We start from the raw sequence: 81855 nt of genomic DNA, 5'->3' as shown, positions 1-81855 counted from the left end.
GTGACCAGCTGCAGGCTGTCGCGGTCGCCCGAGCAGATCAGCGTCTCGAAGCCGCCCTCACCGGCCTGCGTGGACAGGGTGGCGATGATGTCGTCGGCCTCGTAGTTGTCGTGGGTGACCCAGGTGATGCCCATGGCGTCCAGCACCTGCTGGATCAGCGGGACCTGCTCCTTGAACTCCTCGGGCGTGGCGGCCCGCCCGTCCTTGTACGCCGGGTACTGCTCGGTGCGAAACGACTTGCGCGACAGGTCGAACGCCACGGCCACGTGCGTGGGCGCCTCGTCGCGCAGCATGTTGATCAGCATCGAGGTGAACCCGTACACCGCGTTGGTGTGCTGGCCGGTGGAGGTCGAGAAGTTCTCCACCGGCAACGCGAAGAACGCGCGAAACGCCATCGAGTGGCCGTCGATCAGCAGCAGACGTGGGCGAGAGTCAGTCACGCTTCGAGACTCTAGCCGCCGCCACCGACGGTCGGTTAAGCCACGCCTAGGTAGGCATCCTGGATCGAGGAATCGTTGAGCAGCTCGGCGCCGGGCCCGGTGCGGGTGATCTCGCCGGTCTCCATGACGTAGGCCCGGTCGGCGCGCGACAGGGCCTGCTTGGCGTTCTGCTCCACCAACAGCACCGTGGTGCCGCGCTCTCGGATCTCCGACACGATCGTGAAGATCTGCTTGATCAGCATCGGCGCCAGGCCCATGGACGGCTCGTCCAGCAGCAGCAGCTTGGGTCGCGACATCAGGGCGCGCCCCATGGCCAGCATCTGCTGTTCGCCGCCGGACATGGTGCCGGCGTGCTGCTTCAGGCGCTCGGCCAGGCGCGGGAACAGGTCCATCACCCGGGCCAGGTCCTTGTCGATCTCGACCTTGTCCTTGCGGGTGTAGGCGCCCAGCATCAGGTTCTCCCGCACCGTCATGCCGGGGAACACGCCGCGGCCCTCGGGGGCCTGGCAGATGCCCGCGGTGACCCGGTGGTGCGCCTTCATCTTGGTGATGTCGGCGCCGTCGAAGACGATGCGCCCCTGGGCGGCGGCCCGCAGCCCGGAGATCGCCTTCATGGTGGTGGTCTTGCCGGCGCCGTTGGTGCCGATCAGCGAGACGATCTCGCCCTCCTCCACCGTCAGGCTGATGCCGTGCAGCGCCTGGATCCGTCCATAGAAGACGGAAAGGTTCTGGACCTCAAGCAGCGTCGTCATCGGGTTCTCCCAGGTAGGCGGCGATAACTTTGGGGTCCTCGCGCACTTCGGCAGGAAGGCCCTCGGAGATCTTGCGTCCGAACTCCAGCACCACGATGCGCGAGGCCACGCCCATCACCAGGCGCATGTCGTGCTCGATGAGCAGGATGGTGTGGCCCCGGTCGCGGATGCGGCGGATCAGTTCCTTGAGGTCTTCCTTCTCCGCCGGGTTGAAGCCCGCGGCCGGCTCGTCCAGACACAACAGCTTCGGGTCGGTGGCCATGGCCCGCGCGATCTCCAGGCGACGCTGATGCCCGTACGACAGGTTGCGCGCCACCTCGTTGGCCCGATCGGCCATGCCCACGAAGTCCAGCAGGTCCATGGCCTTGGCCCGGCCCTGGCGCTCCTCGCGCTTGTGGCGCGGCAGATGCAGCAGCGCACCCACCACGCTGGTCCTGTGGTGGACGTCGGCGCCCACCATCACGTTCTCCAGCGCCGTCATCTCGGGGAACAGGCGGATGCTCTGGAAGGTGCGGGCGATGCCCAGCTTCGTGATGTGGTGCGTCTTCATGCCGCTGAGGCGCCTGCCGTTGAAGAAGGCCGCGCCCATGGTCGGCTTGTACAGGCCCGTCATCACGTTGAAGCAGGTGGTCTTGCCGGCGCCGTTGGGGCCGATCAGCGCCAGGATCTCGCCGGAGTCGACGCCGAAGCTGACACCGTCCAAAGCGGTCAGTCCGCCGAACTTCAGGGTGACGGCGTCGACCTTCAACAGGTTGTCAGCCACTGACGCTCACCTCCTTCGCCTCGGCCTTCATATCGGCCATCTCGGCGGCTCGCCGCCGCGACGGCAGCAGGCCCTGCGGGCGGAAGATCATGATGATCACCAGCGCGACGCCGAACCACATGAACCGTTCGTCCTTGATCTCGCGCAGCCGCTCCGGCAGGTAGGTGATGACGACGGCGCCGAGGATCACCCCGGCGGTGTTGCCCTGGCCGCCCAGCACCACCATCGCCACGAACAGGATCGACAGCTGCAGCGGGAAGCCGTCGGAGTTGACGTATCCCTCGCCGCGGCTGGCGTACAGCGCACCGGACAGGCCGCCCACGGCCGCGCCGATCGCGAACGCCCAGATCTTGAACTTGAACGCGGCGACGCCCATGATCCCGGCGGCGTCCTCGTCCTCGCGCACCGCCAACCAGGCGCGCCCGACCCGGCTGTTCTCCAGGCGCCTCACACCGAAGATGCAGATGATCACGATGGTGAGGCACAGCCAGTACATCGGGCGGGAGTCGACGACGCCGAACAGGGGTTCGCCGTTGAAGTGGCCCGGTGGATTGGGAACGCCGTCGATGCCCTGCTGTCCATTGGTGAACGTGGAGTTCACCGCGATCAGGCGGATGATCTCGCCGAAGCCGAGGGTGACGATCGCCAGATAGTCGCCCCGCAATCGCAGGGTCGGCACGCCCAGAATCACCCCGGACATCATCGCCAACGCGATGCCGATCAGCACCAGCATCACCCAGCGGTACGGCACCACCGCGTGCGGGAGCTTGATGTAGAGGTCCGACTGCGCCGAACCGAACAGCGCCACCGTGTAGGCGCCCACGGCGAAGAAGCCGATGTAACCGAGGTCCAGCATGCCCGCCAGGCCGATGACGACGTTGAGGCCGACGGCCACCAGCACGAAGATCGCGGTCGCCACCAGGGCGGTGTCGAAGTCGGTGCCGTTGGGGACGATGTCGGTGGAGATGTAGTTGATCGGGAAGACGAAGTACTCGTTGAGGATCGGCAGCGAGTAAAACACCACGACCACGGCCAACAGGGTCAGCCACCGCACCGCGGTGGGCAGCGCGCGCCAACGGCGCCGCATCCCGGAAAGACCCTCCACGCGCCGATTATCGATGTGGCGCAAGCGATCGGTGAATTTCATGCCTTAGCCCTTCCCAGCGACTCTCCCAGCAGACCGGTGGGTTTGAACATCAGCACCACCACCAGGATGATGAAGGCCACCACGTCCAGCCACGCGTTGCCGAACAGGGCCCCGGCCCACTGCTCGACCAGGCCCAACAGGAAACCACCCACCAGGGCGCCGCGCAGGTTGCCGATACCGCCCAGCACCGCCGCGGTGAAAGCCTTGATGCCCAGGATGAACCCGACATCGTTGATCGTGTTACCAATGTAGACGTCGTACAGGGCGGCGGCCAGACCCGCCGCGATCCCGCCCAGCAGGAAGGTGAGCGCGAAGATCCGGTTCTTGTTGATGCCCATCAACGCCGCGGTGTCCGCGTCCTGCGCCACCGCGCGGACGCCCGCGCCGGTGCGGGAACGGTTGATGAACACATCCAGCACCGCCAGCATCAGCAGCGCGAAGATGATGATCCCGACGGACACGTCATCGACGTCCACCGTCCCCAATGGGCCGAAGTTCAAATGCAGGATCGGGTACGGGTCGATCAACGTCGGCGCCTTGTACGTGTCATGGTCGGTCACAACGCCCATGCCCTCCAACAGCGCCAACGAACATCCGATGGCGGTGATCAGGAAGACCAGTCGTGGCGCGCGCTTTCGGCGCAGCGGACGATAGGCGATGTACTCGAGCGCCAGCGCCGTACCGCCCGACGCCACCATGGCGCCGACGGTGCCGGCCAACATCAACACCGCGAACATCAACAGGGACGGTGTCGCGGTGGCGTCGTTGAAACCCAACACCCCCCACACGCCGATCGCACCGAATGTTCCCAACATGAACACTTCGGAGTGCGCGAAGTTGATCAGTTTCAAAACACCGTACACAAGGGTGTAACCCAACGCGACCAACGCGTAGATGCCGCCGTAGGTCAGGCCGGTCATCGTGTTGTCCGCGAAGCTGTGTACGAAGTGTCCAAAATCCATCGGGGTCTACCAATCCGCGAGGTCAGTCTCACCGAAGGCACGAACCCGACACCGTCGTGATGTGGGGTTCGTGCCCTCGAAGAAAAAACAGGTTATGACATCTCGATCGGCGCATTCGCGACGATCTTGCCGTCCTTCACCTTGTAAGTCCAGACAACGTCCTCTTCGATGTTGCCCTTGGAGTCGAACTTGATGTGCTTGCTGGCGCCGTCCTTGTCGTACTTGTTGACGTAGTCCAACATGGCCTTGCGGTCCTTGATGCCGGAGTTGATGCCGTCCAGGAACACGTTCGCCGCGTCGAAGGCCTCGGCACCGTAGGTGCCCGGCGCCTCGCCGATGTCCTTCTTGAAGTCCTTGGCGAAGGTGCCCTTGGCCTTCTCACCGGGAATGCACGGGCAGGTGAGGATGGTGCCCTCGGCGTGCGCCTTACCGGCACCCTTGATGAAGTTCTCGTCCTTGAGACCGTCGGGGCCGACGAACGTGGCCTTCACGCCCGCCTTGCGCAGCTGGTCGGCGAACGGACCACCCTCGGGGTAGTACCCGGAGTAGAAGATCACGTCCGGCTTGGCCTGCTTGACCTTCGAGATGATCGGGCCGAACTCGGTCTGCTTGGTCTTGGAGTGCTCGGTGCCGACGACCTTGTCGCCCAGCGCCTTCTGCAGCGTCTTCGACAGGCCCGCACCGTAGGCGGTCTTGTCGTCGACCACGAAGACCTTCTTGGCCTTCAGGGTCTCCTCGATGAACTTCGCGTCCGCGGGACCCTGGACCGCGTCGTTACCGATCGTGCGGTGGAACACCTTCCAGCCCTTTTCGGCCAGCTCGGGGGCCGTCGCCGAACCCGAGATGATGGTCAGGCCGGCCTCGTCGAAGATCGGGTCGGCCGCCATCGACTCACCCGAGAAGCCCGGGCCCACAACGCCCAGCACCTTCTTGTTCTTCACCAGCTGCTTCGCCACACCCGGGGCGTCCTTCTCGTTGCCCTGCGAGTCTTCCTCCACAAGGCATACCTTGGCGTCGGAGTGCTTCTTGTTGTACAAGTCGATCGCGGTCTTGGCACCATCGCGCATCACCGTGCCCAAACCAGCGTTCGGACCCGACAACGCCCCCATGTTGCCAATCGCGTACTTGGCGTCTTTACAGTCGCCGCCGCCGCTCGCGTTCGGATTGCCACACGCCGTCAGCGCACCCGCGAGCGTCGCCGCCGCGGCCGTCAACGCCAGCAACCGGGATACTTTCCGTTTCACGGTTTCTCGCCCTTCTCGCCTCATCGGACACTGGTTCGCACCGCACAGTCCAGGCACGATGTCGAACAACACAGGTGCGATCAATCACCTGATGAGGCTGGACAATATCCAAGAATCCCGCCATAAAGAAGCGTCACGGCCGAATCGCGACGCATCGTTACCGTTTTGAGGCCATGGCCACACCAGGCCCTACTCGGTCTCCTCGGCCCCCGGTTGCGACTCCTCGACGATCCGCACCGAAACATCCTTCATGGACAGACGATGATCCATCGCCGCCCGCTGGATCCACCGAAACGCGTCGGGCTCACCCATCCCGTACCGCGTCATCAACAAGCCCTTCGCCCGATCCACCAACTTGCGCACCTCGAGCCGCTCCGCCAACCCCGCGACCTCACGCTCCAGCGCCGTCATCTCCGCGAATCGCGCCATCGACAATTCGATCGCCGGCACCAGATCGCTCTTTTGAAAAGGCTTCACCAGGTACGCCATCGCCCCGGCGTTACGCGCCCGCTCAATCAGATCCCGTTGACTGAATGCCGTCAGAATCACCACCGGCGCGATCCGCGCCGCCACGATCTTCTCGGCGGCCTGCAGCCCATCCATAATCGGCATCTGGATATCGCAGATCACCAAATCGGGGCGCTTCTCCTCCGCCAACCGCACCGCCGTCTCCCCGTCGGCGGCCTCCGCGGCGACCTCATACCCCTCCTCGGTCAACATCTCGGCCAGGTCGAGCCGAATCAACCCCTCATCCTCGGCGATCAACACTCGGCGAACGGCGGCGTCGGCGGCATTGCCCGTCATGGCCCGTGGCACCTTTCCAGCGATTACGTCAGCGGAAGCCCAAAGCCTAACGGGTCAGGGCGCACCCGGGCGCGGGAGTATTGACGACTGGGACGCCACAAACGCGTTGCGCCCACGGGAGGGGCTGCCTACAGTGGCGCGCGGGTGCCGCTATGATGAGGCGCCGCGCGGGGGTACGCCCTGGTATTCCAACTGGCAGAGAAGATGGTCTCAAAATCCATACAGTGTGGGTTCGAATCCCACCCAGGGCACCGCATAGCCGTGGGCACCGGACATCCGTCCGGTGCCCACAGTGGTTTGGGGTTATTTCTTGGCGGAGCCGATGAAGGCGATGACCGCTCCGATGAGGGCGAGGAACGCCCCGCCGGTCAGCATGTAGTAGCCGGGGCCGAGGATCTTGAGGATGTCGCCGGCGTGCTTGGCCATGTCGGAGAGGCTGGCGCCGGTGAAGGCCCAGATCGGGGGGTAGGCCATGCCGATGGCGGCCAGGAGGCCGAAGATGCCGGCGGTGATGTTGACGCCCTTGTTGCCGGCCAGGCCGATGAGTCCAAAGAGAACGGCGGCGCCGCCCGCGCCGACGGCGGCCAGGAACCAGAACTGCGGGTTGTCGAGGCCGCCCGGGGCGGGGGCGCTGCTCTTGCCAATCTCGTCGAACATGTACTTGAGGCTGATGGTCTGGTCAAAGCCCTCGATGTTGATATAGGACACGAAGGCCGCGCCGACGCCCAGCAGGCCGGCCAGGAGCAGGATGATGCCGCCGGCGCGCGAGGGCCGGGACGGGGGCGCGGGGGGCAGGAAGGATGGTGCCTGTCCTGGGTAGGTCATGGTTTCTCTCTCCGTTGGTGTGGAACCGTCGTGGTCGGCAGGGGTGTGGTGGTCTCCCCGTGGGTCGGTGCGCGTCGGCGAAGCCTGTTAGGCGTCCCATCCTGGCAGCGGGGTACGTCGGTGGCAAGCTCGCGCCGTTGGGGAGGCACGAATTCGGGAGTTTAGCGGGGTTGGGGGGCCGGGTGCCGGGCGACCGCGCGGCGTAGCGCGGCGGTGACGTCGTCGGGGGTGGGGGTGGTGAGGGTGGCGGCGAGGTGGGCGTCGGGGCGCACGAGCCAGGTCTCGTTCGGTCGCATGCCGATGGTCTCGGCGGTGGCGGGCGTGAGGGTGAGGGTGCGCAGCGGTGGCGGGGCGTGGGAGGCGGCTTGGGTGGTCAGGAGGGTGAAGTGGCCGCGCAGCGCCTGGCGCAGCGGGGTGGCGTCGGGCAGCGGGGTGTCCGGGGTGATGGTGCCGGGCGCGGCGGGCTGGGGTTGGCCCTTGGGGGGTCGCCCGGGGGCGGCGCGGGTGGGGTCGGGTGTGGTGAGGGGCGAGGCGTCGTACCAGTAGGGCTCGGCGAATCGTCCCGAGTCGATGGCGGCGGCGCGGGCGGGATCGTTGGCGGCGGCGGTGAGGGTGGCGCGGCGGCGATGTCGGGATTGGGGGGTGGTGGGGGCGAGGAGGTCCATGGTGGCGTCGACGACGGACTGGTTTTCGCGGGCGGCGGCGTGGCGTTCGGTGTGGTAGGTGGCGAGGATGTCGGGGGCGGCCCAGCCGTGGGCGTGGGCGGCGATCTTCCAGGCGGCGTTTTCGGCGTCGGCGATGCCCGAGTTGAGGCCGCGGGCGCCGAAGGGGGCGCACAGGTGGGCGGCGTCGCCGGCGAGCAGGACGCGTCCGGTGTGGAGGGTGGAGGCGATGCGGGAGTGGAAGCGGTAGGCGGTGTTCCACAGTAGGCGGTAGGGGGTGTCGCCGAGGACGGCGCGGATGCGGGCGTCGAGGTCGTCGCGGTCGGCCCGGTAGTTCTCGGCGACCTGCCAGTCGATGCGGTAGGTGTCCTGGGGGCAGGGGTGGATGAGGATCTGGCGCCCGGGGTTGGCCGAGGGGTCGAAGTGGAAGTGGCGTTCGTGGGCGTGGCCGGGGAGGTCGGCGGCGATGTCGCAGATCAGGAAGCGGTCGGGGTGGGTGGTGCCGTCGAAGGTGATGCCGAGGCTGTCGCGCAGTCCCCCGTCGCGGGCGCCGGTGCAGGCCACGACGTAGTCGGCGGCCAGGGCGCGCCCGTCGGCGAGGCGGACGCGCGGGTGGGTGCCGTGGTCGGTGATGGCGGTGGCGCGGGCGTCGAAGGTGACGCGGATGCGCGGCTGGCGGGCGATGGCGCGGTCGAGGTGGTGTTCGGTGCGGGTTTGGGAGATGTTGACGAACGGCGGCGTGCCCGTCGTGGGCGCGAAGCTCCAGCGGTGGATTTCGCGGTCGCGGTAGAAGGTGCGGGCGGTGGTCCAGGTGAGACCCTCGGCGGCGATGTCGGGCGCGCCGACGGCCGACCAGATGTCCAGGACGTCGCGTTGTTGGCAGATCGACTTGGAGCCGACGGCGTCGCGTCGGGGCGCGGCGTCCAGCAGCTCCACGGCCAGTCCCCAGCGGGCCAGCAGCAGCGCGGTGGTCTGTCCGACGGGTCCCGCGCCGATGACGATCGCCCGGGCCGCGGCGCGCGGCGTTGTCGCGCGAACGCTTGGTGGCCAACCGAACTGGTTCATCGGGTGGCTCCCTTTATTCCTCGAGGGTGGCCCAGATGTCGCGGTCGCGTTCGGCGGTCCACACGCGGGGGCGGGTGATGCCCGACAGTTCGTCCCACAGGCGGCTGACGTTGAACGGCAGGCAGTGTTCGAAGATCGGCCAGGCGCCGTATTCGGGTTCCAGGGCATTGTGGACGGTGGCGAAGGCCTCGCGCAGGTCGCCGTCGGCGGCGTGGATCTTGCCGACCTCGCGCAGCATGGTGTCGAGGAAGTCGCGGGTCTGGGCGATGGAGGCGTCGACGGCGGCGCGGCCGTGGGCGCAGGCGCCGCGCCCGCCGACCAGGATCTCGGCCTCGAAGGACGCGACGTGGTCGAGTGTGGACGTCGCCCAGCGCTGGTGGTAGGCGTCTCCTGTGTACAGTGCGGCCTGGGTTTCGACGAGGTCGCCCGCGAACAGGATCTTCTGCTTCGGCAGCCAGGCGATGATGTCGCCCTCGGTGTGTCCGTATCCGCAGTGGGCCAGGACGAGTTCGCCGCGGTCGCCGCCCAGCTGGATGGTCATGGAGTCGGTGAAGGTGATGGTGGGCCAGGTCAGTCCCGGTATGGACTGGGGGTGGTCGAACAGGCGCGGCATCCGCCCCAGTTCGCTTTCCCAGTCGGCCTTTCCGCGTTCGGCGATGAGGGCGCGGGTGTTGTCGTGGGCGATGATGGCGTCGGTGCCGAAGGCGGAGGCGCCCAGGACGCGCACCGCGTGGTAGTGGCTGAGCACCAGGTAGCGCACGGGTTTGTCGGTGTGGTGGTGGAGTTCCTCGAGCCATTTTCGGGCGGCGTGCGGGGTGGCCATCGCCTCGAAGCACACGAGGAAGTCTTCTCCCTCGATGGCCGCGACGTTGGGGTCGCCCTCGGCGGTCAGGGCGTACACGCCGTCGGCCAGCAGCTCCAGGGTCTGCTTCTTCGCCGTCAGGTCGGCGCTGGAGGCGAATGGTCGGCTCATGATGACGTTCCCTTCGCTGCTGGCGGGTACCCGTGTAGCGATGATACGTCGAGGTGAGCTGCGCCACTGGGCGCGCGAAACAGCCGATGCCCGGGTGCGGCGTCAGGACCAGGCGGCGGGGTCCTCGGTGAGCTTGCGGACGGCGGTGGGGAGTTTGCCGCTGGAGACGTTGGCCAGGGTGACCGATTCGAGGATCTTGCGTTCGCTGGCGCGCAGCGCGATCCACACGTCCTGGAGGGCGTGGGCGGCGCCGGAGTAGTCGACGTGTTCGGGGCGGCGGCCGCGGACGCCGACGAGGGGGCCGTCGACGACGCGGATGATGTCGGCCAGGGTGATGTCGCGGGCGGGGCGGGCCAGGCGGTGGCCGCCGTCGGGGCCGCGGCGGGATTCGATGAGACCGCCGCGGCGCAGCTGCAGCAGGATGGATTCGCAGAACTTGCCGGGGATGTCGGCGGCGGCGGCGACCTTCTCGGCGGGCGTCCATGCCGGGCTCGACACGGTCAGTTCAACGGCGGCGCGCAGGGCGTAGTCGACTCGGGCGGATAGACGCATAGATGACATTGTCGCCTATCCGGTTCGGATACCCGCACCGTATCCTGCGGATTCTTCGCGGGCGTCTACGGCACGCCGGGGGGCGCCACGGGCATCGCCCGCAACAGTCCCTCTTGGACGGCCGAGGCGATGTGGCGTCCGTCGGCGGTGTAGAACTGGCCGGTGGCCAGGCCGCGGCCCGCCGAGGCCGACGGGCTGGTGGAGTCGAACAGGAACCATTCGTCGGCGCGGAAGGGGCGGTGGAACCACATGGCGTGGTCGAGACTGGTGCCGAGGTATCCGCCCGCGCCCCACACCTCGCCGTGGCGGTTGAGCACGGTGTCCAGCAGGGTGAGGTCGCTGGCGTAGGTCAGCACGCACACGTGCAGCAGCGGGTCGTCGGGCAGCTTCCCGTCCACCCGCATCCACACGCGCTGTTGGTTTCCGGCCTCGCGTTCGCCGTGCACGGCGTACCCCGACTCGCCGACGTAGCGCACGTCGATGGGGCGCGGCACGCGTCCCCACACCTCGAGGCGGTCGGGGTGGTCGGCGAGGCTGGCGGCGAGATTCGGCACCGAGGTCGGCTCGGGGACGTCGGCGGGTTCGGCCTCGGAGTGTTCCAGGCCGTCCTCCCCCGTGTGGAACGACGCGGACATGAAGAAGATGGTGTGGCCGTTTTGCACCGCGACGACGCGCCGCACCGAAAACGACCGCCCGTCCCTGATGCGGTCCACCTCGTACACGATGGGCTTGGTGGAGTCGCCGGGGCGCACGAAGTAGCCGTGCAGCGAGTGCACCCGCCGGTCGCCCTCGACGGTGCGGCCCGCGGCGACCAGCGCCTGGCCGGCGACCTGGCCGCCGAACACCCGCTGCGGCGACACCCGCGGGCCGATGCCGCGGAAGATGTTGACCTCGATGGCCTCCAGGTCCAGGACGTTCAGCAGCTCGTCCACTGCCGACTGTCCGGTGAGAATCTCGCTCAATCCATGTCCGCCAATCCGATGCGATGTACCCGAAGGGTATTTGTCGAACCGGGGGTGCCGGGAGGGGAACCGGCGACAATGACGACCAGGTCACCCTCGCGGGCCTTGCCGAGCTCCACCAGGGCGCCGTCGACCTGCTCGAACATCTCGTCGGTGTGGTGGACGAACGGCACCAGATACGCCTCGACGCCCCACGACAGGGCGAGCTGGCTGCGGGTGGTGTCCTCGGGCGTGAAGGCCAGCAGCGGCAGGGGGCAGTGCAGGCGCGACAGCCTGCGCACCGTGTCGCCGGTCTGGCTGAAGGCGACCAGGGCCTTGGCGTCGACGGCGCGGGCGACCCGGGAGGCCGCCGAGGTGAGGGCGCCGCCCTGGGTGCGGGGGTCATGTTCGAGCTTCGGGGCGGTGAATTCCCCCGACTCGATGGATTCGACGATGCGGGCCATGGTGCGCACGGTGCCGACGGGGTACTTGCCGACGCTGGTCTCGCCGGACAGCATGACGGCGTCGGCGCCGTCGAGGACGGCGTTGGCGACGTCGGAGGTCTCGGCGCGGGTGGGGCGGGCGTTGTTGATCATGGAGTCGAGCATCTGGGTGGCCACGATGACGGGTTTGGCGTTCTCGCGGCACATCTGGACGGCGCGCTTTTGGACCAGCGGCACCTGTTCCAGCGGCAGTTCGACGCCGAGGTCGCCGCGGGCGACCATGACGCCGTCGAAGGCCAGCACGATGGATTCCAGGCGCTCCACGGCCTCGGGCTTTTCGACCTTGGCCAGCACCGGGCGCCGAACATCCATTTCGGACATAATGGCGCGGACGGGTTCGACGTCGCTTTCGGCGCGCACGAACGACAGCGCCACGAGGTCGACGCCGAGGCGAAGCGCGAAGCGCAGGTCCTCGGAGTCCTTCTCGGACATGGCGGGGACGCTGATGGCGACGTTCGGCAGCGACAGTCCCTTGTGGTTGGATACGGGGCCGCCCTCGACCACCAGGCACTGGATGTCGGTGTCGTCGACGTCGATGACCTCCAGGACGAGCCGCCCGTCGTCGACCAGCAGCCGGTCGCCGGCGTGCACCTCCTCGGGCAGCTTCTTGTAGGTGACGCCGACGCGTTTGGCGGTGCCCTCCACGTCCTCGGAGGTGATGACGACGTGGTCGCCGGTGTTCCACTCCACCTGGCCCTCGGCGAAGGTCTCCAGCCGGATCTTGGGCCCCTGGAGGTCGGCGAGGATGCCCACGCCGCGTCCGGCGTCGGAGGCGGCCTTGCGCACCATGCGGTACACGGATTCGTGGTCGGCATGGGTGCCGTGACTGAAGTTGAGCCGTGCCACGTCCATTCCGGCCTCGACGAGGCCGCGTACGCGGTCGGGGGTGGCGGTGGCTGGTCCGAGAGTGCAAACGATCTTGGCGCGTCGATTCACGTAACAAGACCCTAGTCCACAAAAATGTCGGCCGATTCACGCGGGCGGTACGTTAACGCAGGTTAAGGCTCATCGCGCAGTCTTCCCATGAAGGAGTCCCGCAGGATGGACAGCTGCCAGACGTTCTTGCGATCGCGCCGGGAATGCCACACCTCGGACGACGCGTCGGCCATGAACGCCCGCAGCTCGCTCTTCAGCAGGAGGTAGCCGTACAGGTAACCGGCCACGCCCAGCGGCAGCCCGACGGGGATGACGACGATCGCGGCGTCGGGGCCGCCGAAGCAGGTCACCAGGGCCGCGCCCACACTGGACAACACGCCGATGTAGTAGAGCCGGAAACCCCACAGCGCCTTGCGGAACGGCATTTCACGGCGCACCCTGTCCAGGGTCTCGCGGGCGGCCAACATGTCGCGCCGCGAGGCGTCGGTGTGATCGTTGTCGTCGCCACCGTTGTCGTCGGGCGGGAGGTCACCGTGGTCGCTTGACACGAGGCCACCGTAACCGTTCGACGGGCGTGATTGCCCACCAGACCTTGGGGTCCGTCCCGCGGGTCATCTCGGCAGTCCGCGCTCTGCTTCATGCTTCGACTCGCAAGCGAGCCGAAGTCCCTGGACGCTTCGCCTGGCGGCGTTGTCGTCGGCCTCGGTCCAGGACTTCTCGCCGCACGAAGACCCACGCCGACAGACCCTAGGCGGCCAGCGGGCGCGCGTCGGCCTCCACTGGGGACGGGAGCGGCCGGGCGCCGCCGAGGTACCGGTGCATGGCCGCCGCGGCGGCGCGGCCCTCGGCGATCGCCCACACGATGAGGGAGGCGCCCCGGTGGGCGTCGCCGGCGACGAACACGCCCTCGGCGTCGGTCTGCCAGTCGTCGCCGCAGTCGATGACGCCGCCGCGGCGCGACAGGCGCGACTGGCGCAGCAGGGGCTGCTCCTCGGTTCCTGCGAAGCCGATGGCCAGGAGCACCAGGTCGCACGGCAGGTCGCGGGTCGTGCCGGGCACCGGGGTGACGGTCCGGCGGCCGCCGCTCTTGTCGACGGTGACCTCGTTGACGCGCATGTGCCGCACGTGGTGTCGGTCGTCGCCGATGAAGGAGAACGCCGCGGTGGCGAACACGCGGCGGCCGCCCTCCTCGTGGGCGGGGTAGTTGCGCAACACGGTGGGCCACACCGGCCACGGGTCGCGGGAGTCGACGCGGCGGGAGGGCGGCTCGGGGTACAGGTCGAGCTGGGTCACCGAGACCGCGCCCTGGCGGTGCGCCACGCCGACGCAGTCGGCCGCGGTGTCGCCGCCGCCGATGATGACGACGTGCTTGCCGCGCGCGTCGACCGGCGCGAACGGCGCCCGGCCCGCCACCACCCGGTTGGCCCCCACCAGATGGTCCATGGCCAGGTGGACCCCGCCCAGACCGCGACCGTCCACATCGGTGTCGCGGGCCTCCAGGGCGCCGGTCGCCAACAGGACGGCGTCGTGGCGCGACCGCAGGTCCCGCATGGACACGTCGACGCCGATCTCGCAGTCGCACACGAAGTCCACGCCCTCGCCGCGCAGCTGCTCCACCCGGAGGTCCACGTGGCGCTTTTCGAGCTTGAAGTCGGGGATCCCGTAGCGCAGCAGGCCTCCGACGGCGTCGTCGCGTTCGTACACGGTCACGGCGTGACCGGCGCGGGCCAGCTGTTGCGCCGCGGCCAGGCCCGCCGGGCCCGAACCCACGATCCCCACCGACCTGCCCGTGGAGTGCCCGGCCGGGCGCGGGACGGCGCCGTCGGCCAGGGCGTGGTCGGCGATGTCGGACTCGACGCGCTTGATGGCCACGGGGTCGTCGGCGATGTCCAGGACGCACGCGGCCTCGCACGGCGCCGGGCACAGCCGCCCGGTGAACTCCGGGAAGTTGTTGGTGGAGTGCAGGGACACCGCCGCGGCGTCGAGGCGGCCGGAGCGCACCAGGTCGTTCCACTCCGGGATCTTGTTGCCCAGCGGGCAACCGTTGTGGCAGAAGGGAATCCCGCAGTCCATACAGCGCGAAGCCTGTTCGCGCAGCTCGGCGGGATCGCCGGTCTCATATACCTCGCGCCAGTCGAGCAGCCGCACCGGCACCGGCCGGCGGGGCGGGTTGGCGCGGGGGTGCTTCATGAATCCCTTCGCGTCAGCCATGTCGGGCCTCCTGTCGCTCGGCTTCGTCCAGTTCGGCCTGTTCCAGCACCCGCTTGTACTCCACGGGGATCACCTTGGTGAAGCCGCCGGCGGCGCGCGGCCACCGCGACAGCAGGTCGGCGGCCACCGTCGATCCCGTCTCGCGGTGGTGGGTGGACAGTAGCTTGTGGACGACGGCGATGTCGCTGGCGCCCATCGGGTCCAGGTCGACCAGCGCGTCGTTGACCTTGAGCGGGTCGAGGCGGTGCACGTAGGCGCAGCCGCCGGACATGCCCGCGGCGAAGTTGCGTCCGGTCTCGCCCAGCACCACCACCACGCCGCCGGTCATGTACTCGCAGCCGTGGTCGCCGACACCCTCCACCACGGCGTGGGCGCCGGAGTTGCGCACCCCGAACCGCTCGCCGGCCCGTCCGGCGCACAGCAGCTCGCCGGAGGTGGCGCCGTACAGCAGGGTGTTGCCGGCGATCACGTTGTCGCCCGCGGCGAACGCGGCGTTCGCGGACGGGCGCACCACGACGCGGCCGCCCGACAGTCCCTTGGCGACATAGTCGTTGGCGTCGCCGACGAGCCGCACCGTGACGCCGCGCGGCAGGAACGCCGCCAGCGACTGACCGGCGGTGCCGCGCAGGGTCACCTCGATCGTGTTGTCGTCCAGGCCATCGGGCCAGCGCCGGGTCACCTCGGCGCCCAGCAGCGTCCCCACCGAACGGTCGGTATTGGACACCGGCAGCTCGATGGCGGCCGGGGCGCCGCGCGACAGCGCCGGTTCGGCCCACTCGACCAGTCGCTGGCCCAGGGTGGCGTCGATGCGGTGATCCTGGTCGCGGGTGCGGCGGCGCGCGGCGCCGTCGGCCAGCGGCGGGCTCCACAGCAGCGCCGACACGTCGAGGCCCGCGGCCTTGCCGCCGGTCTCGACGGCGCGGCGGCGCAGCAGGTCGACGCGGCCCACGGCCTCGTCGAGGCTGCGCAGTCCCAGGGCCGCCAGGTGCTCGCGGACCTCGCTGGCGATGTAGGTGAAGAAGTTCTCCACGAACTCGGGGCTTCCGTTGAAGCGCTCGCGCAGCTTCGGGTTCTGGGTGGCCACCCCGACCGGGCAGGTGTCCAGGTGGCACACCCGCATCATGACGCAGCCGGACACGATGAGCGGCGCGGTGGCGAAACCGTACTCCTCGGCACCCAGCAGCGCCGCGATCACCACGTCCAGTCCGGTCTTCATGGCCCCGTCGACCTGGAGGCTCACCCGGTCGCGCAAACCGTTGCGCAGCAACGTCTGTTGGGTTTCGGCCAGGCCGATCTCCCAGGGGGCGCCGGCGTGCTTCACCGAGTTGGCGGGGGCGGCGCCGGTGCCGCCGTCGTGTCCGGAGATCAGGATGACGTCGGCGTGCGCCTTGGCCACCCCGGTCGCCACGGTGCCGACGCCCACTTCGGACACCAGCTTGACGTGGACGCGGGCGCGCCGGTTGGCGTGCTTGAGGTCGTGGATCAGCTGTGCCAGGTCCTCGATGGAGTAGATGTCGTGGTGGGGCGGCGGCGAGATCAGTCCGACGCCGGGGGTGGCGTGGCGGGTCTCGGCGATCCACGGATACACCTTGTTGCCCGGCAGCTGGCCGCCCTCGCCGGGCTTGGCGCCCTGCGCCATCTTGATCTGGATGTCGTCGGCGCTGACCAGGTAGCGGCTGGTCACGCCGAAGCGGCCCGAGGCGACCTGCTTGATCGCGCTGCGCCGCTCGGGGTCGTCGAGGCGGTCGATCGACTCGCCGCCCTCGCCGCTGTTGGACTTGCCGCCCAGGCGGTTCATCGCGATCGCCAGGGTCTCGTGAGCCTCGGACGACAGGGCGCCGTACGACATCGCGCCGGTGGAGAAGCGCCGCAGGATCGCCTCGACCGGCTCCACCTCGTCCAGCGGGATGGCCTCGCCCCCGTCGGCGGCGAGCTCCAGCAGGCCCCGCAGGCTGCCGCCGTCGCGGGTCTGTGCGTCCACCGTGGAGGTGTACTTCTTGAACACGTCGTAGCGCCCGGAGCGGGTGGAGTGCTGCAGCAGGAACACCGTCTCGGGGTTGAACAGGTGGACCTCTCCGTCGCGGCGCCACTGGTAGTCGCCGCCGGAGTCCAGTTCGCTTCCGGTGTCGTCGAAGGCGCGGCGATGGCGCTGCTCGACCTCGGCGGCGATCACGTCGAGTCCCGCGCCGCCCAGCCGCGACTCGGTGCCGGTGAAATAGCGCCCGGTGAAGCGCTCGTCCAGGCCGAGCGCCTCGAAAACCTGTGCGCCGCAATACGACGACACCGTCGAGATGCCCATCTTGGACATGATCTTCAACACGCCCTTGCACAGGCCGGCGGCGTAGCGGCGCACCGCCTGCGCCGGTTCGGCGTCCAGCGCGCCGGTGGCGACCATGTCCTCGATGGACTCAAACGCCAGGTACGGGTTGATGACGGCCGCTCCGTACCCCAACAGCACCGCCGCGTGGTGGACGGTGCGGCAGTCGCCGGTCTCCACCACGAGCGCCACCTGGGTGCGGGTCTGTTCGCGCACCAGGTGCTGGTGCACCGCGGCGGTCAGCAGCAGCGACGGGATCGGCGCCAGGTCGCGGGTGGAGTCGCGGTCCGACAGCACCAGGATCCGCACGCCGTCCTCGATGGCCTCCGACACGTGGCGGCAGATCTCCACCAGCCGGGCCTTCATGCCGCCGGCGCCGTGCCGGGCCTTGTACAGCCCCGACACCCGCACCGCCTTGAATCCGGGCATGTCGCCGTCGGCGTCGATGGACAGGATCTTGGCCAGTTCGTCGTTGTCGATGACCGGATAGGACAGTTCGATCTGGCGGCACGACGCCGCCGACGGCTCCAACAGGTTGTGCTCGGGGCCGATGGTGACGCCCAGGGACGTCACCAGCTCTTCCCGGATCGAGTCCAGCGACGGGTTGGTGACCTGCGCGAACAGCTGGGTGAAGTAGTCGTACAGCAGCTTCGGGCGCCGCGACAGCCCGGCGGGCGGGGTGTCGGTTCCCATCGACACCACGGGTTCGGCGCCGGCGGAGGCCATCGGCGCCATCAGCATCCGCAGCTCCTCCGAGGTGTAGCCGAAGACGCGCTGGCGGCGGCGCACCGAGTCGTGGGTGTAGACGATGTGCTCGCGCTCCGGCAGCGAGTCGAGATGCACCAGGCCGGCGTGGGTCCAGTCGGCGTAGGGGTTCTCGGCGGCCAGGGCGTCCTTGATCTCGTCGTCGCCGACGATGCGGCCCGCGGCGGTGTCCACCAGGAACATCCGGCCCGGGGTGAGGCGTCCCTTCTCGACGATGGACGCGTCGTCCAGGTCCACCACGCCCGATTCGCTGGCCAGCACGACCAGGCCGTCGACGGTGCGGCACCAGCGCGCCGGGCGCAGCCCGTTGCGGTCCAGGACCGCGCCGATCACCGTTCCGTCCGAGAAGGCCACGCAGGCCGGGCCGTCCCACGGCTCCATCATGGACGCGTGGAAGCGGTAGAACTCCCGGCGCTTGGGGTCCATGGTGGCGTTGGATTCCCAGGCCTCGGGGATCATCATCAGCATCGCGTGCGGCAACGACCGTCCACTCAGGTGCAACAGCTCCACGACCTCGTCGAAGTTCGACGAGTCGGAGGCGCCGGGCGTGCACACCGGATACAGCCGCTTCAGGCGGCCGTGGATCGCCGGGGTGGCCAGCAGCGCCTGGCGGGCCTGCATCCAGTTGCGGTTGCCGCGGATCGTGTTGATCTCGCCGTTGTGCGCCACCATGCGGTACGGGTGCGCCAGCGGCCACGACGGGAAGGTGTTGGTGGAGAAGCGGCTGTGCACCAGCGCCATGGCGCTGTCCAGCCGCTCGTCGCGCAGGTCCGGGTAAAAGGCGCCCAGCTGGCCCGGCGTCAACATTCCCTTGTAGACAACCGTGCGGGACGACAGCGAGATGACCGCCGCGCCCGTGTCGCGCTCCCGCAGCTCCCGCTCGGCCTGCTTGCGCACCGCGAAGGCCACCCGGTCCAGCTCCACGCCCGACACCGCCGGGTCGTCGGCGACCAGGAACACCTGCCACACCTGCGGCATCGCCTCCCGGGAGGTCGCGCCCAGGCAGTCGGGGTCCACCGGGACCCGACGCCAGCCCAGCACCAGGGCCGCCTCGGCGACCGCGTACTTGTCGATGACGCCGCGCACGTCCCCGGCGTCGTCGCCGCGGGTGAACACCAGGCCGGTGGCGTAGTGGCCCGCGGCGGGGAGCCCGAAGTCGACCACCGCGCGGTAGAACGCGTCGGGGATCTGCACCATGATGCCCGCGCCGTCCCCGGAGTCCGGGTCGGCGCCCGAGGCGCCGCGGTGCTCCATGCGGCACAGCGCGGACAGCCCGGCCTCCACGATGCGGTGGGCGCGGCGTCCGGAGGAGTCCACGACGAAGGCCACACCGCAGGAATCGTGTTCGAAGGCGTCGCGATACAGGCCCCCGGCTCGGCGGGGATCAGAGGGTACGGAAAAACGCACGCGGTCGAGCCTCCTTCAACGTCGCTGGCGCGCACACCGTAAAGAGCCGGTATATCCGGTGTGAGCTGGGGATTTGCCGGGACGACGTCGGCCCGTAGTCGTACCAGTGTAGGCGAAGCACCACGCCGGCGAACAGTTGATCCCGAAATTCGGGCATTTCGATGCTCAGGCCACGATCCGATTACTGATCCGGCACTACTAATCTCGGCGTGTCGCGTGCACCCCAACCAACCCCTGTTTCGCACCGACACCAGCAAGAACGACAACGGAGAAGAATATGACCCAGCCACCGCCCTACCAGGGTGGCTACCCCCAACAGCCGGACCCGTACGCCAACAACGGATACGGACAACCGGCACCTCCCCCGCCCGGCCCCGCCGGGGGCACTCCCAGCGGTTTCCCCAGCAACCCCCAGCCCGGCGGCGGCCAGCCCTACGGGCAGCAGCCCAGCGGTTTCCCCAGCAATCCCCAGGCCGGCGGACCCGTTCCTCCCCCACCCAGCGGTGGTAAGAAGGTCGGCAAGACGATCGGCGGCATCATCGCCGTGATCGTCGTGCTCGTGCTGGTGTTCGCCGGCAAGGTCCTGCTGCGTGTGGTGCTCGACGACGGCGTCGCCGAGGCCACCGGTGACACCGAGGTCGCCGACAAGGGCGACTGCACGACCAAGTTCTCCAGCAAGGTGTCCACCGACGCCAGCGACGTGACGGTCGTGAAGTGCTCCGCCAAGGACGCCTACTTCAAGGTGGTGGGGCGCGACGACGACCCCACCGAGACCGACGCGGAAAAGGCCGCCTCCAAGGCGTGCGACGGCACCGCCGCGGCGACCTACATGTATCAGGAGAACAGCCACGGCGGCGGCCTCGACTGGCTGCTGTGTCTGGACCCGCTCGACATCAAGACCGCGAAGTACGGCGAGATGCCCGGTCAGGTCGGCGACTGCTGGGCCTCCGACACCTCGGAGTACTTCCAGATCGTGGACTGCTCCGACCCGTCGGCGAAGTACAAGATCACCGACGCCAAGGAGAAACCGCAGACGAGCACCAACGACCCGACGGACGCCTCGGCCGAGGTCTGTAGCGACAACGCCAAGAGCTACTTCAGCGAGCCGCAGGACTCCGGACCGTTCGACTGGTTCATCTGCACCACCGACGTTTCGTGATCGCAGAGTAGTCACTTACGATTCGGCCCCGGGGGGTTCACGCCCCCGGGGTCGTTGCTTGTCTCCCCAAGTCGTGCCGTCCATGAATCGACATGTGCGCAAGCCTCGGCACCGGTTACAGCACCGCGTTACAGTGAGCCCCCGAACCTCAAAGACGTTATTTCTGGGAGCAGGCAAATGTCGTACCCTCCGCCGGACTACTCGCAACAGCCCGGCCAGCAGCCCCCGTCGTTCCAGCCGGGACAATACCCGCCGCCACCGGGGCCCGACCCGGTGTCCGCCCAGCCCGGGTGGCCGGGGTCGTCCGACCCGTACGCGCCCACCAGCGGGCCCGGGGGTTACCCCGCCGACCCGTACGGCCCCCCGCTGGGGCAGCCCGGGGGCGGCGGCGGTTTCGGGCCTCCTCCCCCGCCCGACATGGGCGGCGGATTCATGCCCCCGCAGCAGCCGCCGTCCAACAACGGCGGAAAGATCGCACTGATCATCGGTGCCGTCGTGGTGGTGGTCATCGCCCTGGGTGTCGGCGGTTTCTTCCTGCTCAGGAGCGTTGGTCACAACTCCGCCGACGACAATTCCTCGTCGGAGTCGTCCAGCTCGTCGTCGGAGTCGTCGTCTTCGGAGGAACTGCCCAGTTCCGACCCGTACTCCTCCGACAGCTCCGGGGATTCGCCGCTGTACGCGCAGGAGGGCGACTGCGTCGACAACCCCTCCGACGTCGCCGACACCAAGAAGGTCGATTGCTCCGACCCCAGTGCGTACGGCCAGATCAACAAGCGGATCGACGACCCGGCCAGCACCGACAACACGCAGGAGGCGGCGGCCAAGGAATGCGAGGCCGTCAGCGCCGACTACGACTACACGTTGTACATTCTGGACCCGAGCCAGACGCCGCGCTTCGTGCTGTGCATCAAGAACCTGTAGGGCGTTTCCTCAACGCAGGAAGGGCAGGGCCCGCACCAGGCCGGTCCCTGCCCACCACTTCCCCAGGCCCAGGGTGTCGCCGGCGCGGCAGGCCGTCAGCGCGAAGGCCGTGACCAGGTAGACCAGGTGCTGGTCCATGAACGGGTTGGTGTCCAGGGGCAGCGACGACAGCCACAGCATGCCCAACAGCGCGATCCCGCCGATCGAGGCGACGCGCATGCCGATGCCCAGGACGAAGGCCACGCCCAGGCCGCCCATGCCGACCATGTAGAGCCAGTCGGCCCACGCCTGCCCGCTCATGGACGAGAACAGGTGCGCGAAGCTGCCCCTGACGCCGCCGAGGTATCCGGCGGTGGGGCTGGCGCCGTGGATCCACGCGCCGGAGGCGGGCGTGCCGTACCCCAGGCCGAACATCTTGTCCACGAAGGCCCACAGGAAGATCCATCCCAGACAGATCCGGGCCACCGCGAGGGTGAGGCGGGCCACCGGTCCCGGGCGCCACGCGGGCGGGGCGGCGGTCGTGGTGTCGGACAGGGGTTGCGAGTGTGCTGCGGTGCTGGTCATTGCCGGGCCTTCCAGTCAGGGAGGGATCGTTCGCGCTCAGTATGGAAAGCCCGGCGACAACTGTAAAGAGTGTGACCAGATATTTATTGCACTCTTTAGATATATAAACGTTACAAATCAGCGATTAATGTCGGTCGGTCCCCCGCGACGATGTCGGGGCGGGCGTCGCCGGCGGGCGGGGCCCAGGTGTCGACGTCGACGGCGACCTGCTCCCCCGAACGGATGTCGCGCATCTCCGTGACGCCGTCGCCGGAATCGAACAGCACGAACGGAATCCCGCGCCGCTCGGCGAAGCGGATCTGCTTGCCGTACTTCTGCGGGGACGGCGCCACCTCGCAGGCGATGTCGCGCTCGCGCAGCCGCCGCGCCAGCTCGCGCGAGCGCGGCCGGGCGTCGTCGTCGGCCAGCGCCACCAACACGCACGTGGGCACCGGGCGGGTCGCCCGCAGCGCGCCGGATCCCAACAGCGGCACCAGGATCCTCGACACCCCCAGCGAGATGCCCACGCCGGGGAAGCGGAACTTGCCCTCGCTGGCCAGGTTGTCGTAGCGGCCGCCCGAGCACACCGCGCCCAGGTTCTCGTAACCGGACATGAAGGTCTCGTAGACGGTGCCGGTGTAGTAGTCCAGGCCGCGGGCGATCCGCAGGTCGGCCTTCACCAGGCCGGGGTGCTGCGCGGCGGCGCCCTCCACCACCGCGGCCAGCTCCTCGAGCCCCTCGTCCAGCAGGGGATCGCTGACGCCCAGGGCCCGCACGTCGTCCACGAAGGACGCGTCGTCGCTGGAGATGTCGGCCAGCGCCAGGCACGCCTTCACCTGGTCGTCGGTGGCGCCGACGTTGTCGGCCAACAGCGTGGCCACGCCGGACGGGCCGATCTTGTCGATCTTGTCGATGGCGCGGATCGCCTCGGCCGGGTCGTCGATGCCCAGGCCCCGGTAGAAGCCCTGCGACAGCTTGCGGTTGTTGGTGTGGATCGTCATGGGCGGCAAGGGAAGCGACCGCAGCGCGTCGCCCACCACCAGCGGGATCTCCACATCGTAGTGCGTCGGCAGGGTGTCGCGGTCGACGATGTCGATGTCGGCCTGCCAGAACTCCCTGAAGCGCCCCTCCTGGGGCCGTTCGCCGCGCCAGCACGGCTGGATCTGGTAGCGGCGGAAGGGAAACTGCAGTTTTCCGGCGTTCTCCAGCACGTAGCGCGCGAACGGCACGGTCAGGTCGAAGTGCAGGCCCAGGCCGGCGTCGGCCGACTCCGCGTCGGCCTGGAGGCGACGCAGCACGTACACCTCCTTGGACGTCTCTCCCTTGCGCAGCAGCTGATCCAGCGGCTCGACGGCGCGGGTGTTGACGGAGGCGAAACCGTGCAGTTCGAAGGTGCGGGCGAGCTTGGCGACCACCTTCTGTTCGACGATGCGTTGCTCGGGAAGCAGTTCGGGAAACCCGGACAGGGGCGCGGGACGGCTCATGGATATGTCTCCTGTGGACGAATCGATGGGTGGGCGGCGCTCGGCACCGGCGGGCTAGTTTCCGCGCGTCGGTGCCCGCATATGGCCCTCATCGACCTGTCGCAGGAAGCGGTTGGTGCGGCGCTCGTCGCCGATGGTGGTGCGCGGCCCGTGCCCGGGAAGCACCACGGTGTCGTCGTCCAGCGGCAGGATCTTGGTGCGCAGCGAGTCGTCCATGGCCGCCGGGTCGCCGCCGGGGTAGTCGGTGCGGCCGATGGAACCGGCGAACAACACGTCCCCCGACAGGCAGTACGGCGCGGCGTCCTCGCCGCCGGGAAGCCGGAACAGCACCGATCCCGGGGTGTGGCCGGGCGCGTGGTCGACGGTGATCTCCAGGCCCGCCAGGGTGATCACGCCGTTGTCGGGCAGCTCGGCGATCGCCTCGGGCTCGGTCCACTCCAGCTGGCCGCCGATCGCGGCCACCAGGTCCGGAGTCAGGCCCGACAGCGGGTCGGCGAGCTGGTGGACGTCGGCGGCGTGAATGTAGGCGGGAATGTCCCGCGCGCCGCACACGGGCGTCACCGAGAAGGTGTGGTCGAGGTGCCCGTGGGTGAGGGCGACGGCCACCGGGCGCAGCCCGTGGTGCTCCAGCACCGCGTCCAGGCGGGGACCGACCCCGATCCCGGGATCGACGACGACGCACTCCCCGCCCGCCCGGGGCGCGACCACATAACAATTTGTGGCGAATGCCTCGGCCGTCAGGCCCTCGATCAGCACCGTTTCGTCCTATTCCGCCCGGTTTATCCGGCCTTTCCGGCCTTGCGGGGCTCAGCGTACCCACCACCGTCGCGTGAGCGCACTTGGGTTTGGCGTATAAACTGCGCCACCAGAACCGACCCGGTTCACGAAGCGACAATGCGTCAAAGGGGTATCGGCAGGTGACCTCCAGCAAGGGCAAGGCGAGGGCGCGCGAGCTCGCGCGGGCCAAATACGAGCGCCAACTGGCCCGCCGTGCGGCGTCGGTGCGCCGCGGCCGCCAGATCAAGGCGGGCGTCGGCGTGCTCATCGTGCTTCTCGTCGGTGTGGGCGTGGCCTGGTTCATGGGCGTGTTCGACGGCCACGACAAGTCCACGCCGAAGTCCGACCACAGCACCTCGGCGAGCCACTCCTCCTCGCCGTCGCCGAGCTCCAGCGCCAGCAAGTCCTCGTCGTCCTCGCCGTCGGGCAAGGAATCCTCGAGCAGCAAGAAGTAGACGACCCACCCCTCACATCACCAACCACGCACGATCGGAGACCTTCGGTGGCACAACCGCGAGACAAGCGAGAGGCCGCGCGCGCCAAACTGGAGGCGCGGATGGCCGAAAAGGCCGCCGCCGCCAAGCGCAAGCGCCGGGTACAGGTCACCTTGGCGACCATCCTCGCCGTCGCGGTGCTGGGCGGCATCGGATTCTTCTTCTTCAAGGTGATCAGCAACGCGGTGTCCAGCGACTCCGCCGACAAGAAGACCGACGGGCGCGTGGTCGCCGACGACGGCCACCCCAAGGACAAGGTGCTGGTGAAGGACATGTCGATGTCCAAGCCCGCCGCGACCTCGGCCGGCAGCGTCAGCTGCACGTACAAGAAGTCGTCCAAGGACGAGGTCAAGGCCAACAAGCATCTGAAGAACGTCGGCACCCCGGGCAACGGCAAGAAGCCCGACACCGGCGTCCAGCACTGGACCATCAAGCTGTCGCAGGGCACCATCAAGATCGACATCGACGACTCCAAGGCCCCCTGCAACGCCGCCAGCTTCAACTACCTGGTCGGCAAGAACTTCTTCGACAAGTCCAAGTGCCACCGGCTGACCACCGCCAACATCTACGTGCTGCAGTGCGGCGACCCCTCCGGAACCGGCCAGGGCGGCCCCACCTACGTCACCAAGGACGAGAACTTCCCCAAGGACACCGCCAAGGACCAGTCCAAGAAGGACAAGAAGGCGGGCAAGTCGCCGAAGGCCAACTACCTGGCGGGCACCATCGCCATGGCCAACCCCAGCCAGCCCGACTCCAACGGCAGCCAGTTCTTCATCGTCTACAAGGACACCTACCTCAAGCCCGACTACACCATCCTGGGCAAGGTGACCTCCGGTCTCGACGTGGTGAAGAAGATCGCCAAGAAGAAGGCCTGGCTCTCCAAGGAAGAACAACTTCAGCAGCAGCAACAGCAGATGGGTGGCATGGGTTAAATCCATCGGCCCCGGGCGGTCGCCACATCCCGTGGCGATCGCCGATCGCTCCACCCGCGCACTACGATGGGCTTTCAACCTTGAGGTGTTGAGGAGCTGCGTAGGTGGCAGGCGAGAAGACCGTGTCGGGAGAAGACCACGACGGCGCCAAGCCGGTCGAGCCCACCGTGCCCGGAAACGGCAACGGTAACGGGCGCGGCGGGCTCGCTTCCACGCCCACGGGACGCCGGATGCGGGCCCGGCTGGCCCGGTTCAACACGCCGTGGCAGGCGCCGCAGATGCCCGAGGTGCTGGAGCCCCTGGTGGCCACGCACCGCGCCTCGCACCCCCGCACCGACGTGCGGCTGCTGCAGCGGGCCTACGCGACCGCCGAGCGCCTCCACAACGGACAGTATCGGAAGTCCGGCGACCCGTACATCACGCACCCCCTGGCCGTGGCGTCGATCCTCGCCGAGCTCGGCATGGACACCACCACGCTGGTGGCGGCGCTGCTGCACGACACCGTCGAGGACACCGACCACACGCTCGAGGAGATCACCGCCGACTTCGGCGGCGAGGTGGCGCTGCTGGTCGACGGCGTCACCAAGCTGGACAAGGTGAAGCTCGGCGACGCCGCCAAGGCCGAGACCATCCGCAAGATGGTGGTGGCCATGGCCAAGGACCCCCGCGTCCTGGTCATCAAGCTCGCCGACCGGCTGCACAACATGCGCACCCTGACCTTCCTGCCCGCCGCCAAGCAGGAGCAGAAGGCCCGCGAGACCCTGGAGATCCTCGCCCCGCTCGCCCACCGCCTGGGCATGAACACCATCAAGTGGGAGCTGGAGGACCTGTCGTTCGCGACCCTGTACCGCAAGCGCTACGCCGAGATCGGACGGCTGGTCGCCGAGCACACGCCGCAGCGCGAGATGCTGCTGGCGCAGGTCACCGACCGGGTCGGCGCCGACCTGCGCGAGGCCCGCATCAAGGCCACCGTGTCGGGGCGACCGAAGCACCTGTACTCGATCTACCAGAAGATGATCGTGCGGGGACGCGACTTCTCCGACATCTACGACCTGGTGGGCATCCGCATCCTGGTGAACTCCGAGCGCGACTGCTACGCCGCCCTCGGCGTCATCCACGCGAACTGGCAGCCGGTGCCGGGACGGTTCAAGGACTTCATCGCGATGCCGAAGTTCAACATGTATCAGTCGCTGCACACCACGGTGATCGGTCCCACCGGCAAGCCCGTGGAGATGCAGATCCGCACCTGGGCGATGCACCGCACGGCCGAGTACGGCATCGCCGCGCACTGGAAGTACAAGGAGACCAAGGGCGCCACCATTTCGGGGCCGCCCGCCCACATCGACGAGATGGCGTGGCTGCGTCAGCTGCTGGACTGGCAGCGCGAGGCCGCCGACCCCTCGGAGTTCCTGGACGCGCTGCGCTTCGACCTGGCCAGCTCCGAGGCGTACGTGTTCACGCCCCGCGGCGACGTCATCGCGCTTCCCGCCGGCGCCACACCGGTGGACTTCGCCTACGCCGTCCACACCGACATCGGGCATCGCTGCATCGGCGCGAAGGTCAACGACCGCCTGGTCGCCCTCAACGAGCCGTTGTCCAACGGGGACGTCGTGGAGATCTTCACGTCCAACAGCCCCAACCCCAACCCCAGCCAGGACTGGCTGAGCTTCGTCAAGTCGCCGCGCGCCCGCACCAAGATCCGCCAGCACTTCAACAAGGAGCGCCGCGAGGAGTCGATCGAAAACGGCAAGACCGCGATCACCTCGGCCATGCGCCGCCAGGGGCTCCCCCTGCAGCGGATGCTCACCACCGACGCGCTCAACGCCATCGCCCGCGAGCAGCACCTGCCCGACCTGTCGGCGCTGTACGCCGCCGTCGGCGAGAACCAGGTGTCGGCGCAGCACGTGGTGCAGCGGCTCATGGTGGGCTACGGCGGCGCTGAGGGCGCCGTGGAGGACATCGCCGAGACGGAGGTGCCCGACGAGTCCAAGTCCCGTCAGACGCCGCCTGACGCGCCCGTGATCGTGGCGGGGCTGTCGGCCGGAGACGCCGCGGTGAAGCTGGCGGGCTGCTGCAACCCGGTGCCCAACCAGGACATCATCGGCTTCGTCACCCGCTACAACGTGATCAGCGTGCACCGCAGCGACTGCCCGAACCTGATCCGCGCCGAGGACGAGCCGGAGCGGCTGGTGGACGTGTCGTGGCGTCCCACCTCGGATTCGGCGTTCCTCATGGTGATGCAGGTGGAGGCACTGGACCGGCACCGGCTCCTGGCCGACGTCACGCAGGCGCTGTCGGAGGAGCGGGTGTCGATCCTGTCGGCCACGGTCACCACCACCCGCGACCGGGTGGCCCTGTCGCGGTTCACCTTCGAGATGGCCGACCCGAAACACCTGGACCACCTGTTGCGGGTGGTGCGCAAGGTGGAGGGCGTGTACGACGCCTACCGGATCACCGGGGACGACGACGCCTCAGAGTGAGCCTTTTTCGCGGGTTTCGCTGTGCCGGCAGGAGTCGCGCCCTAGCGTGGGACGTGACTCCGACACCCGCTTAGGAGGCACAACCATGGGTATCTCGGACAAGTTCGAAGAACTCAAGGACAAGGCCGAGGGCAAGGTCGAGAAGATGAAGGGCAAGACCGAAGGCAAGATGGCCGAGACCAAGGGCCAGGCCAAGGGCGCGGACGCCGGCAACGACAACATGGTCGACAAGGGCGCCGACTTCATCAACGAGAAGACCGGCGGTAAGTACGAGGACAAGATCGACACCGCCGCCGAGAAGATCAAGGACGTCACGGGCATGGGTGACCGATAACCACTCGCATGCCAAGGGGCCGTCGGGAGAGTTCCCGGCGGCCCCTTCGGATTGTTCGGCGTCTAGCGCTTCTTCTTTTTCTTCGCGGTGGTGCGCTTGGTCGCGGGCCTGGCCCCCGGGCGGGGGCCTCCGGCGCCGCTCATCGCCTTGGGACGCACCGGGGGCGTCTCCTCCGCCGGTTCGTCGGCGTCGTCGGTCTCGGCATCGTCCTCGGTCTCGGCGACCGACTTCTCCACCGCGGCGGCGACGTCCACGTCGGACTCGCCGCTGGCGGCCCGCTTCGACTCCACCTTGCGGGTGTGCTCCTTCAGCCGCGGCTCACGCAGCTTGAAGTCGACCGTCAGCGGGGTGGCCAGGAACAGCGAGGAGTACGCGCCGGTCAGCATGCCGACGAACAACACCAGCGCCAGGTCCTTCAGGGTGCCCACGCCCAGCAGCCCGGCGCCCACGAACAACAGGCCCGCCACCGGCAACAGGCCGATCAGCGAGGTGTTGATGGAGCGCATCAGGGTCTGGTTGATGGCCAGGTTGGCGCCGTCGGCGTACGTGAAGCGCTGCTGGGAGAACACGTCGCGGGTGTTCTCGTGCACCTTGTCGAACACCACGACCGTGTCGTACAGGGAGTAGCCCAGGATCGTCAGGATACCAACCACAGTGGACGGCGTGACCTCGAAGCCGACCAGGGCGTAGATGCCCGCCGTCAGCACCAGGTCGTGAGCCAACGCGATCAGCGCCGCCCCCGCCATCTTGCGTTCGTATCGCCACCACAGATACGCGGTGATCAGGACCAGCGACACCACCAGGGCGATGATCGCCTGCTGGGAGACGCTGGAGCCCCACGAGGAGCTGACGTTGGAGACCGAGATCTCCTCGCCCTTCAGCTTCTCGCTCATCGCCTTCTTGATGTTCTCCTGCTGCTTGTTCGACAGGTCGCCGTCGGTGTGGACGATGTACTTCTCGTCGCTACCGCTGCCGGCCGTCTGCGAGGAGGCGACCTGGACTCCGGTCGACTCCACCGTCTTTTGCACCTGGTCGGCGCTGATGCCTTGCACCACGGTGGCCTGGAACTGGGTGCCGCCGACGAACTCGATGCCGAGGTTGAAGTTCCTCAGCCCCATGCCGCCGACGCACACCAGCATCAGCACCAGCGACACCAGGTACCACGCCCGCCGCTTGCCGATGAAGTTGACCTTGGTGTCGCCGCTGTACAGCCGGCCCAGGGTGTCGCGAAAACTCACGGGACTACGACTCCTTCGACAGGGTGACGGCGCCGGCGGGGGCGTCGGGGGAATTTCGCCGCTTGGTGTGCAGGCCCGACAGGCTCTCGTTGTTCAGCAAGCGGAAGCGCGACAGCCACGACACCAGCGGGTGGGTGAACAGGAACACCACCGCGATGTCCACAAGGGTCGATAGACCCAGGGTGAACGCGAAGCCCTTCACCACGCCGATGGCCAGGAAGTACAGCACGATGGCGCCGATGATCTGGACGGTGTCGGCCGACAGAATCGTGCGCCTGGCCCGGGTCCACGCCCGCGGCACGGCGCTGCGCGTCGATCTGCCCTCCTTCATCTCGTCCTTTAGTCGTTCGAAGAAGACCACAAAGGAGTCCGCCGTGATACCAATGGCCACAATGAATCCGGCGATACCCGCCAACGTCAGCGTGAAGCCGATCTGGGCGCCGAGCATCGCGATGGCGGGGTACAGGATCGCGCCGGAGGCGCCGAGGCTGGCGATCACCACCAGACCCATCACCCGGTAGTACACCAGGCAGTACAGGATCACCAGGGCCACGCCGATGCCGCCGGCCAACATGCCCGCCTTCATCTGGGACAGGCCGAGGGTCGCCGACACCTCGTCGATGGTCTCCACGGTGAACGACGCCGGGAGCGAGCCGTACTTCAACTGCTCGGCCAGCAGGTTGGCGTCGTCGGAGCTGAAGTCGCCGGAGATCTGCACCTGGCCGCCGCTGCCGGCGCCCTGCTCGGTCACGGGGGCCGAGATCACCTCGTTGTCCAGCACGATGGCGACCTTCTTGCCGACCGTGTCGTTGGCCAGCGACTGCCACTTCTTGGTGCTCTTGCTCTTGAAGTCCAGGCCCACGGCGAACTTGCCGGCCTGCTGCGGGTCGCTCTGCACGCCCGCCGAGGAGACGTCCTCGCCGACGACGCGGGCCTTGGCCAGCAGGTACTTCACGTACGGCACCGGCTTCTTGGCCTTCTTGGCCTGGGAGATCTCGGCGTCGCTGGGACGGTTGCACGCCACGACCTGCTCGTTGACCTCCGCCACCGCGCCCGGGGTGCGGCCGTTGAGCTGGCCGCAGCCGATGGTGGGCGTGTACAGCTGCATGCTCGGCGGCAGCACGGCCACCTCGTCCGGCTTCAACTTGCCGAAGGGCTTCAACGTCTTCATCAGCCCGGACTGCTTGATCTGGTCCTTGGTGATGGGCTGGCCCTGCTGCGCCATGGACGCGGCCTGCGAGGCGAAGCTCTTGGCGATGTCGACCAGCTTCTGCTTCTGCTTGGGGTCCTGTTTCTTGCCCATCTCGTTGATCTTCTTGTAGACCGCGGCGCGCTGCTTCTTGATGCTGGCGTTTTCCTTCGCCGGGTCCTCACCGTTGTTCTTGTCGGCCGACGACGAGGAGTCGCTTGACGGCTTGGAGCTCGAGCTGGAGCCGCTGCCGGAGTCCGACGGCGAGTCCGAGGAGCCGATCTTGGAGTCGCTCGACTTGGAGTCGGACTTGTCGTCGGAGTTCTTGCCGGAGTTCTGGAAGTCCTTCGGGTTCTGCTCGGTGTAGTCCTCCTGCGGGCCCTGCAGCACCTCGCGGAAGCGCAGCTGTGCCGGGGCACCCACCTGGCGCAGCTGGTCGGGCTTGGTGTCCTTGCCCGCCACGTTGACGACGATGTTCCTGCCGTTGTCGATGAAGACCTCGGGCTCCGCCACACCGGTGCCGTTGACCCGGTTCTCGATGATCTGGCGGGCCTGCTCCATGCGGTCGGGGTCGGGGGCGTCCCCGTTGGGCAACGAGGCCTTCAGGGTCATGGTGACCCCGCCCTGCAGGTCGAGGCCGAGCTTGGGGGTGGGGAACTTGGTGAATCCGGCACTGGCCACTGCCGACAGCCACACCAACCCCAAGACAACGATTAGCGACACGAAGTACGGGGCCACCCGCAGTTGTTTGCGGGTGACACTCTTGCGTCCCCGGGCCGCTTTTGTCCGCTTTGGAGCCACAGCCGTCCACTCTCCTTACTTAGATGCCGGACATGCCGCCGCGGCACCAGGGGAGCACCGCGGTGGCGGGGGTGTCAGTTCTGGGTACCGTCCGTGGCCGACTTCTTGTCCGCCTTGAGATCCACGACCGCGCTGGCGGGAACCTGCTCCTCGTCGTCGGCGGGCTCGGAGTCCTCGGAGGCCTCCGAGGCCGTGGAGTCGACGGTGGTGGGCTCGTCGTCGCTGATGACCCGCGCGACGGCGGCGCGTTCGTACACGCACATCACGCCGGGAGCGACCTCGAGGGTCACGGTGGAATCGTCGGCGTCGATGATCGTCGCGTGCAGGCCGCCGATGGTCACGATGGTGTCGCCGGGACCGGACTGGCGCTGCTTCTCCATCATTTCGCGGCGCTTCTTGTTCTGCGGCCGGATCATGAAGAAGTACATGGCCACCATCAACAGGATGATGATGCCTGGCATGACCAGGCCGCTCAGGCTGGAACCTTTGGCCGCGAGGACCGGGGCCTTGTCTGCGAGGAGAAGCACGTGCAGCGCCTTTCAAATGACGGACGAACGGATTGACGGAACGTCTGCGGAGTTTAGCTTGCCAATATCAGTACGTGAACACGACCACAACCGGCGCGTCATCCCTGGTCGTCGTCGAGGGTCTCGGTGTCGAACAACGCCGCCCGCGCCACGCCCGCGGCCGAGGACGCCGGCGGGGTGCGGCCCAGGTGGCGCCAGCCGTGCACGGTGGCCACGCGTCCCCGCGGGGTGCGGGCCAACAGCCCGGCGCGGACCAGGTACGGCTCGCACACCTCCTCCACGGTATCCGGTTGCTCACCCACCGCCACCGCCAGCGTGGTCAGCCCCACCGGCCCGCCGCCGAACGACTCCACCAGCGCCGACAGCACGGCGCGGTCGAGGCGGTCCAGGCCGATGCGGTCGACGTCGTACAGGGCCAGCGCCCGGTGCGCGATGTCGCGGTCGATGACGCCGTCGGCGCGGACCTGCGCGAAGTCGCGGACCCGGCGCAGCAGCCGGTTGGCGATGCGGGGGGTGCCGCGGGAACGCCCGGCGATCTCGGCGGCGCCGTCGGCGGTGATCTCGACGGCGAGGATGCGGGCGGTGCGGTGGACGATGGCCTCGAGGTCGGGCGTGTCGTAGAAGTCGAGCTGGCCGACGAAGCCGAAGCGGTCGCGCAGCGGGCCGGTGAGCAGGCCCGAGCGGGTGGTGGCGCCGACCAGGGTGAACGGCTCGAGGTCCAGCGGGATCGCGGTGGCGCCGGGGCCCTTGCCGACCATGACGTCGACCCGGAAGTCCTCCATGGCGGTGTAGAGCAGTTCCTCGGCGGGGCGGGCGATGCGGTGGATCTCGTCGATGAACAGCACGTCGCCGGGGCCCAGGGAGGTGAGGACGGCCGCCAGGTCGCCGGAGCGTTCGATGGCGGGCCCGGAGGTCTGGCGCAGCGCCACCCCGAGTTCGGCGGACACGATCATGGCCAGGGTGGTCTTGCCGAGCCCGGGCGGGCCGGACAGCAGGATGTGGTCGGGGGCGGCGTCGCGTCCCTTGGCGCCGGACAGCAGCAGCTCGAGCTGTTCGCGCACCCGCGACTGGCCGATCAGTTCGTCCAGTTTGGCCGGACGCACCCCGGCCTCGGCGCCGGCCTCGGTGGGCTGGGCGCGCGGCGACACGATGTCGGGCTCGTACGGGTCCTCGCCGTATTCGTCCATCAGTTCTTACCCAACAGCCGGATCGCCTGCTTCAGCAGGCCGGGAACGTCGGTGGCCCCGCCGTCGACCTGGGTGTCGAGCCGGGCGACGGCAGTGTTCGCTTCCTTTGTGGACCAACCCAGGGCGATGAGCCCCTGCTGGACCTGGTCGCGCCAGGCGGGGGGCCGGTCGCCGTGGGGTACGGAGTCGGCGGCGGGGGCGCCGACGGGTCCGATCTTGTCGGCCAGCTCCAGCACGAGGCGCTCGGCGCCCTTCTTGCCGACGCCGGGGATGCGGGTCAGGGTGGTGGTGTCGCCGGTGGCGATGGCCTGTTTCACCACGCCCGGGGCGTGCACGGTGAGCGCGGCCTGCGCCAGCCGGGGGCCGACCCCGCTGGAGGTCTGCAGCAGCTCGAAGAGGTCGCGTTCGTCGGCGCGGGCGAAGCCGTACAGGGTGAGGGATTCCTCCCGGACGACGAGGGTGGTGTGCAGGGTGGCCTCGCGCCCCACGCGCAGGTTGGCCAGGGCGGCGGGCGTGACGCGCACCGACAGGCCGACCCCGCCGACCGAGACCACGGCCGCGCCGGTGCCGACGCTTTGCACGGTGCCGGTGACGCTGGCGATCATCGGCGGGTCCCCTTGCGGTCCAGGGCGGCACGGGCCGCCGCGAAACGGGCCTGGGTGCCGCCGCGCCACACGTGACAGATGGCCAACGCCAGGGCGTCGGCCGCGTCGGCGGGCTTGGGCGGTGCGTCCAGTCGCAACAGTTTGGTCACCATCGTGGTCATCTGCTTCTTGTCGGCCACACCGGAACCGGTGATGGCGGCCTTGGCCTCGCTGGGAGTGTAGGTGGCGACACTGACACCGGCGCGCGCCCCGGACAGCACGGCCACGGCCGAGGCCTGGGCGGTGCCGATGACGCTGGCGACGTTGTGCTGGCTGAAGACCCGCTCCACGGCCACCGCGTCGGGTCGATAGTCGCGAAGATACTGGGCCAGCTGAGTGTCCACACGCAACAGGCGCGCGTCGATGGGGTCGTCGGGGTCGGTGCGGATCACGTGGACGCCGACCAGGCGGCACGGCCGCCCCGGCTCCCCCTCGACGATGCCGACGCCGCAGCGAGTCAGGCCGGGATCGATCCCCAGCACTCTCACCTGCCCACCTCCTCGCCGCGAACGTTCGTTCGACCACTGTAGCGTCGCGGCTTCCGTGTGGTCCGATCGACACGCCTGCGCGATTGCCCGCCGGCCACCGTGATGCAAGCATTGGCGGCGTGGATGCCCCTTACACCGTCGTGCGCGGGCGCGACGCGATCATCGCCGCGTCGGGCGGCGATCCCTTCGTGTCCTGCTTCGCCGCCACCAGCGCCACGGGCATCGCCGCCGACGGCGCGGTGGCGTGGCATCGCCGCTCCACCGGCAGGCGTCTGCTGCTCGGGTACGGCCAGCCCGCCGCCGCCGCCCGGCTGTGCGAGGCGGCGGTCGCCGAGTTCCGCCCGCACCGCATCACGGTTCCCGCCGCGGTACTGGGCCACCTTCCTGACTCGATACGTCCGTCCGGGGTGGGCCAGTGGGTGTGGTTCCACACCCGCACGGCCCCGCCCGTCACCGATGCCGAGGGGGCCTGTCGGTGGTTTCGCGACGCCGACCACGAGGAGCTGGAGGCCCTGATCGAGCGGGCGTTCCCGGGCGCCTCGAACCGCCCCGACGCCGCGGTACCGGGCCAGCGCTGGTTCGGGGCGACCGACGACGACGGACGGATCGTGGCCTGCGGCGTGGCCTCCACGGGCGACGGCATCGGGCCGATGCTGGGGTCGATCTGCGTCCACCCAGGGGCCCGCAGGCGGGGCCTGGGTTCGGCGATCACGTCGTGGGTGACCCGCCAGTTGCTCCAGGATGGACACCCGATGGTGGCACTGGGGTCCTATGTGGGCGAGGACGCCACGCACCGGCTGTACCGCAGGCTGGGATATCGCGACACGGTCACGTTGAAGTCGGGAAGCCTGGAGCCGCCGATAGAGTCCTTAAGGGACTTTATGCCGTCGGCGGCGGGATGATGATCTCCACCACCGCCCGGGCGCGCCATCCCAGGTAATAGGCACTGTCGTGATTGGTCATTACTCCCGCGGCGGTGGCGCCGCTCTCAATTCACTGTTCACCGAGGTCAATCGGGCGTAACGTCGCCGTCGAACGTCTCGACACCGTGGCCGGGACGCGCCCCGCACTCACCCTTCGCGTCACGAGGATTCGCCGTGCCCTCCCCCGCAACGTCCCTGTCTTCCCAACGGACCGCGCACCCCCGCCGCTACATCGTCCTATTGGTACTCATTCTCGGAGTGATCACCGCAACCGGTCCACTCGCGACGGACATGTACCTTCCCGCCTTCCCCACCATCGCCTCGGATCTCAACGCCTCGGGCTCACAGATTCAGCTCACCCTGACCGCCGCCATGATCGGGCTGGCCCTCGGGCAGCTCATCATCGGCCCGATGTCGGACGCCTGGGGACGGCGCAGGCCGCTGATCGTCGGGCTGGCCGTGTTCGTCGTGGCGTCGGCGCTGTGCATGTTCGTGCCGTCGGCCGGGGTGTTCATCGCGCTGCGGTTCGTACAGGGCCTGGCCGGTGCCGCCGGTGCCGTGATCGCCCGCGCCGTGGTCCGCGACCACTTCGACGGCGACGGCATCACCAAGTTCTTCTCCCGGCTGGTCCTGGTGTCGATGCTGGCGCCGCTGCTGGGGCCGATCCTCGGCGCCCAGATGCTGAAGTTCGGGCCGTGGCAGCTGGGCTTCGGTTTCCTCACCGGTGTCTCGGCGATCAGCCTCGTGCTGGTGTACTTCCTGCTGCCCGAGAGCCTCCCGCCCGAGAAGCGGCGCGGCATGAACCTCGGCACCATGGCCTCCACCGTGCGCGGCCTGGTGACCGACGCCCGGTTCATCGGCCCTGCCCTGACCCTGGCGCTGATGTTCGGCGGGATGTTCACCTACATCTCGACGTTCTCGGTGGTGTCGCAGCACCAGTTGGGCGCCAGCGCCCAGGAGTACAGCCTGATCTTCGCGATCAACACCATCGGCCTGTTGGCCGGCAACCAGCTCAACGGGCTGCTGATCGGCAAGGTCGAGACCGGGCGCCGCCTCGTCACCGGGATCGGCGGGGCGCTGGTGGCCGTGGCCGTGCTGGGGGTGCTGGGCGTCACCGGCGGCGGCAACCTGGTCTGGCTGACGGTGTTCCTGTTCGCCATGATGTTCAGCCTCGGCCTGGTCTACCCCAACTGCCAGTCGCTGGCGCTGGCCAGCCAGCCCGCGGCGGTGGCCGGTACCGGTTCGGCGTTGCTGGGGACCCTGCAGTTCACCCTCGGTGGGAGCATCCCGACCCTGGCCACCTGGACGGCCAGCGGCGGCGTCACCCTGTCGAGCATGGTGACGGTGATGGTCGCGGCGATCATCGTCGCGGTCCCGGTGTTCGCCCTGTTCGCGCGGCGGGCCTCGACGAACCCGAGCTGAACGCGGTAGCGTGCGGCCATGAGCCCCGACGCCGTCGACGGCCTCGAGATCCGTCTCATGCGCGGCATGGACGACTGCGAGGACCTGGCGGATCTGCTGGCCGACATCTGGCAGGTCCGCGACACCTCTTATATCTTCGCCCCGCATGCCTTGCGCGCCATCGAATTCGCCGGAAACTACGTCGCGGGGGCCCTCGCCGACGGCAAGCTGGTGGCGGGGGCGGTGGCGTATTGCGGGCCCGACGGGCATCTGCACTCCGACGTCGTCGGGGTAGCGGAATCCATGCGCGGCAAGGGTGTGGGGTACGCGATCAAGCTGCATCAGCGCGACTGGGCGATCGAGCGCGGGATCGACTCGATCCGGTGGACGTTCGACCCGGCGCGGCTGCCCAATGCGCGGTTCAATCTGCATCGCTTGGGCGCCAAGGCCATCGATTACCTGCCCGACTTCTACGGCTCGATGGACGACGCCTTCAACACCAACGTCCCCACCGACCGGCTGCTGGTCGACTGGCGGGTGAATTCGCCGCGCGTCGTCACCGCCATCACGCGGGGATTGCCCGAACCCGACGGCGACCCGCGGGTTCCGCCGCTGCCGCGCGCGGCGCTGCGCGAGGCCCTGTTGCCGCTCTTGCGTGCCGGACAGGTCATCACGGGCGTCACCCGCGGCGGACACTACGTTGTGGAGGGGCCATGAGGATCACGGGCGTCGAACTGCGCCGCGTCGCGCTGCCGCTGGTGGCGCCGTTTCGCACCTCCTTCGGCACCGAGACCGTCCGCGACGCGCTGCTGCTGCGGGTGGTCACCGACGACGGCGAGGGCTGGGGCGAGTGCGTCGCCGACAGCGACCCGCGCTACTCCAGCGAGTACGTCGACGGGTGCCGCGACGTGCTGACACGGCACTTCCTGCCCGCGTTGGGCGGCGACCCCGGGCTGCGGGCCTGGGACGTCGAGCGGCGCCTCGCGCCGTTCAAGGGTCACCCGATGGCCAAGGCCGCCATCGAGATGGCGGTGCTGGACCTGCGGCTGCGCGAGACCGCGACGTCCCTCACCGACTTTCTCGGCGGGGTGGCCGAGGCCGTGCCCGCCGGGGTGTCGGTGGGGATCATGGACTCCATCCCCGAGCTGCTGGACGCCGTGGACGGCTACCTGTCCCAGGGCTATGTGCGCATCAAGCTGAAGATCGAACCCGGCTGGGACGTGGAGCCGGTGCGGGCGGTGCGGGAGCGCTTCGGCGACGCGCTGGCGTTGCAGGTCGACGCCAACACCGCGTACCGGCTGGCCGACGCCCGGCATCTGGCGCGGCTCGACCCCTTCGACCTGCTGCTCATCGAGCAGCCGCTGCCCGAGGACGACCTGCGCGGGCACGCCGCGCTGGCCCGGCGGCTGAGCACCCCGATGTGCCTGGACGAGTCCATCGTGTCGGCGCGCGCGGCGGCCGACGCCATCGCCCTGGGGGCCACGTCCATTGTGAACATCAAGCCGGGTCGGGTCGGCGGATACCTCGAGGCGCGCCGCGTCCACGACGTGTGCGCCGCCAACGGCGTGGCCGTGTGGTGCGGCGGAATGCTGGAGACCGGGGTGGGGCGAGCGGCCAACCTGGCGCTGGCGGCACTGCCCAACTTCACCCTGCCCGGCGACACCTCCGCCTCGGCGCGCTACTACGCCCGCGACATCACCGCGCCCTTCGTCCTCGAGGCCGACGGGCGCGTCCGGGTGCCCACGGGGCCGGGTCTGGGCGCGGCGCCGCTGCCCGACGCCCTGGCCGAGTACACCACCGAAACCACCTGGGTACCCTTCGGCTGAGGCGAAAGGAACCCGATGAACTGGACGATCAACGGCAGCCTGACCGTGGCGCCGGCCCTGGAGCGCGCCGGACTGCTGGCACCGCCGGTGGTCAAGGCCCTGGAGGGCGCGGGGCCGGAGGCGGCGGCGGGCGTAGGCGTCGCCGAGATCGACGCGGGCCTCGCCGACACCGCCGAGTTCTGCGAGCACTACGGGGTGCCGCTGGAGGCGTCGGCCAACTGCGTCATCGTGGCGGGCAAGCGCGGCGGCGAGGTCGGCTACGCGGCCTGCCTGGCCCTGGCCACCACCCGCGTCAACGTCAACACGGTGGTGCGCAAGAGATTGGACGCCCGCAAGGCATCGTTCGCGCCCATGGCCGAGGCCGTGGAGGCCACCGGGATGGAGTACGGCGGCATCACTCCCGTGGGGCTGCCGCCCGGCTGGCCGCTGCTCATCGACTCGCGCGTCGCCGCGGCGCCGGAGCTGGTGGTCGGCGGGGGCACCCGGGGAGCGAAGCTGCTGGTGAGCGGGGATTTCCTGCGGTCGCTGGACGCCGCCGAAGTGATCGACGGATTGGCCTCTTGACATTGGCGAATGCGTGACGCCCCCCGCGTCCCTGTCCTAGAGTCGGGGCAAAAGGGGGGTTCTTCGCATGTCCACCAAATCCACGTCAAAACCCGATAAGCAGCTGCAGTCCCAGCCGATGCTGCACCAAAAGGGCGTCGAGATCCAGAAGTTCGGCACGGTGCGGCAGTTCCCGGTGGGACTGTCCTATGACACCCGCATGTACTCGGCCGAGCGCCTCAACCAGATCCTCGCCGACACCCAGATCCTTTACAGCCTCTACAAGAAGCATCACTGGTTGATGCGCGGCCCCACCTTCTATCAGCTGCATCTGTTGCTGGACAAGCACGCCGGTGAGCAACTGGAGCTGGTCGACGCCATCGCCGAGCGGGTGCAGACCCTGGGCGGGGTGGCCGTGGGCGATCCCCGGCATGTCAGCGAGATCACCGTGGTGAAGCGGCCGCCCGACGGCGCCGAGGAGGTCCCGGCCATGGTGTCGCGGCTGCTGGAGGCCCACGAGACCATCCTGATCGCCTGCCACGACGCGGCCAAGCGGGCCGACGAGATGGGCGACGACGGCACCAACGATCTGCTGGTGTCCCAGGTGATCCGGACCGGCGAACTGCAGTCGTGGTTCCTGGCGGAGCACCTTGTGGACACTCCGCTGGTGAAGTCATGAGTACGCCGGGAAACGAGACCACCGCGGCCATGAACGACCTGTTGGCCCGCAGCTGGGGGCTGCTGGTGTTTCGCGGCGTCATCGCGCTGGTCTTCGGCATCATGGCGCTGGTATGGCCCGGCGTCACCCTGGTCGCCCTGGTGATCCTGTGGGGCGCCTACGCCTTTGTGGACGGAATCTCCACGCTGGCGATGGCCTTCACCGGGCGCGGCGGCGAGCGCTGGATCATGGTCGTCATGGGCATCGTCGGCATCGTGGCCGGACTGATCGCGTTCGCGTGGCCGGGCATCACCGCCGTCATGCTGCTCATCATGATCGCGGCGTGGGCCATCGTCACCGGCGCCATGCATCTGTTGACGGCGTGGCGGCTGCGCGGCGAGATGACCGGCAACTGGCTGCTGGTCCTGGACGGACTGGCGGGGATCGCCCTGGGGATCGTGCTGTTCGTCAACCCCGGGACCGGGGCGCTGGCGATGGTCCTGGTGATCGGGGCGCTGGCGGTCGCCTGGGGCGTGTTCACGTTGGTCCTGGGTCTGAGGATGCGCGGGGCGACCCGACATCACCGCCCCGGCACCGCGGGCATGGGTGCCGCCCACCACGCGTGATGAGGAGACCGTCCCATGTCGATGGACACCTTCGCCGGTCCCGGCGCGTTCGACGACATCATCAACCGCTTCTTCGGGCATGACCCGTTCAACCGCGAGCGGGTGCAGCGGGTCGACCTGACCCGGATGCTGTCGGCCCAGTCGCGGCATCTGCTGTCGCTGGCGGTAGAGCACGCGCAGGAGCGCGGACAGGATGTCGACGTCACCCACCTGCTGTGGGCGGCGTGCCAGGAGGACCCGGCGCGGTCGATGCTGGCGGGGGCCAACGCCGATCCCGACGCGTTGGCCGAACGGATGGACGCCGCCGGCGGCGAACCCGGCGAGCCGACACAGCAGGTGCCGCCGTTGACGCCGGCGTCCAAGCGGGCGCTGCGGGAGGCGCTGGCCCAGGCCCGACAGGCCGGTTCCAGTTACATCGGGCCGGAGCACATCATCCTGGGAATCGCGTCCAATGACGACAATGAGGCCGGAAAGGCCTTGCGCGCCATGGCCTCCAGCGACAACGGCGAGGTCTCGAGCGGTGGCGCCGGCGCCACGCCCACGATCGAGCAGTACGGGCGCGACCTCACCGCCGAGGCGCGCGACGGGCGGCTCGACCCGGTGGTGGGCCGCGAGGAGGAGATCGACGACACCATCGAGATCCTGTCGCGGCGCACCAAGAACAATCCGGTGCTGATCGGCGAGCCCGGCGTGGGTAAGACGGCCATTGTGGAGGGTTTGGCGCAGCGGATCGTCAACGGCGACGTCCCCGACACCCTGGCCGACCGCCGGGTGATCGTGCTGGACCTGGCGGGCATGATCGCGGGAAGCAAGTACCGCGGCGAGTTCGAGGAGCGGCTGAAGAAGGTCATCGACGAGACCCGGCGGGCCTCCGATGGCGTGATCCTGTTCCTCGACGAGATGCACACCGTGGTGGGCGCCGGTGGCGGCGGCGAGGGCGCCATGGACGCGTCCAACATGCTCAAGCCCGCGCTGGCCCGCGGCGAGCTGCACGTCGTCGGGGCCACCACCCTGGACGAATACCGCAAGCACGTGGAGAAGGACCCGGCGCTGGAGCGGCGCTTCCAGCCGGTGCTGGTGCCCGAGCCCAGTGTGGACGAGACCGTGGAGATCCTGCGGGGCCTGCGCGACCACTACGAGGCCCACCACCAGGTGAAGTTCACCGACGAGGCGCTGGACGCCGCGGCGGGGCTGTCGGCGCGCTACATCACCGATCGTTTCCTGCCCGACAAGGCCATCGACCTGATCGACCAGGCGGGCGCCCGGGTACGGCTGCGCTCGCGCACGCCCGCGCCCGACACCCGCGACATCGCCGACGAGATCGCCCGCCTCAGGAGCGACAAGGACGCCGCCGTCGACGCCGAGGACTACACCCGCGCCGAGGAGCTCAAGGCCGACGTCGCCGCCGCCGAGGCGCGGCTGGCCGAGGCGTCCGGCGACGACCGCGGCGTCCCGCAGGTGGGCGTGGAGGACATCGCCGAGGTGGTGAGCCGCCGCAGCGGCGTGCCGGTCGCGCAGCTCACCGAGGCCGAGAAGGACCGGCTCCTGCACCTGGAGGACCACCTGCACGAGCGGGTGGTGGGCCAGGACGACGCGGTGGCGGCGGTGTCGGAGGCGGTGCGCCGGGCCCGCGCCGGGCTGGGCGACGCCAAGCGGCCCGACGGGTCGTTCATGTTCCTGGGGCCCACCGGGGTCGGCAAGACCGAGCTGGCCCGGTCCCTGGCCGACGCGCTGTTCGGCGACGAGGCCAGCATGGTGCGCTTCGACATGAGCGAGTTCCAGGAGAAGCACACGGTGTCGCGGCTGGTGGGCGCGCCTCCCGGCTACGTCGGCTACGACGAGGCGGGCCAGCTCACCGAGGCGGTGCGGCGCAGGCCCTACCGGGTGCTGCTGTTCGACGAGGTGGAAAAGGCCCACCCCGACGTCTTCAACACGCTGCTGCAACTGCTGGACGACGGGCGGCTCACCGACGCGCAGGGCCGCACCGTGGACTTCGGCAACACCATCGTCATCATGACGTCCAATGTGGGCGCCGATCGGATTCTGGCGGCACAGAAGGCGAACCGGCCGGTGTCGGGAATGCACGACGAGCTGATGGACCTTCTGGGGCAACGGTTCCGGCCGGAGTTCCTCAACCGCATCGACGAGATCATCGTGTTCTCGGGCCTGGATCGCCAGCAGCTGCGCCAGATCACCGGGCTGTTCGTCGACCGCACCCGCCGCAGCCTCGCGGCCCAGAAGATCGGGCTGGAGGTCGGCGACGAGGCGCTGGATCTGTTGTCCAGCAAGGGTTATCAGCCCGAGTTCGGGGCGCGGCCCCTGCGGCGCACCATCCAGCGGCGGCTGGAGAACCCGGTGTCCCACCTGGTGCTGGCGGGAACCGTCGGACAGGGCGACACCGTCGTGGCGTCCGTCGTGGACGGCGAGATCTCCCTGTCGGTGACGCGCGAGGCCGCGGAGGACGACGCCTAAGCCGCGCGCGGCGCGCCGTTCGGCTCGGCGTCGCGCGGCGTCATGGGCCTCGCGCAGCAGGCGGCGCGCCAGCGCGAGGGTCCGCGGGCCCGGGTTGACGATCGCGATCCAGCCCTGCGCCCGGTACAGCGGGTGCGGCAGCACGGTGTCGACGGCGCTGAGGTCGACGGCGGCGCCGCGATCGTCCCGGTCGCGCGGCCGCTCGCCGCCGAGGTTCCGGGGTATGGCGAGTTCTTGCGAGTCGTCATGGCCGCCACGGTGATCATCGGCATCGGCGCAGCCGCCGAGGAGTTCGGTGAGCGCCTTCTTGCCGACGTGAATGTTGAGCCGCCAGCGATCGGGACGGTCGAGGTCGCACGCGGCGTCGCCGGGGTAGTTCTTCGTCACGACGGTCGCGTAGGGCTGCTGGCGCTCGGGGACGCGACCGTCGGGCGCGTAGTAGAAGAAGTGGTCGCCCCAGGCGATCTCGGGGAACGGCCCGCCCCGAGCGGGAGCGAGCTCCAGCACGCCGTCGAAGCCTCGGACGGTGTCGAGAATCTGATTCATACTCATGGTTCAAGCGTGAACTTGAAGTGCTTATGGAGGGTTTGGTGCTGACGGTGAAGGACGTTGCCGCCACGACGGGGTACTCGGCCCAGCAGATCCGCGACCTCGAGGGGCTCGGCGTCATCTCCCCCGCCGCGCGGGCGGACAACGGGTATCGGCGGTTCGACGCCGGGCACGTCGCCGACCTGCGCGCCTATCGCGATCTCGCGTTCGCCGTGGGGCCCGTCGACGCCCGGGGCGTCATGAGCGCCATCCGTCGCCTGCCGCTGGGCGAGGCCACCGAGCTGGCGGGGTCCCTTCACACACGGCTGCGACGGCAACGGGACCGGGCGCTGGCCGCGCGGCGGGCCCTGGAGGCGATCGGGGCCGAGGCGCGCACCGACGCCGAGCCCGAGGCGGCCGACGCCATGACCATCACGCAGCTGTCGCAGGCGCTGGGGGTGCGGGCGTCGACGCTTCGCTTCTGGGAGCGGGAGGGCCTGGTGGAGCCGGAGCACGCGCGCACCCGCGCGGGAACGGCGCGCCGCTACCAGGTGGCGGCGGTGCGCCACGCGCGGATCGTCGCGGCGCTGCGGGCGGCGGGGTACCGGATTCCCGATGTGCGCCAAGCCATCGCGGCCGTGCGCGACCTCGAAGACGTCGGACGCAGCGCCGAGGCGCTCGGCGCCCACGCCGACGCGATATCCCGGCGCTGGCTGGCGCTGCTGCGGGCCTCGGCGCGGCTGGCCGAGATCATCGCGCCTGGCGTTCCAGGATCGCCGTGACGCCCTGTCCCCCGGCCGCGCAGATCGAGATCAGGGCTCGTCCCGATCCCTTGTCCGCCAGGAGTTTCGCGGCGGTGGCCACGATCCGGGCGCCGGTGGCGGCGAAGGGGTGGCCGGTGGCCAGCGAGGAGCCGTTGACGTTGAGGCGATCGCGGTCGACGCCGCCCAGGGGTGCGTCCAGCCCGAGACGGGTGGCGCAGAACTCGGCGTCCTCCCAGGCCGCCAGCGTCGCCAGCACCTGGGAGGCGAAGGCCTCGTGCATCTCGATGAAGTCGAAATCGGACAGTTTGAGGTTGTTGCGCGCCAACAGCTTCGGGACGATGAACACCGGCGCGGTGAGCAGGCCGTCGTCGCCGCCGACGAAATCGACGGCGCCGGCCTGGACGTCGACGAGGTGGGCGGCCACCGGGAGGCGGCGCTCCTTCGCCCAGGCGTCGCTGGACAGCAGCACGGTGGCGGCGCCGTCGGACAGCGGCGAGGAGTTGCCCGCCGTCATGGTGCCGTCGGGCCCGCCGAAAACCGGGCGCAGCCGGGCGAGCTTCTCGGCGGTGGTGTCGCCGCGCAGCAGGCCGTCGCGGGTGACGCCGAGGTAGCCGGTGACCAGGTCGTCGAAGAAGCCGCGGTCGTAGGCGGCGGCCAGCCGCTGGTGGCTGGTGACGGCGAGTGAGTCCTGGGCCTCGCGGGTGATCCCCCACTTGGTGGCGGTGCGGGCGGCGTGCTCCCCCATGGACAGGCCGGTGCGGGGCTCGGCGTTGCGCGGGATCTCGGGCACCACCTGCTTGGGGCGCAGGCGGGTGACCATGCCCAGGCGCTTGCCGAGGCTCTTGGCGCGGTTGAAGTCCAGTAGCAGGCGGCGGAAGTCCTCGTTGACGCCGATCGGGGCGTCGGAGGTGGTGTCGACGCCGCAGGCGACGCCCGCGTCGATCTGGCCCAACGCGATCTTGTTGGCCACCGCCGTGGTGGCCTCGAGGCTGGTGCCGCAGGCGCGTTGCAGGTCGAAGGCGGGCGTGGTGGGGTCGAGGCGGGAGCCCAGCACGGATTCGCGCGTGAGGTTGAAGTCGCGGCTGTGCTTCAACACCGCGCCCCCGGCGACCTCGTCCAGCCGCGCGCCCGACAAGCCGAAGCGGCTGACGAGTCCGTTCAGGGCGGTGGTCAGCATGTCCTGATTGGAGGCGTGCGCGTAGGGACCGTTCGACTTGGCGAAGGGAATCCGGTTGCCCCCGATGACGGCCACGGGGCGCACGGCGCGGTTGTTCGACATGGGTACCTCTTCGGTCGGTGCCTTGCGCGTTATCTTACTCGCGAGTAAGGTTACCTCAGCGCCGACCTCGAGGAGACGCCCATGACCGACCGCTATCGGGGATTCGCCAACACCGGCACCGGCCGCGCCATCGTGCGCCGGCTCGGGCTACCGGCACCGGCGAAGCTCCGCCGCCACGACACCGGTGACCCCGACGTCCACGGCCCGGTGCTGTTGGGCGGCAAGGACACCGGCCTCCTCAAGGGCCTGGGCGAGGCGTTGGAGACGGAGCTGGGCGCGCAGGTGCATCTCAGCGAGTCCGAGGACGCACACTACGGGGCCGTGGTCTTCGACGCCACCGGCATCGACTCGGTGGCGGGGCTGCGGCAGCTGTACGACTTCTTCCACCCGGCCGTCCGGCGGCTGACCGCGTGCGGGCGGGTGCTGGTGTTGGGCCTGGAGGTACGAGAAGACCAGGCCACCGAGCACGCCGCCGCGCAGGCCGCCCTCGACGGGTTCGTCCGCACCGTCGGCAAGGAGCTGCGCGCGGGGGGCACCGCCCAGCTGCTGCGGGTCGACACCCACGACACGTCCGCGCTCGAATCCAGCCTGCGCTTCTTCCTGTCGGCGCGCTCGGCCTTTGTGTCCGGGCAGGTGGTCCACATCGGAGCTTTTGAGGCGGACAGGTATCACCGGGCACACCCGCTGGACGGCAAGGTCGCGCTGGTGACCGGTGCGGCCCAAGGCATCGGTGCCACCACCGCGCAGTTGCTGTCCCGGCTCGGCGCCCACGTGATGTGCCTGGACGTGCCCGCCGCCGGGGAGAAGCTGTCCGAGGTGGCCGGCGAGATCTCGGGCACGGCGATGCAGCTGGACATCACCGCCGACGACGCGCCCGCCACCCTGGCCGCCCGGCTGTCGGAGCGGCACGGCGGGGTGGACATCGTGGTGCACAACGCGGGCATCACCCGCGACAAGACCCTGGCCGGGATGCGCGCCGAGCAGTGGGACGGCGTGCTGGCCGTCAACCTCGCCGCGCCGCTGCGCATCACCGAGGACCTGTTGCGGCGCGAGCTGATCCGCGACGGCGGCCGGATCGTGGTGACGTCGTCGGTGATGGGCATCGCCGGCAATCGGGGCCAGGCCAACTACGCCGCCTCCAAGGCCGGGCTGATCGGCATGGTGGGCTCGCTGTCGCCGCGGGCGGCGGCGTCCGGCATCACCGTCAACGCGGTGGCCCCGGGCTTCATCGAGACCCGCATGACCGCGAAGATGCCCCTGGCACTGCGCGAGGTCGGGCGCCGACTGTCCAGTCTGGCGCAGGGCGGGCTGCCGATCGACGTCGCCGAAACCGTGGCGTGGCTGGCACATCCCGGTTCCGGCGGCGTCAACGGCAATGTTGTTCGCGTGTGCGGGCAAAGCTTCCTGGGATCGTGAAGGGCGAGGGCTGATGGCCATGCTGACCCACCTGGCGGGACTGGCGCCGCGCGCCGCGATGTCCCTGGCCACCAAACACCGCGGCGACCCCATGGCCGCGGTGCTGCCCGCGGCGGAGTCCCGGATGGACGACATCGTCGCCGACCCCGCCCACCTGACGGCGTATCGGCGGCTCACCGGCTATCGGGTGACGTCGTACCTGCCCATCACCTACCCCCACCTGGCCAGCATGCGGCTGGGGCTGCGGCTGATGATGTCGCGGCCGTTCCCGTTCACCGCCATGGGGATGCTGCACTTCGGCGACGAGATCACCGAGCTGCGCCAGATCCCGGCGGGGCAACGGTTCTCGATTCGGGTGCGCGCCGACAACCTCGCCGCGCACCGCCGTGGCGTCACCTTCGACCTGCTCAACGACGCCACGGTGGACGGCGAGACGGTGTGGACGCAGCGCAGCACCTTCCTGTACCGCGTCAAGCAACCGCCGCCCGACGCCGCCCCTCCGGCCGCGGCGCCCGGGGAGTCGGTGACGCTGTCCGACTTCGAGGCATTGTGGAGGGTTCCCGCCGACGCGGGGCGCCGCTACGCCGAGGTGTCCGGGGACTACAACCCGATCCACCTGTACCCGGCGACCGCCCGGATCTACGGCATGAAGCGCCCCATCGTCCACGGCATGTGGAGCGTGGCGCGCTGCGTCGCGGCCCTGGAATCGCGCGCGGGCGAGGCGCCGCGGCGGCTGAGCGCCCGCTTTCGGGCCCCGGTGTCGTTGCCCGCCAAGGACGTGGCGCTGTGCACCCGCCGCGCCGACGCGGGCTGGGAGTTCGCGCTCATCGCACAGCGCGGTCAGCGTCACTATCTGAGCGGATCGATGGTGTCGCTCGGCGAGGCTTCCTAAGATCTGTCCCCATGACGATCTGTCTGGTCACCGGCGGCAACCGCGGCATCGGGCGCGAGGTGTGCCGCCAGCTGGCGGCTCTGGGTCACACGGTCGTCCTGACCGCGCGGGACGCGGGCGGGGCGCGCGCGGCGGCGGTCGAGCTCGGCGTGGAGCCGCTCGCACTGGACGTGACCGATCCCGCCAGCGTCACCGCGGCGGTCGACGCGGTGTCCCGGCGGCACGGGCGCCTGGATGTCCTGGTCAACAACGCCGCGATCCTTTACGACACCTGGCAACGCGGTGTCAGCGCGGATCTGGGCGTGGTCCGTGACGCGATGGAGACCAATGTGTACGGTCCATGGCGGATGGTGCGGGAGTTCCTGCCGCTGCTGCGAAGCGGCGGATCCGCGCGCGTGGTCAACGTGTCCAGCGAGGGCGGATCGTTGGCGAGCATGGGCGGCGGGACCCCCGCCTATTCGGTGTCGAAGGCGGCGCTCAACGCGCTGACGCGGATTCTCGCCGACGAGCTGCGCGGCGACGCGATACTGGTCAACGCCGTGTGCCCGGGCTGGGTCGCCACGGACATGGGCGGCGCGGGCGGGCGCCCGGTCGCCGACGGGGCGGTCGGGATCGTGTGGGCCGCGACCCTGCCCGGCGACGGGCCGACCGGCGGGTTCTTCCGCGACGGCGAACCCGTTGCCTGGTAAGGGATTCACGCCTCGCCGCGCTGCCTGGCGCGGGTGGCCTCCATGAGCTTGGACAGCCCGGGCCAGGCGAAGTGGGACAGCTGCTTGGCCGTGGTCTTCGGGTCGGTGTCGGGGTTGTCCAGCATCCAGTCGGCCAGCGACTCGCACGCGCCCACCAGCGCGTGGGCGGCCATCACGGCCTCGGGGCCGGGCTCGGAGGAGGCGGCGCGCGCCAGCAGCTCGCCGATCAGGTCGATGGTGCGGCCGCGCATCGCGTCGACCTCGCGAGTGGACTGTCCCCCCTGGATGCGGGCCTGGCGGTACAGCACCGTCCAGGCTCCCCTGTGGTCGGATACGAAGGTGAAGAACCCCTCCAGGGCGCTCCACAGCTGTCGTTCGGCCGGGTCCTCGGCGCGCACCACGCCGGCGATCATGTCCATGAGGCGGCCGGCCTCGCGGCGGATGCACGCGACGAACAGCTCCTCCTTGGACCCGAAGTACAGGTAGATCATGGGTTTGGAGATGCCCGCGATCGCGGCGATCTCCTCCACCCCCGCGCCGTGATACCCGTTGGCGGCGAACGCCTCCACGGAGGCGTCCAGCATTTGCTGTTCCCGCACCGCGCGGGGCACCCGGGCCTTGCCGGGGCCGTGGGAGGCGGCGGATTTTTGAGAAGTCACTCTTGTCATGCTACCTTACCCTCCGGTAATCTTACTCCAAAGTAAGAAAATGTCGGACGCAGAAAGGTTCCGTCATGACCAGCGACGACCCGATCGGCGACGTCGATCTGTCCACTATCACCCCCGCCGACTTCGCCTCCCTGGTGCGCAACGCCCCCGCCGACCAGATCGACGCGATCATGGCCGACGCCGAGATTCGCGGGCGGGTGCTGTCGGAGGTCTTCGGCCGCATGGGCGACCAGTACTCCGGCAACCGCAAGACCAAGGCCGTCATCCACTGGAAGATCCTCGACAGGCCCGGGGGCGGCTACGACCACTACGAGACCGTCCTCTCCGGCGGCACGTGCACCGTCACGAACGAGCCCAAGGAGGAGGCCCGCGTGACGATCCGGCTCAACGGCACCCAATTCCTCAAGCTGGCCTCCGGCAACTCCTCCCCCACCACGATGTTCTTCACCGGCAAGCTGAAGCTGACGGGCGACATCGGATTCGCGGCGGGTCTGTCCAATCTGTTCAACATCCCCAAGGCCTAGGAGACCCGATGAACGACGGATTCAGCCTCGAGCTGTCGCAGGACCAGCGCGACGTCCAGGAATGGGCGCACGGCTTCGCCGCCGACGTGATCCGCCCCGCGGCGTCCGAATGGGACGAACGCGAGGAGACCCCCTGGCCGATCATCGCCGAGGCCGCCAAGATCGGTCTGTACGGATTCGAGTCCCTGGCCCAGTTCTGGGCCGACCCCAGCGGGCTGAGCCTGCCCCTGGTCAACGAGGAGCTCTTCTGGGGCGACGCGGGAATCGGGCTGTCCATCTTCGGCACCTCCCTGGCGGTGGCCGCGATCTACGGTTCGGGAACCCCCGACCAGCTCGTGGAGTGGGTCCCCCAGTGCTACGGCGACGCCGACGACCCCAAGGTCGCCGCCTTCTGCAGCTCCGAACCCGAGGCGGGCTCCGACGTCGCCTCCATGCGCACCCGCGCCCGCTACGACGAGGCCACCGACGAATGGGTCCTCAACGGACAGAAGGCCTGGGGCACCAACGCGGGCATCGCCACCGTCCATGTCGTCACCGCCTCCGTCGACGCCGAGCTCGGGTCCCGCGGCCAGGCCGCCTTCGTCGTCCCCCCGGGCACGCCGGGGCTGTCCAGCCCCACCAAGATCCGCAAGCTGGGCCTGCGCGCCTCCCACACCGCCGACGTCTTCCTCGACGACGTCCGCGTTCCGGGCCGATGCCTGTTGGGCGGCAAGGAAAAGCTCGACGCCCGCCTCGCCCGCGCCCGCGAGGCCGCCACCCAGCCTGGCCAGGGGCAGCAGGCGGCGATGCGCACCTTCGAACTCACCCGACCCACCGTCGGCGCCCAGGCCGTGGGCATCGCCCGCGCCGCGTACGAGTACGCCCTGGACTACGCCAAGCAGCGCGTCCAATTCGGACGACCCATCATCGCCAACCAGGCGATCGGCTTCGCCCTGGCCGACATGAAGACCGAGATCGACTGCGCCCGCCTGCTCGTGTGGCGCGCGGCCTGGATGGGCCGCAACGACAAGAGCTTCGACGCCGGCGAGGGGTCGATGTCCAAGCTGAAGGCGGGCGAGGTGGCGATCCGCACGACGGAGAAGGCCGTGCAGATCCTCGGTGGGGCGGGGTTCTCCCGCGACCATCCCGTGGAGCGCTGGTACCGCGACGCCAAGATCTACACGATCTTCGAGGGCACCAGCGAGATCCAGCGGCTCGTGATCGCCAGGGCCATCTCGGGGATGCGCCTGGGGTAGCACCGTTTCAGGCGGGTTTTTCGGCGACCACGAGGACGCGGCGCATGAGCCCCGCCCAGCCGTCCACCGCCGCGGCCTCGGCGCGTAGCGCCCGGATCGCGGGGTCGTCGCCGGGCTCGGTGGCCAGCACGGCGGCGAACAGCGCCCGCTGGGCGGCCTCCAGGTCGGGCCGTTTCGACACCGTCACGGCCCGAAACCCCGCCGCGGTGAGGATCCGCGCGAAGTCGAGCCGCAGCGGCGGCGGCACCCGCGCGTCGTCGGCGGCGACGGGTTCCCAGTTCGTCAGGACGTATCGCCCGCCGGGCCGCAGGATCCGCCACGCCTCGGCGGCCTCGGCGTCGTGATCGGCCGCGAAGTGAAACGCGTCGACGCACACCGCCGCTCCCGCCCGCCCGCTCGGCAACCCCGTGTCGCACAGGTCGCCGACGCGGAAGGACGAGCGGTCGGCGAGTCCAAACCCTTGGGCGCGTTCGCCCGCCTGCCACACCGCGACCGCCGAGAAGTCGACGCCGTCCAGCGCGGCCCCGAGCCGGCGGGCGAGCCACAGACCGGGCCCGCCCCGTCCGCAGCCGAGGTCGGCCAGCCGGTCGCCGGCGCCGATGCCCAGCGCCGCGGCGATGTCGTCGAGTGCCTCGGCGGTGAGAAAGGAGTTCGCCGCGACCTCCGGCGGCAGGCCCAGCGCCCGGCTGAACAGCTCGCCGTGGCGCGCCGAGGCGGCGATGGCGGCGTACCCCCGGTCGAACGCCGCGGCGGCGCGTGCCGAACTCATGGGGCGTCCTCCGCGATCGACAGCGCCGCGGCGTGAGGGTTGTACGTGGCCAGCAGGTAGTACGGCCGCGCGCCCGCCACCATGGTGTCCACGGTGTCGAGACCGCGGTCCATGACGCGGTAGGGCAACTCTTCGCGCGTGGTGTGCCAGCGGCGGCACAGCCAGTCGACGACGCGCCCCGACGGAATCGCCGCCACCGAGAAGCCGGGTTCGCTGTCGGCGGCGCCCCGGTTGACCTCGCGGGCGTAACCGGCGATCCGCCGCGCCCGCCGCACCAGGTCGGGCCGCGACAGCAGCTCGCCTATCGCGCCGAGATCGTCGATGATCCCCGGCGCCACCCGAAAGCCGCGCACCAGGAAGGCGAGCACCCGCGCGCGCGGGCCCCAGTGGTTCCGCTCCACACCGGACAGCCATCCATCCAGAAAGGACCAGTCGGCCGATGCGTCCAGGGGAGGGTAGATGCCCCGGTGCACCCCGTGCGCGATCGCCACATCCTCGACGTCACCGGTGGTGCCGCCGCAGGTTGCCCGGCACTCGTCGGCCAACCGCCGCAGCACGGTCGCGCGGTGCAGCCCGGGATAGTCGTCCGCCAGGGCCTGACAGATCCGCAACACCGACAGGTCGGCGACCCAACCGGCGCCGTCGCCCGCGTCGCCGCCCGCCGCCGCGACCTGCCACGCGTGCAGGAAGATCGTCCGGCTCACCGGCGACCGCTTGACGGCCACCGGCGCCGTCTCGCGCAGCCGGTGCACCAGCTCCACCGCGTCCGACCGCTTGCGATCCACCGCATGCCCGCGGCAGAACCCGTCCAGCCGCCGCACCATGTCGTCCGGCAATCCCCGCGCGGCGGCCAGCGCCGAAAGCCGGGGGAAGGTGCGCTGCGAGTAGGGCATCGCCGCCAGCCGCTCCACCAGCGCCCGCGCTTCGTCCGGCGGCACGAGCCCCGCGTCGACCGCCGCGTCGAGGGTCGCCCGAATGTTCACCAGGGGCTCCGACATCCGCCGATACCGGGTGTCGGCCGGTCCATGGGTGAGGGTCACCTCGTCGTCGGCGGTCAGGACGCCGTCCCGGTAGTCCCGGTAGACGCGCCCCACCCCCTCCATCCCGAGGGTGTCCAGCTCTGCGGCCCGCAACGCGCCGAGGCTCGCGGCGCCCAGCACCCGCGCGCCGTCGTCCATGACGGCCAGGATCTCCTTGTGCCGCACCGAACGCGTCTGATGGAAGTACCCGTCGACGATCCCGATGACGTCGCCCTGTCCGGCCGACAGGCCCAGCAGGTCGCCGGCCGCGATCGGCGGCAGCAGCTCGATGTCGTCGTCCGCCAGCAGCTCGCCCGCGTCCGGCAGGCTCGGCCCGCAAAACAGCACTCGCCGTGTCATGCCCTCACCCGGCCTCGGGGTTGTAGCGCAGACCCGGGCACACCACGCGCACCACCGCGATCCCGATGTCCGGCCGGGTATGGTCCACCACCAACGGATCCCGCCCCGTATGCCCGCGCACCAGGTGGGCCACCCGCGTCAGGTCCTCGCCCAGCGTCGCGTGGCGCACCGATGGGACGTCGCCGAAGGCGGTCCGAACCGGGTTGCGGTACAGCGGCTCGAGATCCGGCGTCCCGGACCGCCCGGCGGCCACCAACCCGGCCCGCCGGTACCAGTCGCCGCGCATGTCGTCGCGGGCGCCCGAAATCGCGGTCACCCGCGACTGGACGGCCTCCGTGACGGCGCGGCAGAACGCCACGTCCCGGTCGAGGTGGGCGCCCATTCCCTCGAACACGTAGGGAAACGCGTCGCTGACGATCCTGGCCCGAACGCACGCCACACCCGTGGGGCTCGGCAACACGTCCACCCGCACCGCGACCTCCGCCGCCCGCAACCGTTCGATGAGTTCCGCGGCGTCGCCGCCGACGCTGTCGAGGTCCACCACGACCGTGCCGTCGGCGGTGGCGGCGCGGGCGATCGCGTCCCGCTCAATGACCTCGTACAGCGCGTGAAGCGTCGCCTCGCCGACGGTGTTGCCGCTGGCCAGCCCGTTGCTCGTGGTGTGAAACAGCGGCAGCTGCCATCGAGCCGAGGTGCGCCCGTCCAATCGCAGGCACTCCATCGGCACCAACGTGTCGGTGCCGTCGATCAACCGGCGGGCCCGACCCCATTCCACCGTGGCGCCGGGGTTCAGGTGATGCCGGGGCAACAGCGGCAACTCGTCCAGTCCATAGTCGAGCTCGGGCGCGATCGCCGCCACGGTGTCGCGGGTGTCGCCGGGCGGCAGGCGTTCGGCGTGCCACGTCTCGATCGACTCCATCGCCGCCGACACCTTCGCCAGGTCCGGGGTCAGCCCCTTGCCCTGCGACACCGAGATCGTGTACGAGTTGGGCCGCACCGCCTGAAAGACCGGCACCCCGATGTCGTCCAGCCAGGTCACGTCCGACAGCCGAGTGATGCCCATGCGCGGCAACAACGGCACGATCCGCGCCAGCGTCCGCTCCGGGGCGCACGTCCGATGTGTACCGGCCACGACGCTCTTGTACGCCGCGTCGTCCACCGGTACGCCCCGCACGGCCAGATTCGTGTCAGTGCCGATCATGGCATCCTCATTCCCCAATGGAAGCCCGGTCACGTCCCCGCGACTCCGCGTTCGACGTGGACGTGACCGGGTCGCGGTCAGCTTTCGGTGACCGGGCTGACGTCGTCAACCGACAACGCGACCTGCACCTGGTACATGCACGCGGCGCCCGCCTGGTGCTCGGCCGCCACCGCCGCGGGGCCCTCGTCCACAGTCAGCTCACCGCGCAGGTCCTCGCGCGAAGGCACAACAAGAGTCATCCGATTCCTCCTCATAAAGTGCCGGCACGGCGCTCGCCACACCGGGTGTTTCGGCTGGATACCCTCCCGATCGCCGGAACGTTCGGGAGACGTCGGCAAGCCTTCCACCGAAGCCACGGCGCCGTATCCGTGCTGGGCACGGATATTCGGTGCATGCTGGGATCCCACCGTCGATGGAACACAGGGAGACCATGACCATGTCCGAGGCACGCATCCACAACTTCTCGATCTCGCTCGACGGGTTCGCCACCGGGGAGGGGCTGAGCCTCGACGACCCGTTCGGGCACGCCGGACATCGGCTGCACGAGTGGATGGTTCGCACCCGGTTCTTCCACCAGCAGACCGGGGAGGAGGGCGGCGGTCGCGGCGTCGACAACGCGATCGCGGCGTGGTTCGAGCCCGGGATCGGGGCCGAGATCATGGGCGCGGGAAAGTTCGGGCCGCCCGGGTGGCAGGACGACGCCGGCTGGAAGGGGTGGTGGGGCCCGAACCCGCCGTTCCACACCCCGGTGTTCGTGCTGACGCATCGGCCGCGGCCGTCCATCGAGATGGCCGGCGGCACCACGTTCCACTTCCTCGACGCCGCGCCGAGCGAGGCGTTGACCGCCGCGCGCGAGGCCGCCGACGGCGGGGACGTGCGGATCGGGGGCGGGCCGACCGTGTGCCGCGACTTCCTCGCCGCGGGGCTGGTCGACTTCATGCACGTGGTGCAGGTGCCCATGGTGCTGGGCCGCGGGGTTCGGCTGTGGGACGGCCTGGAGTCGCTTGAGGACTCCTACGACATCGAGGCGGTCTCGACCCCCAGCGGGGTCACGCACCTGGTGTTCACCGCGAAGCCTCGGTGATGAGGTCGCGCAGGTGGCGCAGTGAGTTGGCGAGGTGGCCGGGACCGAAGGGGGGAAAGGTGATGCCGCGGTCGCGGACGTACCGGGGCACCGCCGACCAGTCGTAGGTGTGCGTGACCTCCGTCGTGGACTCGTCGACGGGTGCGAGGTCGTAGCGCCAGATCCAGCCGCCGAATTCCCGCTCGCCGTCGTCCAGTTCCTGGCCGGTCGTCCAGGCGATCGCGCGGGGTCGGTCGAAGACGACGACCTTGTTGACCGTGCGGTAGTCGCCGTCGGGGTGGTCGGCGTGGTACATGCGCATCCGGAAGATCTGGCCCACTGTGGACAGCGGAGCCTGGTTGATGGATCCCCGGACCCAACCGGTGCCGTCGATGGCGGCGTGGGTCGTGGGATCGGCCAGTGCCGCGAACACCATCGCGGCGGGCGCGGGGAAGGCCAGGGTGGCGCTGACGGTTTCGGTGTTCATGGCGTCCAGGCTCCTCGCGATGAGTTTCGAAGGGTAGACCGCGCGGAGCGGCGAAACTCATCGGTGGATCACGAGGACGCGGACACGGTGCGCCAGCGGGACTTCTTGGTGTTGTCGCACTCCGCGAGCCCGACTCCGAGCTTGGTGTTGTCGGCCATCAGGCACAGGTGGTCCGTGCCGGCGGGGTGCTGGATCTTCCACACATCCCATCCGTCCGCGGTCCTGATCCAGGTCAGGCGCCAGCGCGAGTCCTTCGTGCACTCTCCATCGGAGAGCTTCGGCCCCTTCGGGTCGACATTGACGCACTTGTCGCCCTCGTCCTCAAAGAAGTAGACGTTGTTGTTGGGGCTGGCATTGGCGACCCGCGTGAAGGTGAACGTCTTGTGGTTGTCCTCGGAGCAGTCGGGGGTGGTGACGCCGAGACTGCCGATGTCGAGGCACTTGCCGGTGGCGACGCTGATGACCTGGGTGGGTTCTTTGGTGACGCCGTCGGGGGCCTTCGCCGGTGGCGACGAGGACTGCGACGTCGAGTCGGTGTTGTTCGGCGATGCCGCGTTGCCGCGCCCCTTGGGCCAGTACACGTACGCCGCGGCGGCGCCGGCGATGAGGAGCAGGATCAACAGCGTGACCAGCACGGCGCGGCCGCGGCGCCGCCGTGGCTTGTTGGGCTTGGGCTTTGCGGGGGTGGGCACGGGGCGGTAGTCGGGTTCGGCGACCGGCATGGGGTTGGTCGGCATCGGCGCCCGGGCCGCCGCGGGTTGCGGGGCGGGCTGCGGCGCCGGTCGAGGGGGCGATGGCGGGGCCGGGATGGCCTCGGTGGCGGGCGGCAGCGGCATCCGTCCCGACGCGGCCTGGCGGCAGTCGTGCGCGAACGCCGACGCCGAGGGGTAGCGCTCGGCGGGGGTCTTGGCCAGGGCCCGCATCACCACCTCGGCGACGGGCACGGGCACGTCGACCGGCAGCGGGGGCGGCGGCTGGGTGAGGTGCCCGGTGATGGTGGCGGCGGTGGTGCCGCCCTGGAACGGCGGGTTGCCGGTGAGGCATTCGTAGGCGACCACGCCCAGGGAGTAGACGTCCGATGCGCCGGTGAGGTCCTCGTCCTGCAACTGCTCGGGAGACGCGTAGGTGACCGTCCCCATGACGGTGCCGGTCATGGTGAGGCCGGTCTGGCCGTGGGTGCGGGCGATGCCGAAGTCCACGATGGTGGCCGTGCCGTCGTCGTCGACCAGGATGTTCTGGGGCTTGACGTCGCGGTGCACCACCCCGGCGTGGTGGGCGGCGTTGAGGCCGGCGGCCACCTTCGCCACCATGGACATCACCCACGCGGCGTCCATCCGCCCCTGCTCGCGCAACAGCTCCGACAGCGGGCGGCCGGTCACGTAGTCCATGACCAGGTAGAAGACGTGGGAACCGTCCTCGGTGGTCTCCTCGCGGGCGTCGAAGATGTTCACAATGCCCGGCGACGACAGCTTGGCGAGCGTCCGCGCCTCGCGGAGGAATCTCTCCCGGAACTGCGCGTCGGCACCCAGGGCGGGATGCAGGATCTTGGCCGCCACCGTGCGGTTCAGGGCCTGGTCCGTGGCCTGCCAGACCTCACCCATGCCGCCGGAACCGACCGGCTTCTCCAGCCGATAACGGTTGCCCAGCAACTGATCGCGGTGCATGCGCCCCTCCCCTGGTAACCATTGGCGACCGAGTATGCCACGAACGTGTGAGCCGAAGACTATCGACTAGTCAGAACCACTGTCGGGGCGCCGGTGTCGTTCGGGGCGCCGAAGACCTGATAGGCGTCGGTGAATTCGTCCATGGCGAAGCGACGGGTGATGCGGCGGCCGACGTCGACGCGCCCACTCAGTCGTCGTCGCGCTGACGCAGCACCACGACCGGCGCCCGGGCGTGCAGCAGCAGCGACATGCTGACCGAGCCCAGCACCATGCCCGCGAGCTGCCCGTGGCCGCGCGACCCGACGGCCAGCAGGTGGGCCCCGGCCGACAGCTCCCGCAGCACCGTGCGCGGCAGCCCGCGCTCGAGGCGGCGCACCACATTGACGTTCGGGTACCTCTCCTGGTACCCGGCCAGCGCCTCGCTGAGCATCTGTTCCTCGCGGGCGGCGGCCTCCTCGACGTCGAGGACCACCACCGCCACGTCGGTGGTCGCCAGGTTCCACGGGTACTCCCACGCGTGCACGGCCACCAGGTCGACCCCGGCCGCAGCGGCCTCGGCGAAGCCGAAGTCCAGCACGGGAGTCGAGCGCGGCGACGTGTCCACCCCCACCACGACCTGGCCCGCGTGCGGCCCGGTCGCGTCGTGTTCGCGCACGACGACCACGGGGCAGTGCCCGCGCGTGGCCAGCCGGGTGCTGGTGCTGCCCAGCAGCAGCCCGGCGAACCCGCCACGGCCGCGGCTGCCCACCACCATGAGTTCGCTGCGCCGTGACCGCGAGATCAGGGTCGCGGCGGGGTTCACCGAGTCCAGCAGCTTGCTGGTGACGTCGATGCCCGGGTTCACCTTGCCGACGCGCTCCAGCACCTCGTCCAGCATCCGCTGGGCGTCGTAGTGGGTGAGGTCGCGCGATTCGGGCCACAGCATCGACGCGTCGCGCCCGCCGCCGATCGGCGCGACCGGGAACGCGTAGAGGATCTCCAGCGGGCGGCGGCGGATCAGCGCCTCCTTCGCCGCCCATCTCACGGCCGGTAGGCAACTGTCGGAGCCGTCGTAGCCGACGCAGATCGGAAGGGACATAGCGGGTCACCTCGAGTTCGGAGTTTAGTGAGCGGCCCGCTGGCTGGCGGGTCTTTGCGGTGATTGCTCCACCGACGCGCGTGGCGCGGCATGAGAGGGTGTATGGCGTCGCACGTTGGAATAGATAGGACAGTCAGGCATGCCGGGGTCCGAGGAGCTTGAGTCGGAGCGGGTCACGCGTCGGATCCGCGACGACATTTTGGACGGCGTGAGGCCGCCGGGCGCCAGGCTGGTGGAGCGGGAGTTGGCGGCGGACCTCGGGGTGAGCCGCCTGCCGGTGCGCGACGCGTTGAAGGTGCTGGTGGCCGAGGGTCTGGTGACGCCGCGGCCGCGCAGTTGGTCGGTGGTGCGGGAGTTCACGTCGTCGGACATCGCCGATCTCAACGAGGTGCGGGCGGCGCTGGAGGTGTTGACGTTTCGGTTGGCGGCGCAGCGGCGCACCCGGGAGGGGTTGGAGGCGCTGCGGGAGGTGTTGGACGTGGAGCTGGCGGCGGCGGTGGCCGCCGACGCGGTGCGGGCGAGGCGGGCGGCGGCGGACTTTCACGAGGCGGTGACGTCCTTGGCGGCCAACGAATTGCTCGGCGAGATCGCCGGGGTGATGCGCAGCCGGATGCGGTGGCTGTTGGCCCAGCACGACGATCTGCTGGGTATCGCCGAGGAGCATCGGCGGTTGTACGAGGCGATCGCCGCGCGGGACGTCGCGGGGGTGGAGCGGCTGGCCGACCAGCACGCGCGTGCCGAGCGTCGCAGGGCCGAGGGTTCCGGGGCGGATCGCTGACGCCGGATTTTGGTATACCATTTTCGGCATGGGAGTCAAGACACTGACGAACGTGCGCCCGTGGGGCGCCGCACCGGTGGACATCGTGATGTCCGGCGGCGCCATCAGCGCGGTCGAGGCGGCCGGTTCGGCGGCGCCGCGGGGCGAGCCGATCGACGGGCGTGGCCTGCTGGCGCTGCCGGGGTTCATCAACGCGCACGCGCACGTGGACAAGAGCTGGTGGGGGCAGCCGTGGGTGTCCTACGGCGGTGACAACACCACCGCCGGACGCATCGCCCACGAGCGGGCCGAGCGCGGCGCGCTGGGCATCCCGAGCCCGAACTCCACCGCGGCGGTGCTGCGGGAGTTCCTGCGGCACGGCACCACCGCGGTGCGCAGCCACGTCGACGTCGACCTGGGCGTCGGGCTGCGCGGCATCGAGGTGGTGCGCGAGGCGGTGGAGGCGCTGGGCGACCGCCTGGAGCTGGAGGTCGTGGCGTTCCCGCAGGACGGGGTGGTGCGGCGCGACGGCGTGCTCAAGCTGCTGGACGAGGCTGCCGCCGCGGGCGCCACCAGCATCGGCGGCATCGACCCGTGCTCGATCGACCGCGATCCGGTGGCGCAGCTCGACGGCCTGTTCGACATCGCGGTGCGCCGCGGCGTCGGCATCGACATCCACATTCACGACCGCGGCGAGCTCGGGGCGTTCCAGTATGAGCTGGTCGCCGAACGGGTGCGCGCCAATGGTTTGCGGGGCAAGGTCACCATCTCGCACGGCTTCGCGCTCGGCGAGTTGCCCGCGGCGCGCCAACGGGAACTGCTGGACCGGTTCGCCGAGGCGGGCATCGGTTGGGCGACGGTGGCTCCCCCGGGGACCGCGCCGCTGCCGTGGCGCGGGATGCGCGAGCGCGGCATCCCGGTCGGGCTGGGCACCGACGGCATCCGCGACCTGTGGTCCCCCTTCGGCGACGGCGACATCCTGCTGGTGGCGCAGAACTTCGCGCGGCTGCACGGCCAGCGCGGCGACGCCGATCTCGCCTACGTCGTGGAGCTGGCGACGTCGCGCGCCGCCGGTTACGTCCATCGCGACATCCACGACCTGGTGGCGGGCGCCCGCGCCGACATCGTCCTGCTGGACGCCGAGAACGTCGCCGACGCGCTGACGCGCTGCCCGAGGCGCGCGATGGTGATCGCGGGCGGCACCGTGGCGGCGGTCGACGGCGAGCTGACCTTCTGACCGTCGGGTCAGGGGGCGACCGGTGCGGGGCTGCCGTATGTCAACAGCTTCGGGACCCACACGGTGATGCCGACGAGGATCGCGATCAGACAGAGTCCACTCAGGAACGTGGTGGGGCCGACGCCGATCGTCTGGGCGGCGGCGCCCAGCGCCAGCGAGGACACCGGCATGACGCCGATGGCGAGCTCCTGGACGCCCAGCGCGCGGCCCTGGATCGCGGGGTCGGTGGTCATGAGCAGCAGGGTGGTTTGCAGGACGGCGAAGGCGGAGCTCATGACGCCGATCGCGGCCATCAGGGCGAAGGACGTCACGACCAGGTGGGACAGGGCGAACAGCGACCACAGCGTTGCCCAGATCGCGGTGCCGACGAGGAAGACGCCGCCCTTGAACCTGAAGTCGCCCATGGCGGCGATCACGACGGAACCGATGAGGCCGCCGATGCCGCTGAAGGTCAGCAGCCACCCGAGCCCGGCGGCGTCCAGGCCGAGATTGGACTTGGCGAACACCGGCATGAAGCCCTGGTAGATCGGCCACAGGAAGACGTTGGCGGCCAGGGTGATGAGCAGGACGGCCGAGGCCAGGCGATTGGTCACAATGGAGCGGATGCCGCCCGAGAGCATGCGCAGCACGGGTTCGGGCACGGGCGGGGCGGTGCGCGCGGTGCGGCGCAGCGGCCACAACAGGGCCAGCGACGCCGCGTACCAGCCCGCGGAGATCCACAGTGCCGCGGGCGCGCCGACGGTGCTGAGCAGGGCGCCGCCGGCGGCGGGCCCGAACACCTGGGTCATGTTCATGGCCATGGAGTTCAGGGCGTTGGCGTTGCTGAGGTTGTCGCGGCCCACCAGGTCCAGGACCAGCGACATGCGGGCGGGCTGCGACGGCGAGTGGGCCATGCCGATGGCCAGTCCGCTCAGGACCAGCGCCCAGTACGGCACGATGCCCAGCGAGGTCATGGCGGCCACGACCATCACCGCGCTCAGCCCCCAGCCGCAGGCGATCATGAGCAGCCTGACCCGGTCGTGGCGGTCCGACATCACGCCCGCCAGGGGCCCCAGCAGCATCGGGGCGAGCCGGGCGGCGGTGAACACCGCCAGCTGGAACTCCGAGTGCGTGGTGTCGTAAACCACCCAGCCCAGCACGAGCGTCTGCATCCAGGCGCCGCCGAAGAAGAACAGGTTCGATGCCCACAACAGGCGAAAACGCGGCGAGTCGCGCAGCGACGCCACCGCCTTCAGCCGCCCGCCGCGTTCGGACACCGCAACGCCAGCTGGTTCCCGCGACGCCACGGCGCTCCTTCCTCTTCTCACTCACTCCGCGGCGGCAAATGGTATACCAAATCTGGCGTTTTGCCCAGGTCGGTTTCGTCGACGGCGGGGGCGCGAGCGGGCAGGAAGGACGCGAAGCCCAGCGCGATCACGGCCGCGGCGGCGCCGATCACCATGACGAGCCGGAAGCCGTTCTCGGCGGGCAGCGTGTGTCCGGCGAACGAGACGGTGAGCTGGGCCAGGACGACCCCGGCCACCGCGCTGGAGGTCGACGTGCCGATCGAGCGCATCAGGGTGTTGAGGCTGTTGGCGGCCGCCGTCTCCGACACCGGGACCGCGGCCATGACCAGGGCGGGCATCGCGCCGTAGGCGATGCCGATTCCGGCGCCGATCAGCGCGGAGACGCCCACCAGCTGCCAGATCTGCGACATCCACGCGGCGCCCAGGCCGTAGCCGACGGCTACCACGACGGCGCCGGTGAGCAGGGTCCACTTGGGGCCCTTGAGTTTGGAGATCCGCGCCGACACCGGGGCCATGGCCATCATCACCAGGCCGGACGGCGCCATCACGAGGCCGACCGACAGCAGACCCTGTCCCAGGCCGTATCCCGTGGCCTTGGGCAGCTGCAGCACCTGCGGCAGCACCAGGGACATCGCGAACATCGAGAAGCCGAAGACCGCCGAGGCGAGGTTGGTCAGCAGCACCTGGCGGCGGGAGCTGACCCGCAGGTCCACCAGGGGTTCGGCGGCGCGCAGCTGCCACCAGCCCCACACCAGCAAGACGACCACGGTCGCGCCGAACAGGCCCAGCGTGGTGCCGCTGGTCCAGCCCCAGTCGGCGCCCTTGGAGATCGCCAGGAGCAGACACAGTAGACCGGCCGACAGCCCGGCGGCGCCCAGCAGGTCGAAGCGTCCGCCGCTGCGCACCGGGGATTCGCGCACCAGGGCCACCACCAGGAGGGTCGCGACGGTTCCCAGCGCGGCGGAGGTCCAAAACAGCGCGTGCCAGTCGGCGTGCTCGGCGAGGAACGCCGCGGCGGGCAGGCCGAGCGCGCCGCCCACGCCGAGCGAGGCGCTCATCAGGGCCGTGGCACCGCCGAGCCGTTCGCGCGGCAGTTCGTCGCGCATGATGCTGATCCCCAGCGGAATGACCCCCGCGGCGAGGCCCTGGAGGGTGCGCCCGGCGACCATGCCCGGCAGGGAGCCGGACAGCGCGGCGATCACCGAGCCGACGACCATGAGGGACAGGCTGAGCAGCAGCATGCGGCGCTTGCCGTACATGTCCCCCAGGCGCCCCATCATCGGCGTGGCGACCGCGCCGGCCAGCAGGGTGGCGGTGATCGCCCAGTTGGCATCGGACGGCGTGGCGTCCAGGAGCCCGGGAAGCCTTGGCACCAACGGGATCACGACGGTCTGCATCAAGGAGACCACGATTCCCGCGAAGGCCAGCACCATGACCAGGGGATTGGCTCGGGACGAGGACATGGGAGGGCCTTTCGTGGGGTGAGGCTGGGGGACCCGCGTCGCGGCAATTTAAATCAACTGCTTGACTTAACGTAGCAGAACCACTTTACTGAACCCGAGCCACGAACCGCCCGGCGAGGAGACACGGTGAGCCACAACGAAACGACCCTGCATTACCCCATTGTCGGCGATGCGGCGCTTGAGCCGCCATCCGAGTGGGAGCGGCTGCGGCGCGGCTGCCCGATCGCCGAGGTGAGGCTGCCCAGCGGGGACGCCGCGTCCCTGCTGACCCGCCACGCCGACGTCAAACAGGTGCTGTCCGACCCGCGGTTCTCCCGCCCGACGCACAATCCCGACGCCGCCCGGATCACCGCGAACGAATCCGGCGGGGTGTTCAACAGCGAGATGGCGGCGTCCATCCCGAACGGCGGGCCCGAGCACCAGCGCTGGCGCCGCGCCATCGGCAAGTGGTTCACCGCCAAGCGGATGGCGGCGCTGCGGCCGGGCATCGAGGACATGGCCGAGCGGCTCATCGACGAGATGGTCGCCGACGGGCAACCGGCGGATCTCAAGGCGCGCCTGGGTTTCCCGCTGCCGGTGTGGGTGATCTGCGAGCTGCTGGGCGTCCCCGACGCCGACCGCGACTCGTTCTCCGGCTGGTCCGACGCCATGCTCAGCCTGGACCGGTTCACGCCGCGGCAGGTCGCCGAGGCGCAGGCGGCATTCATCGCGTACCTGAAGTCCCATGTGGACGCCAAGCGCGCCGCGCCCCGCGACGACCTGTTGTCGACGCTCATCGCCGACGCCGACTACCCGATGTCCGACGCCGAACTGATCGCCACCGGGCAGGGCCTGCTCATCGCCGGGCACGAGACCACCGCGAACATGATCGGCAAGATGGTCGCGATGCTGCTGTCGCCGCGCGAACGCTGGGAGCGGCTGGTGGCCGACCGCTCGCTGGTGCGCACCGCGGTGGAGGAGGCGCTGCGGTTCGACGCCAACGCGGGCTTCGGCATGCCGCGCTTCATCCCCGACGACGCCGAGATCGCCGGCGCCACCGTGGCGGGAGGCTCGACCGTGGTGTGCAGCATGGCGGCGGCCAACCGCGACGAGTCCGCCTTCGACAACGCCGCCGACATGGACCTGGGCCGCAGCCCCAATCCGCACCTGGCCTTCGGCGCGGGTGCGCATTCCTGTCTGGGGCAGGCATTGGCGCGCACCGAGCTGCAGGCCGTGCTGGAGGTGCTGCTGCGCCGGATGCCCGGTCTCGAGCTGGCGGTGCCGGTGGAGCGGCTGCGCCGGGTCGAGGGGCTCGTGGTGGGCGGGCTGCGCGAGGTCCCGGTGCGGTGGTGAACATGTCACAAAGGACGATCCGCTCCGAGAAGGTCGCCGCCACGCGGGATCTCATCCTGACCGCCGCCGAGCGGCTCTTCGCCGAGCACGGCGTGTACGCGGTGTCCAACCGCGGCATCAGCGAGGCCGCCGGGCAGGGCAACAACGCCGCCGTCGGATACCACTTCGGTACCAAGGCCGACCTGGTGCGCGCCATCGTGCGCAAGCACGCCGCCGACACCGAGAGCCGCCGCACCCCGATGGTGGCCGCGTGCGCCGGTTCCGCGGAGCTGCGCGCGTGGGTGACGTGCCTGGTGCGCCCCGCCACCGATCACCAGGCGTCCCTGGGCATCCCGACCTGGTACGCCCGGTTCGGCGCCCAGGTCATGACCGACCCGGCGCTGCGCCCGATCATGGTCCAGGAGGCGCTGGAGGCGCCGTCGCTGCACCAGATCCTGCACGGGATGCGCCGCTGCCTCCCCGACCTGCCGGCCGAGGTGCGCGCCGAACGCGAGGACATGGGACGGCAGCTCATGGTCCACATGCTCGCCGAACGGGAACGCGCGCTGGCCGAGAACACCGCCACCCCGCGATCCAACTGGCACGACGCCGGTTCCGGGCTGATCGACGCGATCACCGGGCTGTGGCTGGCGCCCATCACCCGCTGAACGACAAGGAACCCCATGAAGATCACAGTGGACGAAGAGAAGTGTTGCGGCGCGGGCACCTGCGTCATGCTCGCTCCCCAGGTGTTCGACCAGCGCGACGACGACGGGATCGTGGTGCTGCTGGAGCCCCGCCCGGCCGAGGCCCTGCGCGACACGATGCTCGAGGCCGCCAACGTCTGCCCCGGCGCGGCGATCAGCGTCGACGCCAACGCCTGAACCGGAGAGTACTCAATGGAGGAATCCATGACCGACATCGCTCCACCCACCGAGGTTCCGCGGTTCCCGATGTCGCGGGCCGCGACCTGCCCGTTCGATCCGCCCCCGGATCTCACCTCGCTGCGCGAGGCCGCCCCCCTGAGCAGGGTGCGGCTGTGGGACGGCAGCACCCCGTGGCTGGTCACCCGCTACGCCGAGCAGCGGGCGCTGCTGGGCGACGAGCGGGTCAGCGCCGACGCCACCCGCCCCGGCTATCCCAGCCAGGCCCCGGTGCGCGGCAACCGGATCAGCTTCATCCTGATGGACGACCCCGAACACGCCCGGCTGCGCCGCATGGTGACCGCGCCGTTCATGATCAAGCGGGTCAGGCAGCTGCGGCCGAGGGTCCAGGGCATCGTCGACGACCTGATCGACGCGATGCTGGCCGGTCCGAGGCCGGTCGACCTGGTGGAGGCGTTCGCGCTTCCGGTTCCCTCGCTGGTGATCTGCGCCCTGCTGGGGGTGCCGTACGCGGATCACGACTTCTTCCAGGACAACAGCAGCACCATCATCAGGCGCACCGCCGCCCCCGAGGAGCGCACCGCCGCCCACGGGCGGCTGGCCGAGTACCTGGACGGCCTGGTCGGCGACAAGCTCGCCCAGCCCGGCGACGATCTGCTGTCCACTCTGGCCGAACGCGTCGCCGCCGGGGAGCTCACCCGGTCCGAGGCCGCCCAGATGGGCGTGCTGCTGCTGATCGCCGGGCACGAGACCACCGCGAACATGATCGCGCTGGGCACCCTGGCGCTGCTGGAAAACCCCGAGCAGCTGGGCCGGCTGCGCGACACCACCGACCCCGGGCTGGTGGACTCCGCGGTGGAGGAACTCCTGCGCTATCTCAACATCACCCACAGCGGACGGCGTCGGGTGGCGTTGGAGGACATCGAGATCGCCGGGGAGACGATTCGCGCCGGGGACGGGCTCATCATGGCCAACGACGTCGCCAACCGCGATCCCGAGGTCTTCGACGACCCCGACGCCCTGGACGTCGGCCGCAACTCCCGCCGCCACGTCGCGTTCGGGTTCGGCGTTCACCAGTGCCTCGGCCAACCCTTGGCCCGCATGGAACTCCAGGTGGTGTACGGGACCCTCTACCGGCGAATCCCCGGCCTGCGCCTCGCCACCACCATGGACGCGATTCCGTTCAAGCACGACGGTTCGGTCTACGGGGTGTATGAGCTGCCCGTGACCTGGTGACCCGGCGCGGCGGCTCACCGATCCCGATGTGGACGGCGTCCCATAACCTGGCGGCATGACCGCCCCCGACTCGCCACCCGGCCCGCGCTCGCCCGTATGGTTCGCGGGCCTGCGCGTCGTCTACGCCGTCCTGCTGGTCGTCGGCGGCCTTGCGGTGTTCGTTCCCGAGTACCGGCCCGAAACCCGCGACGGGGTCACCGTCTCCTACGGGCCACTGCTCGAGGTCCAGGGCCCCGTCGGGATGCTGGTATGGGTGGCGTTCTTCGTCCTGTTGGGACTGATGGTCGTCGGGATCTTCGCCCCCGCCAGGGTTCCCGCCGCGTACGCGGGGCTCGCGGCGGCGCTGGCGCTGCTCGGTGCCGCGATGATCGTGACGCGCCTGGGCGTGCACGGCTCCCCCGACCTGTCGGCGGCGGGGGTCGCGGACGTTGTCGTGTTGGTGTTGATCGCGATCATCGCGTTCGGCCACGCCGTTACGCTGTCGTCCATGGACACGGACGAAGCCACGGGCGGCGAATCAACCAGGCTGCTCCACCTCACCGAGCGTCGGCTGTGGAAGGAGGCCGTGGCCGAGGGAAGCTACCGCTGGTCCACCCGTGGCAAGCGGCTCGAGGAGGAGGGCTTCATCCACACGTCCCTGGAACGTCAGCTCGGCCCCGTCGCCGAGTTCCAGTACGGGGACCGACCCGACGTCGACCTGGTGGTGCTGGTGATCGACCACGCCAAACTCGGCGCCGTGGTGCGCTACGAATCGCCTGGCCTGGGCGAGGAGAAATATCCGCACATCTACGGGCCGATACCCGTCGAGGCCGTCGTCGAGGTCCGCGACTGGCACTGGCCCGGCGACGACTGAGGTGCTCAACCCCGGCGGTCGCGCAGCCGCCGACCGAACTCCCGCGCCGCGTCCAGGTCGCAGGCGTCGGGGCGGCCCTTCCTGATGCCGCCGACGATCTTGAACGGGAACCAGGTGTCGAAGCCGCGGCACGAGAAGGTGTCCACCACGTCGAAATTCCTGGACTCGAGTTGGCGCACCAGTGGGCGGCCGAAGCGTTGGTAGCCGCCCTCGGGCAGCCCGCTGGTGGCGAACACGAAGGCCCGGCGCCCGCCGCCGTCGGCCAGCGCGTCGACGAACCGTCGCAGGCGGGGATGGAAGGCGCGCAGGAAGATCCCGGAACCGAAACCCACCAGGTCGCTCGCGGGCAGTTCCGCCGCGTCGACGTCGTCGAGCGCGACCACCTCGGCCTCCAGCGGCCCGCCGATGGCCTCGGCGACGCGCCGGGTGTTGCCGTGCGACTCCGAATGGCACACGATGACGGTCTTCATGGCGGTGCTTCCCTTCCACGGTGTCGTTGCGGCGAGCCTAGCCGCCACGATCGCCCCGATCGCGCGCGATGAGTTTGGCCGAGCTCGGCGGTATGTACCGGTGAATCTCCATCGAAAGGAAGATCATCGTGACCGTTTCCGGCATAGCGTTCGTCGGCGTCGACGGGGTGTATCCCGATCCGAGCCGCGCCGACGCGACCGCGTTCGACGCGCGGGCGTTCTCCCACGGCCCCGAGCCGCGCGATGCCGCCAACCGGCAGGTCGCCGAGGCCCTGGGCGACAACGGCGTCCTGCTGTTGGGGCGCAGGACCTGGGAGGCGTTGGGCAAGCTGTGGAGGCAGCGCGGCGACGCCTTCGCCGCCTACATCGACAAGGTGCCGAAGCTGGTGGCCACCCGCGACGGCGTCGACACGGCGGCGTGGCCGAACTCCGCGCCGCTGAAGGGCGGGCTCGCCGAGGCGGTCAGGCGACAGCCGCGCGACGTGGCGATCACCGGGAGCCTGGACGTGGTGTGGCAGTTGATGTCGGCCGATCTGGTGGACGAGTACCGGCTCGTCACCGTCCCCGATGTGGCGGGCGGAGTTGGACGGCGGCTGTTTCCCGACGGCCGGGGGCTGGAGCTGGAAAGCCTGGGAGCCGAGCGGGCGGGCGCGGCGACCGTGACCCGCTTTCGGCGGGTGCGCTGAGACCCCGGCGTGTCCGTCCATGGGATGTCTCGTCGGCTCGATGGCCTGGCGTCCATACCTTACTCGTTGGTAAGGTAGGTATGACCTCGCCGACGGCGTTAGGACATCCCTCATGGACGCTCACTCCTCCCCCACCATGGCGGCCCGGGCCTGGCGGGCCGCCGGCACCGGGGTCCACATCGGCACCACCCTGGCCCGCCGCGGCTTTCTCAAGCCCGGCCACCCCGTGCGGATGGTGCGGCACCTGGCCACGTTGCGGCACTGGGGATTCGGCCTGCCCGGCGGCTTCGCCGCCGCCGCGCGGCGCGCCCCGTTCGCCGCCGCCGTCATCGACGACGACGGCGAGCTCACCTGGTCCGAACTGGATGAACGGGCCGACGCCCTGGCCCACGCGCTCGCCGAGCACGGCGCGGAGCCGCGGCTGGCCGTGTTGTGCCGCAACCACCGCGGCCTGGTGCTCGCCGTCGCCGCGGCGGGAAAGATCGGCGCCGATCTGGTGCTGCTCAACACGGGGCTGTCGGCCCAGCAGCTGTGCGCCTCGCTTCGGGCGCACCGCGCCTCCGTGGTGATCGCCGACGCCGAGTTCCTGCCGCTGCTGGACGGCGTCGGCGTTCCCGTCGTGTCCGCCGACGCCGACGGCGAGACCACACTGGACGATCTGGTGGCGCGCGGCGCGGGCGAGCCCCACCGCAGGCCGCCCCGCTACGGGCACACCATCATGCTGACCTCCGGCACCACGGGCAATCCGAAGGGCGCCCGCCGGCCCGATCCCGCGCTGCACTCGCTCACGGCGATGCTGTCGCGGATTCCGCTGCGGGTCGGCGATCGCATCCACATTCCCGCGCCGATGTTCCACGCCTGGGGTTTCGCCGCCATGCAGTTGGCGGTCGCGTTGCGCGCCACCATGGTGCTGCGGCGCCGCTTCGAACCCGCCGACCTGCTGGCCACCCTGGACCGGCGGCGGTGCACCGCGATGTTCGCCGTCCCCGTCATGCTGCAGCGGCTGCTGGAGGTGGACGCGGCCGAGCGCCGCCGCCACGACACCGCGGCGCTGCGCGTGGTGGCCACGGCGGGCTCGGCGCTGCCCGGGGACTTCGCGCACCGGTTCATGGACGCCTTCGGCGAGGTGCTGTACAACCTGTACGGCACCACCGAGGTGTCGTGGGCCAGCATCGCGCGGCCCGCCGAGCTGCGGCGGGCGTACGGCACCTCGGGCAGGCCGCCGCACGGGACGCGGATCGTGCTGCTCGACGCAGACGGCGCCGAGGTGCCGCGCGGCCACACCGGCCGCATCTTCGTGGGCAACGAGATGCTGTTCGACGGCTACACCGACGGCAGCGGCCGCGCGCTGCGCGACGGCACCATGGACACCGGCGACCTCGGGCACCTGGACGCCGAGGGCCTGCTGTTCGTGGACGGGCGCGGCGACGACATGATCATCTCCGGCGGCGAGAACGTGTACCCGCTGGAGGTGGAGAGCCTGCTCGACCGCATGCCGGGCGTCCGCGAGGCGGCGGTCATCGGCGTCGACGACGACGCGTGGGGCCAGCGGCTGGTCGCCTACGTGGTCGCCGAGCCCGGGCGGTGTCTCGGCGCCGACGACGTCCGCGACCACGTCCGCAAGCGGTTGGCCCGCTTCAGCGTGCCGCGAGACGTCCACTTCATCGATGAACTGCCCAGGAACGCCGTGGGAAAGATCGTGCCGCGTCTGCTGACGCCGCCCGACAGGCCCGTCACCGGGGAGTAGGGATCAGGCCCCTCTGCGGGCGCGGAGGTTGGCCAGCGCCTCGGCGAGCAGGGCCTCGCCGTCGGCCTCGCTGCGGCGCTCCATGACGTAGGCCAGGTGGGTCTTGAAGGGGCGTTGCGTCGGTGGCTCGGGCGGGCTTTCGCGGTCGGTGCCGGCCGGGAGACCGCAGCTGCGGCATTCCCAGGTCTCGGGCACGTCGGCGCGTAGGGAGAAGGAAGGGCGGGTGTGATGCCCGTTGACGCACCAATAGTCCACGTATTGACGCGGCATCGGTTCGCCGTGCTCGGGCATACCGGTCGGCCTACCACCAACGCGGGTACCGCGAATCGCATTTCCACTGACCATTATCGACGGACTCCTTCACAGGGGGGCGCTGTGTGACGATTGATCCGCGATCGCTCAGGGTCACGACCGCTACCGCCATTTATCCGAGTGCGTCGAGTCTATGACCTATACCACCTCGGGCGAAAGGGTGAGGGGGTACCTAATTGAACTAACAATATGAACACATGACGCTACCGTGCGTCACGATCAACTGCCCATGATGTGGCGCAACAGGATACCGAAACCCACGATGCCGACGATCCAGAAGACCCCGACGATGACCGTGATGCGGTCCAGGTTCTTCTCCGCGACCGACGAACCCGACAGGTTGGAGCTCACGCCGCCGCCGAACATGCTCGACAGACCGCCGCCCTTGCCCTTGTGCAGCAGGATCAGCAGGACCAACGCGGCGCTGGTGACGACCAGCAAGCCGAACAACGCGTACATGAGTGCTTGCAACATAGTGGTCTGGCCGGGTCCTTCCGGGTGTTCATGGGCGGAACATGATCGGCAAATCAGTGCCGAAGCATATCGTACGGGGCATCGGGCATCGTCACTCGACGCCTAGGGAGGCGATGTTGACGGCGCCGACCTGCGCGTTGAGGAACGCACCGCGCACCTTGGGGCCGCACAGCGACAGCACGCGGGGGTAGAGGATCGGCACGACCGCGGCGGCCTTTTGGATCCGCTCGTCCAGGTCGCCCCACAGCTTGGCGGCGGCGTCGGGCGAGTTCTCGCGGGAGGCCGCGGCGATGTCGGAGTCGATTCCCTTGTCGTCCAACTGCGCGTAGTTGGAGTTGGCGCCGTCCTTGATCAGGTGGCCGTCGAACAGCGCCGGGATCGTGCCCGAGCCGCCCGGCCAGTCCGACGCCCAGCCCGCGATCGTCAGGTCGTGCGAGTTCTTCAGGTAGTTGAGCTTGTCGTAGTAGTCGCCGGAGATCTTGTTGGTCTTGACGGTGATGCCCAGCCGCGCGTAGGTGTCGACGATGGTCTTGGCCATCTCCTTGCCCCGCTCGGAGTCCTCCACGTCCAGGGTGAGCTTGGCGGGGCAGCCCTTGGTGTCGTCCAGCAGCTGCTGCGCCTTGTCGAGGTCGCCGTCGGGCTTGCCCTCGGTTCCGTAGATGTCGAAGTCTCGATGGGCCGGGTCGGCGGGCGGCAGGATGGACGTGGCGTAGTCGCCGAGGTCCTTGCCGCCCAGCACCTCCAGGAACTTGCGCTTGTTGAAGCCGTATTCCAGCGCCTGGCGGCACTTGACCTTCGGCACCGTCTTGGTGCTGATCGACATGTAGGTGGTCGCCGAGGTGGGGCCGTGAATCGTCTGGGTGCGCAGCTGCTTGTCGTTGACCACCTGGGACACGAAGTTGGCCGGGACCTGGTCCAGCATCACGGCGTTGTCGTAGTCGGGGTTGCCCGTGGTGAGCTGCTGCGCCGCGGAGTCGATGTCGATGCCCAGCTCGACGACGATCTTGTCGGCCGACCCGGTGCGCACCGGGTCGGTCTTGCCGTCCCAGTAACGGTTGCGCTCGAACACCGCCTTGCCGACGGTGTCGCCCTTGGCCGGGGTGTACTTGGCCAGCTTGTAGGGCCCGGTCGACATCGGTTCGGTGGCGTAGTCGCCCCAGCTGTCGTCCTTCTCCCGCACCGGCGCGAACGACGTCATGGCCACCGCGTACGGGAAGTTGGCCTCGGGCTTCTTGAGGCGGAACTGGATGGTCTTGTCGTTGACGCACTTCACGCCCGTGACGGAGGAGTCCTTGTCCGCGTCGGTGCGCGGTCCCTTGTACGTGGCCGGCACGTCCAGCCATTCGGTGGCGTAGGGCGGACCACCGTGGACGACCGGCTTCTTGTTGCGGGAGTCGAAGTTGCGCAGCACTCCGTAGCGGATGTCCTCGCAGTTGAGCAGGTCACCGGTCTGCCACTTCACCCCGGAGCGCAGGGTGTACGTCCACACTGTGCTGTCGGCGTTGTGGTGCCCGGTGTCGGTGGCCAGGTCGCCCTCCAGCTGGGCGCCCTTCTTGCCCGGGGCGGGCTTGAACGCCGTCAGCGTGCGGGTGATCAGCTGCGACATGTTCCAACCGGCGGTGGTGTAGTCGCGCTGGGGGTCCAGCAGGGGCAGCTGCTTCTGGTAGGTCAGGATCCGAACCGTCCCACCCGATCCGGGTTTGTCCGTAATGGTCGGTTGATGGGGCTCGGCACCAGTACACGCCGCCACCAACGACATCAGCAAGGCCGCGATCAACGGCAGTGTCACCACACCGCTGCGCGGCCCCGAAGCACCTCGACGCATCGCCACACTCTCCTGAGGGGTTAATCAGGACGTATCGGCGCGCCCGTCGCCGATGACCACACACTCTAAGCCTTACATGCCACCGGTGGCCAGTCCAAGCGGCGAAGATAACGGTACGGACACCATCGGGGGACCCGGTGATGTCCGTACCGCTGAAACGTTTTGCCTAGATGCCCGTCGCGTGTTCGGGAAACCGACAGATCTTCACGAACTCGTCGGCGTCGATGCTGGCGCCGCCGACCAGCGCGCCGTCGATGTCGGACTGCGCCATGATCGACGCGACGTTGCCGGACTTCACGGAGCCTCCGTAGAGGATGCGCACGGTCTCGGCCGCCTCGGGGTGGCGCTCGGTCAGCGCGGCGCGCAGCGCCCCGATGACCTCCTGGGCGTCGGCGGGGGCGCAGGTCTTGCCGGTGCCGATCGCCCACACCGGTTCGTAGGCGACCACGACCTTGGAGACCTGTTCGGACGTCAGTCCGTCCAGGCCCGCGACCAGTTGTCCCACCGAGTGTTCGACGTGACCCTCGGCCTGGCGGACGTCGAGGTTCTCGCCGACGCACATGATCGGGGTCAGCTCGTTGGACAGCGCCGCGCGGACCTTCGCCGCCACGGTGGCGTCGTCCTCGCCGTGGTACTGGCGGCGTTCGGAGTGGCCGACCACCACAAAGGAGCAACCCAGTTTGGACAGCATGGCGCCGGAGATCTCGCCGGTGTAGGCGCCGCCCGCGTGGGCCGACAGGTCCTGGGCCCCGTAGGCCAGCAGCAGGTGGTCGCCGTCCACAAGGGTCTGGACGCTGCGGATGTCCACGAACGGCGGCAGCACCACCACCTCCACGGCGCCCAGCTGCTTCTCGTCCAGGCTGAAGGCCAGCTTCTGCACCAGGGCGATGGCCTCGAGGTGGTTGAGGTTCATCTTCCAGTTGCCGGCTATGAGGGGGCGGCGCTCACTCATCATTTCTCCAATATCGACAGTCCGGGCAGGATCTTGCCCTCGAGGTACTCCAGGCTGGCCCCACCGCCGGTGGAGATGTGGCTGAAGCCGTCCTCGGGTAGACCGAGGGTACGCACCGCCGCGGCCGAATCGCCGCCGCCCACCACGGTCAGGCCGTCGTTGTCGACCAGGGCCGAGGCGACCGCGCGGGTGCCCGCGGCGAAGGCCGGGAACTCGAAGACGCCCATCGGGCCGTTCCAGAACACCGTCCCGGCGTCACCCAGCGCCGCGGCGAACGCCTCGGCGGTGCGCGGCCCGATGTCCAGGCCCATGCGGTCGTCGGGGATCTTCGCCGCGTCAACGGTCTGCGGTTCGGCGTCGGCGGCGAAGCGTTCGGCCACCACGGTGTCCACCGGCAGCATCAGGTCGACGCCGAGCTCCCCGGCCCGGTCGAGGAACTGTCGACAGCGATCGATCTGGTCTTCTTCCACAAGGGAGGTGCCGATCGGGTGTCCTTGGGCGGCAAGGAAGGTGAACATCATGCCGCCGCCGACCAGCAGTCGGTCCACCTTGTCCAGAAGGTTGGCGATCACGGCGAGCTTGTCGGACACCTTGGCGCCGCCCAGGACCACGGCGTACGGCCGCCGCGGCGAGGTCGTGAGCCGCCGCAGCACCGACACCTCGCGGGTCACCAGTTCTCCCGCGTAGTGCGGCAGCAGGGTCGCCACGTCGTAGACGCTGGCGTGCTTGCGGTGCACCGCGCCGAAGGCGTCGTCCACATAGACGTCGGCCAGCTCGGCCAGGGACGCGGCGAACGCCGCGCGCTCGGCGTCGTCCTTACTGGTCTCACCGGCGTTGAAACGCAGGTTCTCCAGCAGGACCACGCCCCCGTCGTCGAGCTCGGCGACCTTGGCGCGGGCGTCGGGGCCCACGGTGTCCGAGGCGAAGGCCACGCCGGTGCCCAGCAGTTCGGCCAGGCGATCGCCGACCGGGGCCAGCGAGTACTTCGCCTCGGGCGTCCCCTTGGGACGGCCGAGGTGAGCGCAGACCACCAGCCGGGCTCCCGCGTCGCGCAGCGCCGTCAGGGTGGGAAGCACGCCGCGGATGCGGCCGTCGTCGGTGATGCGGGTGCCGTCCAGCGGGACGTTGAGGTCGGCGCGCACCAGGACGCGCCGACCCGCGACACCCTCCGAAAGGAGCGCGTCAAGTTCCCGCATCTACTTGGTACCCAGGAAGTTGACGAGGTCCACCAGGCGGTTGGAGAAGCCCCACTCGTTGTCGTACCAGCCGACCACCTTGACCTGGTCGCCGATCACCTTCGTCAGGCCGGAGTCGAAGATGCAGCTGGCCGGGTCGGTGACGATGTCGGACGACACGATCGGGTCGTCGGTGTAGCTGATGATGCCCTTCAGCGGGCCCTCGGCGGCGGCGCGCACGGCGCCGTTCACCTCGTCCACGGTGGTGGAACGAGAGGCCGTGAAGGTGAGGTCGGTGGCCGAGCCGGTCGGAATCGGCACCCGCAGGGCGTAGCCGTCCAGCTTGCCGTTCAGCTCCGGCAGCACCAGGCCGACGGCCTTGGCGGCGCCAGTCGAGGTGGGCACCACGTTGATGGCGGCGGCCCGGGCCCGGCGCAGGTCCTTGTGCGGCCCGTCCTGGAGGTTCTGGTCCTGGGTGTAGGCGTGCACGGTGGTCATCAGACCCCGCTCGATGCCGATGGAGTCGTTGAGCGCCTTGGCCATCGGGGCCAGACAGTTGGTGGTGCACGAGGCCATCGACACGACGGTGTGTTCGGCGGCGTCGTAGGTGTGGTGATTGACGCCCATCACCAGGGTGGCGTCCTCGTTCTTGGCGGGCGCCGAGATGATCACCTTCCGGGCGCCGCCGTCGATGTGGGCCCTGGCCTTGTTGGCGTCGGTGAAGAAGCCGGTCGACTCGATGACGATGTCGGCGCCGACGTCGCCCCACGGCAGGCTGCCGGGCTCGCGCTCGGCGAAGGCCTTGATGGACTTGCCCCCCACGGTGATCTCGCCGTCGGCGGCCTTCACCTCGACGGGGAGGCGCCCCAGGATGCTGTCGTACTTCAGCAGGTGCGCGATGGTGTTGGTGTCGCCGAGATCGTTGAACGCCACCAGCTCGACGTCCGCTTTGGACGTCAGGACGGCGCGGAAGAAATTGCGACCGATGCGGCCGAAACCGTTGATGCCTACGCGAATGGTCACGCGATCCATCTCCTTTTTAAATGAAAAGCGGAAAGTCCATCAGAGTGTCGGCCTCGTCGCCGAGCAACCCGACCCTACCTAACGGCCCCGTACCGTCCGCGTATTGGTGTGATCGCCCGCTCGTTTCCCCAGGAAAGCCCCGCCCCGCCGGTAGCCTCGGGTTCCCACACGTTCCCGCGGAAAGGCCGCACCCGATGTCGCAAGCACAGCGCTCCGAACGCTACGTCCGGGGTCTCGAGACCCTCACCGCCGTCGACGGCGAGGGCGGCCACAAGGTGGTCGAGTCGCTGGCCGACATCGCGCCGGCCCTGGGCGACATCGTCATCGAGTTCGCCTTCGGGGACGTGTACTCCCGGCCCGGCCTCGAGCCGCGCCAGCGTCAGCTGGTCACCATCGGAGCCCTGGCCGGTCAGGGCGGGTGCGAACCCCAGTTGGAGGTTCACATCAACGCCGCCCTCAACGTCGGCCTGTCGCCGGAGGAGATCGTCGAGGCGATCATCCACGTGTCCGTCTACTCGGGAGTGCCCCGGGCGCTCAACGCGATGTTCGTGGCCAAGAAGGTCTTCGGCGAGCGCGGGCTGCTGCCCGTCACGGGCTGAGGCGGCGCCCGTCACCCCACCAGCATGTCCTCGGTGACCGCCGACTCCACCGGCGGCTCGCCGCGGCGCTGCGCGTGCTTGTTGGCCAGGTTGATGAGCCGGCGGATCCGCCCGGCGATGGCGTCCTTGGTCAGCGGCGGGTCGGCCATGGCTCCCAGCTCCTCCAGGGATGCCTGGCGGTGCGCCAGCCGCAGCCGCCCGGCCTCGGCGAGATGGGCGGGGACGTCCTCCCCCAGCAGGTCCAGGGCCCGGGTCACCTTGGCGGCGGCGGCCACCGCGGCCCGCGCGGAGCGGCGCAGGTTGGCGTCGTCGAAGTTGGCCAGCCGGTTGGCGGTGGCGCGCACCTCGCGGCGCACCCGCCGCTCCTCCCAGGTCAGCACCCCGGAGTGGGCGCCCAACCGGGTGAGCATCTCGCCGATGGCGTCGCCGTCGCGGATCACCACGCGGTCCACGCCGCGGGCGTCGCGGGCCTTGGCGGACACGCCGAGCCGGCGGGCCGCGCCCACCAGCGCCAGCGCCGCCTCCGGCCCCGGGCAGGTGATCTCCAGCGAGGACGACCGGCCGGGCTCGGTGAGCGAGCCGTGCGCCAGGAAGGCGCCCCGCCAGGCGGCCACGGCGCAGCACAGATTGCCGGACACCACGTGCGACGGCAGGCCCCGCACCGGGCGCCCCCGGGCGTCCAGCAGGCCGGTCTGGCGGGCCAGCGCCTCACCGTCGTTGATGACCCGCAGCACGAAATGCGTGTGGCGGCGCAGGCCGCCGGCGGTGAGCACCTGCATCTCGCTGTGATACCCGTAGGCGTCGGCGATGGCGGCCCGCAGCCGCCGGGCCACGCTGCCCGCGTCCAGCTCGGCCTCCACGACCAAGGTGCCGCCCACCAGGTGAAGCCCGCCGGAGAAGCGGAAGAGCGCGCTCATCTCGGCCCGGCGGCAACACGGCTTGGTGATGTCTATGCGACTGAGTTCGTCCTTTATGGAAGACGTCATCGCCATGTTGAACGATCCACCCCACTAGATAACCGGTTTGAGGGCCCGCGCCAGTGCCCGCCAGTCGTGGCGGTCCTTGCGGCCCGGTTCGGCGACCGGGGCAAGGAGCAATTGGGCCCCCAAAGATTGTGCCGCACGCGCGACCGGTTCGGGTTCACCGGTCGCCTGAGTGTCGGCGATGATGATGTCGGCGCGCAGTTCCGGAGCGTACGCGCGCAGTGCCACGACGTGTTCGGCGAGGGTGAGTCCGTCGGTCTCGGGTTCCTTGTCGAGGTTCAACACGATGGCCTTCTTGGCGGTGCTGGCCTCGATGGCGTCGCGCAGCTGCGGCACCAGCAGGTGCGGCATCACGCTGGTGTACCAGGAGCCGGGCCCCAGCACCAGCCAGTCGGCCGCGGCGATGGCCTCCAGCGCCTGCGGGCAGGCCGGCGGGGCCTCGGGCCGCAGCCGCAGGTGCTGGACGACGCCGCTGGAGGTGGCCACGTTGTGCTGGCCGCGCACCACCGCGGTGACGCCGTCGGTCTCCACCGACGCCTCGATGTCCACCGGGACGGTGGCCATGGGCAGCACGGTGGCGTCGACGTCCAGCATCCGGGCGGCCGCGGCGATCGCGGCCACCGGGTCGCCCAGGGTCTCCATCAGCCCGGTCAGCACCAGGTTGCCCACGGCGTGGCCGGTGAGGTCGTCGGTGCCGCCGAAGCGGTAACCGAACACCTCGGTGAGCGCGTCGTCGTTGGGCGACAACGCGATCAGCGCCTTGCGCAGGTCGCCGGGCGGCACCACGTCGCGGGTGGCGCGGATGCGTCCCGACGAACCCCCGTCGTCGGCGACGGTCACCACCGCGGTGATGTCGACGTCGAAGGTCTTCAGGGCGCGCAGCGCCGCCGACAGTCCCTTGCCTCCCCCCAGGGCAACGATCCGGCGCCTCACTCCAGCCCCATGTCGCGGTGGTGCGGGTAGGCCGACAACCCGCTGTCGCGCAGCCGCGTCGCCAGCGCCTCGGCGATGGCGACGCTGCGGTGCTTGCCGCCGGTGCAGCCCACCGCGACCGTGACGTAGCGCTTGCCCTCCCGCTCGAAGCCGGGGGCGGCCGAGGCGATCAGCCCGGCGAAGCCGCCGACGAACTCCTCGGCGCCGTTTTGTTGCAGCACGTACTCGCTGACCTCGGCGTCGACGCCGGTGTGCTCGCGCAGCTCGGGAATCCAGTACGGGTTGGGCAGAAACCGCACGTCGATGACGAAGTCGGCGTCCAGCGGGATGCCGTACTTGAAGCCGAACGACAGGGTGGTGATGCGGACCCGGCGGGTGTCGGCGGGGGCGAACAGCTCCTCGACGCGGGAGCGCAGCTGGTTCTCGTTGAGGTGGCTGGTGTCGATCAGCGCGTCGGCGGTCTCGCGGGAGGCGGCCAGCAGCTCGCGCTCGGCGGCGATGCCGTCCAGGATGCGACCGGAGCCCTGCAGGGGGTGGGCGCGGCGCACCTTCTCGTAGCGGCGCACCAGGACGTCGTCCTCGGCGTCGACGAACACCACGCGGGGCTTGAAGCCGCGGGTCTTCAGGTCCGCCACGGCCTTGACCAGGTCGGCGGCGAAGGCGTGGGAGCGCACGTCGAGCACCATGGCGGTGCGGCGGGTGGCGTCGCCGGATTCGTAGGCCAGCTCGGCCATGGTGACCGTGAGCGACTCGGGGAGGTTGTCCACCACGTAGTAGCCGACGTTCTCCAGCGCCTTGGCGACCGTGCTGCGCCCGCCGCCGGAGGTGCCGGTCACGATGACCAGGTCCAGGTCGGCGCGGCTACGGTCGGCGGAGGCGTCGGGGAGCGGGTCGTTGGGCATCAGTTGAGTATGCCCGTCGTGGGCGTCTTCGGCGATCATGCTGGCGGTGTGGTCTCCGTGTTCAGGGTGCGTGTCACAGTCTCGGCCAGTGCGGGGCCGATCCCGTCGACGGCGGTGAGTTCGGCGGGCGTGGCGGCCCGGATCTTCTTGACCGAGCCGAAGTGTCTCAGCAGCGCCTTGCGGCGGGCGGGGCCGAGGCCGGGCACGGCGTCCAGGGCGGAGCTGGTGACCTTCTTGCCGCGCCGGGAGCGGTGCAGCGAGATGGCGAAGCGGTGCGCCTCGTCGCGCACCCGTTGCAGCAGGTACAGCGCCTCGGACTGGCGCGGCAGGATCACCGGGAACTCCTCCTCCGGCAGCCACACCTCCTCCATGCGCTTGGCCAGGCCGCACACGTTCACCGTGTCGATGGCCAATTCGGACAGTACATTGTCGGCGACGCCGACCTGGGGGGCGCCGCCGTCCACCACCAGAAGCTGTGGCGGGTAGGCGAACTTGCGGGCCTTGCCGTCCTCATCGCGGGGCGCCGCGGACTCGTCGACGCGCTTCAGCCGCCGGGTGAGCACCTCGTGCATGGCCGACAGGTCGTCGGTGCGGTCGCCCTTGACCACGAAGCGGCGGTATTCGGACTTGCGGGGCAGCCCGTCCTCGAACACCACCATGCTGGCCACCACGTCGCTTCCCTGCATCTGGGAGACGTCGAAGCACTCGATGCGCAGCGGAGCGGTCGGCAGGTCGAGGGCCTCGGCGAGCTCCTCCAGAGCCTGCGAGCGGGTGTTGAGGTCGCTGGCGCGCTTGAGCTTGTGCTGGACGAGGGCCTGCTCGGCGTTGCGGCGCACCGTCTCGGCCAGCGCGCGCTTGTCGCCGCGCCGCGGCACCCGCAGGCTCACCCGGGAGCCGCGGCGCTGGGACAGCCATTCCACCAGGGCGTCGGCGTCGTCGGGCAGCGCGGGCACCAGCACCTCGCGCGGAATGTCCGAACCGGACTGTCCACCGTAGTACTGGGTGCACAGGGAGTGCACGAGGTCGCCGTCGCTGACGCCCTCGGGGCGGTCGACGATCCAGCCGCGCTCGCCGCGGACCCGGCCGCCGCGGACGTGGAACACCGCCACCGCGGCCTGCAGCTGGTCGTCGGCGAAGGCCACGACGTCGGCGTCGGTGTTGTCGTCCAGCACCACGACCTGCTTCTCCAGGGCCCGGTTCAGGGCGACCAGGTCGTCGCGGCGGCGGGCGGCGCGCTCGTAGTCCTGGGACTCGGCGGCGTCCTTCATCTCGGTCTCGACGCGCTTGACGAAGGTGTCGGTGCGCCCGGACATGAAGTCGCAGAACTCGTCGACGATGCGGCGGTGCTCCTCGGCGCTGACCCGCCCGACGCACGGCGCCGAGCACTTGCCGATGTCGCCCAGCAGGCAGGGGCGTCCGATCTTGTTGGCGCGCTTGAAGACCGTGGACGAGCAGGTGCGGGCCGGGAAGACCCGCAGCAGCAGGTCGAGGGTCTCGCGGATCGCCCAGGCGTGGGAGAACGGCCCGAAGTAGCGCACGCCCTTGCGCTTGTCGCCGCGCATCACCTGGAGCCGGGGGTACTCCTCCCCCACGGTCACCGCGAGGTACGGGTAGCTCTTGTCGTCGCGGTACATCACGTTGAACCGGGGGTCGAACTCCTTGATCCAGGAGTACTCCAGTTGCAGCGCGGCGACCTCGGTGTCCACCACCACCCACGACACGGACGTCGCCGTGTGCACCATCTGGTAGGTGCGCGGGTGCAGGCCGGTGGGGTCGGCGAAGTACGAGTTCAGCCGGGACCGCAGGTTCTTGGCCTTGCCGACGTAGATGACCCTGCCGTCGCCGTCCCGGAAACGGTAGACGCCGGGCGATTCGGGAATCGTGCCCGGGGCGGGACGGTACGGCAGGGACTGCCCGGTTCTGCTTGCCACGACTGACAGGTTAACCGTCGGGTGTGTCAGCCGCCGCGGCCTCCACAGTGTTGCTACAGCGCGGCGATCAGCAGCACCATGAAACCCACCACCAGGATCGCGGCGATCACGATCGTGACGATGACGGCGGGCTCCTGGCTGGCCTTCTTGCGCTGCGGCATCGGACGCGGCGGCATGGGCTGGGGCATGGGGCGCGGCGCCATCGGCATCGGCCTCGGTGCCATGTGCTGCTGCGGCATGGGACGCTGTGGCATCGGCTGTTGCATGGGGCGCGGCGCCATCGGCTGCTGCATCACCGGCGGGCGCGGCGGCCCGGGCGGCGCC

At 69.8% G+C, this 81855-nt stretch carries 78 protein-coding genes, 1 tRNA gene and 2 pseudogenes; 32 read left to right on the top strand and 49 right to left on the bottom strand.

The features are described 5' to 3' along the window. The 7 genes and pseudogenes from VE172_RS23525 to VE172_RS23495 all read right to left on the bottom strand — a co-directional run. A pseudogene (locus VE172_RS23525) lies at positions 1-395 on the bottom strand (PIN domain-containing protein); the annotation flags it as partial. An 80-nt stretch (positions 396-475) separates the two neighbouring features. Continuing rightward, positions 476-1192 (bottom strand): ABC transporter ATP-binding protein, encoded by a 717-nt coding sequence (locus VE172_RS23520; RefSeq protein WP_324804447.1) that lies wholly within the window; start codon positions 1190-1192, stop codon positions 476-478. Further along, positions 1176-1955: an ABC transporter ATP-binding protein gene (locus VE172_RS23515; RefSeq protein ID WP_324804446.1), complete on the bottom strand. Its 780-nt coding sequence runs from the start codon at positions 1953-1955 to the stop codon at positions 1176-1178. Before VE172_RS23515 ends, VE172_RS23520 begins: the two co-directional genes overlap by 17 nt. Then, on the bottom strand, positions 1948-3042 hold the full coding sequence (locus tag VE172_RS23510; protein WP_349258513.1) for a branched-chain amino acid ABC transporter permease: 1095 nt from the start codon (positions 3040-3042) through the stop codon (positions 1948-1950). Before VE172_RS23510 ends, VE172_RS23515 begins: the two co-directional genes overlap by 8 nt. Before the next feature lie 56 nt (positions 3043-3098). Continuing rightward, on the bottom strand, positions 3099-4064 hold the full coding sequence (locus VE172_RS23505) for a branched-chain amino acid ABC transporter permease (protein ID WP_414715143.1): 966 nt from the start codon (positions 4062-4064) through the stop codon (positions 3099-3101). A 92-nt stretch (positions 4065-4156) separates the two neighbouring features. Next, positions 4157-5308: a branched-chain amino acid ABC transporter substrate-binding protein gene (locus VE172_RS23500; RefSeq protein ID WP_324804443.1), complete on the bottom strand. Its 1152-nt coding sequence runs from the start codon at positions 5306-5308 to the stop codon at positions 4157-4159. A gap of 189 nt (positions 5309-5497) precedes the next feature. Then, positions 5498-6112 (bottom strand): ANTAR domain-containing response regulator, encoded by a 615-nt coding sequence (locus VE172_RS23495; RefSeq protein ID WP_324804442.1) that lies wholly within the window; start codon positions 6110-6112, stop codon positions 5498-5500. A gap of 177 nt (positions 6113-6289) precedes the next feature. Here VE172_RS23495 and VE172_RS23490 point away from each other — a divergent pair. After that, positions 6290-6363 (top strand) — tRNA-Leu (locus VE172_RS23490). A gap of 52 nt (positions 6364-6415) precedes the next feature. Here the strand turns inward: VE172_RS23490 and VE172_RS23485 are convergent. From VE172_RS23485 to gltB, 9 genes are all read right to left on the bottom strand, one after another. Next, the gene (locus VE172_RS23485; protein ID WP_324804441.1) at positions 6416-6937 is read right to left on the bottom strand and encodes a hypothetical protein; all 522 of its coding nucleotides are present in this window, start codon (positions 6935-6937) and stop codon (positions 6416-6418) included. A gap of 161 nt (positions 6938-7098) precedes the next feature. Further along, positions 7099-8664, bottom strand: a complete 1566-nt coding sequence (locus VE172_RS23480) for an FAD-dependent monooxygenase (protein WP_324804440.1) — start codon at positions 8662-8664, stop codon at positions 7099-7101. A gap of 13 nt (positions 8665-8677) precedes the next feature. Continuing rightward, entirely contained in the window at positions 8678-9637 is a 960-nt protein-coding gene (locus tag VE172_RS23475) for an MBL fold metallo-hydrolase (RefSeq protein WP_324804439.1), read from the bottom strand. 102 nt (positions 9638-9739) lie between these two features. Then, positions 9740-10189: an RrF2 family transcriptional regulator gene (locus tag VE172_RS23470; RefSeq protein WP_324804437.1), complete on the bottom strand. Its 450-nt coding sequence runs from the start codon at positions 10187-10189 to the stop codon at positions 9740-9742. Between the two features lie 65 nt (positions 10190-10254). After that, entirely contained in the window at positions 10255-11151 is an 897-nt protein-coding gene (locus VE172_RS23465) for an acyl-CoA thioesterase (protein ID WP_324804436.1), read from the bottom strand. Further along, positions 11148-12569, bottom strand: coding sequence for a pyruvate kinase (gene pyk / locus VE172_RS23460; protein WP_324804435.1), 1422 nt, complete (start codon positions 12567-12569; stop codon positions 11148-11150). Before pyk ends, VE172_RS23465 begins: the two co-directional genes overlap by 4 nt. Positions 12570-12631: 62 nt before the next feature. Then, entirely contained in the window at positions 12632-13057 is a 426-nt protein-coding gene (locus VE172_RS23455; RefSeq protein ID WP_324804434.1) for a hypothetical protein, read from the bottom strand. 199 nt (positions 13058-13256) lie between these two features. Continuing rightward, complete coding sequence (locus tag VE172_RS23450; protein WP_324804433.1) at positions 13257-14720, bottom strand: glutamate synthase subunit beta; 1464 nt, start codon at positions 14718-14720, stop codon at positions 13257-13259. Then, positions 14713-19209 carry a glutamate synthase large subunit gene (gene gltB, locus VE172_RS23445; protein WP_324804432.1) on the bottom strand — a complete coding sequence of 1499 codons (4497 nt, stop codon included), beginning with the start codon at positions 19207-19209 and terminating at the stop codon, positions 14713-14715. Before gltB ends, VE172_RS23450 begins: the two co-directional genes overlap by 8 nt. Positions 19210-19486: 277 nt before the next feature. Between gltB and VE172_RS23440 the strand changes: the two genes are divergently transcribed. Beyond that, entirely contained in the window at positions 19487-20368 is an 882-nt protein-coding gene (locus tag VE172_RS23440) for an LppU/SCO3897 family protein (RefSeq protein WP_324804431.1), read from the top strand. Positions 20369-20545: 177 nt separating this feature from the next. Then, positions 20546-21289 (top strand): LppU/SCO3897 family protein, encoded by a 744-nt coding sequence (locus VE172_RS23435; protein WP_324804430.1) that lies wholly within the window; start codon positions 20546-20548, stop codon positions 21287-21289. Between the two features lie 9 nt (positions 21290-21298). Here VE172_RS23435 and VE172_RS23430 read toward each other — a convergent pair whose 3' ends face one another. The 3 genes from VE172_RS23430 to VE172_RS23420 form a co-directional block, all read right to left on the bottom strand. Continuing rightward, on the bottom strand, positions 21299-21853 hold the full coding sequence (locus tag VE172_RS23430; protein WP_324804429.1) for a hypothetical protein: 555 nt from the start codon (positions 21851-21853) through the stop codon (positions 21299-21301). A gap of 110 nt (positions 21854-21963) precedes the next feature. Then, the gene (hisS, locus tag VE172_RS23425) at positions 21964-23316 is read right to left on the bottom strand and encodes a histidine--tRNA ligase (protein WP_324804428.1); all 1353 of its coding nucleotides are present in this window, start codon (positions 23314-23316) and stop codon (positions 21964-21966) included. 54 nt (positions 23317-23370) lie between these two features. Then, entirely contained in the window at positions 23371-24072 is a 702-nt protein-coding gene (locus VE172_RS23420; RefSeq protein WP_324804427.1) for an MBL fold metallo-hydrolase, read from the bottom strand. A gap of 161 nt (positions 24073-24233) precedes the next feature. Between VE172_RS23420 and VE172_RS23415 the strand changes: the two genes are divergently transcribed. From VE172_RS23415 to VE172_RS23400, 4 genes are all read left to right on the top strand, one after another. Further along, complete coding sequence (locus VE172_RS23415; protein WP_324804426.1) at positions 24234-24548, top strand: hypothetical protein; 315 nt, start codon at positions 24234-24236, stop codon at positions 24546-24548. 47 nt (positions 24549-24595) lie between these two features. Next, positions 24596-25519, top strand: coding sequence for a peptidylprolyl isomerase (locus VE172_RS23410; protein ID WP_324804425.1), 924 nt, complete (start codon positions 24596-24598; stop codon positions 25517-25519). Positions 25520-25686: 167 nt separating this feature from the next. After that, a complete protein-coding gene (locus VE172_RS23405) occupies positions 25687-27999 on the top strand; it encodes a RelA/SpoT family protein (protein WP_349258512.1) in 2313 nt (770 codons plus the stop codon). An 85-nt stretch (positions 28000-28084) separates the two neighbouring features. Next, positions 28085-28333 carry an antitoxin gene (locus VE172_RS23400; protein WP_324804423.1) on the top strand — a complete coding sequence of 83 codons (249 nt, stop codon included), beginning with the start codon at positions 28085-28087 and terminating at the stop codon, positions 28331-28333. 62 nt (positions 28334-28395) lie between these two features. On the opposite strand, the gene secF is transcribed toward VE172_RS23400, so the two are convergent. The 6 genes from secF to ruvC all read right to left on the bottom strand — a co-directional run bounded on the left by secF (position 28396) and on the right by ruvC (position 34407). Next, complete coding sequence (gene secF / locus VE172_RS23395) at positions 28396-29571, bottom strand: protein translocase subunit SecF (protein WP_324804422.1); 1176 nt, start codon at positions 29569-29571, stop codon at positions 28396-28398. A 4-nt stretch (positions 29572-29575) separates the two neighbouring features. Continuing rightward, on the bottom strand, positions 29576-31483 hold the full coding sequence (gene secD, locus VE172_RS23390; protein WP_324804421.1) for a protein translocase subunit SecD: 1908 nt from the start codon (positions 31481-31483) through the stop codon (positions 29576-29578). 152 nt (positions 31484-31635) lie between these two features. After that, positions 31636-32088: a preprotein translocase subunit YajC gene (gene yajC, locus VE172_RS23385; RefSeq protein ID WP_324804420.1), complete on the bottom strand. Its 453-nt coding sequence runs from the start codon at positions 32086-32088 to the stop codon at positions 31636-31638. A 98-nt stretch (positions 32089-32186) separates the two neighbouring features. Next, a complete protein-coding gene (ruvB, locus tag VE172_RS23380; RefSeq protein ID WP_324804419.1) occupies positions 32187-33275 on the bottom strand; it encodes a Holliday junction branch migration DNA helicase RuvB in 1089 nt (362 codons plus the stop codon). After that, positions 33275-33880 carry a Holliday junction branch migration protein RuvA gene (gene ruvA, locus VE172_RS23375; RefSeq protein ID WP_324804418.1) on the bottom strand — a complete coding sequence of 202 codons (606 nt, stop codon included), beginning with the start codon at positions 33878-33880 and terminating at the stop codon, positions 33275-33277. The genes ruvB and ruvA overlap by 1 nt, the downstream gene beginning before the upstream one ends. Beyond that, positions 33877-34407: a crossover junction endodeoxyribonuclease RuvC gene (gene ruvC / locus VE172_RS23370; protein ID WP_324804417.1), complete on the bottom strand. Its 531-nt coding sequence runs from the start codon at positions 34405-34407 to the stop codon at positions 33877-33879. The genes ruvA and ruvC overlap by 4 nt, the downstream gene beginning before the upstream one ends. Before the next feature lie 119 nt (positions 34408-34526). Here ruvC and VE172_RS23365 point away from each other — a divergent pair, with 119 nt between their 5' ends. From VE172_RS23365 to VE172_RS23330, 8 genes are all read left to right on the top strand, one after another. Further along, the gene (locus tag VE172_RS23365) at positions 34527-35309 is read left to right on the top strand and encodes a GNAT family N-acetyltransferase (RefSeq protein ID WP_324804416.1); all 783 of its coding nucleotides are present in this window, start codon (positions 34527-34529) and stop codon (positions 35307-35309) included. Between the two features lie 195 nt (positions 35310-35504). Further along, a complete protein-coding gene (locus tag VE172_RS23360) occupies positions 35505-36752 on the top strand; it encodes a multidrug effflux MFS transporter (protein ID WP_324804415.1) in 1248 nt (415 codons plus the stop codon). Between the two features lie 18 nt (positions 36753-36770). Beyond that, a complete protein-coding gene (locus VE172_RS23355) occupies positions 36771-37448 on the top strand; it encodes a GNAT family N-acetyltransferase (RefSeq protein ID WP_324804414.1) in 678 nt (225 codons plus the stop codon). After that, positions 37445-38557 carry an o-succinylbenzoate synthase gene (menC, locus tag VE172_RS23350; protein ID WP_324804413.1) on the top strand — a complete coding sequence of 371 codons (1113 nt, stop codon included), beginning with the start codon at positions 37445-37447 and terminating at the stop codon, positions 38555-38557. The genes VE172_RS23355 and menC overlap by 4 nt, the downstream gene beginning before the upstream one ends. 15 nt (positions 38558-38572) lie before the next feature. Continuing rightward, positions 38573-39121, top strand: a complete 549-nt coding sequence (locus VE172_RS23345; RefSeq protein ID WP_324804412.1) for a YbaK/EbsC family protein — start codon at positions 38573-38575, stop codon at positions 39119-39121. 67 nt (positions 39122-39188) lie between these two features. Then, on the top strand, positions 39189-39779 hold the full coding sequence (locus VE172_RS23340) for a Dps family protein (RefSeq protein ID WP_324804411.1): 591 nt from the start codon (positions 39189-39191) through the stop codon (positions 39777-39779). Next, the gene (locus VE172_RS23335; protein ID WP_324804410.1) at positions 39776-40384 is read left to right on the top strand and encodes an HdeD family acid-resistance protein; all 609 of its coding nucleotides are present in this window, start codon (positions 39776-39778) and stop codon (positions 40382-40384) included. Before VE172_RS23340 ends, VE172_RS23335 begins: the two co-directional genes overlap by 4 nt. 15 nt (positions 40385-40399) lie before the next feature. Continuing rightward, entirely contained in the window at positions 40400-42856 is a 2457-nt protein-coding gene (locus VE172_RS23330; protein WP_324804409.1) for an ATP-dependent Clp protease ATP-binding subunit, read from the top strand. A 69-nt stretch (positions 42857-42925) separates the two neighbouring features. Here the strand turns inward: VE172_RS23330 and VE172_RS25785 are convergent. Then, a pseudogene (locus VE172_RS25785) lies at positions 42926-43402 on the bottom strand (DUF6194 family protein); the annotation flags it as partial. 32 nt (positions 43403-43434) lie between these two features. On the opposite strand from VE172_RS25785, the gene VE172_RS23320 reads away from it, so the two are divergent. Continuing rightward, on the top strand, positions 43435-44166 hold the full coding sequence (locus VE172_RS23320; RefSeq protein ID WP_349258508.1) for a MerR family transcriptional regulator: 732 nt from the start codon (positions 43435-43437) through the stop codon (positions 44164-44166). Here VE172_RS23320 and VE172_RS23315 read toward each other — a convergent pair. Next, complete coding sequence (locus VE172_RS23315) at positions 44135-45427, bottom strand: acetyl-CoA C-acetyltransferase (protein ID WP_324804406.1); 1293 nt, start codon at positions 45425-45427, stop codon at positions 44135-44137. The genes VE172_RS23320 and VE172_RS23315 overlap by 32 nt on opposite strands. 81 nt (positions 45428-45508) lie before the next feature. Between VE172_RS23315 and VE172_RS23310 the strand changes: the two genes are divergently transcribed. The 3 genes from VE172_RS23310 to VE172_RS23300 are packed head-to-tail and all read left to right on the top strand — an operon-like array spanning position 45509 to position 48424. Further along, a complete protein-coding gene (locus VE172_RS23310) occupies positions 45509-46843 on the top strand; it encodes a 3-oxoacyl-ACP reductase (RefSeq protein ID WP_324804405.1) in 1335 nt (444 codons plus the stop codon). A 13-nt stretch (positions 46844-46856) separates the two neighbouring features. Further along, positions 46857-47735 carry a MaoC/PaaZ C-terminal domain-containing protein gene (locus VE172_RS23305; RefSeq protein ID WP_324804404.1) on the top strand — a complete coding sequence of 293 codons (879 nt, stop codon included), beginning with the start codon at positions 46857-46859 and terminating at the stop codon, positions 47733-47735. An 11-nt stretch (positions 47736-47746) separates the two neighbouring features. Continuing rightward, positions 47747-48424: an SDR family NAD(P)-dependent oxidoreductase gene (locus VE172_RS23300; protein WP_324804403.1), complete on the top strand. Its 678-nt coding sequence runs from the start codon at positions 47747-47749 to the stop codon at positions 48422-48424. A gap of 5 nt (positions 48425-48429) precedes the next feature. On the opposite strand, the gene VE172_RS23295 is transcribed toward VE172_RS23300, so the two are convergent. Next, a complete protein-coding gene (locus VE172_RS23295; RefSeq protein ID WP_324804402.1) occupies positions 48430-49083 on the bottom strand; it encodes a TetR/AcrR family transcriptional regulator in 654 nt (217 codons plus the stop codon). A 74-nt stretch (positions 49084-49157) separates the two neighbouring features. Here VE172_RS23295 and VE172_RS23290 point away from each other — a divergent pair, with 74 nt between their 5' ends. After that, positions 49158-49616, top strand: a complete 459-nt coding sequence (locus tag VE172_RS23290) for an SCP2 sterol-binding domain-containing protein (RefSeq protein WP_324804401.1) — start codon at positions 49158-49160, stop codon at positions 49614-49616. An 8-nt stretch (positions 49617-49624) separates the two neighbouring features. Then, the gene (locus VE172_RS23285) at positions 49625-50851 is read left to right on the top strand and encodes an acyl-CoA dehydrogenase family protein (RefSeq protein WP_324804400.1); all 1227 of its coding nucleotides are present in this window, start codon (positions 49625-49627) and stop codon (positions 50849-50851) included. Positions 50852-50858: 7 nt separating this feature from the next. Here VE172_RS23285 and VE172_RS23280 read toward each other — a convergent pair whose 3' ends face one another. From VE172_RS23280 to VE172_RS23265, 4 genes are all read right to left on the bottom strand, one after another. Then, positions 50859-51620, bottom strand: a complete 762-nt coding sequence (locus tag VE172_RS23280) for an SAM-dependent methyltransferase (protein ID WP_324804399.1) — start codon at positions 51618-51620, stop codon at positions 50859-50861. Continuing rightward, positions 51617-52999 carry a TfuA-like protein gene (locus tag VE172_RS23275; RefSeq protein WP_324804398.1) on the bottom strand — a complete coding sequence of 461 codons (1383 nt, stop codon included), beginning with the start codon at positions 52997-52999 and terminating at the stop codon, positions 51617-51619. Before VE172_RS23275 ends, VE172_RS23280 begins: the two co-directional genes overlap by 4 nt. A 4-nt stretch (positions 53000-53003) precedes the next feature. After that, positions 53004-54200, bottom strand: a complete 1197-nt coding sequence (locus VE172_RS23270; protein WP_324804397.1) for a YcaO-like family protein — start codon at positions 54198-54200, stop codon at positions 53004-53006. Between the two features lie 77 nt (positions 54201-54277). Continuing rightward, the gene (locus VE172_RS23265; protein WP_324804396.1) at positions 54278-54439 is read right to left on the bottom strand and encodes a hypothetical protein; all 162 of its coding nucleotides are present in this window, start codon (positions 54437-54439) and stop codon (positions 54278-54280) included. 197 nt (positions 54440-54636) lie between these two features. Between VE172_RS23265 and VE172_RS23260 the strand changes: the two genes are divergently transcribed. Further along, positions 54637-55284: a dihydrofolate reductase family protein gene (locus tag VE172_RS23260; protein ID WP_324804395.1), complete on the top strand. Its 648-nt coding sequence runs from the start codon at positions 54637-54639 to the stop codon at positions 55282-55284. Here VE172_RS23260 and VE172_RS23255 read toward each other — a convergent pair. The 3 genes from VE172_RS23255 to VE172_RS23245 all read right to left on the bottom strand — a co-directional run bounded on the left by VE172_RS23255 (position 55265) and on the right by VE172_RS23245 (position 58492). Next, on the bottom strand, positions 55265-55750 hold the full coding sequence (locus tag VE172_RS23255; protein ID WP_324804394.1) for an SRPBCC family protein: 486 nt from the start codon (positions 55748-55750) through the stop codon (positions 55265-55267). The genes VE172_RS23260 and VE172_RS23255 overlap by 20 nt on opposite strands. 68 nt (positions 55751-55818) lie before the next feature. Next, the gene (locus tag VE172_RS23250; protein ID WP_324804393.1) at positions 55819-57414 is read right to left on the bottom strand and encodes a serine/threonine-protein kinase; all 1596 of its coding nucleotides are present in this window, start codon (positions 57412-57414) and stop codon (positions 55819-55821) included. Positions 57415-57601: 187 nt separating this feature from the next. Then, positions 57602-58492: a universal stress protein gene (locus tag VE172_RS23245; RefSeq protein ID WP_324804392.1), complete on the bottom strand. Its 891-nt coding sequence runs from the start codon at positions 58490-58492 to the stop codon at positions 57602-57604. A 139-nt stretch (positions 58493-58631) separates the two neighbouring features. Between VE172_RS23245 and VE172_RS23240 the strand changes: the two genes are divergently transcribed. Both VE172_RS23240 and VE172_RS23235 read left to right on the top strand, forming a co-directional pair. Continuing rightward, positions 58632-59270, top strand: coding sequence for a GntR family transcriptional regulator (locus tag VE172_RS23240; RefSeq protein WP_324804391.1), 639 nt, complete (start codon positions 58632-58634; stop codon positions 59268-59270). A 28-nt stretch (positions 59271-59298) separates the two neighbouring features. Further along, positions 59299-60486, top strand: a complete 1188-nt coding sequence (locus tag VE172_RS23235) for an amidohydrolase family protein (RefSeq protein ID WP_324804390.1) — start codon at positions 59299-59301, stop codon at positions 60484-60486. 8 nt (positions 60487-60494) lie between these two features. Here VE172_RS23235 and VE172_RS23230 read toward each other — a convergent pair whose 3' ends face one another. Both VE172_RS23230 and VE172_RS23225 read right to left on the bottom strand, forming a co-directional pair. After that, complete coding sequence (locus VE172_RS23230) at positions 60495-61772, bottom strand: MFS transporter (protein WP_324804389.1); 1278 nt, start codon at positions 61770-61772, stop codon at positions 60495-60497. A gap of 17 nt (positions 61773-61789) precedes the next feature. Then, a complete protein-coding gene (locus VE172_RS23225) occupies positions 61790-63235 on the bottom strand; it encodes an MFS transporter (protein ID WP_324804388.1) in 1446 nt (481 codons plus the stop codon). Between the two features lie 126 nt (positions 63236-63361). Between VE172_RS23225 and VE172_RS23220 the strand changes: the two genes are divergently transcribed. Genes VE172_RS23220 through VE172_RS23200 form a run of 5 tightly spaced genes read left to right on the top strand, consistent with a single transcriptional unit; the run spans position 63362 to position 67519 of the window. After that, positions 63362-64567 carry a cytochrome P450 gene (locus tag VE172_RS23220; RefSeq protein WP_324804387.1) on the top strand — a complete coding sequence of 402 codons (1206 nt, stop codon included), beginning with the start codon at positions 63362-63364 and terminating at the stop codon, positions 64565-64567. A gap of 2 nt (positions 64568-64569) precedes the next feature. Then, positions 64570-65214: a TetR/AcrR family transcriptional regulator gene (locus VE172_RS23215; protein WP_324804386.1), complete on the top strand. Its 645-nt coding sequence runs from the start codon at positions 64570-64572 to the stop codon at positions 65212-65214. Between the two features lie 15 nt (positions 65215-65229). Beyond that, a complete protein-coding gene (locus tag VE172_RS23210) occupies positions 65230-65430 on the top strand; it encodes a ferredoxin (protein WP_324804385.1) in 201 nt (66 codons plus the stop codon). Positions 65431-65457: 27 nt separating this feature from the next. After that, on the top strand, positions 65458-66666 hold the full coding sequence (locus VE172_RS23205) for a cytochrome P450 (RefSeq protein WP_324804384.1): 1209 nt from the start codon (positions 65458-65460) through the stop codon (positions 66664-66666). A gap of 55 nt (positions 66667-66721) precedes the next feature. Beyond that, positions 66722-67519, top strand: coding sequence for a DUF952 domain-containing protein (locus VE172_RS23200; RefSeq protein WP_324804383.1), 798 nt, complete (start codon positions 66722-66724; stop codon positions 67517-67519). Positions 67520-67524: 5 nt separating this feature from the next. Here the strand turns inward: VE172_RS23200 and VE172_RS23195 are convergent, their stop codons facing one another. After that, positions 67525-67989, bottom strand: a complete 465-nt coding sequence (locus VE172_RS23195; protein WP_324804382.1) for a flavodoxin family protein — start codon at positions 67987-67989, stop codon at positions 67525-67527. A gap of 128 nt (positions 67990-68117) precedes the next feature. On the opposite strand from VE172_RS23195, the gene VE172_RS23190 reads away from it, so the two are divergent. Both VE172_RS23190 and VE172_RS23185 read left to right on the top strand, forming a co-directional pair. Next, a complete protein-coding gene (locus tag VE172_RS23190; RefSeq protein WP_324804381.1) occupies positions 68118-68675 on the top strand; it encodes a dihydrofolate reductase family protein in 558 nt (185 codons plus the stop codon). A gap of 112 nt (positions 68676-68787) precedes the next feature. Continuing rightward, positions 68788-70422 (top strand): AMP-binding protein, encoded by a 1635-nt coding sequence (locus tag VE172_RS23185; RefSeq protein WP_324804380.1) that lies wholly within the window; start codon positions 68788-68790, stop codon positions 70420-70422. 3 nt (positions 70423-70425) lie between these two features. Here the strand turns inward: VE172_RS23185 and VE172_RS23180 are convergent, their stop codons facing one another. The 6 genes from VE172_RS23180 to gap all read right to left on the bottom strand — a co-directional run bounded on the left by VE172_RS23180 (position 70426) and on the right by gap (position 76183). Beyond that, complete coding sequence (locus tag VE172_RS23180; protein WP_324804379.1) at positions 70426-70767, bottom strand: RNA polymerase-binding protein RbpA; 342 nt, start codon at positions 70765-70767, stop codon at positions 70426-70428. 186 nt (positions 70768-70953) lie between these two features. After that, complete coding sequence (gene secG, locus VE172_RS23175; RefSeq protein ID WP_324804378.1) at positions 70954-71208, bottom strand: preprotein translocase subunit SecG; 255 nt, start codon at positions 71206-71208, stop codon at positions 70954-70956. Between the two features lie 91 nt (positions 71209-71299). After that, positions 71300-73033 carry an ABC transporter substrate-binding protein gene (locus tag VE172_RS23170; protein ID WP_324804377.1) on the bottom strand — a complete coding sequence of 578 codons (1734 nt, stop codon included), beginning with the start codon at positions 73031-73033 and terminating at the stop codon, positions 71300-71302. A 166-nt stretch (positions 73034-73199) separates the two neighbouring features. Further along, positions 73200-73985, bottom strand: coding sequence for a triose-phosphate isomerase (gene tpiA, locus VE172_RS23165; protein WP_324804376.1), 786 nt, complete (start codon positions 73983-73985; stop codon positions 73200-73202). Continuing rightward, a complete protein-coding gene (locus tag VE172_RS23160; RefSeq protein WP_324804375.1) occupies positions 73985-75181 on the bottom strand; it encodes a phosphoglycerate kinase in 1197 nt (398 codons plus the stop codon). The genes tpiA and VE172_RS23160 overlap by 1 nt, the downstream gene beginning before the upstream one ends. Next, a complete protein-coding gene (gene gap / locus VE172_RS23155; protein ID WP_324804374.1) occupies positions 75182-76183 on the bottom strand; it encodes a type I glyceraldehyde-3-phosphate dehydrogenase in 1002 nt (333 codons plus the stop codon). Positions 76184-76377: 194 nt separating this feature from the next. On the opposite strand from gap, the gene VE172_RS23150 reads away from it, so the two are divergent. Continuing rightward, positions 76378-76782, top strand: coding sequence for a carboxymuconolactone decarboxylase family protein (locus VE172_RS23150; protein WP_324804373.1), 405 nt, complete (start codon positions 76378-76380; stop codon positions 76780-76782). A gap of 11 nt (positions 76783-76793) precedes the next feature. Here the strand turns inward: VE172_RS23150 and whiA are convergent, their stop codons facing one another. The 5 genes from whiA to VE172_RS23125 form a co-directional block, all read right to left on the bottom strand. Then, positions 76794-77774, bottom strand: coding sequence for a DNA-binding protein WhiA (whiA, locus tag VE172_RS23145; RefSeq protein ID WP_349258506.1), 981 nt, complete (start codon positions 77772-77774; stop codon positions 76794-76796). An 18-nt stretch (positions 77775-77792) separates the two neighbouring features. Further along, on the bottom strand, positions 77793-78698 hold the full coding sequence (locus VE172_RS23140; RefSeq protein WP_324804371.1) for a gluconeogenesis factor YvcK family protein: 906 nt from the start codon (positions 78696-78698) through the stop codon (positions 77793-77795). After that, positions 78695-79600 (bottom strand): RNase adapter RapZ, encoded by a 906-nt coding sequence (gene rapZ, locus VE172_RS23135; RefSeq protein ID WP_349258511.1) that lies wholly within the window; start codon positions 79598-79600, stop codon positions 78695-78697. The genes VE172_RS23140 and rapZ overlap by 4 nt, the downstream gene beginning before the upstream one ends. A gap of 35 nt (positions 79601-79635) precedes the next feature. Then, positions 79636-81531, bottom strand: coding sequence for an excinuclease ABC subunit UvrC (uvrC, locus tag VE172_RS23130; protein ID WP_324804369.1), 1896 nt, complete (start codon positions 81529-81531; stop codon positions 79636-79638). A 53-nt stretch (positions 81532-81584) separates the two neighbouring features. Then, positions 81585-81855 (bottom strand): hypothetical protein (locus tag VE172_RS23125; protein WP_324804368.1); only part of this gene is annotated, 271 nt, incomplete at its 5' end.

The sequence above is a fragment of the Stackebrandtia sp. genome (assembly GCF_035643755.1).
Classification (GTDB): Bacteria; Actinomycetota; Actinomycetes; order Mycobacteriales; family Micromonosporaceae; genus Stackebrandtia.
This window is presented reverse-complemented; position numbering and strand designations above follow the sequence as displayed.

Excerpts from the sequence above, each read along its gene's own strand:
- VE172_RS23435 (WP_324804430.1), top strand. The coding sequence starts at position 20,546 with ATGTCGTACCCTCCGCCGGACTACTCGCAACAGCCCGGCCAGCAGCCC.
- VE172_RS23210 (WP_324804385.1), top strand. The coding sequence starts at position 65,230 with ATGAAGATCACAGTGGACGAAGAGAAGTGTTGCGGCGCGGGCACCTGC.
- VE172_RS23250 (WP_324804393.1), bottom strand. The coding sequence starts at position 57,414 with ATGCACCGCGATCAGTTGCTGGGCAACCGTTATCGGCTGGAGAAGCCG.
- VE172_RS23290 (WP_324804401.1), top strand. The coding sequence starts at position 49,158 with ATGACCAGCGACGACCCGATCGGCGACGTCGATCTGTCCACTATCACC.
- secG (WP_324804378.1), bottom strand. The coding sequence starts at position 71,208 with ATGTTGCAAGCACTCATGTACGCGTTGTTCGGCTTGCTGGTCGTCACC.
- VE172_RS23430 (WP_324804429.1), bottom strand. The coding sequence starts at position 21,853 with ATGACCAGCACCGCAGCACACTCGCAACCCCTGTCCGACACCACGACC.
- VE172_RS23205 (WP_324804384.1), top strand. The coding sequence starts at position 65,458 with ATGACCGACATCGCTCCACCCACCGAGGTTCCGCGGTTCCCGATGTCG.
- VE172_RS23280 (WP_324804399.1), bottom strand. The coding sequence starts at position 51,620 with ATGAGTTCGGCACGCGCCGCCGCGGCGTTCGACCGGGGGTACGCCGCC.
- ruvB (WP_324804419.1), bottom strand. The coding sequence starts at position 33,275 with ATGGACGAATACGGCGAGGACCCGTACGAGCCCGACATCGTGTCGCCG.
- ruvA (WP_324804418.1), bottom strand. The coding sequence starts at position 33,880 with ATGATCGCCAGCGTCACCGGCACCGTGCAAAGCGTCGGCACCGGCGCG.
- VE172_RS23265 (WP_324804396.1), bottom strand. The coding sequence starts at position 54,439 with ATGACTCTTGTTGTGCCTTCGCGCGAGGACCTGCGCGGTGAGCTGACT.
- VE172_RS23275 (WP_324804398.1), bottom strand. The coding sequence starts at position 52,999 with ATGACACGGCGAGTGCTGTTTTGCGGGCCGAGCCTGCCGGACGCGGGC.
- VE172_RS23240 (WP_324804391.1), top strand. The coding sequence starts at position 58,632 with ATGCCGGGGTCCGAGGAGCTTGAGTCGGAGCGGGTCACGCGTCGGATC.
- VE172_RS23225 (WP_324804388.1), bottom strand. The coding sequence starts at position 63,235 with ATGTCCTCGTCCCGAGCCAATCCCCTGGTCATGGTGCTGGCCTTCGCG.
- hisS (WP_324804428.1), bottom strand. The coding sequence starts at position 23,316 with ATGAGCCGTCCCGCGCCCCTGTCCGGGTTTCCCGAACTGCTTCCCGAG.
- VE172_RS23480 (WP_324804440.1), bottom strand. The coding sequence starts at position 8,664 with ATGAACCAGTTCGGTTGGCCACCAAGCGTTCGCGCGACAACGCCGCGC.
- VE172_RS23470 (WP_324804437.1), bottom strand. The coding sequence starts at position 10,189 with ATGCGTCTATCCGCCCGAGTCGACTACGCCCTGCGCGCCGCCGTTGAA.
- VE172_RS23485 (WP_324804441.1), bottom strand. The coding sequence starts at position 6,937 with ATGACCTACCCAGGACAGGCACCATCCTTCCTGCCCCCCGCGCCCCCG.
- VE172_RS23495 (WP_324804442.1), bottom strand. The coding sequence starts at position 6,112 with ATGACGGGCAATGCCGCCGACGCCGCCGTTCGCCGAGTGTTGATCGCC.
- VE172_RS23185 (WP_324804380.1), top strand. The coding sequence starts at position 68,788 with ATGGACGCTCACTCCTCCCCCACCATGGCGGCCCGGGCCTGGCGGGCC.
- VE172_RS23340 (WP_324804411.1), top strand. The coding sequence starts at position 39,189 with ATGTCCACCAAATCCACGTCAAAACCCGATAAGCAGCTGCAGTCCCAG.
- VE172_RS23195 (WP_324804382.1), bottom strand. The coding sequence starts at position 67,989 with ATGAAGACCGTCATCGTGTGCCATTCGGAGTCGCACGGCAACACCCGG.
- VE172_RS23330 (WP_324804409.1), top strand. The coding sequence starts at position 40,400 with ATGTCGATGGACACCTTCGCCGGTCCCGGCGCGTTCGACGACATCATC.
- VE172_RS23450 (WP_324804433.1), bottom strand. The coding sequence starts at position 14,720 with ATGGCTGACGCGAAGGGATTCATGAAGCACCCCCGCGCCAACCCGCCC.
- VE172_RS23355 (WP_324804414.1), top strand. The coding sequence starts at position 36,771 with ATGAGCCCCGACGCCGTCGACGGCCTCGAGATCCGTCTCATGCGCGGC.
- VE172_RS23505 (WP_414715143.1), bottom strand. The coding sequence starts at position 4,064 with ATGGATTTTGGACACTTCGTACACAGCTTCGCGGACAACACGATGACC.
- VE172_RS23440 (WP_324804431.1), top strand. The coding sequence starts at position 19,487 with ATGACCCAGCCACCGCCCTACCAGGGTGGCTACCCCCAACAGCCGGAC.
- rapZ (WP_349258511.1), bottom strand. The coding sequence starts at position 79,600 with ATGCCCAACGACCCGCTCCCCGACGCCTCCGCCGACCGTAGCCGCGCC.
- VE172_RS23170 (WP_324804377.1), bottom strand. The coding sequence starts at position 73,033 with ATGCGTCGAGGTGCTTCGGGGCCGCGCAGCGGTGTGGTGACACTGCCG.
- VE172_RS23215 (WP_324804386.1), top strand. The coding sequence starts at position 64,570 with ATGTCACAAAGGACGATCCGCTCCGAGAAGGTCGCCGCCACGCGGGAT.
- VE172_RS23520 (WP_324804447.1), bottom strand. The coding sequence starts at position 1,192 with ATGACGACGCTGCTTGAGGTCCAGAACCTTTCCGTCTTCTATGGACGG.
- VE172_RS23245 (WP_324804392.1), bottom strand. The coding sequence starts at position 58,492 with ATGTCCCTTCCGATCTGCGTCGGCTACGACGGCTCCGACAGTTGCCTA.
- VE172_RS23285 (WP_324804400.1), top strand. The coding sequence starts at position 49,625 with ATGAACGACGGATTCAGCCTCGAGCTGTCGCAGGACCAGCGCGACGTC.
- VE172_RS23400 (WP_324804423.1), top strand. The coding sequence starts at position 28,085 with ATGGGTATCTCGGACAAGTTCGAAGAACTCAAGGACAAGGCCGAGGGC.
- VE172_RS23270 (WP_324804397.1), bottom strand. The coding sequence starts at position 54,200 with ATGATCGGCACTGACACGAATCTGGCCGTGCGGGGCGTACCGGTGGAC.
- VE172_RS23300 (WP_324804403.1), top strand. The coding sequence starts at position 47,747 with ATGACGATCTGTCTGGTCACCGGCGGCAACCGCGGCATCGGGCGCGAG.
- VE172_RS23255 (WP_324804394.1), bottom strand. The coding sequence starts at position 55,750 with ATGAACACCGAAACCGTCAGCGCCACCCTGGCCTTCCCCGCGCCCGCC.
- VE172_RS23200 (WP_324804383.1), top strand. The coding sequence starts at position 66,722 with ATGACCGCCCCCGACTCGCCACCCGGCCCGCGCTCGCCCGTATGGTTC.
- VE172_RS23475 (WP_324804439.1), bottom strand. The coding sequence starts at position 9,637 with ATGAGCCGACCATTCGCCTCCAGCGCCGACCTGACGGCGAAGAAGCAG.
- VE172_RS23345 (WP_324804412.1), top strand. The coding sequence starts at position 38,573 with ATGAACTGGACGATCAACGGCAGCCTGACCGTGGCGCCGGCCCTGGAG.
- VE172_RS23310 (WP_324804405.1), top strand. The coding sequence starts at position 45,509 with ATGACCGACCGCTATCGGGGATTCGCCAACACCGGCACCGGCCGCGCC.
- menC (WP_324804413.1), top strand. The coding sequence starts at position 37,445 with ATGAGGATCACGGGCGTCGAACTGCGCCGCGTCGCGCTGCCGCTGGTG.
- VE172_RS23335 (WP_324804410.1), top strand. The coding sequence starts at position 39,776 with ATGAGTACGCCGGGAAACGAGACCACCGCGGCCATGAACGACCTGTTG.
- whiA (WP_349258506.1), bottom strand. The coding sequence starts at position 77,774 with ATGGCGATGACGTCTTCCATAAAGGACGAACTCAGTCGCATAGACATC.
- tpiA (WP_324804376.1), bottom strand. The coding sequence starts at position 73,985 with ATGAGTGAGCGCCGCCCCCTCATAGCCGGCAACTGGAAGATGAACCTC.
- VE172_RS23260 (WP_324804395.1), top strand. The coding sequence starts at position 54,637 with ATGTCCGAGGCACGCATCCACAACTTCTCGATCTCGCTCGACGGGTTC.
- VE172_RS23235 (WP_324804390.1), top strand. The coding sequence starts at position 59,299 with ATGGGAGTCAAGACACTGACGAACGTGCGCCCGTGGGGCGCCGCACCG.
- VE172_RS23160 (WP_324804375.1), bottom strand. The coding sequence starts at position 75,181 with ATGCGGGAACTTGACGCGCTCCTTTCGGAGGGTGTCGCGGGTCGGCGC.
- VE172_RS23180 (WP_324804379.1), bottom strand. The coding sequence starts at position 70,767 with ATGGTCAGTGGAAATGCGATTCGCGGTACCCGCGTTGGTGGTAGGCCG.
- VE172_RS23320 (WP_349258508.1), top strand. The coding sequence starts at position 43,435 with ATGGAGGGTTTGGTGCTGACGGTGAAGGACGTTGCCGCCACGACGGGG.
- VE172_RS23315 (WP_324804406.1), bottom strand. The coding sequence starts at position 45,427 with ATGTCGAACAACCGCGCCGTGCGCCCCGTGGCCGTCATCGGGGGCAAC.
- VE172_RS23510 (WP_349258513.1), bottom strand. The coding sequence starts at position 3,042 with ATGCGGCGCCGTTGGCGCGCGCTGCCCACCGCGGTGCGGTGGCTGACC.
- VE172_RS23305 (WP_324804404.1), top strand. The coding sequence starts at position 46,857 with ATGGCCATGCTGACCCACCTGGCGGGACTGGCGCCGCGCGCCGCGATG.
- VE172_RS23150 (WP_324804373.1), top strand. The coding sequence starts at position 76,378 with ATGTCGCAAGCACAGCGCTCCGAACGCTACGTCCGGGGTCTCGAGACC.